Genomic DNA, 112,680 nt, shown 5'->3' on the forward strand with positions numbered 1-112,680 from the left:
GCGCCGGCATCCGCCCCACGGGACGGGTGCGCCTCGTACACCTCGGCCTCGATACCGGCTTTCGACAGTGCGAGCGCCGTCGCGGTCCCCGCGACACCACCCCCGGCGATGATCACTCTGCGGATGGCCATGCCCCCATCCTGCCCGACACTCCATTTCGTACGCGGCCCGCGCTCAGCGTCGTCGATTCCGCGCGACGGGAGGGCGGACCTCCTCGTTCCCGCTCCGGAGGACTGGCCGGCGTCCTACCGTAGATCATGATCCTCTGCCTGGTGGTGCTCGCCGCGGTCACGGGTCTGTGGTCGCTGTGCGCCCGGGGCCTGGAGCAGTGGAACGTACGCGCTCCTCTCGTCATGGTTCTCGCCGGTCTCGCCACCGGGCTGTCCACCAGCGCGATCGCCGACACGCTCGACGCGGGTGTGGCCCAGCACGTCGCCGAGATCATCCTGGCCGTGCTGCTGTTCGTCGACGCCAACGAGGTCCACGGCGGGCGGCTGTTCGGTGCCGAACCGCGGATGGCCGTCCGTACGCTGCTGGTCGCCATGCCGTTGAGCCTGGTCGCCGCGGTGCTGCTCGGCTGGCTGTTGCTTCCGGACGGTCTGTCGTGGCCGGCGCTGCTGGTGATCGGGTGCGCGCTCGTGCCGATCGACCTGGCGCCCGCCGAATCCCTGGTCCGGGACCGCCTCGTACCCGCCCGGGTGCGGGACGTGCTGAACGTGGAGAGCGGCTACAACGACGGCATCGTGTCGCCGATCTTCGCGTTCGCGCTGATCCTGGCCGGTACGTCGTCACCGGCCGACACCCCGCTCGAAGCTCTCGCCACCGCCGTGCCGTCGGCGTTGAAGGCGGTCGCGTGCGGGCTCGCGTTCGGGCTGGCCGTCGCGTGGCTGATGAACCTGGCCGAACGCCGCGAGTGGGTGACCGGGCAGTCCCGGCGGGTCCTGGTGGTGGCGGTGCCGCTGTTCACCTACACGGCCACCGTCGAGTTGGGCGGCAACGGGTTCGTGGCGGCGTTCGTCTGCGGGATCGCGTTCCGTTTCCTGCGCAAGGTGGCACCCCGGCGCCGGGTGAAGAATCCCGCGCAGACGCCCGAGTTGCAGCTGCTGGAGGACGTGGCGGCGCTGCTGACCGTCGGCATGTGGTTCTACCTGGGCAACGCGGCGGTGATGACGGTGCGTGACGGGGTCGGCTGGCGGATTCCGCTGTACTGCCTGGCCGTCCTCACCGTGGTGCGGATCGTACCGATGCTGTTGGCTCTGCTCGGATCCACCACCACGATGCGGGACCGGTTCGCGATCGGGGCGATCGGGCCGCGCGGCACCACGTCGATCGTTTTCGGTCTGCTCGCCTTCAACGATCTGCCCGCGGGGGAGCTGGCGGACACGGCGCTGACGACGATGACGCTGACGGTGATCGCCAGTGTGCTGGTGCACGGTCCGGGCGCGGTGATCGTCGGTCGGGTGAGCCATCGCGAAGCATCCCGAAATTTAACCATAAAACGGGCACGGTAACTTCTCAGCGGAAGGCTGGGAGGAGACACGATGGTCACGCGCCGTGAGCTGTTCACCCTGGGTGGAGCGGCGCTGATGCGGGTACCGGCGACCGCCTATCCCTTCACCCTCGGTGTCGCCTCCGGGGACCCGCTCCCGGAAGGCGTCGTCCTCTGGACCCGCCTGGCACCACGCCCGTTCGACCCGGCAGGCGGTCTGCCGGCCACCGACCATCCGGTGCAGTGGCAGGTCGCCGAGGACGAGCACTTCACCCGGCTGGTACGTCAGGGCACCGCCACCGCCGCGGCGGGTTACGGCCACTCGGTCCACGTCGACGTCCGTGGTCTCCAGCCGGGCCGCGACTACTTCTACCGGTTCCGTTCCGGCGGCCACCTCAGCCCGGCCGGCCGGACCCGCACCGCCCCCGCCCGGACCGCCAGCCCGGACCGGATGCGGTTCGCGGTCGCCTCCTGCCAGGACTACGGCACCGGCTGGTACACCGCCCACCGGCACCTCGCGACCGAGGACCTGGACGTGCTGTTCTTTCTCGGCGACTACATCTACGAGGGCGCGGTCACCGAGTCCGGTGGCGCCCGCGCCGACCCCGCACTGCAACTGCCGGACACGTTCGAACTGGCCACCGACACCCTCGACCTCTACCGGATGCGCTACGCCCTCTACCGCACCGACCCGGACCTGCAGGCCGCCCACGCCGCCTTCCCCTGGGCGCTCACCTGGGACGACCACGAGGTGCAGGACAACTACGCCGACACGGCGTCGCGTTTCGCCCTGCCGGCCGCCGACTTCGCCGTGCAGCGGGCCGACGCCTACCGCGCCTACTGGGAGAACCAGCCGCTGCGCAGCCCGCGCCAGCCGACCGGCCCGGACATGCCTCTCTACCGGCGGCTCCGGTTCGGCGACCTGGCCGACGCGTACATCCTGGACACCCGCCAGTACCGCGCCGACCAGGCATGCGGCGACGGTCTCCGGGCCGGCTGCCCGGAACGCGACGACCCGGCTCGTACGCTGCTCGGCGTGCAGCAGCGGCAATGGCTCCTCGACGGGATGACGTCGTCCGGTGCCCGATGGAACCTGCTGGCCCAACAGGTGATGCTCGCCGAATGCCGCTACGGCGCAGGCCGTCTCGACATGGACAAGTGGGACGGCTACGTACCGGATCGACGGGCCGTCCTGGACACTGCCGCCCGCGTACCGGGAACCGTGGTCCTGACCGGTGACATCCACGTCAACTACGCCGCCGACCTGCGCACCGACTTCAGCCGCCCGGACACCCCCGCGGTGGCGGTCGAACTGGTCGGCACCTCGATCACCAGCGGCGGCGACGGCTCCGACACCCTGCCCCAGCTGGACGAACAGTTACGCGCCAACCCTCACCTGCGGTTCGCGAACGCCCAGCGCGGCTACGTCCGCTGCGAACTGACCCGCGACACCCTCCGCGCCGACTACCGGGTGCTGACCGGGGTGACGGCGCGCGACTCCCCGATCAGCACCCGCGCGTCGTTCGTCTCCGAACGAGCCCGGCCGGCCCTGATGCCGGCATGATCCGCCTGGCCCTGCTGTGCGCGCTGCTCTGCACGCCGGTTCCGGCTGAGGCGGTACGTCTCACGGTCGATCCAAGCAGCCTCATGGTCATCACGGGTCGCTGCAATGCCCGAGACCTCGCGGTACGAATGACGAACACCTCCGAGATCCCGGTGTACGCCGACGCGATCCTGTCCGCATCCCCGGCCCTGCACCTGCAGCGACAGCGGATCACCACGTGGCTTCCGCCCGGTCAGACTCGAACCGTGCCGGTCCGGGTGAGCGCCCCCAGCAGCAGTTCCGATATCGCCGGCGAGGTGATCGTCACGAGCGGAACCCAGCGGGTGACCGTCGCGGTGACCGTGACCGGCCCGTCATCGGGGGCCGACCTGACCAGCCGGGCCACCCGGGTCACCGCGTCCTCGTTCCGGGCGGCCGGCCCGGTGTGCGCCGGAGCCGACGGCGACCCGGCCACGTGGTGGATCGACGGCACCAACCGCGTGTGGCCGGACCACTACGAGGTCGCCTGGGCCACCCCGTTTCACCCGTGCCGGGTGGTGGTCGGCACGCTCCCCGCGACCCAGGGTGGTCTCCGGGACTGGGATGTCCAGATCTGGTCCGACGAGACCTGGCTGACCGTCGACACCGTCCGGGAAAACACCGCCACCACCCGGACCAGCACTCTCCCGCCGATCCCGACGACGGCTGTGCGCATCCGCACCCTCGCCGCCAACGGCGCCGACGACCAGTCCCGCATCACCGACCTGCTCGTCGTGGACCGACCTGCCCCATCGGTTGCGCCTCGCCTGGACGGCTGAGCGGTTCGCGAGTCAGATCACCGTGAGGCTGCGCCGTTCCACCAGGACGACGTCGCGCCAGACGCCGTGGTGCCGGCCGACGCGCTCCCGGATGCCGACGGTGCGGAAACCACAGGCGGCGTGCAGGGCGAGGCTGGCCGTGTTCTCCGGGAAGATCCCTGACTGGACGGTCCAGATCCCGGCGGCCTCGGTCGACTCGATGAGCGCGCCGAGCAGGGCTTTGCCGATCCCGCGCCCGCGTGCGGCGGGATCCAGGTAGACGGAGTGCTCGACCACGCCCGCATAGACCTCGCGGTCCGAGACCCGGCCGCAGGCCACCCAGCCGAGCACCGTGCCGGCATTCTCGTCGCCGGGACTCTCGTCGACGGCCACGAACCGGTGTGCGGCCGGGCGCGACGCGACGAACCGCTCCCAGTCCGGCGTCGCCGTCTCGAACGTGGCGTGCCCGCCCTCGATCCCGAGCCGGTAGATCTCGAGTACCCGTACCGCGTGCTCGTCGGTCATCGCCATGATGCGCATGTGCCACCAATCAGTCGTGGATGTGGTGAGGGCGGCTGAGGGTGACCTCAGCCACCTGGATGAAGAAAGCCGGACACAAGCCGCATCGGGGACGGCAAGCGGTCGATGCGGTGTATCGGATTGGATCCAGATCTGTCAGGATGACGCAACTCCATCCTTTGATCGACTCTGCAGGCAACGATTCGGGGCTCCCGCACGTCTTGTCTAGTACGGCCATGGATGGCGCCAACGGGACCCCTCGATTGTGAGAGTCATGATTCGACGACGTAAGGTGATCATCGGCGCCGCGGGTGTGGCTGCCGTTGCCGTCACCGCCACCGCTGCCGGATGCAGCAGCAGCACGACGACCGGTGCAGCGGGCGCCACCGACACCACCGCGTGGGTCGACCCGGTGGCGAACATCGAGAAGGCCCTTCCGGTCCGGGTGACGGTCACCCCGGAGGCCGGGGCGGCCGACGTGTCCCCGGTGAAGCCGATCACCGTGAGTGTCGCCGACGGCACCCTGAAATCGGTCACCGTCACCGCCGGTAAGGCGAAGATCGACGGCAAGCTGCAGGACGACGGGACCTGGAAGTCCACCGAGGACCTGGCGTACGGCAAGAAGTACACCGTCACTGTCACCACCGCCGACAGCGTGGGCGGGGAGGCGTCCGAGGACGTCACCTTCACCACGCTGAAGCCGGAGAACACCGCGAAGGTCACCTTCCAGGCCAACGCGATGACCTCCCTCAAAGAGGGCAAGACGTATGGCGCCGGCCAGCCGGTGATCGTCGCGTTCAGCCGCGCGGTCAACAAGAAGGCGGCCGAGAAGGCCATCGAGATCACCACGTCGCCGCAGGTCGAGGGCAAGTTCTACTGGAAGAACGACAGTACCGTGCACTGGCGGCCGGCGAAGTACTGGGAAGCTGGCACCAAGATCAAGGTGGCCGTCAACATGTTCGGCGTCAAGCTGGGCAAGACGACGTACGGCACGAAGAACGTCTCGACGAACTTCAAGATCGGGCGCCAGCTGATCGCGATCGCCGACAATCGCACGCACATGACCAAGGTCTACATCAACGGCAAACTGGTCCGGACGATGAAGAGCAGCCTCGGCAAGGGCGGCGGCACCACCGGCTCGAACGGTGAGAAGATCAGCTACTGGACGGCCGGTGGTCCGCATGTCGTCCTCGCGATCGAGCGGAAGCACTCGATGAGCTCGGGCAGTTACGGCGTCAGCGACCCGAACGACCCGAACTTCTACGCCCCGATGGTGGTCGACTACTGCACCCGGATCTCCTACTCGGGTGAGTTCCTGCACGCCGCGCCGTGGAACGGGGCGCTGGGCCGGGAGAACCGCTCGCACGGCTGCATCAACCTGAGCACCGCCGACGCCAAGTGGGTGTACGAGAACTTCATGCTCGGCGACATCCTCGACGTCAAGAACAGCCCGCGCGAACTACCGATCTGGAACGGGCTCGGCGACTGGACGGTCTCGTTCGACCGTTACGGGAACTGATCGCGACCAGAGCCGAAAGTCTCTGTCGGCCGGAGCCGTTCTGGTCCAGAATGGCGATCAGCGGAGGTGGATGTGATGGAGTTCCTGATCATCGTCACTATCGGTGTCGCCATCGTCGCCGTGGCGTTCCTGTTTCCGGACCGTGAGGTCACGGAGCGGGCCGCCCCGGCGAGACCGGCTGACGAGCCGGTGACGGAGCGTGCGGCGAGTCCGACGACCCTGGAGGGCGCGCTCGTCGCACAACTGTTGGCCAGCCAGATCACTTCCGGTCAGTACCGCACTGCCGTCGCCCGCCTCGCCGAGCGCGACGATGAACGCAACCCGTTGAGTTTCGGATAACTCCCGGGAACCACAGGGCGCCGGGAAACGACTCCTCACCGAGACGATGTGATCCGGATCGAGGAGTTCCCCCCTGTCTACCTTCAGCCAGATCAGGCCCCTGCTACTACGGCTGCACTTCTACGCCGGCCTCCTGATCGGACCGTTCCTACTGGTCGCGGCGATCAGCGGCGGCCTGTACGCGCTCAGCCCGCAACTGGAGAAGGTCGTCCACGCCGACCTGCTGCGACCACCGAACACCGGCACCGCCCCGATCCCGCTGGCCCGTCAGGTGGCCGCCGCCGAGCAGGTCACCACGGTTGCGAACCTGGTCGCGGTACGCCCGGCACCGGCCGGCGGTACCACGCGGGTGATCTTCGATGACGGGCGGTTCGCCGAGTCGTACCGGCACGCGGTCTTCGTCGACCCGGGCACCGGCGCGATCCTGGGACAGTCGAGCGTCTACGGCACCACCGGAGCACTGCCGGTCCGGTCGTGGATCGACGAACTGCACCGGTCACTGCACCTGGGTGACGTCGGCCGCTACTACAGCGAACTCGCGGCGTCGTGGCTGTGGGTGGTCACCCTCGGGGGAGTGGCGATGTGGCTGGGGCGGGTCCGGCGTACCGGCAAGAAGCCGTTGACCGGAAGAGCCCGCACCCGGACCTGGCACGGACTGCTCGGGCTGTGGATGGCCGCCGGTTTCCTGGCACTCTCCGCGACCGGCCTGACCTGGTCCACCTTCGCCGGGGAGAACGTCACCCAACTCCGCGAACAACTCGACTGGTCGACACCCTCGGTGAGCACCACCGTCGTCGCCGCGCCGGTCGTCACCGGCGGTGAGCACTCCTCGCACGGCGGCGGGACACCTGCCGACACCGGGACCGTCGACGTCACCACGATCGACGCGGTGTGGGCCGCCGCCCATGCCGCCGAGGTGGACTCGGACCAGGTGGAGATCGGCCTGCCCAAGGGCGAGGGCCGCACCTGGACGGTGACCGAGGTGCACCGGGCCTACCCGACGTCGGTCGACGTGGCCGCCGTCGACCCGGTGACGTTGCAGGTCACCGACGTGGTGCGGTTCGCCGACTACCCGTTCATGGCCAAGATGGCCCGCTGGGGCGTCGACCTGCACATGGGCACGATGTTCGGCCTGGTCAACCAGATCGCCCTCACGGTGCTGGCTCTCGGCCTGGCCGCGATGATCGTTCTCGGTTACCGGATGTGGTGGCAGCGCCGTCCGGTGCGGGGCTCCCGGAGTCTGTTCGGCGGTCCGGCGCCCGCGCGCGGGGCCTGGCTGAAACTGCCCGCCTGGCTGATCGTCGTGGGCGTCCCGCTGGTTTTCGCGGTCTCCTGGTTCCTTCCGCTGTTCGGCATCCCGCTGCTGGTGTTCCTGCTGGTGGACATCGCGATCGGCGCTTTCACCCGACCCGTGCCACCGGTTCCGGTCTCCGCGGAGTCCGCCCGTTCAGAACCGGTCACTACGGCCTGAACAGGCTCTCCATCAGCCCCGGTGGCACCTGCGACCATCGGGGCCGGCGGTCCTTGTCGATGATCTGCGCCCGGATTCCCTCGGCCAGATCCGGCAGCCGCAACAGCGCTGCCGACAGCCGGTACTCCTGATCGAGTGCCGCCCGCAGATCCGGCAACCCGGCCGCCGTTCGCAGTGAACGCAACGTGACGGCCAGGGATGTCGGTGACTTGCCGTCGATCTGTTTCGCCGCAGCCCGGGCGGCCTCGACCGGATGCGCGGCGAGCCGTTCGCGGATCACCGCGAGATCGTCACCGGCATAACATTCGTCGATCCATTCCCGGGCCTCGCCGAGTTCCCCCACGGGCCGGTCACCGGGTGTCACCGCGACCCCTTCTTTCCAATCCGCGATCAGGTACGGGAGACGCTCGGAGCGGACGAGACAGTCGGCCAGCCCCACCGTGATCGCGTCGCCCGCCCCGATCGTCGTGCCGGTCAGCGCCAGATGGGTGCCCAGCTCACCCGGCGCCCGCGACAGCAGCCACGAGCCGCCCACGTCCGGGTGGAAACCGATACCCACCTCGGGCATGGCCAGCCGGGACCGTTCGGTGACGATCCGCAGTGACGCGTGGGCGGACACCCCGATCCCGCCGCCCATCACCAGCCCGTCCATCCAGGCGACGATCGGTTTCGGATATCCGGCGATGGCGGCGTTGAGGTCGTACTCCCGGGCCCAGAACTCCAGCGACCCGGTGCCCCCGGAAACCGCGTCCGCGTGCATGGCCCGCAGATCCCCACCGGCGCAGAGACCACGCTCCCCGGCCCCGGTGATCAGCACCGTCCGCACCCGGTCGTCGGACTCCCATTCCCGCAGCACGTCAGCGACGAGTCCGACCATCTCGGCGGTCAGTGCGTTGATGGCTTCCGGCCGGTTCAGGATCACCTGGCCGAGCTGACCTTCCACGATCGTGAGCACGGGCGACGTACACAAATGATGTCCTTCGGTCATTTCTGGGGCGGGACCGGCGCGACCGGGCGGATCGCGGTGAACTGGTGATGTTCGTAGCGGGTGGCGGCGAGCAGCAGCAACCATTCGTCGCAGCCCTGCCACGGGTGGATGTCGGCGGCACCGCCGCGCACCACCCGGGGACCGTCACCGGTGCGGGGCCGGGCATCGTCCGGGGCGCCCGTGAAGCCAGGGATCCACACGTCGGCGCAGATCTCGTTCGCTGAGCCCATGGCGGCCAGTCCGAACGCGTTCTCGGCGTCGGCTGTCCGCAACTCATCCCTGAAATCGTGGAGCACTTGCTCCTCGCCGGGCTTGCCGTCGCCACGGAAGGTCAGAGTGGTGGTGCCGCCCCGGGCCGCGTACTCCCACTCGGCCTCGCTGGGCAGCCGGAACGGCAGTTCAGCAAGTAGGTCATCCAGGTCGTCCTCGAGCCGGGCCGTGCCGGATTCCGCGTCGGTGTAGTCGTCCTCATATTCGGGCAGCCAGTGCCGAACCTGAGCGACCGTCAACGGGTGCCGGGCGATCAGGAACGGCGCGACGTGCACGTCACGGACCGGCTGGGCCTCTGCGGCGCCGGCGAAGAACGACGTGAGGTCGTCCTCGGCGCCGCCACTGCGCTCGATCGCGCGTACCGCCGCCAGTTCGTTCTCGGACAAGCCCATCCGGAACGTCCCGCCCGGCACCTCCCGGAAGACGACGCCGGAGGGGGTGTGCCGCCAGGCCGGCCGGTCGGCCACGATCTCCTCGGTCCACATGGCGCCGAACGTTAGCAGCGCTTGACCCGCGACCGGAGAATGGCTTGGTCAGCGAATCGCCGATGCCGGGGGAGGCGCGGGGTGGAACAGCGCGGCCGGGGCCGGTGTCCGGTCTGTGGACGGATCGCCGGAATCACCGCCGAGGGGCGGGTCGCGCGGCATGACGGCACGATCCGGGCCTATGCCCCGCCTCAGGAGTGTCCGGGTGGTGGACGGCTGCCGCAGGATGATCCACCCGACTAGTTGATCTCTGTCGGGTGACGTGTTGAACACACCATGTTGGGTTATGACTTTCTGGCCTGACCTAGATATGGTGTTCCACGCAGCTGGTTCGGCCGGGCCCTCACGGGTCCGTCCGAGGCAACAGGGAACCCGGTGCAAGGCCGGGACTGCCCCGCAGCGGTGAGTGGGAACGACAACCGTCAGGTAAGCACTGGGCCCGTCCCGGGCCTGGGAAGCGACGGTCGGTAGGTGGCTCTGGCGACAAGCCGGAGCCGTGCCCACGAGTCCGAAGACCTGCCAGCGTGCCGTGCATCGCGGTGATGTGCGGCGGTTGAAGGCCGCGTGGGACGGCTGACGCCGAGCGTCCGCGTGGCCGTGTGCCCGTGGACGGCTGGTGTCTGTCCTCCACGCGTCGGGCTCGCGAGGGAGGAGTGGGCATGACGCTCACCACCAAGGTCACCAGTGTGCCGGAGCAGCGGCGGCATGTGATGCAGGTGCGTAAGAGAAACGGCGATCTGGAGCCGGTCGACGTCAACAAGATCGTCAAAGCGGTCGAGTTGTGGGTCGCCGATCTGGACGAGGTCGACCCGCTGCGGGTGGCGACCAAGACGATCAGTGGCCTGTACGACGGCGCGACCACCGCTGAGCTGGACAAGCTGTCGATCCAGACGGCTGCCGAGCTGATCGGTGAGGAGCCGCAGTACTCGAAGCTGGCGGCCCGGCTGCTGGCGGCGTACGTCGACAAGGAGGTCCGCCTCCAGGGCGTCGCGAGCTTCAGCCAGTCGATCCGGTACGCCCACTCCGAAGGCCTGATCGGCGACGAGACCGCCGCGTTCGTGGCCGCGAACGCCCGCAAGCTCGACGACGCCATCGACCCGGCCGGTGACCTGCGCTTCGAATATTTCGGGCTGCGCACCGTCGCGGACCGTTACCTGCTGCGCCACCCGACCGAGCGTCTGGTCGTGGAGACCCCGCAGTACTGGCTGCTGCGGGTCGCCTGTGGCCTGTCCAAGGACGCCCGTGAGGCGATCGGCTTCTACCGGCTGATGTCGTCGCTGGCGTACCTGCCCAGCTCACCGACCCTGTTCAACTCGGGCACCCGGCACACCCAGATGTCGTCGTGTTTCCTGGTCGACTCGCCGAAGGACGAGCTGGACTCGATCTACGAGCGGTACCACCAGGTCGCGAAGCTGTCGAAGTTCTCCGGCGGCATCGGTATCGCCTGGTCGCGGGTCCGCGGCCGGGGCGCGCTGATCCGGGGCACCAACGGCAAGTCCAACGGCATCGTCCCGTTCCTGAAGACCCTCGACGCCGGGGTGGCGGCGGTCAACCAGGGCGGCCGGCGCAAGGGCGCGGCCTGCGTGTACCTGGAGCCGTGGCACCCGGACATCGAGGAGTTCCTGGAACTGCGCGACAACACCGGTGAGGAGTCGCGCCGCACCCACAACCTGAACCTGGCGAACTGGATCCCGGACGAGTTCATGCGCCGCGTCGAGGCCGACGGCGACTGGTCGCTGATCGACCCGTCCGAGGCCCCGGAGTTGCCCGACCTGTTCGGGGAGGCGTTCGACGACGCTTACCGGGCCGCGGAGAAGAAAGCGGTCAAGACCGTCAAGGCCCGCGACTTGTACGGCCGGATGATGCGCACGCTGGCACAGACCGGCAACGGCTGGATGACGTTCAAGGACCGCTCGAACGCGCTGTCGAACCAGACCGGCGAGCCCGGCAACACCATCCACCTGTCGAACCTTTGCACCGAGATCCTCGAGGTCAACAACGACGACGAGACCGCCGTCTGCAACCTCGGCTCGGTCAACCTGGGCGCACACGTCACCGCTGACGGTGTCGACTGGGAGAAGCTGCGCGAGACGGTGCGCACGGCCGTGGTCTACCTGGACCGGGTCATCGACATCAACTACTACCCGTCCGACCAGGCCGCCGCGTCGAACCCGCGCTGGCGTCCGGTCGGCCTCGGGCTGATGGGTCTGCAGGACGCGTTCTTCACGCTGCGGCTCCCGTTCGATTCGGCCGAGGCCCGCGAGCTCTCCACCCGCGTACAGGAAGAGATCTTCCTTACCGCTCTTGAGGTCTCGGTCGATCTGGCGACGAAGTTCGGCCCGCACCCGGCCTACTCCGAGACGCGTGCCGCCAAGGGTGACCTGCACCACGAGCTGTGGGGTGCCGACCCGGCGCAGGCTTCGCGCTGGGCCGAGGTGAAGGAGCGGATCGCCGAGCACGGGCTGCGTAACTCGCTGCTGATCGCGATCGCGCCGACCGCCACCATCGCGTCGATCGCCGGTGCCTACGAGTGCATCGAGCCGCAGGTGTCCAACCTGTTCAAGCGCGAGACGATGTCCGGTGAGTTCCTGCAGATCAACACCTATCTGGTACGCGAACTCAAGTCCCGCGGCCTGTGGACCGCGCCGATCCGTGAGGCGATCAAACGGGCCGAGGGTTCCGTGCAGGGCATCAACGAGCTGCCCGCCGAGGTGCGCGAACTGTTCCGGACCGCGTGGGAACTGCCGCAGAAGGCGCTGATCGAGCTGGCGGCGGCACGTGCCCCGTACATCGACCAGTCGCAGTCGCTGAACCTGTTCATGGCCGCGCCGACCATCAACAAGGTCTCGTCGATGTACCTGTACGCGTGGAAGGCCGGCCTGAAGACGTCGTACTACCTGCGCTCCCGCCCGGCCACCCGGATCCAGCAGGCCACCGTCACGGTCGCGCCCGTCACGGTCGCGCCCGTCACGGTCGCGCCCGCCGCGGTCGCACCGGTCGCGGCCGTGGTCCCCGCGCAGACCACCACCACACCGAGCGTGAACCTGCTCGGCAACCTCGGCGGCGAGCTCGCCGCTTCCCTTGAGAACCCCGACATCTGTGAGGCATGCCAGTAATGCTGCTCGACCCCGGTATGGACCTGACCCTGCGGCCGATGAAGTACCCGCACTTCTTCGACCGTTTCAAGGACGCCATCAAGAACACCTGGACGGTCGAGGAGGTCGACCTGCACTCCGACCTCGCCGACCTCGCCAAGCTGTCGCCCGCCGAACAGCACCTGGTGTCCCGGCTGGTCGCGTTCTTCGCCACCGGTGACACCATCGTGGCGAACAACCTGGTGCTCAACCTGTACCAGCACGTCAACTCGCCGGAAGGCCGGCTCTACCTGTCGCGGCAGCTGTTCGAGGAGGCCGTGCACGTTCAGTTCTATCTGAATCTGCTCGACACCTACGTGCCCGACGAGCAGGAGCGCAACGAGGCGTTCGCCGCGGTCGAGAACATCCCCTCGATCGCTCGTAAGGCCGAGTTCTGCTTCAAGTGGATCGACTCGGTCTTCGACCTGCGGGCGCTGGAGACCAAGGAGCACCGCCGGGCGTTCCTGCTCAACGTGATCTGTTTCGCGGCGTGCATCGAGGGACTGTTCTTCTACGGCGCTTTCGCGTACGTCTACTTCCTCCGTTCCCGGGGCGTGCTCCAGGGCCTGGCGTCCGGCACGAACTGGGTGTTCCGCGACGAGAGCATGCACATGGCGTTCGCTTTCGACGTGGTCGACCAGGTCCGCGCCGAGGAGCCGGACCTGTTCGACGACAAGATGCGCCAGCAGGTCCGCGACATGATGGACGAGGCTGTCGAGTGTGAGGTCCAGTTCGCCGGTGACCTGCTCGAACAGGGCGTCTCCGGGATGTCGCTCGGTGACATGCGCGAGTACCTGCAGCATGTGGCCGACCGTCGCCTGCAGGCCCTCGGTATCGACCCGGTGTACGGCAGCAAGAACCCGTTCGCCTTCATGGAATTGCAGGACGTCCAGGAGCTGTCGAACTTCTTCGAACGGCGCGTCTCCGCCTACCAGGTGGGCGTGACCGGCTCGGTCAGTTTCGACGACGACTTCTGATCCCAGGACGCCCGGTCACGCCTTTGCCGGGGCGTGACCGGGCCCTGGCGTGCACAGCGCTGCTACGGTGCCCAGGGTCGTACCAGAAAGATCTTGGGGTGGTGCTTTATGGAGCTCGGATTCGGACCGATCGCGGTAGCGCTCGTTGTCGTGCTGCTGGTCGTGCTGGCTTTCCGGAAGTCGTCGTGGTCCGCCGCGATCGGCTTGGGAATCGCCCTGGTGCTGCTCAGCGGTTTCCTGCTCAACACGCTGATTCTCGACGAGCCCTACATCGAGAAGGACCTGAACAGCAACCTGGACTCGGCGGCCCTGATCGGCGGCTCGGCTGTCATCGGCATCGCGCTGGGTGTCTTCGGTTTCCTGAAGCGCCCCAAGACCCGGGCCTGACCCGGTCACCGGTAGCCCTGGCAGATCCCTAGTACCGTGCCGCATGGGTGATCTGTTCGAACGGTGAGGGGCGCGGGCTGTGAGCGGGTTCGAGGTTCAGATCGGTCAGTTGCGCAGTGCGGCCGAGGCTGCCGGATCCGCTGCGGACCAGGCTCGGGTGGTGAAACCGGGCACCGGCCTGGAAGAGATCCCGGCAGCCCTGCCCGGCGGGACCGCGGCCGGCAGCGCGCCCGCTCTGGCGACGGCGTTCAACGAGCGGGCGCGGAGCTGGGCGGACGAGATCGACCGCTGGAGCGCCTCGGTCACGGCGGCCGCGAAACAGTATTCCGCCAGTGATGACGCCGCGCGACAAGCTTTCGGGCGATGACCGTGCGGTACGACGACGTCCGCAGATGGGACGCTGACGCCCTCGACACGGCTGCCGCCAGCCTGCGGGGCCGCCAGGACGAACTCGTCGACCTGCAGGACGAACTCGACGACGCCAAGAGGCTGCCCGACTGGCACGGCATCGCGGGCGAGCGGGCCGGCAGCTCCCTGGGTGTCACCCGGAACAAGGCCGAGATCCTGGTCGCGGAGTTGTCGGCCGTCGAACGGGCGCTGCGGAACGCGTCGGACGACGTGCGCGCCCTGAAGAACCGGATCGCCGACAACGACTCCCTCGCCGGCACCTACCAGTTCCACATCGCCGCCGACGGCACGATCGTGGACGACAAGCCCGCCGACCCGGTGCCGAGGTCACGGTTCGAGGCCGAGGAGTTCGCCGAGGCCGGGCGGTACCGCGAGAGCATCAGGCAGCAGCTGGTGCAGGAGACCACGGCGATCCTGACCACGGCGACCAGCATCGACGCCACGCTCGCCCGGGTCTTCCAGCTCGCGCGGGACCGCCAGATCAGCGACCACGAGGCGACCACCCTGGCCGGCGCCCGCCCGGGCGGGGACCTCGACGCTCGAGTGGCCGATATGGAACAGTCGCTGCGCGACGCCGGGCTGCTGAGCGGGCCGCCCAGCTCCGGTCCTTACCGGCAGTGGCTGGAGAACGCCGTGCGCCGTGGCGTGCCGATCGACACGATCAAGCAGATCGCCGCCGACCACCACATCACGCCGGAGGACTTCGCGATCCTCGACGGCATGGAGGAGATCCGTGAGGACGATGACCGGGACGGGATCTCCAAGTCGTACTTCCTGATGCCGGTCGGGACCAGCGGGGACGACGCCGCCAAGGCGGTGCGGATGACCTACCTGCTGAACGCGGGCACCGACTACAGCGGCGGCGACTTCACTCCGGCCCCGTACGGATCCGGGGAACTGCGGCGCATCACCGACCGGCAACGGGACAACTCCTGGAGCTACGACGACGATGTGGACTTCGTGCACGGCAACGGCGGGCGGCTGGTGACCACCCCGAACGGCATGATGATGGGCCTGGGCGGAAACCTCGTCCAGGACCAGTTCAGCCAGAAGGGCGGAACGACATGGGGCGACACGTTCATGCTGAACATCGACGACCCGAAGGATCCGGCCGACCAACTCCGAGCGGTGGCGTCGTCGGGCCGCACGTGGTTCGAGGACGACAGCGGCCCGTACCAGGATGACCTCGACATCGACCGTCTGCTGCACCACGAGGAACGCCACTCCCAACAGTGGGCGAGCGAGGGCTACACCAAATTCCTGGCCTCGTACGGGTGGGAACAGGTCACCGGCGGCAACGACACCGAGGAAGGCGCGGGTCTGTCCGATGGCGGATATTAGGAGGCGGCTGCGTGCCGCCTGCGCTGCTGTTCTCGTGGCGGCGCTGACCGCGGCGTGTGACACCACGGCACAGTTCGCGCCGTCACTGCCGGTGGAGGCCGGGTTCCGCGTCGACGCCGGCGTCCTGAAAGTGTGGACCGGCACCCCGTGTCCCGGCGTCCTGGCCGTGACGCTGATCTTCGACGTCGGCACGTCGGGCAGCGCGAAGCAGGTGTGGACCGTGCCGAAACCGGGCGTGCTGCTGGAACGCATGGACCTGCTGACCACCGCCGGCGAATCGTTCCCCGACCCCTACTCCTACCCCGAGGGCGTCCTCCAGGTCGAGGAGCCGATGCCCACGGACTACGACTGGACCAAGGCCGAGTCCCTCAACTTCGCCGTTGACGGCCCGCCGTCGTTCGGCGCCCGCATCGACGTCCCCCGGATGTTGCGCGAGTCCCCCGAACACCCACCCGAAAGCTACTTCTTCGGCCGCAGCGGCTGGCTGACCGCAGCAGACGTCCAACGCGAGAACCTGAAGTCGTTCCTGACCATCTGTACCCCCGACCCCAAGTAGCAGCACCCCCGACGTTGCTTTTCGATCGGGCACAATCCGACGGTGGAGACGCAGGCCCTGCTGACAGCAGCCCTGAACGTCCCCTTCTCCACCGATCATGAGGGTCACATTTCGAGCCGTTCGATGAGTTCGATTCGGCGGAGGAGACCACCAACTGGTGGCGAGCCTGGACCGGCAATGAGGAGGCCGGCGAGCCACCACTGCGGTTCTTCGGCAAGGACGGATCGGGAGGTCAAGCCACCATCTGGCTATCTGACCCGAACGCGCCGTTTGAGGCTCAACCGGTGGTATTTCTTGGCTCTGAGGGTGCACTGGCCGTACTCGCCCAGAATCTCGGCGACTATCTGTGGCTGTTGGCCAACGGGGTTGGACCGCTCGAGCCGGTCGGTGGGCTGAATCGCCAGCCACAGCCGATCCCAGAGCTCGTCGCTCTTGCGCCCGGCGAGCCGCGTTCCAGCGCGGCCGTTTTGGCCGCTGCCGAGACCCTCCTGGAGCGCCTGAAGGAATTCGTCGAAGAGGCCTGCAACGGTCCCTTCGACGACGAGGGCGAGCCGATCTGAGTCAATTGCTGAGTTCGGCGTTTGGCTTCCTCGCACGGCACGAAGGTCACCATCGACGTTCTCCGGCTACGTCAGCCGACATCCGCTCCTCGGCAGGCACCCGGCAGGTTTACGACTATCACGCTCTCGGCGGCAGTCCAGCGCGGCTCAAGGCGCGCAGCCCGAGTCCGACAGCGGATGGAGGGGACAGGTCCGGCTCGGCGGCGGGTCTTCACTGCGCGATTTGCGGGTTGCCCCCCCCGCTGCGTGTTCGGATGATGAGCGATGGTGGAAAGTTTGGCGGGCAAATTCGGGAGCCGGGATGCTTCGGCCTCCTCCGTTTCTTGTCGGGCTAGAATTTCCAATGCCGCCGCTGGGGTTCGGGGGTGGTGCAAAGCGTTACTTTGTACGCGTGATGCGCGCTTTGTCGTAGTCGCTCACAGGCCGCAATCCATCGGCCTCGTCGCCACAATAGTGGGGTACTCGCCAGCCGTTTCCCAGCAACAAACCACCCTAATTTGATCAATCGCCCACTGCGTGTGGAGATCGTGTGAGAGGCGAGAGGAGGTTCCGCGGACAGTCTCCTGCTCCGCTCGACCATCGGTTCGGGCAAAGTCATTCTTGCAGGTGTGACCGTTGATCGAGTCCTCAGCAGCACCGCCATCGGAATAGCTGTCGCCATGGCTGGCCATGTCGCCGCCGCCACCCCCTGGTTGTGTACCGCTTATACCTTCTCTCGTTACGCCGCACCCGACTCGGTATTCATGGTGACCCTCCTGACGGGCGCACTTGAGCTACTTCTATTCGGCGTCTGCATGGCGCTCGGATACGGCCTTCGCCGGAACTCCCCGAACCTCGCGAGGGGTGTTATCGCTGGATGGCTAGGTGGGCTGCTTGCGATTCCCTGTGGGGGCACCGTGGTAGTCGGGTTTCTCGCTACTTTGATCTAGCCGGCTCAGAGCGCATCTGGTCGTCGGTATGCCGAACGCACTCGTTTCGGTAGATGTGCGCGGTGGTCTCACGAGCCGAGGGCCGCTATTCCTTCTCGACTTGCATTCCGCGGACGATCAGAACCGACCACTTCTGGGTTCCATCGGGGATGATCGCGATGTCTACCGGGCCCGGAGGTAGGGCTTCGTCGCGGTTGTGCGTGACCGAACCTTGGCATGGGACTGACGCCGTGGCCGCTTTCGGTGATTTGCCGGTGTAGGTGAGAGTCAGATGCCCGCCGTCGATGCAGGAGATGCTGACGTCCAGCGCCCCGCTGTCATCGGACTTGCCTGCTGTCGTCTCCCATGCCCCCGTGCGGCGTTGTAGATGCTCGATCACCCGGCCGGTGTCCGGCATGTCCAAGACGCTCAGGGAAGCGGCTACCTGAGGAACGGCACTTGCCGGAGCTGATGCCGTGCTCACTGCTGGACCCGGGGTAGTTGATAGCGGCTGGTTGTTGCTGATGCAAGCGCAGACGGACGCCGTGGACACGACTGCCGCCAGGCTCGGGCCCACACGGGTCAGAATGGTCATCCGTCGTCTCCATGGCCGTGGCTTGATCTCCACCGATCATCGCTTGCGGGGCGGCACCGCCAATGCTCTTCGGGCGGACCCACACAGACGTCCGATCATCGGTACATCCGGAAAAAAGATGGTGATACTGGATATTTCATTTGTCGTCGGTCATGTGCTCGGCTATGAAGGTTCGCCATCCGGTGATTGCTGTGGGCGGCGTGGAGGCGTGTGGGCCGGGCTCGGTGACCAGGCGCTTGCGCGGGGATCCGATCAGGTCGAACAGCTTTCGTCGGCCTGCTTGAGGAAAGAGTTCGTCGTCGTGCTGGATGTGGAACAGCAACGGAGCGGTGATGCGTGTCGCGTCTGCGGCGATCCGGTTCGGGGCGACCAGGCCGGGCTGCATGGTTTCGCACTGCTGCAGGCCGAACTTCCCGAGCACCACGGCGCGGAATCGCTCGTTGAGGTCGGCCGTCAGTGGGAGGCCGAACCGTGCACCCATGGACATGCCGAGGTAGGCCAAGCGGCCCGGGTCGACATGGATGCAGGTCGTGACCGCGTCGAGGGTGGCCTTCCAGTCGTCGGCCATCCGGTTGAGGACCACGTCGATTCCGGCCTCGGCCATCCGAGCCTGATACTGCTCGGCCGGCATGGGGGTCGGCACCCGTTCGCCGTGATAGGGGCCGTCTATCGTGACCACGGCGCATCCTGCCTGAACGGCGAACCAGCGTGCATGGTCGATCACCCGAGCGCTGCGCTTGTGTCCGCTGCCGCCGTGACCTACCGGCACAAGCGGTGCGGGAACGGCAGCCGGTGGCGGCAGCCACAACACGCCTGGGACGCGGCGGCCCGAACGGGTGGTGCGAAACGATCGTTCGACCACACCATCGACTACCTGAGGCTCAAGCCATTCGAGGGTCGGCTGCACAAGCAGCATCCAACCAGCGATCGTCGGTGTGACCGAATCGATCGGCCATCCCGTCATACCCGCAGAGGAACGACGGTGCATTGAGGAGAGCCGAACGTGGAACGGCAGCTGCGGGAGCATTTCCAAGGGGCTATCGGTGACGATCCCGGTGTCGGGTCCGGCGACATGGTGCGGGCTGCCATCGTTGAGGGGGCGGGGCTGCGGCGGCGCCGGAATCGGCTCACTGGGGCGGCGGTGGCGGCCGGCATGGTCGTGGTGGTCGGTGTGACGGCCGGTCTGAACCTTTTCGCCGGGCCGGCGGTGGATCAGCCGGTGACGCTTGCCGCGGCGATGATGCCGGTGGTGGCGGCCTCGTGCACGCTGCAACCGGTGGAACGTGATGCCACCGACGCGGTCATCTTTCTCGACCAGGAGATTGCGGACCAGCAGAGGGCGGCGCTCGAGGCTCTGCTGCTCGCCGATCCCCGGGTGAAGGATATGGCCTTCGAGAGTCGTCGGCAGGCGTATGAACGGTTCCGGATCCGCTGGGCTCACGAGCCCGATTTCGTCGCGGCGGTCTCCGTCGGCCAGCTCCCCGAGTCGTTTCGGTTCCGGCTGGTGCAGGTCTCGGAGTACACGGCTGTGCGCTTGCGGTACGCAGCGGTGGACGGCGTCGCCGAGGTCATCGGCCGTAGGTGCCCGGCGGACGCCCCGGTCGGAGGGATCCAGTGACCGGTGGTGATGACGTGGCACCCGGGGGCGCCGGGATTCGGGCTCTGGGCGGCTGGGGCAGGGCCCGCCGTCGTGCGCGGACCGTCCGGGACGAGGAGTTCACCGCGTTCGTCGAGTCCGCCGGCACCCGGCTGCGGCACAACGCCTATCTGATGTGCCGGGACTGGCATCTCGCGCAGGATCTGACACAGCACACGCTGGCCAAGATGTACTCGGTCTGGGAGCGGATCCGCAGCGGTACGAATCTCGACGCGTACAGCCGCCGGGTGTTGATGAACTTGGTCTTCGATCAGTATCGGCGGCGTAGCGGATCCGAGATCGTGGTGGCTGAACTGCCGGATCAGCCGGACGGGGCGGCGGGCGGAACGCCGGAGTTGCGGATGGACCTGGCGGACGCGCTGGCGAGCCTGGCGGTCGAGGACCGGGCGATCCTGGTGCTGCGGCACGCCGAGGACCACAGTGTCGAGACCGTGGCCGCGATCGTCGGCGTTTCCGTGTCGGCGGTCAAGATGCGTAACGCCCGGGCTCTGGGCCGGATCCGGGCGCTGCTCGGGGAGGACTTCCTGGCTCGTTGAGCCGGGAGACGTACCCGGAGGTGGGCCGCTCGGGGCGCGGCCCACCGGGGTGTCAGTCGGACAGGGTGAACGTGTGGGTCGTGGTCGAGCGGTAGGTCTCGCCGGGGAGCAGCGTGGTGGACGGGAAGTCGGGCTGGTTGGGGCTGTCCGGGAAGTGCTGGGTCTCCAGGGCGAACGCGTCGCCCTGGCGGTACTGGCGGCCGCTCGTGCCGCGGATCTTGCCGTCGAGGAAGTTGCCGGCGTAGAACTGCAGACCCGGTTCGGTGGTTTCGATCGTCAGGCGGCGGCCGCTGGCCGGGTCGTCCACCACCGCGGCGACCGACAGCTTGGTGGAACCGTCGGTGAGCACGTAGTTGTGGTCGTAACCGCGGCCCGTCGTCAGCTGCGGGTGCTCGTCGCGGATGCGGGCGCCGATCGGGTGCGGGGTGCGGAAATCGAACGGGGTGCCGTCGAGCGATTCCAGAACGCCGGTAGGAATCAGGGTGGCGTCGACCGGAGTGTAATGACTAGCGTCGATGTAAAGCAGGTGGTTCTCGATGGTGCCGCTGCCTTCGCCGGACAGGTTCCAGTAGGCGTGGTTGGTCAGCGCGACCACCGTGGCCCGGTCGGTGGTGGCCTGGTAGTCCAGGCGCAGAGCGTTCTGTTCGGTCAGGGTGAACGTGACGCTCACCGCCAGGGTGCCGGGGAAACCCTGCTCGCCGTCGGCCGCGGTGTAGCTCATCCGGACGCCGTCTTCGACCTCGGTCGCCGACCAGACTCGCTGGTCGAAGCCGTGGGAGCCGCCGTGCAGGGTGGTCTGGCCCTCGTTCTGCGACAGCTTGTAGGTCTCGCCGTCCAGGGTGAAACTGCCGCCGCCGATCCGGTTGGCGTAACGGCCGACCGTCGAACCCAGGAACGGGTTGCCGGCCAGATAGGCGGGATCGGTGTAACCGCCCAGGTCGGCGAACCCGAGAGTCACGTTCGCCACGTTGCCGTCCCGGTCCGGCACCAGCACGGACTGAATGGTCGCACCCCAGGTGAGGATCGACGCGGCCACGCCGTTCGCATTGGTGAGCGTCCATTTCTCGATCCCGGTGCCGTCGGTCAGTGTCCCGAACGGCGTGCTGTCGATTCTCGTCATGTCCGGCATCGTCGCAGACGTCACTCAACCGGTTCACCTCCGGCTCGGAACGACGTCGGCAGAGACGGTTCGGGAATCATGGGGGGATGACGCGGTTCGACTGCCATCAGCATCTGTGGCCCCCGGCTCTCGTGGAGGCGCTCAGGGAACGGGACGCCTTTCCCTACCTGCGGGAATGGACGCTGTATCTGCCGGGGGAGAACCCCTACCGGGTGGATCCGGCGGCCCATGACGCCTTACGGCGCCGGGACCGGGAGACCGGGCGGGTGCTTCTCTCACTGTCCAGCCCGCTCGGGATCGAGCACTTGCCCGGTACGGACGGAGCCGCCCTGATCGACGTGTGGCACGCCAGCGCGCTGGAGCTTCCGGAACCGTTCGAGGTGTGGGCGGCGGCATCGGTGACCGAACCTGATCCGGCCGTTCTCGCGCGGGTGCTGCGGGAGCCGCGTGTGGTGGGGCTGCAACTGCCGGCCACGGCGCTCGGTGACCCGGCGTCGATCGAGCGGATGTCGCCGCTGCTCAGTGAACTCGAACGGGCCGGTAAGCCGCTGCTGGTGCACCCCGGCCCGGCACGCGTCGAAGAGGGGGAACTGCCCGACTGGTGGGCCGCTGTCGTACCGTACGTCGCTCAGATGCACCGGTCCTGGGCTGCCTGGCATGTCGCCGGCCGCAAGCGGCACGCGGACCTCCGGATCGCCTTCGTCGCCCTGGCAGGGCTGGCCCCGCTGCATCACGAACGGCTCGTCGCCCGTGGTGGCGAGTTCGGCAGTCCCGACCCGAACGTCTTCTACGAGACGTCGTCCTACGGTCCGGACGCGATCAACGCCCTGATCGAGGTGGTGGGAGCGGGAGCGATCGTGCACGGTTCCGACCGGCCCTACGCGGAGCCGCTGGACCCGGAACGCTTCCCCGCGGAGATCTTCACCGTCAATCCGGGCCGGCTGCTCGGCATCTCCGGACTTCACTCTCGTGGCAGATAGCTGTCTATCTGTCTGTGGGGACACATAGGCCCAGGTCACCGACAGATGCGCATTGCCCGGCCGGGCGGCCGGAATCCATCGTGGAGTCCGCCGGTCGCCGAGGGTGCGGCCGGGAAGGAGGATTCGGATGCGCATCGCCAGCTTGTCGAAACGTGTCGTGGCGGTGATCCTGGCGGGGCTGTTCGGCGCCACGGCGCTGGCCTCGCCGGCGCTCGCCGTCGCCCCGACGTACAGCGACTACGGAGCGGGCAGCATTCTCTCGCTCTACAACGACGCCGGGCTCATCCTGGTCGGCCGGATCACGGTGACCGCGCATCCCAGCGCCGGATGGAACATCGAGGTCTGTGACACGCTCTCGGACGGCTACGTGGTGACCGGCCGGTTCGACGCGGGCGCCAGCGGTGTGGTCGCCGTGTCGACCACCACGTACGGCCAGTGCCTCACCCGGCACTTCTCGACGATCAACAAGTACCGGCTGGCCTGGAAGGACTACGCCACCGGCTGGTACCTGCCCTGACATCCGCGCTGGCCCGGGACGCTCGGTCCCGGGCCGGCCGGATCCCGAAGTCCGTGACGGTCAGCTTCGCGGAGTCCAGGTTCTCGCCTTCTCCTCGACGAGACGGCGGGTCCGGGGGTCGGGGCGGAAGTGGACCTCGTGGTCGGCGTGGGTGATCTGCATCAGGTTGATCCGGTCTACCTCACGGGCGCGGATGTCGGTGTAGCCCGGCTCACGAGCCGGGAACTGCACGCAGAACCGGGGATGCACCGGGAAGTAGACGGCCTCCGCCTGCGGCAGCGGGGGTGCGTAGTGCCGGTCCCGGACTCCGGCGGGCGGATGGCCGACCGCGGCGACGGGAGTGTCGCCGATGATGAAATCACGGTCGGCCGGGGCGACCAGGATCCGGGCGTCGCAGCGGCTCAGGTACTGGATCAGCTCGGCGTACGACTCAGCGGCCCGGCGACGGAACGCTTTCGCCGGGTCTTCGGTCGGGGAGGCGCTCTCGGCTGCGGCGCGGCGGGTGTGGTGGCCGTGGGCGTGATGGACGGCGGTGATCGCGGTCAGGTTGATCAGCAGGGAGGCGTCCTCGAAGACGGACTCGCCGGCGACCGCGTCCATCGTCGCGGCGACGACCTCCTCGGTGCGCTGCCACAGACCTCCGGCGGTCGTCTCCGACGGGCCGGGCGGGTCCTCGCGGTAGTCGCCGGATGGCAGGTCGACCGTCGCGATCACGCCGTCCGGGGCGAAGAATCGCAGCAGCGCCGGTGAAATAGCCGGTCTGAGAAGAGTAGCCACAAATGTCCCTCCGTCCAGGCTGATCGTAACCGGCGTTCAGCGGGCCTTCAGGTGGGATGCGCGAAGATGTGTGGCATGCGTGTGCTCGTCGTTGAGGACGAGAAGCGGCTCGCCTGGTCTCTGCGGGTCGGTCTCGAAGCGGAAGGGTTCGCCGTCGACCTGGCCGGCGACGGGACGGATGGGCTGTGGAAAGCCCGGGAGAACGATTACGACGTGATCGTTCTCGACCTGATGCTGCCAGGGATCAACGGCTACAAGGTGTGCTCGACGCTGCGCGAGGACGGTGACTGGACCCCGATCCTGATGCTCACCGCCAAGGACGGCGAGTGGGACCAGGTCGAGGGCCTGGACACCGGCGCCGACGACTACATGACCAAACCGTTCTCGTTCCCGATCCTGGTGGCCCGGCTGCGGGCGGTGGCCCGGCGTGGTGCCCGTGAGCGGCCGGTCCAGCTCGTCGCCGGTGACCTGCGCCTGGACCCGGCGGCCCGGCGGGTGTGGCGCGGTGACACCGAGATCGAGTTGACCGCCCGGGAGTTCTCACTGCTCGCCTTCCTGGCCCGCAACGCCGGTGACGTGGTGTCTAAACGGCAGATCCTGGAAGCCGTGTGGGACGTCGACTTCGACGGTGATCCGAACATCGTGGAGGTCTACGTGCGGCACCTGCGTAACAAGATCGACCGCCCGTTCGGCCGGGAGGCCATCCAGACGATCCGCGGGGCGGGCTATCGGCTGGGCAGCGACGGTGGTTGACCGCGCCTCGGTCCGGGTGCGCACCACCGCACTCTCAGTGTTGGTGATGGCGGTCGCGCTGCTGGTCGGGTCGGTGGCGCTGCTGTTGATGTCGCGGGCGTCACTGCGCAACGGCATCGAGACGGCCGCCGAGGAGCGCGCCTCGACGCTGGCGGCACAGGTCGAGTCACCCGGGCCGGCGGGCGAGCCGGACGACGACTTCCTCTGGCAGATCCGGGACGCCGCCGGGGTGGTCGTCAGGTCCTCGCCGGAGCTGGACGTCACGCTGCCGGCCGAGGAGACGGACCAGATCGACATTCCCGGTACGGATCACCCGTACCTGATCGTCACCGAGGACGCCGACTCGTACACCGTGGTGGTCGCCGCGTCTTTGGAAGAGGTCGACGAGTCGACCGATGCCGTGGTCACGCCACTGCTGATCGGCCTGCCCCTGGTGCTGCTCGTGGTCGGCGGGGTGACCTGGCTGGTGGTGACGCGGGCCCTCGCCCCGGTCGAGCGGATCCGCCGGGAGGTCGAGGAGATCACCGGTGAGCGCCTGGACCGGCGGGTGCCCGAGCCCGCCGGACGCGACGAGATCCAGCGCCTCGCCGTGACGATGAACCGGATGCTGACCCGGCTGGAGGAGTCCCGGCAGCGGCAGCAGCGGTTCGTCGCCGACGCCTCGCACGAGCTGCGGTCACCGCTGTCCAGCATCCGGCAGGCGGCCGAGGTGGCCCGCACCCATCCGGGCGCGCTGCCCGAGGGTGAGCTGGCCGAGGCCGTGCTGGAGGAGTCGGGGCGGATGCAGCGACTGGTCGAGCAGTTGCTGTTGCTCACCCGTACCGGCGAAGGGGTGTCCCGGTCCGTCCAGGACGTCGACATCGATGATCTCGCGCTGGCCGAGGCCCGCCGGGTGCGCCGGTCCGGGCTGACCGTGGACGCGTCGGGGGTGGGTGCCGGCCGGGTGCGCGGCGAGCTGACCGCGCTGGCCCAGGTGGTGCGGAACCTGACCGACAACGCGGCCCGCCACGCCCGGAGCACGGTGGGGGTGCGGGTGGTGACCCGGGCCGACGGGGTGGAGCTGATCGTGGAGGACGACGGCGGCGGCATCCCGGTGGGCGAGCGGGAGCGGGTGTTCGAGCGGTTCGTGCGCCTGGACGAGGCCCGCACCCGCGACGAGGGTGGCAGCGGGCTCGGTCTGGCGATCGTGTGGGAGACCGTCCACGCGCACGGCGGGACCGTCACGGTCACCGAGTCTCCGCTGGGTGGGGCCCGTTTCGGGGTGCGGCTCCCGGCTTCCTGAAACGCCTTTCAGCCGCGTTCAGGTGGGATTCAGGGATGCGGGCGCAAGCTATCGCCGTACCTGAAGTTCCCAACGCGACGAAAGAGGCGCCATCTCATGAACACCGCCAAGCTCCGCAGCAAGCGCGTCATCGCCGGTGTGGCCGTCGCCGCCGCCCTCGGCGTCGGAGGCGCCGTGTGGGGGACCGCGGCCTACGCCGACGACGTGACCGGAAACGACCGGGACCGGGTCGCCAACGCCGCCACCGCGACCGTGCCCGGCACGGTTCTCGACGTGGAGACGAGCGACGACAAGGGTGAGGCGTTCGAGGTCGACGTCCGCAAGGCCGACGGCAGCGAGGTGTCGGTGCACCTGGACAAGGACCTGAAGGTCCTCTCTCAGGAGCAGGACGACAACGACGCCGACGACAACGACAACGACGGTCCGGACGCTGACGACCGGGTTCTGACCGACGCCGAGCGCACCTCCGGTGAGAAGGCCGCGCTGACCGCGGTCGGTGCCGGCAGCACGCTGCTGGACCTGGAGGCCTCCGACGACAAGGGCGTGGCCTTCGAGGCCGAGGTCCGTGACTCGGCCGGTCAGGAGTGGGATGTCGACCTGGACTCCGCTTTCCAGGTGGTCACCAAGACCGCTGATAACTGATCTGTGACGATCCCTACGGTTTCCGGGGACTGTGCCCCTTTCGTGGGTTGCCGAGGTCCGCAGTCCGAGATCTGATTGCCGATTCTTTTCCCGGCGAGTCACGATGAAGTCAACGGACTTCGATGTACGGTCACCGGAAACCGGGGGAGCGAACATGGACCGAGCGAATTTCTACCGTGGCAGAGTCGGCGGTTGGCTTGTCAACGACAGGTACCTGAGCCGTTTCGGTGAGGTGCCGGTGGAGCAGCCGCGCAGTGGCTCCTGGCCGTTCGATCTGACCCCGGAACGGGGCTGGCCGGGCCGCCCGCACAATTAGGACCTACCGCAGGAAATGCGATTCCGCAAAACCGTCACCGGGGCCGGAATGCCGATTGAGGCGCATATTCCGGCGGTAATGGGTCCTGTCGGCGGGGCCACTCGCGCTGGTAGGGGGAGTGGCCGCACGGGCTGAGCGCTTTAGGGTCGACCTGAACAGGGGCGATCTTCAGGCGACAGGTGGTAGTGCGTGATCCGGGTGGTTGTCGTCGACGACGAGGCGCTGGTGCGGTCGGCGTTCACGCTGATCCTGAACACGGCACCGGACATCGAGGTCGTCGCCGCCACGACCGGGACACAGGCGGTCGCCACCATCCGGGCGTTACGGCCGCACGTCGTGCTGCTCGACATCCGCATGCCCGGCGTCGACGGGTTAACCGTGCTCCGGCAGATCCAGGCCCGCGATGAGACCGAAACCGCGAGCGAGTCCGTGACCGAACCTGATCGGCCGGTCGTGGCGATGCTGACCACCTTCGACGCCGACGAGTATGTGCTGACCGCCCTGCACTCCGGCGCGGCCGGGTTCCTGCTCAAGGACACCGACCCGGAGAGCCTGGCCCAGCTCGTGCGCACCCTGAACGCAGGTGGCGTGGTGATGTCCCCGTCAGTGGCCCGCCGCATCGAGGGCAGCCTGCCCCGGACCGACCCCGGCCGCCTCGGCGACCTCCCCGACTCCGACCGGCGGCTCCTCGACCTGATCGCCGGCGGCCTCACCAACGGCGAGATCGCCGACCGGCTCGGCGACACCCCGGCCGGGATCCGGGAACAGGTCAGCGTTCTGCTGGCCACGCTGCGTGTCTCGACTCGGGTGCAGGCCGCGCTGCTCGTGCAGGGGACCCGCCGTTGAGATACCGCACGGTCCTGATCGAGGCCGCCCTGATCACCGCGGCAGCCCTCGACACCTTCATCGACATGTGGAGCAGCGCCCCGGTCAGCGTCGTCTTCGGTGTCATCGGGTGCGTGATCCTGCCGTTGCGGCACCTGTTCCCGCGCACCGTCTTCGCGCTCACCCTCCCGGCCGCGCTGCTCGAAGCCGCACTTGTCGGCCCGTTCGTCGCCCTCTACGTGCTGGCCACCCGGTCCCGGGACCGCCGGGTGCTCGCCGCGTGTGCGGTGCTGTTCGCGATCGCGTCGGCGGCACCGTCCCCGTTCGGTGACGAGCCGGTGGACGCCGCCGACACTCTGGTCTATCTGGCGTACGGGCTGGGCACCGCCGCCGTCCCGGTGCTGCTCGGCCAGCTGGTCCTGACCCGCCGTGAGTTGTCCCGGCGGATCGAGGAGATCGAGGAGGCCAAGGAGCACGAACGGGTCCTGCACGCCCAGGCCATCCTCGCTCAGGAACGCGCCCAGCTCGCCCGCGAGATGCACGACGTGGTGTCGCACCAGGTCAGCCTGATCGCCGTGCAGGCCGGTGCCTTGCAGATGGCGTCCGCCGAACCGGCCACCCGGGAGGCGGCCCGCACCATCCGGGCCCTGAGCGTCGGCACCCTGGACGAACTGCGCATCATGGTCACCCTGCTGCGGGCCTCCGGCACCACCGAACTCTCCCCGCAGCCGACCCTCGCCGACCTGCAGACGCTCGTCGCGAACAGCGGGATCGCCGCGGAACTCACCGGCGAGCCGGCGCCGACGGTCGGCACACCCGGGCAGCGCGCCATCTACCGGACGGTTCAGGAGGCGCTCACCAACGTGCGCAAACACGCTCCCGGCGCCTCGGCGACGGTCGAGCTGTGGCAGTCCGGCCCGCACACCGGCGTGACGATCACCAACTCCCGGCCATCCCGCCCGGCGCTGCCCCTGCCCGGCGCCGGTCAGGGTCTGGTCGGCCTGCACGAACGCGCCTGCCTGCTGAACGGCGTCCTGGAATCCGGCCCGACTCCGGACGGCGGCTACCGGGTGCACATGATGGTGCCGTTGAACTGACGCGGTCCTTTTGAACTGTCGGACCTCGGCGGGACGTATGCCCCGGCGATGGACACGATCACCTTCGCACTGGCGGCGGGCCTGCTGGCCGCGTTCAACCCGTGCGGCTTCGCGCTGTTGCCCTCGTTCCTGGCGATCCTCGTCTCCGGCCCCGGAGGGGTGCTGCGGGCGTTGCGCCTGTCGGCGGCGATGACCGCCGGATTCGTCACCGTGTTCGGGACGATCGGGTTCGTGCTCAGCGTGACGACCGCACCGATCCAGCAGCATCTGCCGTGGGCCGCGGTCGCCATCGGAGTGGTGCTGGTCGTGCTCGGTGGCTGGCTGTTGACCGGCCGGGAGCTGCAGGTCCGGCTTCCGCGTCTGGCCGCCGGGTCGCCGTCACATTCGATCTTCGCCCTGTACGGCTACGGAGCGTCCTACGCGGTGGCCTCACTGTCCTGCACGATCGCGCCGTTCCTGGCGGTGACCGGCCTCGTCTCGGGCGAGGGCGACGTCCTGGCCGGGGTGGGCGCTTTCCTGGCGTACGCCATCGGCATGGGTCTGGTCGTGGGTCTTCTCGCGATGATGGTCGCGCTGGCCCGGGAGGCGACGGTCCGGCGCACCCGTGCCGTGCTGCCCTGGATCTCCCGGCTGAGTGGCGCGTTCCTGCTGGTCGCGGGCGGGTATGTGACCTATTACGGCTGGTACGAGTTGCGCCTGATGTCCGGTTCCGGCAGCGCCCGGGACCCGATCGTCAGCGCGGTCACCGAAGTGCAGGGAACGGTCACCACCTGGCTCGACGCAACCGGCGTGGGCTGGATCACAGCAGCCTTTTTCGTGGTCGTCGCCACCGGTGTAGCGATCCGGAGAAAACGGCGGATATCGGCACCTGCCAGTTCCCTGTGAAACAGTTTCGCGATCTTGACACCGGCGCCGACCTTCGTGCCGCGATGCCCGTTTACTGCCTGCAACGGAAAGTTATCGCTGGTCAGGGCCTTGTAGCGTGCTGCTTCACCAGGGAGCCACGGGGGTTTCCTGTGAAGTGAAGGATCACGACATGCGTCGCACCCTCGCCACCGCCGTGGCCTCCGTCGTCGCCTCCGGCGCCCTGCTCGGCATGCTGCCGTCCGCCGCCCAGGCCGCGCCGACGATCTGCGACCCGAGCAGCACCTGGGTCACCGTCAACAGCACCAAACAGAACCTCAAGATCATCGAATCCAAGCTCTACAGCGCGCCCTCCACGGCGGCACTGAAGATCACCTCGAACTGGAGCCGGGAGATCGAGTTCGGGGCCTCCTACACCGCCAGTGTCGGCGGCAACCTGAGCATCGAGGTCCCGGTCAAGGCGTTCAACGTCGGTGCCGGCATCGACACCACGGCCGAGGCCGCGATGGACGTGCGGATCAAGCGGACCGTGTCGGTCACCCAGGACATCACGATCCCCAAGGGCCACAAGATGATCCAGTACGGCGGTGTCTACGTCACGGCCACCAGCCTCACCAAGAAGCAGTGCAGCAGCAACGGCGCGACGGTCAAGACGGTGTTCTCGGGCTACCTCACCGGCCCGCGCCTGCTCGCCTCCGGCTGGATCGACTGCAAGGACACCGCGGTCTGCTGACCCGGTGCCGGCCCGGCCCGCCGCCCTACCCTCGGCGGGCCGGTCCACCACACGTCAGGACAGGATCTCGTCGATGTTGTCGGCGCGCCAGTTGCGCAGCAGCTCGTGGAAGACCACCGGGCCCGGCCCGAACGAGAAACTCACCTGGCGCGGGTTGCCCTCACCGTTGTAGTAACCGGGCGTGCACTGGGACTGGAAGCCGAACTGCTTCGGAGCGGTCTGGGAGATCGTGTCGCACCACGCCTGCTCCGCCTCGGCCGACGGCTCGATCCGCTTCGCGCCCCGGCTGTTCGCCTCGGCCACCACCGCGCCGATGTGAGTCGCCTGCTCCTGCAGCACGTGCACGAAGTTGACCGAGGCCGCGTTCTGCATCGAACCCAGGTGGAACAGGTTCGGGAAGCCGTGACTGTAGAAGCCGTGCAGCGTCCGCGGCCCGCGCGCCCAGTGGCCCAGCAGCGGCATGCCGTCCCGGCCGGTCACCGGCAGCGTCCCGGACAGCACACCGGAGATGCCGACCTCGAAACCGGTGGCGAAGATGATGCAGTCGACCTCGTACTCGGTGTCGCCGACCACGATCCCGGTCTCGGTCATCCGGGTGATGCCACCGGTGTCCGCGGTGTCCACCAGCGTGACGTTCGGCCGGTTGAAGGTCGGCAGGTAGAAGTCGCTGAACGTGGGCCGCTTGCACATGTACCGGTACCACGGTTTGAGCTTCTCGGCCGTCTCCGGATCGGTCACGATCGAGTCCACCCGGTCGCGGATCTCGGCCATCTTGCGGAAGTCGGCGATCTCGTCGAGGTACTCGCGCTCCTCCTCGGAGATCGTCGGGTCGATCGTACCGGTCAGCAGTTGCCGTTGCAGTTTCGCCGTCGCCGTCCAGCCGTCGCCGATCATGTCGGTCTCGACGTGCGCGCCGGTGACCAGGTTGAGGAAGTTCTCCATCCGCTCGCGTTGCCAGCCCGGGCCGACCGAGTCGAGCACCGACTGGTCGGTGGGGCGGTTGCCGCGGAAGTCCACCGACGACGGGGTGCGCTGGAAGACGAACAGCTGCTCGGCGGACTCGGCGACGTGCGGGATCACCTGGATGCCGGTCGCGCCGGTGCCGATCACGGCGACCTTCTTGTCGGCGAGCCCGGTCAGGCCCCCGGTCTGGTCACCGCCGGTGTAGCCGTAGTCCCAGCGGCTGGTGTGGAACGTGTGGCCCCGGTAACCCTCGATACCCGGGATGCCCGGCAGTTTCGGCTGGGTCAGGGTGCCGGACGAGATCACCACGTAGCGGGAGGTGAACTCGTCGCCGCGGTCCGTCTTCACGTGCCATTCGGCGGCGTCGTCGTCCCAGGTCAGCTCGGTGACCTTGGTGTGGAACATGGTGTCGTCGTACAGTTCGAAACGCTTCGCGATCCCGATGCAGTGCTGGCGGATCTCCTCGCCCGGCGCGTATCGCCACTTCGGGACGTAACCGGCCTCCTCCAGCAGCGGCATGTAGACGGTCGCCTCGATGTCACAGTGGATGCCGGGGTAACGGTTCCAGTACCACGTACCACCGAAGTCGCCGGCCTCGTCGATCATCCGCAGACTCTTGACGCCGGCGTCACGCAGTTTCGCCCCGCTCAGCAGGCCGCCGAACCCGCCGCCGATGACGGTCGCCTCGACCCGGTCGCGGACCGGCTCCCGTTCGACGCGTTCGGTGTACGGATCCTTCGCGTAGTAGCCGAACTCACCGGCCGCCCGCCGGTACTGGGTGGCGCCGTCCGGGCGGATCCGGCGATCGCGTTCCGTCCGGTACCGGGTGCGTAGGCCTTCGAGTTCCTCGGCGTTGAAACGATGGGGGATGGAGGGGGACATGAGGAGCCCTTTCGCGGGGTACGTCCGGAGTGGACAGCCCAATTTAAAGCAACTGCTTGAACGATGGGTGATCCCGGGTCCCGGATATCAGGCGATTCGGCTCACCGGCGCCCGATACAGCCCCTCCAATGCGTCGATCAGGCTCGACTCGGTTGTTTTCCACACCGGACGGACATCGCCACCCTGTGGAAGCGTCCGCTCACGGCGAGCACAGAAATGCAGAATCAGCGTGTACGCCATGTCGTCACGTTCCCTCCGCACCTCCGGCGACAATTCCGGCAGAACCCGGTCCAATCCCCGGAACACCTCCTGCAACGTCGGAAGATCACCCACTTCCGTCGCCGTCAGCTCCCGCAGATTCGGTTCCGTCACCAACTGGGCCGCGAACCGGGCGTACCAGCTGGGATTACCCAGACCGGCGAGATGCTCGGTGATCGGCCGCACCACACATACCATCCAGTCCCGCACCTCGGCACTCGCGCCGACCTCGGCCAGCACCCGCCGCCGGATCACCGTCATCGGCTCGGCATGCCGCCGCACGATCGCCCGCACCAGATCGTTCTTGGACCCGAAGTGATAACCGACCGCCGCGTTGTTGCCCTGCCCCGCGGCCTCACTGACCTGCCGATTCGACACCGCGAACACCCCGTGCTCACCGAAGAGCCGCTCGGCGGTGTCCAGAATCCGCTCGCGAGTGCTCTCCGTCTGCTCGGCGCGGGCTTTCCTCGCGTACTTCATAGCCGCCCAGGATAGGGGTGACGCCCGGAAAATCAGGCGACCCGTCCGGAACGCGACCGATAGCCTGCAGCGTGACCGTTCGTGATCTCGCGCCACCGTCCGCCGTCAACGCCGGTCTGCTCGCGGTGCTGATCGGGTTCACCAGTTCGGCGGCGATCGTCTTCAGCGCCGGCCGGGCCGCCGGAGCCGACGAGGCCGAGGTCGCCTCCTGGATCCTCGCGCTCTGCCTGGGGATGGGCGTCACCAGCATCGGGCTGTCCCTGCGGTACCGGGCACCGATCGTCACCGCCTGGTCCACCCCCGGCGCCGCGCTGCTGGTCACCGGCCTGCCCGGGTTCACCCTGCGCGAGGCGATCGGGGCGTTCCTGGTCTCCGCCGCGCTGATCACGCTGACCGGGATCACCGGTTGGTTCGGCCGGATCATGGACCGGGTCCCGGTCGAACTCGCGTCCGCACTATTGGCCGGAGTGCTGATCCAATTCGGCATCGGCCTGTTCGCCGCCGTCAACGAGGACCCACTACTGGTCCTGACGATGTTCGCCACCTACCTCCTCTTTCGCAAGATCCTTTCCCGGTACGCGGTACTGACGGCCTTGCTGGCCGGTGTCACCGTGGCAGCTCTGTCCGGCACGTTCCGCCCCGGCCTGGTCCAGTGGTCGTGGGCGGCACCGGTCTTCACGGTGCCGTCGTTCTCGTGGCAGGCGATCATCAGCGTGGCGCTGCCACTGTTCGTGGTCACGATGGCGTCCCAGAACCTGCCCGGTGTCGCGGTGCTGCGCAACGACGGCTACCAGGTGCCGGTGTCCCCACTGATCACCTGGACCGGCGCGGCAAACCTGCTGCTGGCCCCGTTCGGAGCATTCGGCCTCAACCTGGCCGCCATCACCGCCGCGATCTGCACCGGCCCGCAAGCTCATCCCGACACCAAGCGGCGTTACCTGGCCGCCGTGTGGGCAGGCGTCTTCTACCTGGTGGTAGCGGTGCTGGGCGCCACGATCACCTCGTTGCTGTCGGCCCTGCCGGTGGTGCTGGTCCTGGGCATAGCCGGCATAGGTCTGCTCGGCACGATCGGCAGCTCCCTGACCGCGGGCCTGCGCAGCGACCGCTGGCGCGAAGCCGCAGTGGTGACCCTGCTGGCCACCGCCTCAGGCGTGCAGCTACTCGGCGTCGGCTCCGCGTTCTGGGGCTTGATCGCCGGCCTACTGACCGCAGCGGTGACGGGAGCGTTCAGACCACCCGCTACCGCCCGGCCCTGACCGGAAAGTCGCGGAGCCGGGTGGTCGTGGAGCCGGGTAGTTGCACTGCCCCGTAGCCAAGGGCCTTCGCCCGACGGCGACACCGGCCCGGCCGATCGACTTCCTTGAAGCCCCGCTTCGGGCTGGCGGGCGGCTGGCGGCGTGCCGAAGGTTTTCCCGGGGTCGGCTGATAAGGCGATGATTGGTTCTTGACCGATACCGGGGAGACGAATTCCAGAAGCCCGGTCCGAACCTGGGATTCCGCTGCTTCCGGGAGAAGGAAGTCCGCATTTCGGCTGCCGTGGTGTCCACTTGTCTTCGGCCATGCCATCCTGCTAAAAGTCCGCACAATGCACAAATGATCCGACAAAGGTCTGCGGTATTGTTCCTCGGCCATCCCGCGGTGGGATTTTTCCTGGCCATCCCCACGGTAGGATTGTTCCTCGGCCATCGCGCGGTGACCATCACGGGCACGGTCGTTCAGAGTTACGTCGAGTGACACCGTCACCGGCGCCGGACCGTCACCACACTCATTCAATAGACGCACACCTCGGCCCGATCGAGGCAGCGGCGTTCCCGGCTTGGGGCAGATCGGCGGGAGAGCGACCGGTACCGTCCGATCCGTGCTGACTGATCGCCGAGCGGAAACCTCAGACCGCACCACAGAGGCTGATGACGCAGTCGCCGAGGTCGGCTGAGTAGCTTCCTCATCGCAGGCCAGAGGATCCACCTTGGTCCCGAGTTCGAGTTTGGTCCCGAGCCCGAGCCTCGGCTTCGATGCCGACTTTCGTTCTGTGGTTGGGTCCGCTTCCGGCCCCAGCTTCGGGACTGACGTCAGCTTCGGGACTGGCGCTTGCTCCGGGTCCGGCGCCGGCTTCGGGGCTGCCTTCGGGACCGGCTTCGGCTTCGGTGGCATGGATGCGGGTGGAGTCTGCGGTGGCGCAGGGGTGGCTGGAGTCTGTGGCGTGAGGGAAGCCAACCATTCCTGGTCCTCGGGGGAGAGGGCCATGGAATCGCGTGCTCGGATACGGCGAAGTTTCTAGGCGTGGCGTCGTTGAAGTCCCCAAGCGCGACGCTTTTCATGCTCACGACGAAATTCGTCTCCGCTGGGAGAGTAATTCCTAGCCTTGGTCCGGTCACGCATTCCGGCAACGCTGAACAATGCTGGCTGACCCATACAATAATTCTCCCGCACCCCCACAAAAAACTGTAAGAAGTCGATCATGCCAACTTGTCTGACACGCCAGACAGAAAGGCGGCGGCCGCCTGCCGTGAGAGCTCAGCGGGAAGAGTGCGCGGCATTGGGGGAGGGTGCGGCGTGGGAGGAAGCATGCGGCGCGGGACGACGCCGCGGTTTCGGCCAGCCTGGCCGGACGCCGGACGCCGGACGCCTTGCGCCGCTGCAGCAGCTGATCATGCAGAGCTGGTCAGCCAGGTGTCCCGCTGTGCTGGTCGGTCCAGGTGTCCCGCTGTGCTGGTCGGCTTTGCAGTACCAGGTGACCCCGCGGGCTGGCTGGCCTTGCGGCGTCGGCTGACCCCCATGGGGCTGGGTGACCCTGCAGGCTGGCCGGCGCCGCGGCACCAACTGCTGTGCGGGAGGAATCTGGTGTTGAGGGCTAAGCGATGCCCTGTTCGTGAGCCCAGGTGTGGAGTTCGGCTTCGGCCACTTCGTGGGGGAGGGGGCCGCGTTCGAGGTGTAGTTCCTTCAAGCGCCGTGTTGCCGCGCCTACCAGTGGGCCTGACGGGATGTTCAGCAGGGTCATGATCTCGCGGCCGTTCAAGGCTGGGCGGATTCCCGCCAGCGCCTCCTCGGTTTCGCGGCGCTTCAGCTCACGCACCAGGTCTTCGTAGGGGGCCGGGGTCGCGCCGGAACGAGCGTGGTCCAGCCAATCTGTCATGTCGCGTTCCATGCCGAGGCCGATCTGGTCGAACAGGTCTACGGCCAGGGTCGGGTTCGACGAATACGTCCAGCCGGCCGACCGTAGTCCGAGTTGTGCCAGTGCGGCGTTGATCGGCCACTGCTCCCGCGGTCCGTCGAAGCGGCGATCGTGAACCGGGCCCCAAGCCGGTGCCCCGTCGCGCCACACCGTGGCGGTCTGGTCTCCGTCGCCGCCGAAGAAGTCGGCCTGGACGAAAGCGAGTGGGCCGTGTGTGGACCACTCGGCGAGTACCCGGTCGAACGCTGGGGGCATCCGCTCGCTGAAGAGCCCGTGGTGTTCGGAGCCGGTCAACTCCTCGAACAGTGCTTGACTGACCGGTACCAACGCCATGCCGTCGCGAAGCATCGCGACGGCTCCGTGTTCCATGCGGTCCACCCGGTCTCGGAGCATCCCGGCTTCGGCGATGACAGCGACCAGGTAGTACATCCGTCCTCCAGCACCGTTGACGCCCTCGGGAGCCCACAATGATGGCAGACGCTTGACGGCCCGGGACTCGGCAGGCGGGTGACGGCCCGGACTGGCAGACAGGTGACGGCCCGGGATTAAAGGTGCCGGTCAGCGTTGGGACAGGGCCATCAGTGCGCGCACGAAAGCTTCCCGGTCGTCCGGCGGGAGAGCGCTGAGCAGTTCCTCCTCGCCGGCGTGGATCTCGGATTGGATGGCCTGCTGGGTCTGGCGGCCGGCCGGGGTCAAGGCCAGGAGGCGGACTCGGCGATCGGCGGGGTCCGGTTCTCGGTCGATCAGGCCGCGTTTCTGCAGGTCGTCCAAGTTCGGGATCAGGCGGGTCTTGTCGGCGCCGATCGCCGCCGCCAAGGCCGCCTGGGTGCGAGTGGGGCCTTCTCGTAGGGCTGTCAGGACCGCGTAGGACCACATCGGCATGTCGTGGCGGGTCAGGATCGGCTCTTCGATGGCCAGCAGGCGCCGGCTCAGGCGGAGGGCCAGCACGGCGAGGTCGGCGCGGTTCACCCGGTAACTCCTACCACCCGGTTCCCGCTTGACTAATTATAAGCGAACGCACATCGTATGTAGATGCTTACGATAATTGAGGATCTGCGCGCGGCCGACGCGGTCGCGGTCCGGGCCAGTGTCGCCGTCGTGGAGAAGATCGCTGCCGGTGATCTGGTTCGGGTGACCCCGTGCGCCGGGTGGGATCTGGGGGATCTGCTCGCGCACATGACCGCTCAGCACCGGGGATTCGCTGCGGCCGCGCGCGGACAGGGGGCTGATCCGGCGTTCTGGGCGGAGGAGCATGCAGGGGAGCGGCACGTGGAACAGCATGCGGGGGAACAGCGTGCGAAGGAGCGGCGCGTGGAACAGCATGCGGGGGAACAGGGCGTGGAACAACGTGCGGAGGTGCGCGCGAGTGAGGATGCCGTGCGGAGGTATGTGAAAGCGGCCGAGGATGTGATTGCGGCGTTCGCCGAGGTGGGCGTGCTGGAACGAACGTTCTGTCTGCCGGATGCAGGTGGGGACCATCCGGGGCGGCTGGCGATCGGGATGCACCTGGTGGATTACACGGTTCACGGGTGGGACGTGGCGCGGGCGATCGGCGTCGACTTCCAGCCGGGCGCTGACGTTCTGGCGCGCACCCTGCCGATCGTGCGGGCCTTGCCCGGCGGGAAGGCCCGTCTCGCGCCGGGGGCGGCCTTCGGCCCGGCGCGTGAGGTCCCGGTGGGTGCGGACGCGCTCACCGAGATCCTGCTGCTACTCGGCCGAATCCCGTCGGCCGAGTAGTTCGAACCCGGCGCGCGGGTAGGCGGAACCTGGGGGGTGGTTAGGCGGCTTTCGCGGTCAAGGTGAGCGTGCCTTTTAGGCGTGGTGAGTTCGGGTTCGATTCGCACCCCGAGTCACCACGCGGATCTTGGCCTCGGGTGCCCGGCGCGCCGAGTGGATGGCACCGCGTGACTGCGTGAGCGGCGGCGGGAGCGCGATCATCGTCACATGTCACTGCGGTGGGAGGGGTATTCGCGTTGCGAGGGTTGCGGGGCTGTTGAAAGATCAGCCGGGTGAAGGTCGAGTTCGCCCGGAAGCCGGTGTTGCGTGGGGAGCGGGTTGTTCTGCGGCCCTTCGCTCCGGGGGACGCCGCGGTGATCGCGAGGATCGTCGAGGATCCGGAGGTCCGGCGGTTCACCGGTGGTGGGGATGTCCGGTTCGACGCCGATGAGCTGGAGCGGATCTACGCCGACCGGATCACCGCTGACGACCGGCTGGATCTCGCGGTGCTGGACCGGGTGACCGGCGAACTGGTCGGTGAGGTGGTGCTCAACGAGTGGGACGAGCGCAACCGCAGCTGCAACTTCCGCACCCTGATCGGTCCCGGTGGGCGCGATCGTGGACTCGGCACCGAGGCGACCCGGCTGCTCGTCGAGCACGGCTTCAAGACCTTGAACCTTCACCGCATTCATCTGTACGTCTATGCCTTCAACCCCCGGGCCCGGCGGGTGTACGAGAAAGCCGGATTCACCGCCGAAGGTGTCGACCGGGACGCTCTGTGGCATGACGGGGTGTGGGTGGACGCGGTGCGGATGTCGATCCTGGAGCACGAATGCCGGTGACCACCGCATCCGCCCGGCGGTCGCGAGGTGGCCCGGACCGGGCAGCGTCTCGCGTGGTGGGCGACGGTGCCGTGATCAGGCGTACCGGAAATGTCTTAGAGAAGCCCGGCCAGGGACGGCAGCAAGTCGACAGCCGATTTGAGGTCTTCGTCGAGTGGGCGGTCGGTGAGGTCTCCGTCGAGGGCTTCGGTGGCCAGGTGGAACGCTTCGCGGGCGAGGCCGCCGGTGAGGCGGTCGGGGGCCAGGCGCAGGGCGCGGACCGCGGTGAGCAGTTCGGCGGCGATCATGGTGGGGGCGAGCCTGGTCATCACGCGCAGCGAGCGGGCGCCCTGGGTGGCGAAGCTGGCGTGTTCCTCCATGCCGAGCGAGATCGACAGGGTGCCGGAGGCGGTCGGATGGACCGCGGTGCGCATCTCGGCGAGCAGGTCCTGGACCACGTATTCGGTGATCATCAGTCCGGAGCTGCCGGGCGGTCCGGCGGCCAGGAAAGCACGCAGACCGGTCATGTCGGGGCGCATCAGCAGGCCGAGGCGGGCCGCGGACAGCGACAGTACGGGCAGGAAGGCGCCGCGGACCGCGTCCAGGCCGGCGGCCAGGGTGGCCGTGTGGAACTGGCCGTGGTGACGCACGCCGTCCGCGGTGACCAGCGGGTTCTCGGCGGCGGCGTTGATCTCGGCGGTGACGATCGCGGTGAGGGTCTCGGCGGCCTGCAGCGCGGGCGCGGTGACCTGGGGTACGACCCGGAGGCCGAACGGGTCCTGGATGCGCAGCGACGGACCGGAATCGGACACCATCGTGTGCAGGGTGGCGGCGACGGCGACCTGGTGCGGGTGGGCGCGGCCGGCGTGGCTGGCCGGATCGTAGGCTTCGGGATTGCCGCGCAGGGCCAGGAACGACAGCGCGGCGACCACGGTCGATGCCCGCAGCTGGCTGTGCACCTGGGCGAGGGCGAGCGCGGACGTGGCGACGGTGAGCGCGCTGGAGCTGATCATCGGCAGTGCGTCGGTGGGGCCGATGACGACGTCCCGGCCGGTGCCGTGCCGCCAGGGGCGGGCTCCGGCGAGGGTGAGCGCGAGTTCGGCCAGCGGCGACAGGTCGGCGGTGCCGATGCCGCCCCACCGGTGCAGGGTCGGGACAGCGCCGTCGGCGAGCGCGGTGGCCAGGGCTTCGGCGACCTGGCGCGAGATGCCGGACCCGCCAGCCAGAATCTGATTGAGCCGGACGGCCATGGTGGCTCGCGCCGTGACGTCGTCCTCCTCGGGCCCTACTCCGGCGCAATGACTGCGCAACAGTCGCAGGGCATGCTCCTCGGGGTCGGCCTGTTCGTGCCGGTTGGCACCGACGCCGGTGTTGGCGCCGTAGACGGCCCCGCGGGCGCGGGCTTCGACGAGGATGGCGTGCCGTTCCTCGACCAGGACGAGTGCCATCGGATCGAGGGTGATGTCGGCCGCTCCGGATGCGATCGCGCTCAGGTCTGGGATCGTCAGGGAGGCGCCATCGAGCCGGACCTGCACGTGAGTCTCCAACTCGTATCGGGCTGTTGACATGCTATTCACTACTTCGCGAGTATGAATAGTAGTATTCAGAAGATCAACCAGGAGTACCATGATCACATTCGAGGACGTCGTCAAGGTCTATCCCGGCGGCGGTACGGCGGTGGACCACCTGAGCATGGAGCTGCCCACCGGCAAGATGACGGTCCTGGTCGGGCCCTCCGGCTGCGGGAAGACCACGTCCCTGCGGATGATCAACCGAATGATCGAACCGACCGCGGGGCGCATCCTGATCGACGGTGAGGACGTCACCGCGAAGAACGAGGCGCTGCTGCGGCGGGGGATCGGGTACGTGATCCAGCACGCGGGGCTCTTCCCGCACCGGACCGTGCTGGACAACGTCGCCACCGTGCCGGTGCTGACCGGTTCGACCCGCCGGGCCGCCCGGGCCAAGGCTCTGGAACTGCTCGAGCGAGTCGGATTGCCCGAGCAGTTCGCCAAGAGGTACCCGGCGCAGCTGTCCGGCGGTCAGCAGCAGCGGGTGGGGGTGGCCCGGGCGCTGGCCGCGGACCCGCCGATCATGCTGATGGACGAGCCGTTCAGCGCGGTCGACCCGGTGGTGCGGTTGCAGCTGCACGACGAGTTCCTGCGGTTGCAGCAGGACCTGGGCAAGACCATCGTGATGGTCACGCACGACATCGACGAGGCGCTGAAGCTGGGCGACCGGGTGGCGGTGCTGCGTGAGGGTGGTCATCTGGCGCAGTTCGGCACGCCCCGGGATCTAGTGACAAATCCGGCAGACGACTTTGTCTCCGGATTTGTCGGTCGAGATCGGGGTTTGCGGGGTTTGTCATTCGACAGCGCCGCAGACCTGCCGGTCCAGGCGGTCGACGGTCTTTCCCTCGACGACGCCGGCCGCCCGCTCGGCTGGCCGTCGGATTCCGGCCTGCGGCCCACCAACGGCACCTTCACCAAGGAAGACTCGCTGCGCACCGTCACCGACCTGGTGATCAGCTCGCCGGTCGGGATCGCGGTGCGAGTCGGGCCGGACGGGGCCGCCGACGGCCTGGTCAGTCACCATGACCTGGCGGACCATCTGGCAAGCCGCCGCTCATGATCCAGTATTTGCAGAACAATCACGTGATCGTCTGGCAGGCGTTACAGGAACATCTCTACCTCGCCCTGCTGCCGATCCTGTTCGGGTTGGTGATCGCCCTGCCGCTCGGTTACCTGCCGGTCCGGTTCCCGAAGCTCTACCACCCGCTGGTCAACACGTTCGGCGTCCTCTACTCGATCCCGTCGCTGGCGCTCTTCGTCTTCCTGCCGGTCATCCTCGGCACCAAGGTGCTGTCGCCGATCAACGTCATCGTCGCGCTGACCATTTACACGGTCGCGCTGCTGGCCCGCACCGTCGCCGACGGTCTGCGCGCGGTCGACGCGGTGGTGGTGCAGGCCGCGACCGCGATGGGTTACCGCCGGCTGCGGCGCCTGATCGAGGTCGAACTGCCGATCGCGCTGCCGGTGATCCTGGCCGGCCTGCGGGTCGCCACGGTCTCCAACATCAGCCTCGTCAGCGTCGGCTCGCTGATCGGCATCGGCGGGCTCGGCCAGCTGTTCACCCGCGGATTCCAGCTCTTCTACATGGAGCCGATCCTGATCGGCATCATCCTGTCGGTGGTGCTCGCCGGGATCGCCGACCTGATCATCGTGCTCGTGCAGCGGGCGATCACCCCGTGGACGCGTGCCGCATGAACCTCTCGTACCTGCTCGACCCGGCCCACTGGGACCTCGGCGCGTCCGGCGGCATCCCGATGCTGATCCTGGACCACCTCGGCTACGTCGCCCTCGCCCTGCTCGCCGGCACGATCATCGCCCTGCCCGTCGGCCTGTACATCGGTCACACCGGCAAGGGCTCGTTCATCGCCATCAACGCCGGGAACGCCGGCCGGTCCCTGCCCACCCTGGGCCTGCTGATGCTGATGGTCACCCTGCTCGGCCTGGGGCTGCTGCCGGTGCTGATCGCGCTGACCGTGCTGGTCATCCCACCGATCCTGACCTCGTCGTACGCCGGGATGCGCAACGTGGATCAGCGCGTCGTCGACGCTGCCCGGGGCATGGGGATGCACCCGTGGCAGGTGCTCACCCGGGTCGAGCTGCCGATGGCGCTGCCGGTGATGATGGGCGGTTTCCGCAACGCCGCCATCCAGGTGGTCGCGACCGCCACGGTGGCCGCCGCGGTCGGCCGCAGCGGGCTGGGCCGGCTGCTCATCGACGGCCTGGCCGTCAACGACTACTCCCGGGTACTGGCCGGCGCCATCGTCGTCGCCGCACTGGCCGTACTCGTCGATCTGTTTCTAGCACTGATCCAGCGCTGGATCGTCTCACCCGGACTGAAAGGTCTGTCATGAAACGCATAACCGCCGCTCTCGCCGGCATCGCCCTGTCGCTGTCGCTCACCGCCTGTGGTGCCGACAGCGATCCGCTCGCCGACGAGCCCGCCGCCTCCGGTGCCGCCGGCGGCGCGGTCACCGTCGGCTCCGCGAACTTCCCGGAGAGCCAGCTGCTCGCCGAGATCTACTCCCAGGCCCTCGAGGGCAAGGGCGTCACGGTCACCCGGAAGTTCAACATCGGCGCCCGCGAGGTCTACCTCAAGGCGCTGCAGGACGGCTCGATCTCGCTGCTGCCCGAGTACAACGGCGCGCTGCTGGCCGCCCTCTCGCCGAACGGCGTTCCGGAGTCGGCGACCAGCCCGGACGCCGTGCTCGCCGAGCTGAAGAAGGTGTTGCCGACCGGAACCGAGGTGCTGACCCAGTCGGCCGCCGAGGACAAGGACACCCTGACGGTCACCGCGGAGACCGCCACCAAGAACAACCTGAAGACCATCGAGGACCTGAAGACGATCGCGCCCACCCTGGTCGTCGGTGCCGGTCCCGAGTTCGCCGAGCGTCACCAGGGCATCAAGGGCCTGGAAGAGGTGTACGGCCTGAAGTTCAAGGAGTTCAAGGCCCTGGACGCCGGTGGCCCGCTGACCATCAACGCCCTCAAGGACGGTGACATCCAGGTGGCGAACATCTACTCCACCGACTCGTCGATCGTCACCAACAAGTTCGTCGTCCTCGAGGACCCGAAGAACCTGTACTCGTCGCAGAACGTGATCCCGCTGATCCGCACCGAGGCCAACAACGCCACGGTGACCGGCGCTCTCGACGCCGTCTCGGCCAAGCTCACCACCGAGAACCTCACCGCTTACCTGGCTCAGGTGCAGGTCGACAAGAAGGACATCGCCGTGGTGGCGACGGCCTTCCTGTCGGAGAACGGCCTCAAGTAAGCCGCTCCTCTTTCGAACGCCGCCCCGCTTCCCCGCGGGGCGGCGTTCTTTTGTTTCCGGCTGATGTCTTGACGATGTACTCGCGGGTATCTATCTTCTGATGCAAGGATTTGCAAAATCTGCAAACTCTTTCCCCTTCCCCCAGGAGATCGATGTGGACAGACGCCTGACCCGCATCCTGGCCGCCACCACCCTTGCCCTCGGCATCGGCGGCTTCGGCATCGCTCAGATCGCCACCGGCCCCTCCGCCTACGCCGCTCCGCCCGGCGCCAAGGACGTCACGGCCGTCATGTTCGAGTGGTCGTTCGCCTCGGTCGCCCGCGAGTGCACCAGCACGCTGGGCCCGCTCGGCTACGGATATGTGCAGGTCTCCCCGCCGCAGGAGCACATCCAAGGGTCGCAGTGGTGGACGTCGTACCAGCCGGTGTCGTACCGGATCGCCGGTCGTCTGGGTGACCGCACCGCCTTCGCGAACATGGTGACCACATGTCACGCGGCCGGTGTCAAGGTCATCGCCGACACGGTCATCAACCACATGAGCGCCGGTTCCGGTACGGGTACCGGCGGCAGCTCGTACAGCAAGTACAACTATCCGGGCGTCTACTCCGACGCCGACTTCCACACCTGCCGCACCGCGATCAGCGACTACACCAACCGCGGGAACGTACAGGATTGTGAACTGGTCAACCTCTCGGACCTCAACACCGGAAGCGATTACGTACGCGGAAAGATCGCCGGCTACCTCAACGACCTCGCCTCCCTGGGAGTCGACGGGTTCCGCATCGACGCCGCCAAACACATCTCCGCCGCCGACCTGGCCGGGATCAAGTCGAAACTGTCGAACACCGGCGCCTACTGGAAACAGGAGGTGATCTTCGGTTCCGGCGAAGCAGTCCAGCCGACCGAATACACCGGCACCGGTGACGTGCAGGAGTTCCGGTTCGCCCGCGACCTCAAGCGGGTGTTCCTCAACGAGAACCTCGCCTACCTGTCCAACTTCGGCACCGCCTGGGGTTACCTGCCCAGCAGTCAGGCCGCGGTCTTCGTCGACAACCACGACACCGAACGTGGCGGGGACACACTCAACTACAAGAACGGGTCGGCATACACGCTCGCGCAGGTGTTCACCCTGGCCTGGCCGTACGGCGCACCGGACGTCAACTCCGGCTACGAGTTCACCGACCACGACGCCGGGCCGCCCGGCAACGGCACGGTCAGCGCCTGCTACGCCGACGGCTGGAAATGCCAGCACGCGTGGCGGCAGATCGGCAACATGGTCGGATTCCGCAACACCGTCGCCGGTACGGCCGTCACGAACTGGTGGAGCAACGGAGCCGACCAGATCGCCTTCGGGCGCGGCAGCAAGGGCTACGTCGCGATCAACCACGAGGGCAGTTCGCTGACTCGGACCTTCCAGACGTCACTGCCCGCCGGAACCTACTGCGACGTGCAGCACGGCGACCCGACCGCGTCCGGCGGCTGCACCGGCACCAGCTACACGGTCAACGCCTCCGGTCAGTTCACCGCCACCATCGGAGCGGGCGACGCGGTCGCGATCTACGTCGGCGCCAGCGGAGGGACCACCACACCGGTGACCGGCACCGGCTTCAACGTGACCGCCACGACGACACTCGGGCAGAACATCTTCGTCACCGGCAACCAGGCAGCGCTCGGCAACTGGGCACCGGCCAGTGCTGTCGCGCTGTCATCGGCCACCTATCCGGTGTGGAAGGGGACCGTCTCACTGCCCGCCGGAACCGTGTTCGAGTACAAGTACCTCCGCAAGAACAGCGACGGCACCGTGACCTGGGAATCCGGCGCCAACCGGACCGCCACCGTCCCGGCCGGCGGCCAGCTCACCCTCACCGACACCTGGCGCTAGGCGGCTAGGGCTGGCGCTGCGCGGCTGGGCGGCTAGGCGGCAGCCAGAAACCGGCGGCGGGCCCGCGAATACGCCACCCGCAGCAGATAGGCAGTCACCTCGTCCGGCGTGGGCCGGCGGTCCGGGTCCTTGTGCAGCAGCGCCAGCAGCAGCGCAGTCAGCGGCCCGGACCGCCGCGTCCGGTCGGGCGGGTCGGCGAGCAGCGCCCGCAACACCGCCCCGCCGTCGCCCCGGGTGAACGGTGGCCGGCCCTCAGCCGTGAAATACAGCGTCGCCCCGAACGACCACAGGTCGCCGGCAACCCCCGACTCCTGTGCCAGCAGGCGTTCCGGGGCGATGTAATCGGGCGACCCGAACCGCGGATCCGGGGCGTCGGCACCGATCGCGGCCAGCCCGAAATCACCGAGCACCACCCGGCCGTCCGCGGCGATCAGCACGTTGTCCGGCTTCACATCCCGGTGCACCACCCCGGCGGCGTGGGCGGCCCGCAGCGCGGCCAGCACCTCCAGCCCGAGCCGGGCGGTTTCCGCCGGTGACGACGGCCCGTCCGCCCGAACCACCTGATGCAGCGACCGAGACGGCACGTACTCCATCACGATCCACGAACGCCCACCGGCGACGAGCACGTCATACACCTTGATCAGCCCCGGATGGTTGAGCCGAGCGCCGGCCCGAGCCTCCCGCGCCGCACGGGTCTCCCGATCCGCACAGGTCTCCTGATCCGTCACCGGCAGTTCCTTGACCGCGACCGTACGCCCGAGCAGCATGTCCTCGGCCCGCCAGACCCGGCCCATGCCACCCGCGCCTATCAGCTCGGCCAGCCGGTACCGCCCAGTCAGATACTCGGCCATCTCCGCACCCCGATCCTCCGTGGTCGTCACCGGAGATTCGGAGCCAAGGCGCGGTCGGATGGCCGCGAATCAAATCATTTTCACTTCCGCACCGAGAGAGTTCACCGAGGCGACCGCGCCCGCCGCCCGTTCCAACTCGCGAACTGGTTTCCGCTCCGCTGGCCCGCTGGCCCGCTGGCCCGGCGGCACGATCCGGGTCGTTGCTCACCCGGCCAGGAGGCGGATCGGCTGCGGGCGTAGGCGGTCGAGTGCCCTCTCCGTTGCGGTGTCCGCGGCCAAGTGGACGACCAGCCGCTGGTCGTCACCGGCAGGTAGGTCCAGCACCTCGTAGAGCAGCCGCAACTCGCCCGCCGAAGGATGTGACAGCCGGAGAGAACCGTTGGGATCTGCCAGACCGGGGACCGTTTCGACCCGTCGGGTGAAGACCTCACCCGCTGTCAGGGCCAGCTCGTCGGCCAGCGCCGCGATGTGTGGATCGGCCCGGAACGACCCCTGCTTCAGTGCTGCCACCTCCTCATCGGCGACCCGCTCCCAGTCGGGATAGGCCTTGCGGGCCCGCTCGTCGGTGAGAACGAACCGGGTCAGATTCGGCCGGGCCGGCTCCAGCAACCCGATCGGTCCCATCAACCTCTCGTAGGCCGCGGTGTAGGCCAAGACGTCGCCCAGCCTGTTCAACAGCACCGCCGGTGCGGGATCCAACTGCTCGACGACCGCCCGGACCGTCGGCCGCACCGTGTGCGCGGGACGCCGGGCGCCCAGGCAGCTGAACCCCGGATCCGCGGCCTTGGTCAGTCGTAACAGGTGGGCGCGCTCATCCGCCGACAGCCGTAGCGCATCCGCGAGCGCGGCCAGAATCTGCGGGGACGGCCGCCGATCACGACCCTGCTCCAGCCGGGTCACATACTCCACACTCACCCGGGCGAGTGCCGCGACCTCGGATCTCAGCAGACCCGTGGCGCGCCGGCGTGGGGCGACTGGCAGCCCGACCTCAGCCGGGGTGATCGCCGCACGGCGGGTCCGCAGGAAGAGTCCGAGTTCGTTGTCGCTCACCCTCCGAACGTAGCAACGCGACCGCCCGCGAAGGTGTCCCTGTTGGTACCACTAAAACCCCGGCCTCCTACACCACCGTTTCCCGGAGCAGGATTTAGCCATGACCACGAGAACAGTCTTCGGATTCGGGGCGCACAGTGGGATCGGCGAGGCATCCGAGCTTCTGCGCCTCGCCCACCTCGCCGACCGGGCCGGGCTCGATGTCCTCTCGCTGTCGGACCATCCCTACCTCGGTGCCCGGCTGGACGCCTATGCCGCGATCGCGTTCGTCCTCGGCCGTACCGAGCGGCTCACGACCCTCGTCAACGTCACCAATGTGCCCACTCGCCCCGCCCCGATGCTGGCGCGGACGGTGACGTCACTGTCCGCGCTCTCCGGCGGCCGTGTCGTGCTCGGCATGGGTGCCGGCGGCCGATGGGACCGCATCGCCGACATGGGTGTGCCACGGCTGTCACCCGGCGACGCCGTGGACGCGTTCGAGGAGGCGATCGTCCTGATCCGCGAGCTGTCCGGCGGCGGCCCACCGGTCACCCACCACGGCAGGCACTATCGGGTGGACGGCATCGAGCCCGCGCCGGTGCCCGCCCCCGACGTGTGGACCGGCTCGGTCGGCCCGCGATCACTGGCCGCGACGGGCCGGGTCGCCGACGGCTGGATTCCCGGCCATGCCGCCGACTGGCTCAGCGAGCGATACCGAGAGTCACGGCCGGTCATCGACGAGGCAGCGGTCGCGGTGGGCCGTGACCCGGCGGAGATCCGCGACGTGTTCAACGTTCCCGCCCGCATCACCGACCAGCCTCTGAGCGCGCCACGAGACCGCGAGGGGCGATGGCTCGGAGGGTCACCGGCACAGTGGATCGAGGAACTGACCACCGCGGTCATCGACCATGGTGCGGCCGGGTTCATCCTGTTCGCTCCGGACGGCGGCACACCCGACAGCACCACGCTCAGCCGGTGGGCGTCGGAGGTCGTCCCGGAAGTGCGGGAGGCGACAGCCGCACATCGCGGCCCCACGATTCCGTCGACTACGCCCGCTCCCGGCCATGACTGACCCGGCTACTTCCTCGGCCGGCGAGTCACAGCTGAACTGGTCGTTTCCTCGACCGGAACGGTCATGGCCGACCCGGCTGCTTCCTCGGCCGGCGAGTCATGGAAGACCCGGCCGGTTCCTCGACGGGGGGAGCATGACTGACCCGGCCGGTTCCTCCGCTGGCGCCGGCGGGTCCGGTTCGTCTGACGGGTGGATCCGGTTGCCGGGAGTCCGGAGCAGGTTCATCCGACGGGCGGATCCGGTTGTCCGGGGACGGTCCGGAGCAGGTTCAGCAGCAGGGTCAATGGTGGCCAGCCGGTCCGGCCGGCCCGCACGACGGCATAGGTCCGCAGGACCGGGGAGGGATCTTTCAACGGCAGCAGCCGTACGCCGGGCCGGGTCTCCTGGTCGGCGGGGAGCAGCCCGACCCCGAGACCGGCCACGATCAGGTCCTGCAGCAGCGCCAGGCTGTCCGCCCGGTGCGTGATCAGCGGATCGAAACCGGCCATCGACGCGATCGTCCGCACCACCTGCTCGTCGGCGGCGCCGCGCGAGTTCACGATCCAGTCGTGATCGCGGTAACGCGCGAACACCTCCGGGGCTGCTACGTCCGTCCACGGATCGGCGGCCGGCACTCCCAAGGCCCAATCGGCGGACCACAGCGACCGTACGTCGACAGTCCGGTCCAGCGGGGCCGGGGCCAGGTTGAAGTCGTAGGTCAGGGCCAGGTCGATGCCGTCCGCGGCGAGCAGCGACAGGGCCTCGGCCGGCTCGTGTTCGTGAATGTGGACTCGGACACCCGGATGGTCGACGGCCAGCCGGGCCACGATCGGCATCAGGGATCGCCGGATCACCGTCCCGAAGCCGGCGACTCGCAGCGTCCCGGCGGGTTCCGCCGACGGATCCAGATCGAGGCGCGCCGCCTCCAGCGCGGCCAGGATCGTCACCGCGTGCCCGGCCAGCCGGCGCCCGGCTGGGGTCAGCCGCACCCGACGGCCCTCCGGTTCGATCAGTGGTGTGCCAGCCTCCCGTGCCAGCGCCGCGATCTGTTGCGACACGGTCGACGTGGTGGTGTGCGTCTCCTCGGCGACCGCCCGCATCGACCCCAGACGCGACAGCAGCAGCAGAGTCTCCAGACGGCGTGCGTCCATGCTTTGATTGTCAAGCAATCATGAACGGTATGTCCAGCATCATCACGTGGACACGAACAGTTGCCGGGGTTTCTACTGGCGGCATGTCGTTGACCGCCGCACCCCGCCGCACCACCGCCCGGACCGGAGCAGCTCTCGCCGTCGCCGCCATGACCTGCGTGCAACTCGGCCTCGCCGTCTCGGTCGGTCTCGCGGATCAGATCGGCGCCTTCGGTACCGCCTGGCTCCGGCTGGCCTGGGCGGGCATCATCCTGTTCCTGCTGGTCCGGCCACGGCTGCCCGAGTTCAGCCGGGCCAACCTGCAGGCAGTCGTCGCCCTCGGGGTGGTCACCGGGGCGATGACCATGCTCTTCATGTCCGCGGTGGCCCGCCTTCCGCTGGGCACGGCGAGCGCCCTGGAGTTCCTGGGCCCGCTCGGGGTGGCGGTGTTCCGGGGCCGCACCCTGCGGTGGCCGCTGCTGGCCGCAGTCGGTGTGCTGCTGCTGACCTCACCGTGGCACGGCGGCACGGACCTGGTCGGTGTCGCCTTCGCCCTCGGCGCGGCCCTCTGCTGGGCCGCGTACATCCTGCTCACCCAGCGGGTCGGCGACGAGAGCACCGGCATCCGCGGCCTGGCGATCTCGATGCCGGTGGCCGGTCTGACCGCGACGGCGGGCCTGGCCCTGTTCGGTGGCCCGCAGGCCTTCACTCTGATGACTCCGGAGATCCTGGTCTTCGGGCTGTTGCTGGCCGTGCTGCTGCCGGTGATCCCGTTCGTGCTGGAGTTCCTGGCACTGCGCCGCCTGACGACCGCTGCCTTCGGCACATTGATGAGCCTGGAACCCGCTATCGCCGTCGTGATCGGCTTCCTGCTGCTGCACCAGGTTCCCGGCTGGGCGGCACTGGCCGGTATCGCCCTGGTCGTCACCGCGGGAATCGGCGCCGAACGCTCCGGCGCCCGATGAGTCGGTAGCCGGGTGGCGCGGCGCCCGGTGATCCGGTGCTCCGGTAAATCGGTGGCGGGAGCCGGGCCGGGGCTGTTTGAATGGGCGCGATCATCGAGCAGAAAGGAGGACCGCGATGTTCCGCACGTACACCGCGCTCTCCTCCGTCCCGGTTCTCGGCTGACCCAGCCGTCCGGGCGTGGAGTGGGCGCATCTCTACCGGAGAACGCCTTGACACCCTTGACCATCCGTCCCGCCGTCATGCCCGACGACCTGGACACCTTCAACTCCTTCTCGTACGTCCTGAACGCCGAGATCGCGAAAGACCTCGCCGCGGGGCGCCGCCGGCCCGAGTGGCTGTGGCTCGCCCTGCGCGGTGACCAGGTGACCGCCCGGGCCGCCTGGTGGTCGCGTCCCGGTGACGAACACCCCCTCGTCATGGACATCCTCGACGTCGCCGACGGGCACTTCGCCGACGGCGTGAGCCTCGTCCGGGCGGCTCTGCCCACACCGGCCCCGGAGTTCACCCGCTTCGTCGCCCCGGACTGGCAGCGTTCCGGTGATGACACCTGGATGCGGGTCCTGGAGGAGTGCGGGGCGAAACTGTTCGTCGAGCGCCTGCGCCTGCACTGGGAACCCGGCACCCCGATCGCCGAGCCGTCCGGGCGGCTCGCCTTCCGTGCGCCCCGTGACGCGGACGAGCTGATCGAGATGATGACACTCGTGCTCGACGGCAGCCTCGACGCGCACAGTCGCGACGACCTGACCCGGATGAGCCCCCGGGAGTGCGCCGAGGAGCAGTACCGTTCGGAACTCGAGCGCTACTCCACTCCACGGGACTGGTGGCGGGTCGCCGAACTGCCCGGTGGTGAGCCGGTCGGGTTCGTCATTCCGGCGCACAACGGCTACAACCCGATCATCGCCTACATCGCGGTGCTGCCCGGTCATCGTGGCCGCGGGCTCGTCGACGACATCCTGGCCGAGGGCGTCCGGGTGCTGGCCGGTCAGGGCGTGCCCCGGATCCGGGCGGCCACCGACGTCGGCAACGTGCCGATGGCCGCGGCCTTCGCTCGTGCCGGCTTCCGCACGTTCGAGCGCCAGGTCGACCTGACCTGGTGATCCTCTTCGGTCGGTGACCGGCTCGGTAAAGTCGGTCACCGACTCGACAAAGGGCGGGTCACCGACTCGATATATGGGTCGATGCCGGTGATCGACCGGTGTTAAGGTTCCCCCGCTGAAACACAGGGGGGACGTCGTGCCGAAACTGAACCAGATCATCGCCGTGGAGAAGGGCGTCAAGAGCAAGTCCTTTGCGGACTTGAGTGAAGCCCACCACGCCGTGCAGAAGACCGGTCCACTGGCCGGCATCTCCCGGACGTACCAGCCGAAGGACGAGGAAGGCGAGCAGCTGCCCGCCGAGTCGACCCGGGTGCAGATCAAGGCCGAGGAGATCCTGCGTGACGTCGCCGGCACCCTCACCCGCCTGTTCGACGTGACCGCCACCAAGGACTGGACCAACGGCGTGGCCCGTGCCGACGTCGTGGTCGACGGCCGGACGATCGCCGCCCAGGTGCCGGTGACCTACCTGCTGTTCCTCGAGAAGCAGCTGGTCGACCTGCACACCTTCGTGAAGAAGCTGCCCGTGCTCGACGCCGCCGAGTCCTGGGTTCGCGACGACTCCACGGACAGCTGGCGGACCGAGCCGGTGCGCACCAACCGCACCAAGAAGGTGCCGCGCAACCACGTCAAGGCCGAGGCCACCGAGAAGCACCCGGCCCAGGTCGAGGTGTACTACGAGGACATCACCGTCGGCTATTGGACGACGGTGAAGTTCTCCGGTGCCCTGCCGGCCAAGCGGGTCAACGAGATCCTCGATCGGGTGCTCGCCCTGCAGACCGCGGTCAAGTTCGCCCGCGAGGAAGCCAACAACACCGAAGTCACCGACCAGCGTGTGGGCGCGGCGTTCTTCGGTTACCTGTTCGGCTGACCCGCCCATGAGTTCCCCCGTGGGAGCGCGGGGGTGCGCCGGGATTCCGGCGTGAAGCTGACGACTGAAGTTGAAGCTGAATTCCATCGGTGACAGTGCGGGTTCGAGTCCCGCCCTCCGCATTTCGTGCGGAGGTAGCCCAACTGGAAGAGGCAGTCGATGATCAAACTCAGACTATCGCTCCAAAGTCAGCATTCTCCACTGATCACCAGGTCGACCGAGTGAGGACGAAGACATCGGATGCCGGTTCAAGTCCGGCTCGCCGCGCTTCGAGCGGCGATAGTTTAAAGGCAAAACCCGATGTCATGATGACTGATCCACACTCTTAAACGTGCTGGTGTGTGCAATTCAGTGGCAACCAGAAGCCCGGGGATCGGCCATTTCCCCGGGCTTCGCCATGCCCACGCCTACTTGTGGTTGACGCCGTGCATCAGGGCGAGGATCGCCCGGTTCAAGGGGACCGGTACGCCGTGCTGTTCGCCGAGGCGGACCACCGCGCCGGTGATCAGTTCGTGTTCGGTGGCGCGGCCGGCCAGCCGGTCGTACAGCATCGAGGTGCCGTCGTCGCCGCCGAACTCGTCGTAGATCTCCAAGGTGTGATCGACGTCGGCCTCGGTCAGGGCGGCACCGGCCGCCCGGCCGACCGCGATCGCCTCACCCAGCAGGGCGCGGGTCAGCTCCCGGACCGCCGGATCGTGCTGGATCACCGACATGCGTTTCAGGGTCAGCGAGGTCACCGGGTTCGCGCCGACGTTGGTCAGCAGCTTGCGCCAGGCGGCCGTCGGGAAGTCGGCGACCCGTTCGACGTGCAGCCACGAACCGTCGAACAGGGCCGCGAACCCGTCCTTCATGTCGCCCCGGACCACACCGGTGCTCGCCCGGCCGGTGGTGGGCGCCGTCTCGGTGAAGCCGGGCCGGGCGGTCGCCACCGCCGCGCCGGGGGTGCCGGGCACCGTGATCCGGGCGCCCAGCCGGTGCAGGACGTGGCCGGGGCCCAGGGACTCGGCCGCCACGTAGACCAGCGCGGGCAGCACCCGGGTGCCACGGGGGACCAGTGGCTCGATGCGCTCGGCGTGATCCACGCCGTTCTGCAGCACCACGACCGTGGTGTGCGGGCCGACGAGGGGGCCGAACCAGGCGGCCGCGCCCGCCGCGTCCTGGGCCTTGGTCGCCAGCAGCACCCAGTCGACCTCGGACGCCTCGGACGGGTCGGCCAGCACCGGCACGTCGATCTCGCGCACGCTGTCGGCGCGTTCGACCACCAGCCGCTGCAGCCGCCGTCGCGCGCACACCACGACGTCGTGTCCCGCGTCCACCGCAGCCGCCGCGACCACCGTACCGACCGAGCCGGCTCCGATCACCGCGACGCGGGTTCGTCTTGCCGACATGAACCAGCCTCCCGAGGCAACTGAGAAGGTTTTCTCACTTCCCAGTCTGCGGGAGTTCGTTTTCCGGCCCGTTACGTCGCGGGGAAACCCGGGTGTCACCCACCCCCGCCCGGCGCGGCGTGTGTGGCGCTATCGGAGGACGTGTCCGGCGCTCTAGGCGGGAGCGGTATCGTCGTGCGGGTGCCTTGCTCGACGCACGGCGTCCCTGAACCTTTCATCACACGGCGGGGCCCGGGCGGCCCGTCATCGGTTCGGGGACCCGGCATCGGGTTCGGCACCGGGTTCACAGAGGTTCGTTGAGGTGCGGTGGAGGATTGATGGACACCTACGAGACTGATCCCATCGGGGCGGCTCCGGCGGTGGCGCGGCTGCTGCTGGAGCTTCGCGGTCGGGCGAACGTCGACGTGAAGCCGGTCGGCCGCAGTCTCCAGGTCCGCCCCAAGGGCGGCAAGCGGCTCGCCGTCAACATCCACCCCGGTGGTGTCGACGTTGCCGTGGACCCGGAGAGTGCGACCGCCTTCCTGGCGGAGGTCGAGGGCTCCTACCTGAAGGATCCGGAGGACCCGGCCGGTCTCGTCTCGCTCGACGCCGACTGGATCGACATCAACTACGACGCGCTGCTCGACGCCGCGGTCAAGGCCGTCGAGGTGCAGGCGGCTCCCAAGGTGGCCGCCGCGCCCCGGGCGCGAGCCACCGCCACCGGGACGGGAACGACCACCACCCGCAAGGCCGCGGCCCCGGCGAAGGTCAAGCCGGCCCCGCGCCCGGAGCCCAAGATCTGCTCGTCCTGCCGTCAGTACGAGTTGCTGGCCAGCGGCGAGTGCCCGTCCGGGTACTGCTGAGCGGCCGGCCGCGGCCACCGCATTCGGCCCGGCGGCCGCGAGTCGGCGGTGACCCGCCGGCCGCCTCGCGTGGTGGTGGCGGGACCGTCGACGAACGTACGAAATAATCTCGGTATGTCGGGGTGGGAACCGCGGGACGAACGGCGGCCGCGGCGCGGGGACGCCCGGTTGCGGCGGGCCGCGCTGCTGGCCGCGGTGGGGGAGTTGCTGGCCGAGCGGGGGCCGGGGTTCTCGCTGGCGGAGGCCGCCGAGCGGGCCGGGATCTCGACCGCCACCGCCTACCGGAACTTCTCCGACACGGCGAGCGCGGTCGACGCGTTCTGGGCGGAGATGACCGGCGAGTTGCTGGAGGCCTTCGACCGGTTGCCGCCCGGAACGGACCCGGTCGCGGACATTCGGGCGGTCTGCCGGGAATGGGTCGAGCGGGCGTCCCGATGGGGTGCCGCAGCGGTTCATGTGCGGTCGCCGAGAGGTGTGCTGGAGCGGCGTTCGGACTCGTTCGTCGGCGGCCTCTACGCGCGATTGGACCGCCTGGTGGAGGCGGCTGTCGCGGCGGGCGCGGTACCGGCGCAGGATGTCCGGTTCGCGGTGCTGATGTGGGTGACGATCTTCGACGAGCGGGTGGTCGTCGACCTGACCGGCACTCTCGGCTGGACTGTGGACCAGGCCGCCGACCAGCTGATCGAGGCCCTGCTGCGGATTCTCGGGGCCGCGCCCCGGCCGTGCGGTGAGCTATCGTCGACTACGGAACACCACTGAGATCGGAGAGACATGGCAGGGGACGACGACATCGCAGGGTGAAGGCCCCGCCCCGGCCGTCCGTGTGACGGCTTTCTTTGTCGTGCCCTGAATTCCCTTTCATTCCCTGGGGTCTCCATGTCCATTTCTGTCACCGATCTGTCCTTTTCGTGGCCGGATGACACTCCGGTCTTCGATCGCCTGTCGTTCTCCGTGCCGGAGGGCCGCACCGGGCTGGTGGCCGCCAACGGCGCCGGCAAGTCCACGCTGCTGAAACTGATCGCCGGCGCGCTGAGCCCGTCCGGCGGCACCGTCACCGTCCGTGGTGTGCTCGGATATCTGCCGCAGCACCTGCCGCTGGTGGCGGACCAGACGGTCGCGCAGGTCCTCGGCGTCGACCGGGTGCTGGCCGCCCTGCACGCCATCGAGTCCGGCGACCCGGCCGAGGAGCATTTCACCACGGTCGGTGACGACTGGGACATCGAGGAGCGCACCCGCGCCGAACTCGACCGTCTCGGCCTCGCCGAGGTCACCCTCGACCGCCGCCTCGGCACTCTCAGCGGCGGCCAGGTGATCGCCCTGGGCCTCGCCGCCGAGCTGCTGAAACGCCCCGGCGTTCGGCTGCTCGACGAGCCCACCAACAACCTCGACCGCCAGGTCCGCACCGCCGAGCAGGACCTCAAACGGCAGAAGCGGGAGGCCCAGCAGGCCCGTGAACGTGCCGCCCGCCGGTGGGGAGCGCCTGCGGGCCACCCTGGCGTGCGTCCTGTTCGCCGAGCCGGCCCCGCAGTTGCTGCTGGACGAACCGACGAACAACCTGGACCTGATCAGCGCCGGTCAGCTGGAGAGCGCCCTGGTCGCCTACCAGGGGGCGTTCGTCGTGGTCAGCCACGACGAGCGTTTCCTGGCGGCGATCGGCATCAGCCGCCGCCTTCACCTGGGCGAGGGACACCTCACCACTCCGCCGGGGTGACTCGTTTTCCCTAATACCGTTATCGGGGGTGCGGGACCCGGCCGGGTCCCGCACCGTACCCCTATTTTCGGGGGACCCCGGAACGGATGGTTCTTGGACAGTCGCGTTGACTTCGAATGCCCGGGGATATCGAGTTGAGGCCTTACTGAGAACGAACGGCCTCCGGGAGGCTTTCATGTCCCTTGAACTGGATCGACGGCTCGCGCGCGAGGGAACCCGATTCCGGATCTTTCCGCAGCCCCGATTCCTCCGTAAAGACGACGGATCCGGGCCGCTGTTCCCGGAACCCGAGGTGGTGGTGGTGTCGGTGGACCCGACCGCGATGCGGGCCGGGCCGGGCGACGACCGGATGTTCGTGGTCGACGCGGTGGGGAAACTGCCCTACAAGGACTTCTTCCGTCCCCCGTGGCGCGGGTCGTCGCGCCCGCCGGTCCAGCCGGGTGCGGACGGTCATTTCGATCAGATCGATCCGGCGAGCCGGGAATTCTCCGCGGCCACCATGTACGCGACCGTCCGGCGCGTCCTCGACATCTGGGAGGACTACTTCGGACGTACGATTCAATGGCATTTCGAGTCCGATTTCGAACGTCTCGAACTGATCCCATTGATCGAATGGGACAACGCCCAGTCGGGGTACGGTTTCCTCGAGTTCGGCTTCGGCCGGAAACCGAACGGCACCATCGACCACGCCCGGCCGTACTGCGAGAACTTCGACGTCCTCGCCCACGAACTCGGGCACAGCGTCATCTTCGCCGAGGTCGGTGTGCCGGCCAGCCCGCTCGACGAGGCCGTCGACTACGGCGGCATGCACGAGTCGGCCGGCGACCTGGTCGCGATCGTGGCGTCGCTGCATTTCCACTCGCTGGTCGACTACCTGCTGGAGAGCACCAAGGGCAACCTGCTCACCATCAACGGCCTGGACCGGGTGGGTGAGCTGTCGGACAGCTCGGAGATCCGGATCGCGTTCAACAACAAGCGGATGTCGGAGGTCGGCGACGAGCCGCACCGGCGGTCGCTGCCGCTGACCGGGGCGATCTTCGACACCATGGTCGAGGTGTTCCAGCAGGACCTGGTCGCCAAGAAACTGATCAGCGAGGAACTGCGCGAGCGATCCACGAACCTGCCGGGCAGCGCGCTCGACCTGGCCGAGATCCAGGCCGGTTTCACCGCCGCTTACCTCGGCAACGAGGCCGCCTTCAAGGAGTCGCTGCTGCTGGCCCGCGACTATCTGGGCCGGCTGCTCGCGGTGACGTGGAGCAACCTGTCACCGGACTTCCTCACGTACCACGCGATCCTGCGGGCCATGTTGCGCGCCGACCGGGAGCTGAGCGGCGGCGCCAACGCGGCCATCATCCGGTCCTGTTTCGCCTGGCGGGAGATCACACCGGTGCCGACGTCGCTGCTGGTACGCAACCACACGGTGGCGTCCTGCGGCCTGGAGAGCGCGGACTTCGTGGCGGCGCAGCCCGCCGACCAACAGATCCCGGTGCAGCGCCCCGAACGCGCCACGTTCATCTCGCCACGGATGATTTGACTCTCCCACCAGGGGAGACCCGAACGTGGTGGGCGAAGGAGGAACCGTGCCGGACGACCTGATCCCGATCGGGCGCTTCTCCCGGATGAGCCGGCTGTCGATCAAAGCCCTGCGCTTCTATGACGAGCAGGGACTGCTGACCCCCGCCCGGGTGGACCCGGCCTCGGGCTACCGCTTCTACCGGCGGGGCCAGGCCGGGCGCGCCGAGGCGATCCGGGTGCTGCGCCTGATCGACATGCCGGTCACCGAGATCCGCGACCTGCTCGCCGACGACGACCCGGAGCTGACCGGCAAACGCCTGTCGGCGCACCGGGAGCGGCTGCGGGACCGGCTCGCCGAGCAGGAGCGGATGCTGCGGTTCCTCGAACGTCTCATCGATCGAGGAGGAAACGTCATGCCCTACCAGGTGACGGTCAAAGAGGTCGCGGCGAACCCGGTGGCCGGGCTACGGCTCACCGCCAGCCTCGCCACCATCGGCGCGGTGCTCCAGCAGGGATTCGGCACGGTCGCCGGTGCCCTCGGCGCGGCCGGGGTCGCCCCGGCCGGTCCGCCGTTCGTCGTCTATCACGACGTCATCGACGAGCGGACCGAAGGCGAGGTGGAGATCTGCCTCCCGGTCCCGGCCGGGACACCTGTCCCGTCCGGTCCGGTCTACTACCGGGAAGTGCCCGGCGGGCCGGTCGCCTCGACCATCCATCGCGGGCCCTACCAGGAGATCTCCCCGGCCTACCACGTGGTCACCGGCTGGATCGAGGAGCACGGCATCGTGGCCCACGGGGCGCCCCGGGAGATCTATCTGAACGATCCGCAGAGCGCTGGCAGCCCGGAGGAACTGATCACCGAGTTGCAGTTCCCGATCGACAGGGTGCCGCCGGCGTGATGCCCGCCCGCCCACCGGCATTGGAGCACCGATCGCCGGTGGGCGGGTACCGATCACGGATTCCGGTCCCGGTGGTCCGTTCCCGGGCCTGAACGGCCGATGTCGGGCTGATTCGGCACCTCGGGCCGTCCGCCGCGTGGTCCCCTTTTCCGGTAGTGCGCTCGGCCGGTGAGGTGAACCGCCGTGCCGGTCGCGCTCCTGGATCGACCTCGGAGGGAGTGGCGCGATGAACAGGACGATGCGGCTGCTGGTGACCGGAACAGGGCTGATCGCGGGGGCGATGTTCCTGGCCGGACCGGCGCTGGCCACCACGGAGTGTTGCCAGCCGGAGATCCCCGTCTCGACGCCCGAATCCGGGACGGCGAGCCACAGCCCGAAGCCGGGCGACCCCGAGGAGGAGATCGTCACGAACTTCCACAGTGGCCCCTGGTTCCCCGCCCCGGTCGGCGTCAACTGAGCACGTCGGCCCAGCTCAGAGTCGTGTGAGAGGCTGGAGGCCCGTTCGCTCCATCAGCCGGCAAGGAAACACCGACCGTGAGCAGGCACCGTGAGAACCTGGGCATCCTGCTTCGCCACGTGCACACCGGCGGCCCGTTGACCAGGGCCGTCCTCGCCGAGCGGATGGGCGTCAACCGCAGCACCATCCTCGCCCTGACCACCGAGCTGGCCGCCGCGGGCCTGGTCAGCGAGGAGAGCCCGGCCGTCCCGGAAGGTGCGGGCCGCCCGTCGCTGGTGGTGCGACCGGCGACCGGCCGGGTGTTCGTGCTCGCCTTCGACGTGTCCGTCGACCGGCTCGTCGCGGCCCGGGTCGGGCTCGGCGGCGAGATCCTCGACCGGCGCGAGGCCGCCCGATTCCCCCGGCCGGCTAGTTGAACGTCTCGTCGTCTACGGTCCTGGTTCGTCCTTGCCGGGGATGGATCGTTGGCGCTACGTTGCCTGAGGAAAGCGCTTACCCGCAGGCCGGAAAGCCGAACTGAGGAAAGGGTCGAGGATGACCGAACTGCTTGTCGACGGGACCCCGGTCGCCACCTACGTGACCACCCCCGATGTCGACATCCGCCTGGCTCCGCGGCCCTATCTGCACCCGATCCGGACTCTGGGCGGCACGGTCGTCACCGACGAGTATCCGGAGGACCACCCCTGGCACCTCGGCGTCTCGGTGACGATGCAGGACGTCGCCGGGGTCAACGTCTGGGGTGGGCGCACCTACGTCCGCGACGAGGGCTACATCTGGCGTGACGACCACGGGCAGGTGCTCTCCGACGGTCAGGAACCGGTCGACGGCGGCTTCACCGACAGTCTCCGCTGGGTCGACGGCTCGGACCGGACGATCCTGCGGGAGCAGCGTTCGGTCACCGCCCGGCACGCTGTGCACGGCTGGGAGCTGCTTTTCCGGTACGAACTGGCGGTCCCCGGCCAAGCCGAGGTCACCCTCGGCAGTCCCGCGACGAACGGGCGCACCGGCGGAGCGGGCTACGGCGGCTTCTTCTGGCGGGCCACGGCCGGCACGGCGGAAGCGTTCGTCCCGTCCGGCGGCGAGGCCCACGGTTCCACCGATCCGTGGCTGGCGCTGGCGGTGCAGGACTCGTACACGCTGGTCTTCCGGGGTATCGCCGGCGCCGACCGGTGGTTCGCCCGTACCGGCGACTACAACGGCGTCTGTACCGCCCACGCCTGGGAAGATCTTTTGACGATCAAGCCCGGCGCCCCGTTGACCAGACAGATCAGCGTCCTGATCGCCGACGGCCGCCTGACCCGCGACGAGATCGAGGCGCTCTGACCGGCCTGCGGTGACCTCACCGCGATACGGCCTGCTCGCGGCGCGATCGCTGGGGTCTGGCAGTGAGCGGGCCGGGTCAGATGTGGGCGTCGGGGGTCTCGGCTTGTCGTTTGTGCTTGAGCGCTGACCTTCGGATCGCGGGGAGCCACGGGCCCAGGCCCAGCAGGAGCAGCAGGGTCAGGAGCGGGGCTCGCCACCAGCCGGAGATCACCGGTTCCGGGCTGTCGGATGCGGGGGTGATGGCTGATTTCGACCAGGCCAGGAAAGCGTCGCCGACCGGGACCAGGCCGAACGCGTAGCGCTTGGTGTCGAGGGTGGCCACCGGCAGGCCGGCGAACTCGCCGAAGTTGGCGAGTGCTTCGGCCAGCGGCTTGTCGCCTTGCGCCTGGGCGGCACCGAGCGCGACGACCGTGGTGGAGAGGCTGATGCCACGGATCAGTGGGCCGGAGTCGACGTCCGCCTCGCCGGTGCTGCCGTGCGGGTACTCCCGGATCGCCGGGCCCAGCCACAGTGGGCGGTCCAGGAACTTGTCGCGGAAGGTCAGGTACTGCTCGCGGGCGAACACCTGGTCGATCTCCGGCAGGAACCGCTGGATGATCGCCTGTGAGGTGCCGCGTGAGCCGTCCACCAGCGCTCCGGTCGACGCGTCCACGAAGTGCGGCAACAGGCCGGTCGCCGGGTCGAGCAGGCTCTGCGAGCGTCGTACCCAGCGGTCGACGGTCGGTGCGAACTGCGACCCGCCGGTCACCGTGTCGGCCAGCCGTAGCGAGGCGATCGCCACGGTCGAGTCGCACGGCCACGCCTGCCCGGGGTAAGCGGCCAGGAACGGGGTCGGTGACGCGTCGAACGCGGCGGCCAGGGTCGCCGAATCGGCCAGCAGCCGGGTGCGCTGGCCCGGGTCGTCGCGCAGGGTCAGGAGGCCGGCGCGCAGCCGGTTTGTCCAGCCGGCGTAGAAGACACCGAACGCCGGGACAGCCGCCGGGTCGAACGGCGCCTGCCCGGCCGGTGACTCCAGACGCGACAGTGCCCAGGCGGCCTCGTCGGCGGCGCGTTCCGGTTCGACGCCGCGGTTGCCGAGGTCCACCCAGGTCAGACCGTAGAGGACGTTGAGGAAGTAATAGCCCTCCGGAAACAGTGACTGTGCGTCGTGGTCGGCGCCCGACTCCAGTTGTTGTCTCAGGAATGCGAGTTGTAGACGTACGCCAGGCGGCTCTTGATCTTGAACTGTCGCGGTCGCCGGAGCGAGAAGCCGGAACGCCCCGGCGAGCGCGATCAGCGTCAGGATCGAGGACAGAACCTTGCGGAGTACGGGCACCGGCCCACTTTATCGAGTGCTCCGATTCCGCTCGGTGAACCGGTCACCGCCCGATAACCGCCCCGGCGGCTTGACTGATTGGCATTCATCAATGTAAACGTTTCAAATCCCCGATTGGAGTCACGTTGATGAAAAGCTCCCGCGTCCTGGCCCTCACCGTGGTCGCCGCCGCCGGTCTCCCGGCACCCGCCCATGCCGCCGGTCCCCGATCCGTACCCGGCGTGTGCACCGGCGCCGCACCCGTCGTCTGTCACTACGACGTCGGCCCCGGTGAATACGACGTCAACGTCGTCCTCGGTTCCCGGGACGCGGCCGGCAGCACCGCCGTCCAGGCCGAGACTCGTCGCCTGATGCTCGCCGAGACCGCTACCGAGGCCGGCCTGTTCACCCGGCGCGCCTTCAGTGTCGACGTCCGCGAACCCGAGAGCGAACCCACCATCGAGAACGTCGGCACTCCGGGCCTCACGTTGACGTTCACCGGTGCCGCGCCCCAGGTCCGCAAGATCACCGTCCGGGCCGCCTCGCCACGGGCACCGCAACTCTTCCTGGCCGGCGATTCGACCGTCTGTGATCAGCCCGCCGATCCCTACGTCGGCTGGGGCCAGGCCATCCCTCAGCACCTGCTGCGTGGCCTGACGGTCGCCAACCACGCCGACTCGGGGGAGGGCACCGCCTCGTTCCTGGCCGACGCGCGGCTCTGGGCCACCATGCTGCCGCAGGTCCGACAGGGTGACGTGGTGCTGATCCAGTTCGGTCACAACGACAAGCAGACGACCGCCGAGGACTACCGCGCCAACCTCACCCGCATGATCACCGAACTGCGCGCCGTCCACGCGAAGCCGGTCCTGGTCAGCCCGCCGGTCCGCCGCCGCTTCGACAGCACCGGCCGGCTCGACGACGTGGCCCGGCACCTGAACGGCCTCGGGGTCTGGCTGCCCGCCGAGATGCGGGCGGTGGCGACCGGGCTGAACGTCCCCTACGTCGACCTGACCGCCGACAGTGCCGCCCTGGTCGAGTCGCTGGGGGTGGAGGGGTCCAAGTCGATCTATCTCTACAACGAGCTGCGGGACAACACCCACTTCTCCGGGTACGGTGCCGACCGGATCGGCCTGTTGGTCCTGACCCGTCTCGCGGAACTCCGGGTCCTGCCGCCGCGAGCGTTCCGAGCCGGAGCCATTTGACCGTCGTTCTACTCTGCGCGGGTGGAGAATCCAGGGACCGGTGGCTGGCTGCCCGCTCCGATCAGGACCGAGCGGCTCGTCCTCCGGGAATCCGAGGCCCGGGACCGTCCGGCCTTCCTTGAAATGAACACGTCGCCGCAGGTGAACGCCTATCTCGGTGGACCGCAGTCGCCGGACGAAGCCGAGCGTCTGCCCGAAACTCCCGGCCGCCGCCCGGGAGTGTTCGTCGTCGACCTCGGCGGGCGGATGATCGGCACGGTCTTGCTCGAACGGCGGATCATGGGACCGGCGGGCCGGGATCGCCCGGAAGAGGTCGATCTCGGTTATCTCTTCCTGCCGGAGTTCTGGGGTGCCGGGTACGCCGCGGAGGGCTGCTCGGCGGCCCTCGACTGGTTCGCCGGAGCGTTTCCCGGTGAGCGGGTGGTGCTCTACACCCAGTCCGCCAACGAGCCTTCGATGCGGCTGGCGGCGAAGCTCGGGTTCACCGAGGAGCGGAGATTCCAGAAGTGGGGCGCGGAACAGTGGATGGGCGTGTGGCAGGCGTGACGGACGGCGGGTCGGGTGACACGGCAGACGGTGTGGTGGACAGCGGGCCCGGCGGCCTGACAGCCGGCGCGGCGGGTGGTGTGGGGCGGCCGGTGGCTCTGGTCACCGGGGTGGGGCGGACCGTGGGGATCGGCGCCGGCATCGCGACGCGGCTGGCGGCGTCGGGGTGGGACGTCGCGATCACCTACTGGAGTGGCTACGACGAGCGGATGAGCTGGGGTGTGGAGCCGGGAGCCGCCCATGCCGTCACGGAGTCGTTCGCCGGGCGAGGGCTGGCGATCGAGGCCGACCTCAGCGACGTGGCTGCACCGGCCGCGATCTTTGACGAGGTGGAACTGCGGCTCGGCCCGGTCAGCGCGCTGGTGATGAGCCACGCCGAGTCGGTCGACTCGGGACTGCTCGACACCACCGTGGAGAGTTTCGACAGGCACTTCGCGGTGAACGCTCGCGCCTCGTGGCTGCTGATCCGGGAGCACGGGCGGCGGTTCCGGGGTGAGTACGGCAGCGGTCGGATCATCGCGTTGACCAGTGATCACACGGTGGGGAACCTGCCGTACGGGGCTAGTAAGGGGGCGCTCGACCGGATCACTATGGCGGCGGCCCGGGAACTCGCCCATCTCGGCATCACCGCGAACGTGATCAATCCGGGGCCCGTCGACACCGGCTGGATGTCCGGTGAGATCCGCGACGCGTGTCTGGCGGCCACGCCGCTCGGCCGGCTCGGCACTCCACGGGACACTGCGAACCTGGTCGAATTCCTCTGCTCCCCACAGGGGCAGTGGATCAACGGGCAGCTGTTGCTCAGTAACGGCGGATTTGCCTGAGGAAAGCGCTTGCCGGGGTTCCGGGCTGCTGTCTAGGGTGGCTTAATACGTTTCACTGTCTCGGTATGGTGAGGTGTGGATCAATGCATTCCGATCTTGAGGTCGACGGTCCGCACGGAGTGATTCCGGTGCGCGTCTTCGAACCCGATGGTGCTGCCGGGGCGGTGCTCGTCTGGGCGCACGGTGGCGGGTTTCGGCACGGGGGACTCGGCATGCCCGAATCGGATCATGTCGGTGCCGAACTCGCCCGGCGAGCGAACGCGATTGTCATTTCCGTCGGCTATCGGCTAGCCGTAGCTGGGGTACGTTATCCGGTTCCACTCGACGACGTGCACGCCGTCTGGAATTGGGTCGCCGGCCGCGATGACCTGCCGAAACGGAAGGCGATCGGCGGAGCCAGCGCGGGAGCGGCCTTGGCCCTCGCCACCGCGATCCGAGCCCGCGACACGAGCGCGACGGCTCCGGATCTGGTTCTTCTGGCTTACCCGTTTGTGCACTTTCCGGTTCCGGATCTCGGGCTGGGGCGGCATCTCGAGGACACCGAGGAACTGGTTCGCAACTATGTGGGCCGGATCAGTGACCTCCCGCCGGAGGCGATGCCGGGTGCGGCGCGGCTCGACGGACTGCCGCCGGTGCACATCCTGCTGTCCGAACACGACGACCTGCGGCCGTCCGGCGAGATCCTGGAACGGCAGCTGCGGGAGGTGCACGTCGAGGTCGAGTCCTTCCTGGCCCGGGGCTCGACACACGGCCACCTCAATCGCCCGCTGGACGAACCCGAGGCGGTGGACGTGTCGCTGGGGTTCTTCGCGAGCGCGTTACGCGTACCGCAGGAAGCCCCTCGGTGGTTGAGACGCGATGGTGAACCGCGCCTCGAATTCGGCGCCGACTACAACCCCGAGCAATGGCCGCGCGAAGTGTGGGCCGACGACGTGCGGGCCATGCGCGAGGCGGGCGTCACGATCGTCTCGCTGGGGATCTTCTCGTGGGCGCGGCTCGAACCGGCCGAAGGGCGTTACGACTTCGGCTGGCTCGACGAGGTCATCGACCTGCTGCACGCCAACGGGATCCTGGTCGACCTGGCCACCCCGACCGCGTCGCCGCCACCGTGGCTGACCACGGAGCATCCGGAGATCCTGCCGGTGGACCGGGACGGCCGCACCGTCTGGCCGGGCGCCCGCCAGCACTGGCGGCCCACGTCACCGGTCTTCCGCGATCATGCGCTGCGCCTGGTCCGCCGGCTCGCGAACCGGTACGCGCACCATCCGGCCCTCGCCGCCTGGCATGTCAGTAACGAGCTGGGCTGCCACAACGTGCACGACTACTCCGACGACGCGGCGCGCGCCTTCCGGATCTGGTTGCGGGCCCGGTACCGGAACCTGGACTCTCTGAACAGCGCGTGGGGCACCGATTTCTGGTCGCAGCGTTACGGAGAGTGGCAGCAGATCCTGCCGCCGCGCCACGCCAACGGGCCGGTCAACCCGACGCAGCAGCTCGACTTCAAACGGTTCTCGTCGGACGCGCTCAAGGACCACTACCTGGCCGAACGCCGGATTCTGCGGGAGCTGACCCCGCAGATCCCGGTGACCACGAACTTCATGGTCGCCGGGGACATCAACGACATGAACTATCCGGACTGGGCGGCCGAGGTCGACTTCGTCGCCAACGATCACTACTCGCGGCCCGGCCCGCAGTCCCGCGACGAACTGTCATTTTCGGCCAACCTGTCCGGCAACCTGATCACCGGGCGGCCCTGGTTCCTGATGGAGCACTCCACCAGCGCGGTCAACTGGCAGCCGGTCAACGTGCCTAAACTGTCCGGCGAACTGGCCCGCGATTCGCTCACGCACGTCGCCCACGGTGCCGACGGAGTGTGCTTCTTCCAGTGGCGGCAGTCCCGGGCCGGTGCCGAGAAATACCATTCGGCGATGCTGCCGCACGCCGGAGAGACCAGCGCGATCTTCCGGGCGGTCACCGATCTCGGCGCGCGGTTGCGGTCACTTTCGGACATAGCCGGGATTGCTCGTACGCCAGCAGAAGTCGCTGTGCTCATCGACTACGAGTCGTGGTGGGTCGCCGAACTCGACTCGCACCCCACCGACCGCCTGCGCTACCGTGCCGAGGCCCTGGACTGGTACACCGCCCTGCTGGACCGGGGCATCCGTGCCGACGTCGTCCCGGCCGCCGCCGATCTGAGCGGCTATCGCCTGGTCGTGGCCCCGATCCTGCACGTGGTTCCGGCCGCACTTCAAGAGCGCCTTGCGGAGTACGTGTCCGCAGGCGGTCACCTGGTGACCACCTATTTCTCCGGCATCGTCGACGAGTTCGATCACGCCTGGCCCGGCGCCTATCCGGGCGCGCTGCGTGACCTGCTCGGCATCCGGGTCGAGGAGTTCGCACCCCTGCTCGACGGTGTCTCGGTACCGCTCACCAACGGCACGTCCGGCACCCTGTGGTCAGAGCGGGTCGAGGTTACCGACCCGGCCGTCAAGGTGCTCGCCGGCTACCGGGACGGGGGACCGGCCGTCACCCGGCGTGAGGTGGGGGAGGGGTCGGCGGCCTACGTCTCCACCCGGCTGGGCCCGCACGGTCTGGCCGCGATCCTCGACGACCTGCTGCTCCCGGCCGGCGCTACCAGTGAACTGCCCGCCGAGTTGCGCGGAAAGGTGGAGCTGGCGGTGCGTGGCCCGGCCCGGTTCCTGATCAACCGCACCGACGAGCCGGTCGACCTGTCCGGCGTCCCGGACGCGCCCGCCACACTCCCGGCTCGTGGGGTCGTGATCGTCCGGTAGACGTACCCGGCCGGGTCTGTCGTCACCGTCGCAGACCCGGCCCGAATCGCCTCCGGAAGTGACGCGAACGCCGAGAGGGATGCGCTCTAGGCTGCCGGGCGCTCCCGGGTGATCTCGGTGTCGCCGGAGTCGGTGACCCGGCGGGAGGTCTCGGTGAAACCGGCCTTCTCCGCGACGCGGGCCGAGCCGGTGTTGCGGGCGTCGTGCTTGATCGCCACGCGGGTGATGCCGGGCAGCGTGACGGCGACCCGGGTCAGCGCCTGCACTGCCGTGGTCATGTGGCCCTGCCCGGCGAACGGGGAGCGCAGCCAGTAGCCGATCTCCATCACGTCCGGGCCCATCCGGGTGTGCAGGCCGATGCTGCCGATCAGGTCGCCGACCGCGGTGAAGATCGCGTACTGGAAGTCGGTGCCCTTCTCCCAGCTCTGGTCGGCACTGGCGAGGTAGGCGCGGGAGCCCGACAGCTCGTAGTCGTCGGTGGCCCACGGCAGGAACGGTTTCAGCTCGGGCAGCGACTCGCGGACGGCGGCGGTGAGCTCGTCGGCCCACTCCGGCTCCCAGCGTTTCAGGACCAGAGTGCCGGCGTTGATCATCTCGGGTGGTTCCATGCTCGCATTCTGCCCGCTGCACTGCTCTATATCTCTGGGTAGGGACGAGGATCCGGCCGTGGCCAGATCCGCCGGTCGTCGATATTGACGAGACTTCAGTACATGTCGACGACCGGAACCCCGTACCACCGCCTTGCACTGACCCCCACCCACCGCTGGTGGCGGCCCCTCCTCGGCACGTTCTTCATCCTCGCCACCGGTGTGGTGGCGTTCCTGGTCACCTTTTTCGTCTACGCGGGTGCCGCCGAGCTGACCGGGCAACCGGACGGCGCGGACGGGATGCCCACTTTCGGTCCGCTCGCGGAACTCGCGCTCGGGTTCGTGTCGCTCGCCGTGCTGCTGCCGGTGGTCCTGCTCGCGGCCCGCCTGACCCAGGCCCGGCCGGCCGGCACCCTCTCCTCTGTCGACGGGCGGATCAGATGGCGGTGGCTGATGATCTGCCTGCCGGTCGCGGCGGTCGCCATCATCGTCTTCATGACCGGGGGTACGGCCCTCGCTGTGCTGACCGGTGAGGAGTCCGGACTCGACGTCCCCTTGGTGGGCTGGGCGCCGTTCCTGACATCGACGGCCGTGTTGTTCCTGGTGGTGCCGTTCCAGGCGGCGGCCGAGGAGTACCTGTGCCGGGGCTGGCTGCTGCAGGCCGTCGGCACGTGGTTCCGCGGTCCGTGGGTGCCGATCGTCTTTCAGGCTCTGGTCTTCGCCGCACTGCACGGGTGGGGTACGCCGTTCGGCTTCTTCGACCTGGCCGTTTTCGGAGTGATCGCCGGCTGGGTGACGGTCCGCACCGGCGGTTTGGAGGCGGCGATCGCTCTGCACGTGATGAACAACCTGCTCAGCAGCATTGTCGCGGGGGCTTTCGGGCAGCTGACGATCGACGAGACGGCGGCGGACATGCCGTGGCAGATGGCCGCGGCCGATCTTCCGGTGCTGCTCGGTTTCGCCGCGGTGATCACCTGGCTGTGGCGTCGGCGCCCGGCCCCGATGGACAGTCGTGAGCTGGTCGGAAGCGTGCATTAGTAGTCCGTACCTCTCCAAAGAGGAATAACCGGAATATCAACCCGCCAAGAAGATCAAATCGGGCAAATACTGTTAAGAACGTCACTATTCCCCCTCGTTTTCTTGGCTCTCGGCCCATCGACGTGGTTACCGTCGTCGCCAGTCCCGCGTTGCGGGCACTGTGAGCGGACCGCCGAATCCTGCCGCCGCTCACAGAAACGAAACGGACGGCAGGAGCGGGGGACCCAATCTCTACGGCGCATCGTTCTTGCGCCTCGGGGTGAAGCCGTGTGTGTGACACGGCCGGGATGGATCGTCCCGAACCCGACAGCTCACCTCGTAGGCGTGGAGGATCACCCATGTCTCGGATCGGTAGTAGACGAGTGCGCCTTGCCCTGACCATGGTCACGGCGGGAATCACCGGAGCCGGCATCGTCCTGAGCGGTGCGGCTCCGGCGAGTGCGGCCCGGCAGGTCAACTGGGACGTGGTCGCCAAGTGCGAGTCCGGCGGCCGCTGGCACATCAACACCGGCAACGGGTACTACGGCGGCCTGCAGTTCAGCCGCAGCACCTGGAAGTCCAACGGCGGCGGCAAGTACGCCTCGACCGCAGACAAGGCCACCAAGGGCGAACAGATCGCCGTCGCCAACAAGATCCACGCCAAGCGCGGCCTCAGCCCCTGGCCGACGTGCGGCAAGAAGTCCGGCGTCTACAAGAAGGTGACGGCGAAGAAGCCGGCCGCCGCGAAACCCAGCGGCAAGACCTACGTGATCCGCTCCGGCGACACCCTCGCCTCGATCGCCACCAAGAAGAAGATCAAGGGCGGCTGGCGTACGCTCTACGCATTGAACAAGAGCATTCTCGACAGCCCCAGCCAGATCCTCCCCGGACAGCGCATCAAACTCTGACCCCGGACGTGATCGGCACGCTGTCGGCCCGATTCGGCGTCGCTCCCGTTCTCGCCAGCGTGCCGATCACCCTCGGATTGATGAACCAGAACTGGCGCTGGACGACCAGGTCCGCCGACTACGCCGTCAAGCGCCTGCGTGACGCCACCCCGGCCACGGTCCGCCGCCAGCAACGGGCCCTGCCCACGCTGGCGGCGCACGGCATCCCGGTCGCGGTACCGTTCGGTCTCACCGAACTGGACGGCCACTGGTACACGATCGCACCCTGGCTGCCCGGCACGCACACACCCGGCACCGCGCTGAGCCTGCCCGCGTGTCACGAACTCGGGAGGGTCATCGGGCACACGCACTCGGTGCTGCGGGCGGCGCTGCCCGCCGGGCCGTCCACGCTGCCGCCACCGCCCACGGTTGCGGAGACGATCGCCCAGCTCGAACGGCTCGCCGCGGCGACCGGTGACACCGGCTTCGACGATTTCGCCCGCGCCGAGATCGACTGGCGGCTCCGGCTGCTGCCGTCGATCGCCCACCTGCGGCCCGATCCGGGAGCCGAGGACCCGATCGGCTGGACCCATGGCGACCTGACCCCACTCAACCTGCTCTTCACCGGCTCGGAAGTCAGCGGCATCCTCGACTGGGACCGGCTCGGCGTGCGACCTTACGGGCGTGAGGTCATTCGTACCGCCGCAATCGTCTTTGTCTCGTCCGCGGGTTTGGACCTGGACCGGATCGCCGCTTTCAGTGCCGGATATCGCAGCCGGATAGCCGTTCCCGCGGTGGCGATGCGGGACGCCGCCCACCGCCGATGGTGGGATCTCGCGACCGACACCTATTTCCTGCGGCGCCACTACGACCAGGGTGACACCGGCTGCGACCACCTGTTCCACAGTTCGTCCGCGGTGCTGCGCTGGTGGACCGGGCACCGCGACGATGTCGCCGAATCGCTCACCTCAATTCGCTGAAGAACGCGCACAGGTCGCCGATCAACAGTTCCGGAACCTCCAGGGCGGGGAAATGGCCGCCGCGATCGTGCTCGGCCCAGAATCGGATGTCCGGATAACGGCGAGCCGCCCAGCGCCGGGACGGCCGCGGCACCTCACCCCGAAAGACCGAGGCCCCCGCCGGTACGTCCACCGCAGTCGCGTCCCGGCCGTCGATCCAGGCCCCGACCCGGTCGATGCTCTCCGCGTAGAGCCGGGCCGAGGACGCCGCCGTGCCGGTCAGCCAATACAGTGTCACCTGATCCAGCACCTGGTCACGGGTCAAGCCGTCACCCCAGGACAACAGTTTCTCGGCCATCCACGCGCACAGTCCGACAGGCGAGTCGAGCAGCGCGTAACCGATGGTCTGCGGCGCCGTCCGGTGCATCTCCGAATAGGCCGACGAATCCCGCTCCCGCCGGTGCGCCTCATCCCTCGCGGCCTGTTCGGTATCGGTCAGGGCTTCGCCGGGCGCCGGACCGGCCAGCGGCGGGACCAGATGGATGCCGGCCACCCGCCCCGGATGCTGTGCGGCGAGACAGCTGGAGACGCTCGTGCCCCAGTCACTGCCGGCCGCCCCGAACCGGTGGTAACCGAGACCGGCCATCAGCTGCGCCCAGGTGTCCGCGATCCGCTCGACACCCCAGCCCGGCCCGGCCGGCTTGTCACTGAATCCGTAACCCGGCAGCGACGGGATCACCACGTCGAAGCCGGCCTCGGCCAGCGGCCCCGCCAGCCCCACGAGCTCCAGAACCGACCCCGGCCAGCCGTGCGTGAGAACCAGCGGAAAGGCATCCGGCCGCCGGGAACGGGCGTGCAGCAGGTGGATACCGAACCCGTCCACATCGGCCATGAACTGCCCGGCGGCGTCGAGCCGGTCCTCCGCCGCCCGCCAGTCATAACCGTCCACCCAGTAGGAACAGAGTTCCCGCACCGTCTCCACCGGAATGCCCTGCCCCCACCCCGGCACCGGCGAGGCCTCCGGCCAGCGGGCACCCTTGATCCTGGCCCGCAGGTCGGCAAGCTGTGATTCAGGCATCCGCCCCTGGAACGGCTCGATCTTCATCCGCCGATTGTCCGCCGCTTCCACGGGCCGGTACCGGCGGGACGAGTGAATCCGCTGGCGTATCGGGCCGCTGACCGGAATGCTCACGGCGATGTCCCCCTCGCATCGGAACGGTGAGATGAGATCTCCGATCACGTCGGTCCTGCTGTACCGCACGCCCGCCTGCTGGCGGATCTCGGTGGGCGCGGCGAACGGCGCAACGATCTGCGGCGGTCTGCCCGGCACGGCACCCGACGCGCCCGCCGGGGTCGCCCAGCGGGACACGCTCGACCACCTATGCCGGACCTGGGGTTTCACCGGCGAGCTGACCTGGCAGGAGACCAATCCCGGCTGGTGGTCGGCCGAGCCCGCCGCAGGGTTGCCGGTCTCGCCTTCGCCGGCCGGGCGGCCATGCTGATCACCGCGGCGCTCCAGGGCCTGGCGGGCAACCCGGAACTACCGGAGACACTGGTGCGGCGGCTTGTCGGATGGCAGCGGGGATCCGGTGAGGTGGCCGAGCGCGACGACCTCGGCGCGGCGACCATCGAGGAGATCATCGACACCGGCGACCACTGGCTCCTGCACTCCCTGGCACTCAACCGGCGGCTGCCGGATCCGGTCCGGTTGCGGCTCGCCCAGCACCGGGACGATGCCGTGCGAGCGGCACTCGCGCTGCGGGCCGACGGGCCGCGGGAAGTCTTCTCACTACTGGCCGGTGATCCGGACAGACTCGTCCGGGAGTGGCTGGCCCAGAACAAGCATGTCCCCGCGGACATCCGGGCCCGGCTCGCCGACGACCCCGATCCGGAGATCCGGGCGACGCTCGCACAGTGGTGGAACGGCGCGCCGGAACCGGTGCGGCGCAAACTGCTCACCGATCCGGAGCAGAGCGTCCGAGCCGCCGCCTGCTCCACCTACTTCCGCTTCCTGCCGCACCCGGTGCCACCGGCCGATCTGGTTCCGGCGCTGCTCGACGACCCGGCCACCCGTGCCGGGTCGGCCCGCCATGCCGTCCTCACCCCGGAGACTCTTGCGCGACTGGCCGGGGATCCGGACCACAAGGTGCGCCGCGAACTGGCCCGGCACCCGGACCTTCCGGCAGAGACCAGGGATCGCCTGGCCCGGGATTCCAGTGTGGTCGTCCAGGTGGCGGTCTTCGGCCGGGAGGATCTGCCGGAACACCTGCGGCAGGAGATCCACGAGAACCTCGAACGCCGGACGGCAGTCCCCGTCAACCCGTTCGACCGCGACCGCGACGATGACGCGTTGATCCGGGCCGTCGAGGACAACGCTGCCATCGATGAGCTGCGGCAGAGCCCGTTGCCGTGGGTGACTGCGAACCCGTTGCCACACGTCACATCCCGGTACATCGGGTTCCGGGTGGCCGCCGCGCGCGCCGCCGGTTCCCTTCCTCTGGAGGCCGTGCGAACGATGCTGGCCGACGAAGAACTCGACGTCCGTGCGACGGTGGTGTCCCATGCCCCGCATGTGGTCGACGTGGCCACCGCCGAACAGATCGAACGGGAGTGGAGCCGGGAGTTCCGGAAGAACGGGTGGCGGCCCGCTGACAGCTACCCGTTTCCGCCGGAGTCGCTGCGCCGCTTCGCCACCGACCCGAATCCGGGGGTGCGCGCTCTCGCTGCCGGCGATCCGGACCTGCCGACCGAACTGCTGACCGGGCTGGCCACCGGCCCCGATCCGGGTGTCCGCCGGGCGGTCGCTGGTCACGCGCGTCTGCCGGTCGCGGTCCTGATCGCCCTTCTTGAGGACGAGAGCGAGCACGTAGTCCGGGCCGCGGCTTCGTCACCGGCGCTGCCGGTGACGGCGATGGAGGAGATCCTGGACCGCGCCGGTCTGTGAACACTCAGTTGTAGGAGGTGGCGGTGACGGCGGCCGTCTCGCAGTCCTCGCACAGGTAGAGGCTGCGGAAGCCGTCGCCGTGTTCGCGGACCAGGCTCGTCACCGTGGCGACGTGGAACATCAGGCGTTTACAGGACGGGCATGCCGGGTTCGGGTAGAGCCCGATCGGTGGGCCGCCCGCCACCCCGACCACACCGGGCGTGGAGTGGATGTGGCCGTTGGAAAAGACCAGATCAGGGCCGTACGGCCGGAGCACCACCCGGCCGAGCCCGAACGACGGATCGTCCGTGAAAGAGGAGGAGTCGGCTGTCACGTCGCGGTAGCGGCCGTCCGGGCCGGCGGTGGCGAACAACGTCCAAGGACCGGTCGACCCGGGTGCCACCAGATGCACGTGGGAGGACGGCCAGGCGGGCAGACCGGGGATCCCGGCCAGCCGCAACGACAGGTAGTGCCAGACGGCGGGAGCGTCCGCTACCTGCTCGATCGGCAGCCCGACCGGGTGCTCCGCGCCGGGGAAATCGCCCGTCTCCAGGAAGATCGCACGGCGCTCGGGAGTGAACCGGAGTTGGGCCGGGCCCTCGTCGGGGATCCAGACACAACAGTCCTCGTAGGTCTCCCGGTCACCGCCCGGTGCGCACGTCCGCCGCGATCGCGGTCAGGGCCGCCGGAGTGCCGATCGCCGCCAGCACGAGCGAGGCCGGGTAGGACGGCAGCCGTGCGGTCAGGATCTGCACGCAGCGGTCGGAGGCGCCGCTGAACAGCACGCACAGGTCGTCGAAGACCAGCGGCTCCAGCCGGTCCAGCGCCGACGCGACGACCTGCTCCTGATGTGGACGGAACAGGTCCGGGCGGGTGCCCGCCAGCCGTGACAGATCGTCGGCACTGGCGGGCAGTTGGTCGATCAGCGCCGCGACGTCGGGAAGCATGCCGGAAGGCTAGCGGCCGGGTCTGACATTTCTCACCCGTACAAGCTGGTCATGGAAGATGCCGTTGATCGCATCATCTCGCGCAGTGCGGGTGGGGCCAGGACCTCGACGTCGGCGCCGAGCCGCAGGAACTCGGCGTGGGCGTGGCGGACCGACTCGATCGGGAGGGTGACGGTGGTCCAGCCGTCGGGGTCGGGTGGGCCGACGGTATCGGTCACGTTGCGGGCCATGGCGCGGGTCATCAGGTACGGGATGCGGCTCAGGGCGGCCGGGGCGAACCGGACGGTGGCCTCGTCGCGGTGCAGGCGGCGTTCGAAGTCGACGGCCCACTCCGCCCAGGTGGCCGCGAGATCGAAATCGGACGGGCGGTCGAAGGTCTCGTCCAGAACGGTCAGCTCCAGGATGGTCGCCACCCGGTAGGTCCTGACGTCACCGTCGACACCGGCGAGGAAATACCAGACCCCGGCCTTGAGTACGATGCCCAGCGGCTCGACCGTTCGCTGCACCTCCCGGGGCTCCCGCCAGCGCCGATAGCCCATCCGGACCCGCCGCCGGTTCCAGACCGCCCCGGCCAGCGCGGCCAGATGCGGGTGGCTCTCGGTCTCCCGGAACCAGCCGGCCGGGTCCAGGTGGAACCGGTCCCGGATCTCGTCGGCGTGCCGGTTCAGCCGGGCCGGCAGGGCCGCTTTCAACTTCAACTCCGCGGTGGTCAGCACCGCGCCCAGCCCGAGTTCGGCGGCGGCCGACGGCACTCCGGCCAGGAAGATCGAGCCGGCCTCGCGGGGGGTGAGCCCGGTCAGCCGGGTCCGGTAGCCGTCGACCAGCTGATATCCACCGTTGGCGCCCATTTCGGCGTAGACCGGCACGCCCGCCTCGCCGAGGGCCTCGATGTCGCGGTAGACGGTCCGGATCGAGACGTCCAGTTCGGTGGCGATCTGCTGCGCGGTGAGCCGGCCCCGGTCCTGGAGCAGCAGGACGACCGACAGGAGACGACTGGCACGCATTCTCCGAAGACTGCCACAAGATGTCAGTCATTGCTGACAGTGTTGGTGCTGACGAAAGGGGTACCACCATGGCACTCGCCACCTACGCCGGCTTCTCGCTGGACTGTGACGACCCGGCGACGCTCGCCGACTTCTACGTGAAGCTGCTCGGGCTGGAGGTCGGCTACACCAGCGACGAGTTCGTCTACCTGGGCAGCCCGGGCAGCGGCATCGGTTTCGTGAAGGTGGACAAGTATGTGCCACCGACCTGGCCCGACGCGGGCGTGCCGAAGCAGGCCCACGTCGAGCTGAGCGTCGAGAACCTGGACTCCGGCGAGGCGGCGATCCTGGCGATCGGTGCCACCAAGCCGGACTTCCAGCCGCAGCCGGATCGCTGGCGGGTCCTGTTCGACCCGGCCGGCCACCCGTTCTGCATCTCGGTCATGAGCTAGTGCTGGTAGACCTCCAGTTCGAACAGTGACAGCCCGTACTGGGTCGCCCGGGTCACGCTGGTCAGGCGGACGTAACGCGCGGTGCTCGCGGTGAGCGCCACATTGTCCTCGCCGCCGTTGCCTCCGGTGACGGCGGCGACCGGGGTCCAGGTGGTCCCGTTGGCGGAGGTCTCGATCTTGTAGCCGGACGCGTACGCCGACTCCCAGAACAGCCGCACCCGGCCGACCGTGGTCGAGGCGCCGAGGTCGACGCGGATCCACTGGCCCTCGGACCAGTCGCTGGCCCACCGGGTCGTCATGCTGCCGTCGATCGCGTTCGCCACCGGATAACCGGACTCCGACGCCGACGCGGTGACGGTCTTCCCGGACGCCAGGTTGGCGAGGTTGTCACCGCGTCTGGCCGGGAAGGACACCACTTGCTGGTACGTGGGACGGTTCTGCCACGAGATCAGCGGGTGGGTGATGCCGCCGAGCGGGGACTGCAGGATCGCGTCGGCACACCACGGGTTACCGGCCGCGCAGTGGTCGTCGGCCGGATAGGTGGTCGCGGCCGGCTCGGCGATCGCGGTGGACAGGCTGGTCAGCAGCGCGCTGCGGCAGGTGCTGACGGTGCCACCGCCGCAGTACTTCGTCGACCAGTTCGGCACCGTGTCGCCGAGCACGGCGCGCAGGTCCTTCTCCACCCAGCCCCACCACCCGTACTGGAAGGAACTGCCCTTGTGGCCCTGTGCCGCGTTCGCCGAGTGCGGCAGCGTCGACACCTGGCCGGTCTGCCCGCCGGACGGCGACTCGTTGATCTGCAACGTGTCGACCAGTGAGGTGTAGAGCCCGGTGCCGAGCCCACCGGCGAACTGGGCCTGCACCAGTTTCGGCCACCAGGCGTCGAAGATCCGGATGGCGTCGGCGTCCGCGTAGACCTTGCTGCCCGACGCGGTCTCCCTGCGTAGCGCGCCGCCGGCCAGCCAGGTGCGCAGCTTGGTCAGGGCGGCGGCCTGGGTGGCGTCGGTGACCGCTGTGGTGTCGATCATCCGGAGCAGGGTGGGCAGCACCTCCTTGCCGCGCAGGTCGGTGAGCCCGGCCTGCTGCACGATCTGGAGCAGGGACGCCCGGTCGTACTTGGTGCCGGCCGCGATCCCCGCCTTCAACGGCGCGTCGAGCAGGTCGCCGCGGTGCACCGAGCCGAAGCTGAAGTTGCCGTCGGAGGCCGAGTAACCGGCCGCCTGTTTGTTGTTCCAGCTGACGAAGTAGTCCTGGTTGACCGCCTGTACGTGTTGACTGGACGGACGTAGACCCGTCCACTCCTGGGCGGCGTCACCCCAGGCCGGCAGGTTCGGGTCGGCGGTGGCCGGGCGGATCGGCTCGGCTCCGGAGGTGTACATCGCGGTGTCGGTGGAGTTCACGTAGAACCAGTTGAACGCGAACGGGATGTTCGCCGCCGAGGCCATGAACGCGGACGGCGTCCCCATCTGGGCCGGTTCGTTGAACATCTGGAAACCGATCGCCGAGTCCGCCTCGTGACCGTAGGTGGACCGCAGACCGGTGAACGCCACAGGTGTGCCGCCGACCTTGCCACGCCAGGTGACCAGGCCGTACTTGGTGCGGAGCATGGTCAGCCGGTACGAGCCGGCCGCGGTCGAGTCCGCGGTCGTCGGCGCCCACGCGTTGGTGCGGCTCAGCGTCTCCATCGCGGTGCACGTGCCGTGATAGAGGTAGGACGTGGACGCCGTGGTCGGGGTGCTGCCGTCGGCGTTGCAGAGCCGGATGGCGTACGTGTCGGTGATGTCCTGCACCGACGACGTGGCACTCCACGCGTAATCCGGGCCGCGTCCCAGCAGCGTGTAGAGGTTCAGTCCGCTGAACGCCACACCCCGGCTGCTGATCCCCGGGCCCTGCAACTCCTGCAGCATCAGCAGTTGCGGCGCGAAGTAGCCGGTCTGCGGTCCGAACACGGCGACCGGATGCCCGGTGGCCGAGTTCGCGGCGTTCACGATCGCCGCGTTCGACATGCCCCGCTGGGCACTGTCGATCGTCAGCGTGCTCAGTGAGTCGGCGATCGCGCTGGTCCCGGTCACGCCGGTGGCGGCGGTGCCGGTGCGGTCGTAGATCAGCGGCTCGGGGGTGGCCGTCCCGGCGTCCGGCATGGCCACGCCCGAGGCGTTCGGATCACCGCCGCCGTACGGGAAACTCTGCCCCGCGTGCAAGGTCAGCACCGCCTCCGGGTCGTTCTGTGCCCGGAACTGCTGCCACACCTGGTCGCCGGCGGTGGTGCCGTACTTGGCGCGGGCCGCGATCCGGACCAGCGCCGACTGCATCTCGGTGCCGCCACCGCCGCCGAACAGGCCACCGATCACCCCGGCGACCGCGATCAGGTCGGTCGGCACGAAGTCGACCGGCCCGCCCACGTTGGTGACCGAGTCAAGATGTCCGGTCAACACGTACTCGCCGGGACAGTTGCGGGCCGCCATGCAGTCGTCGATGTACAGGTTGATGCCGGCGAGGTACTGCAGCACGTCGTCGTAGAGCTGGGCACCTCTCGTACCGGAGTTCCGCAAGGTGGTGAGCTGGTTCTGCAGGTCGGCTTCGGTGTACGGGGAGTTACGCCAGACGCTCTGCTCCAGGTCACGGTTGCCCTCGGCGCCGCCGGCGAAACCGGTCAGGCTGCCACGGGCGACGTGCCGCATCAGGTCCATCAGGAACAGGCGGTCCTGGGCTCCGGCATAACCGGCGCCGAACATGGTCCCGGCCCTGGTGGTGCCGGTGATGTGCGGGATGCCGAGCTTCTTGTCGCGCACGATCGTGACGTCGGAGCGGGGGGTTTTGGTGCTTGCTACGTCGGCCGCTGCCACACCGTACGACGCGTCGTTGAAGAAGGTGTTGATCTGCTGTGGGGTCAAGCCGGTGTAACTGTAAGTGAGGTTGGCGTAGGGGGCGAGCTGGTTACTGGCGTTGCCGGGCATCGTGCCGAACGCCTGGTGCGCCAGGATCGTGGCGAGGTCGGCGTTGCCGTTCTGCCCGGGCGGCAGGATGTCGGAGCACTCGCCGAGGCAGTAGTCGTTGGTGGCGTACGCCGCCACGGCCGGCTGGGGGTCGGCCGTGGCGAGCGTCGCGGGGATGGCGAGGAGAAGGGCTAAGACCGGAGAAAGACGTCGGCGCATCGGGGTTCCCTTCGGGGTACGCCGGAAAGACGCGAAACTTTCTCAGGATGCTAAGACATCGAAGATTGTGAAGGCTAGGTTTCGTTCAGGAACCTGGCCGCTTCGACGATCGCGTGGTCGGTGAGCATCGGATCATGACGGGGGCCGATGTCCCGCATGAACGCGTGCTCGCCTCCGGTGTAGACGTGCAGTTCCAGATCGGTCAGACCCTCCGCGTACAGGCGCTGCAGGATCGCCAGCCGGGCGTCCGCCGGAACGTGCGGATCCTGACTACCGAAAACGATCATCAGGCGGCCCTGGATCTCACCGGCCCGCTGCAGCGAACCCGCGTCCGCGTCCTTACCGAGCGCCCCGTTGTGCAGTCCCGTCGGGTAGAAGCAGACGGTCGCCTCCACCCGGGAGTCGAACGCGGCCCGGAACGCCAGATGCCCGCCGATGCAGAACCCGGTCACGAAGATCCGGTCCACGTCGTCGCGATCGGACAGATGATCCAGAACGGCCAGCCGGTCCGCGTCGAACTCGGCCGCACTGGTCGCCGCCGCCCCGGCCAGGCCCCGCTGCTTACCCGCGTCGTCGAACTCCAGCACCACCCCGGAGAGCGGCCCGTGCGGGTAGATCTCCGGCACCGCCACCACGAAACCGGCGCTCGCCAGCCGGCGCGCGGTCCGCAGCGTCGACTCGGTGAGCTGAAAGATGTCGGTGTAGAGCAGCAGTCCCGGCCAGGTCCCGCTCTTGTCCGGCCGGATCACCACCGTCCGGATGTCGCCGACACGAACCTCGTCCTCAATCAACTTCATGATCGACACAATACCGACCCAAATCGGTCAGTCGGTGTTCTGGCCCGTCAGTCGATTGGCGACAGTCGGCTACCGTCCGGGCCGTGCCGAGTACCTTTCCCACGCATCCCGCCGCGATCCTGCCCCTGAAACTCTGGCGGCCCCGCTGGTTCGACGGGGTGGCCCTGGCCATCGGCGCCGCGTCACCCGACATCGCGTACCTGGTCGACGGCAGTCACCTGCCCGTCTGGCCGCTGTCACACCAGTGGCACGGGCTGATCCTGTTCTGCCTGCCGGTGACCCTGCTCGGTTGCCTCCTGACCCGCCGGGCCGCCCCGGTCGTCGCCGCGCACCTCCCGGCCGGCGGCCCGTTCACCCTCCGGGACTACGGGGCACTGTCCGTTTCCGGTCACCGCTGGTGGATCACCGTCCTTTCGGCCCTGATCGGCGCGGCCAGTCACGTCCTGCTCGACGACCTGGAACAGGCCGTCCCGTTCCTGGAGATCCCGGCCCACCTGGCCGGGCTGGCCGGCATGCTCGCGCTGGCCGCGGTGATCGGCCGGCGCCGCCTGATCCACCGCTGGCACGGCGAGGCACCCACTGTGCCCCGGCAGCCGGCCCGCTTCTGGTTCACGGCGGTCGCGGTGACATCGCCGCTGGTCGCGGTCATCCCGTTCCTCCCGGCCGCCTTCCTGCCACACACCACTGGGGTACGCCTACTGGCAGCCCTCGCCCTGGGCCTCCTGGCCGGGGCGGCCGTGGCCCGGCCCCGCCGGGTACCGGCACTCGATTAGTCTGAGTCGATGGCTGAGATCACCGGGACGGCACTGGGCGAGGAAGCGGGACGTCGTCTCGCCCGGACACGACAGGACGTCCAGCCCGGCCTGACCGAGTCCGAACTGGATCGGGTCGAGCAGACGTTCGGCTTCACGTTCGCCGACGACCATCGTGCATTTCTTCACATCGCCCTGCCGGTGGGCGACCGGAAATGGCCGGACTGGCGCGCCGGCGACCCCGCCGACCTGCGCGCGAAGCTCGACCTGCCGGTCGACGGCGTCCTCTTCGACGTGGAACACAACAGGTACTGGCATCCCGGCTGGGGTTCACGCCCACCCACAGCCGCAGCGGCCGTCGAGTCCGCCCGCGAGCATCTCGCGACGGTGCCGGTGATGGTCCCGGTCTACGGCCACCGCTTCCTGCCGGCCGGCCGTGGCACCTCGGGTCACCCGGTCCTGTCCATCCACCAGACCGACGTCATCATCTACGGCACCGACCTCCTCGACTACCTCCACCAGGAGTTCGGCACCGACCCCACCACCACCTCGACGAATCCCCAGGTGACCGTGCCGTTCTGGCGCGACCTGACCGGCTGACCGCGATCTCATGTCGGTGCCCCTCGGGGCGGTAGGTTGTGGCGGGGCCGCTCGGGTGGGAGACACGTGTGAGGTTCGAGGTTCTGGGGCCGGTGCGGGCCTGGCGTGACGGGCACGAGGTTCACCTGGGCAAGCCGCAACACCGGGCGCTGCTCGGGTTGCTGCTGGTGGCGGGCGGTCGGCCGGTGGCGATGGCCGAGCTGATCGACGTGCTGTGGGGTGACGAACCGCCGGGCACCGCGGTCAACGGCATCCACCGGATCGTCGGGATTCTGCGGCGGGTGCTGGAACCGGAACTCGCACCCCGGGAAGCGGGCCGCTGGCTGGCGCGGTCGGCCGGCGGCTACCGGATGGTGGTCACCGCCGACGAACTGGACCTGCTGCGGTTCCGGGCGCTGACCGGGCAGGCACCCGACATCGGCGGGTTCGTCGCGGCGCTGCGACTGTGGCAGGGGCCGGTGCTGGCCGGGTTCGCGTCCCGGATCCGGGAGCATCCGATGGTGGTGGCCCTGGACCGGGAATACCAGCAGGCCGCCAAGAACGCCGCCGACCTGGCCCTGACCGCGGGCGCCGCCGACCAGGTGCTCGGGGTGCTGCGACAGGCCGCTGACCGGCATCCACTCGACGAGGCGCTGCAGGCCCGGGTGATGCTGCTGCTGACCGCGGCCGGGCGGCAGGCCGACGCCCTGGAGATGTACCGGCAGGTCACCCGGCGGCTCGCCGAGGATCTGGGCGTCGACCCGGGCGCCGAGCTACGGGCCGCGCACCAGCAGGTGCTGCAGCAGGAGACCGATGAGGCGGACCGCCCTGCGCAGTTACCGCGGGATCTCGCGGTGTTCGTCGGGCGGCAGGACGAACTGGCCGGAGTGTTGGCGTTGTACCGGCCGCCTACCGGCGCCTCGACTCCGGTGGTGATCAGCGCGATCGGTGGGATGGCCGGAATCGGCAAGACCACCCTGGCCGTGCACTGGGCCCACCGCGTCGCCCACCAGTTCCCCGACGGGCAGCTCTACCTGAACCTGCGCGGCTTCGACCCGGCCGAACGCGTGATGGAACCCGGTGACGCGCTGACCCGGATGCTCGACGCGCTGGGCGTACCCGCGACGAAGGTTCCGGCCGGTCGCGAAGCCAAGGCCGCGCTGTTCCGCAGCCGGATGTGGGGCCGCCGGATGCTGGTCCTGCTCGACAACGCCCGCGACGAACAACAGGTCCGCGACCTGCTGCCGTCTTCACCCGGCTGCCTGGTGATCGTGACCAGCCGCAACAGCCTCGCCGGACTGGTCGCCGCCGAAGGTGCCGTCGCCGTCACCCTCGACGTGCTGGCCGCCCCGGACGCCCACGCCTTCCTGACCCGGCGACTCGGCCCGGCCCGGGTGCAGCGCGAATCGGACGCGGTCGATCAGATCATCGCTTTCTGCGCCGGCCTGCCGCTCGCCCTGGCGATCGTCGCGGCGAAAGCAGCCCTGCGCCCCCAACAGCCACTCGCCGGGGTGGCCGCCGCACTGCACGCGGCACGCGGACTCGACGCGCTCACCTCACCGGACGTCACGGTCAACGCGCGAGCCGTGTTCTCCTGGTCGTACGCCGCTCTCACCCCCGTCACCGCACGCGTCTTCCGGCTGCTCGCGGTCCATCCCGGCCCCGACGTGACACCGGAAGCCGCCGCGGCGGCCGCCGATGTCACCCCCGACCGGGCGCAGGCGGCACTCGACGAACTCGCCCACGGCAGCTTGATCACCGAACACGCTCCGGGCCGCTATCAATCCCACGACCTACTGCGGGCGTACGCCACCGAACTGCTCGCCGACGACGAGGGAACCGACGCCCGGCAACGTCTGTTCGACCACTACCTGCATTCGGCGGTGGCGGCCAAACTCGCCGTCATGCCCTACGCGGTGCCGGTGACACTCGACACCCCCGCCGACGGTGCCCGGCCCCTGGCCCACGCCGAGCCGGACGCCGCGATGGCCTGGCTCCGGGCCGAACACTGGGTGCTGGTCGGTGCCGTCGAAGCCGCGTACCGGCAGGGACTCGACGACCACGTGTGGCGGCTGACCTGGTCGATGTCCCCGCTGAACCAGCACGTGGACACCGAGATCCGGATGCTGGAGGTGGCGCTGGCGTCGGCGGAACGGCTCGGTGACCAGCTGGTGATCGCCCGGATCAGCAACGGCCTGGTCACCATGAGCCTGCGCGCCGACCGGGCGGACCAGGCCGAACGGTACGGGCTGCGCAGCCTGGAGATCGCGAGGAGCCTCGGCGACGTGGCCACCCAGTTCCGGGTCTACGTCGCCCTCTGCCAGGTCTACCAGGACCGGGAACAGATGGACCGGCTGCTGGACGCCGGCCGGCAGGCGGTGGCACTGGCCCTGACGATGGGGGACATCACGGTGGAGTCCATCGCCCGGAGCGAACTGGCCGCGGCCTACGCCCTGGTCGGCGACTACCCGAAGTCCTCTGCGGAGAGCGCGCGGGTCCTGGCCATCGCCGAGGTCGAAGGAAACTCCGTCAGCTACGCCGCGATCCTCGACACTATCGGCTACTGCCATCTGCGGCAGGGCGACCCGGCCACCGCACTCACCTACTTCCAGGACTCGCTGGCCGCCGCCCAGGCCATCGGGCACATCACCGGCGCGGAACCGCTGGTCCGCAACCACCTCGGCGACGCCCACCTGGCCGCCGGTGACGTGACCGCCGCCCGGGAGACCTGGGAACAGGCGCTGGAGATCGCCGACGAACTGGACGCGTCGACAGCCCGCAAGATCCGGGCCAAGTTGGTGGCCCTGAGATAGACGCCCACTGTTTGTCCACAAGCTTCTTCCAAGCTCATGGGCATGTCCACACCAGTCATCTTCATCCACGGTCTGTGGTTGCACGCCTCTTCGTGGCAGCCCTGGATCGACCTGTTCGCCGACCGCGGCTACCACGCCGTCGCACCCGGCTGGCCCGGTGACGCCGAAACCGTCGCACAGACCCGCGCCAACCCCGACGCCCTCGCCGGCCACGGCATCGACGACGTCGTCGAACACTACGCCCGCATCATCGAAGCCCTACCCACCAAACCCATCCTGATCGGCCACTCCTTCGGCGGCATGATCGCCCAGAAACTCCTCGGCCTCGACCTCGCCACCGCCGCCATCGCCATCGACGCCGCCCAGATCAAAGGCGTCCTCCCACTCCCACTGTCCACCCTGCGCTCCGGCTTCCCGGTCCTGAGCAACCCCGCCAACACCAACCGCGCGGTGTCCCTGACCAAGGAACAGTTCCGGTACGCCTTCGCCAACACCGTCACCGAACAGGAATCCACCGACCTGTACGACCGCTGGTCCATACCCGCACCCGGCAAACCCCTGTTCGAAGCCGCCGCCGCCAACTTCAACCCGCACTCCCCGGCGAAGGTCGACACCGCCAACGAATCCCGCGGCCCCCTGCTGCTGATCGCCGGCGGTAAGGACCACACCGTTCCGGAGGTGGTGGTCCGCTCGACTCTCAAGCAGTACCGCCACTCCCACGCCGTCACCGACATCATCGACTTCCCCGACAAAGCCCACTCCCTGACCATCGACTCCGGCTGGCACGAAGTCGCCGAAACCACCCTGACCTGGCTGAAAGGGCAGAACCTCTGATGGCGCGGGTACGAACATGGGCGCTGGCCGGTGCGGCCGCGGCCCTGATCGCGGGCGCGGCCTTCGTGGTCCCGGCCGTCGCCGGCTCCGGCGACAACGTGCTGTCCGGCTCGGGCAGCCAGGTGCCGTCCGGGCCCCGCGACCAGGTGCCGGCCGGTTTCACCGAGCAGAAGGTCCAGGTCGGTGAGGTAGGCATCAACTACGTCCGCGGCGGTGCCGGCCCGACGCTGGTGCTGCTGCACGGGTACCCGGAGACCTGGTACGAGTGGCACGAGATCATGCCCGCTCTGGCCGAGCGGTACACGGTGATCGCCCCCGACCTGCGCGGCGCCGGCAAGAGTGACGCCCCGGCCACCGGCTACGACAAGAAGACGATGGCCGCTGACATCCACGGCCTGCTCACGAAGCTCGACCTGACGAGCGGGATCCGTCTGGTCGGGCACGACATCGGCACCATGGTCGCCTACGCGTACGCCGTCGCCCATCCGGCCGAGGTCACGAAGTTGGTGCTCAGTGAGGCGCCGATCCCGGACGACAGCCTCCACTCGTTCCCGGCGCTGACGGCCGGCGGTCCCGGCGCCTGGCAGTTCGGGTTCTTCTCGCTCACCAACGGACTGCCCGAGCAGACCGTTGACGGCCGCGAGGAACAGTGGGTGCAGGGCTTCACCGACCACCTCGAGGTGGTCAAGGACGGTGTCGGCCCCGAGGACGTCAAGGTCTTCGCCTCCTATCTGCAGGACGACGCCCACCTGAAGGCCAGCTTCGAGTGGTTCCGCGCCTTCCCAGCGGACATCACCGACAACGTCGTCAACAAGAAGACGCTGCTCCCGATGCCGGTCCTCGCGATCGGCGCCGACCACAGTCTCGGCGCCGCCGTCGAGACACAGGCCCGGCAGTACGCCACGAACGTCACCGGCGCCCTCATCGCCGGCTCCGGCCACTGGATCTACGAGGAACACCCGGAGGAGATGACCGAACGCCTCCTGACCTTCCTCGGCTAGCCACGACGGGACCCGGCCGGGGTCTCCAGCTCCCCGGCCCCGGTTCTGGTTCTGGCTCTCCAGCTCCAGCTCCGGCCGCGGCTTCGGCTCCGGTTCTCGGGTTCCGGGTTCGGCCTCGGTTTCGGCTCTTCGGCAGGACCGCCTGATCGGCTCGGGGAACCTCCGCGTGGTCTGACCCACGCGGAGGTGATCGGGGGACACCCGATCCGTCTCGGTGCTTTTGTGATGTGGGGAGTGGTAGCCGGTAACCGCCGCATTCGGCCCGGCGGTCGCGTTTCGGTCTTGCACCGGGACGCGGCCGCGGGGACGAGGCGGGGCTTTGCTGGAACGTACAAAAAGGGTCAAGTCTTCTGGGGTTTCAGTCCTATGTCGGAGACGGGGCCCAGGTGGCCCAACTTGTCAGGGTTGACCACTGAGCGGACGGTTTGGATGACGCCGTCGGCGAGCTCTAGGGACATCACCGCGGACACCCGGTTCTGGGGGTCGTGAAAGACCGCGCCGGGGCGGCCGTTGACCCAGGCCAGGCGCATGGTCACGCCGACCTTCTCGAAGCGGCGGAACAGGCCGGCGAACAGACGCGCGACCTGCAGCCGCCCGGCTGGTGGCGTCGTGACCGCCTGCGCCTTGCCGCCACTGTCGCCGATCATCACCACGTCGGGGGCCAGCAGGCCGAGCAGCGCCTCGATGTCACCACCGGCTGCCGCGGCGAAGAAGCGGTCGGCCAACTCGGCGGCCTCCGCCTGCCGCGCCGGGGCGCTGTGCGGCGTGACACCGGAGGCGGTGACCCGCTGACGGGACCGGGCGAAGATCTGGCGGCAGTTCGCCTCCGACTTGCCGACCAGGCCCGCCACCTCGGGATAGCCGTAACCGAACACCTCACGCAGCATGAACACCGCCCGCTCGACCGGCGACAGCGACTCCAGCATCACCAGGAACGCCATCGACAGCGAATCGGCCAGCTCCACATGCTCGGCCGGGCCCGGCTCACCGACCGGGACCACGATCGGCTCGGGCAGCCAGGCTCCCACATAGGTCTCCCGCCGCACCCGGGCCGACCCCAGATGGTTGATGCCGAGCCGGGTCACCGTCGTCGTCAGGTAGGCCTTCACATTCTCGACCACGGTGCCCGCCCGCCGGGCCTTGACCAGACCGAGCATCGCGTCCTGCACGATGTCCTCGGCATCACCGGCCGAACCGGTCATCCCGTAGGCGATGGAGAACAGCAGCGGCCGATAACCGGCCGCCACCGTCTCGTCGGGCATCGTCACAGTTTCTGGCCCACCTGGTACCACCCCGCCGGCTGCTGCACGATCACGTTGAACCGGTTGAACGCGTTGATCACCGCGATCGACGAGATCAGAGCGACGAGCTGATCCTCGGTGAAGTGCTTGGCGGCCCGCTCCCACACCTCGTCGGGAACGCCACCGGCCCCGTCGGCGAGCCGGGTGCCCTGCTCGGTCAGCTCCAGCGCCGCCCGCTCGGCGTCGGTGAACACCGTGGCCTCCCGCCAGGCCGCCACCAGGTGCAGACGCTGCCCGGTCTCGCCGGCGTGCAGCGCCTCTTTGGTATGCATGTCGACGCAGAACCCGCACCCGTTGATCTGGCTGGCCCGCAACAGCACCAGCTCCCTCGTCGAATCCGGCAGTCCGGCGTCCTTCAGCGCCGCCCCGGCCGCGGAGAGGTGCTTGAAAATCTTAGCGGCGACCGGGTTGTTGAAGAAGTCGAGACGAGCTTGCATGACGGGCTCCTTAGCCGTTGTCCGTTGCTTGCCCTCTCAGACAGAACAGGCCGCTGGCCTGTGACAGTTGCGACGTGGGTCACATATCGTCCGGTGCCGCTTGGTCGGCCTTTCACCCGCGACGTCGTGTCGACCTTTTGATCAGCTCTCGGGGAACGCTTCGCCCCACTCGCCTGCCGGTGACGCGACGGGAGCCTCTCCTGCCAGGGGCCCGACGGGGAGCTCGGCTGCCGGTGGTTCCGCGGAGGCCTCGGCCGGTGGTTCGGCGTGTGAAGGAGCCTCGATCTGCGGCAACGCCTCGGCGGTAGCGGCATCCAAGGGCGTCTCGGTGGTCTCCTCCGGTGGTTTCGGCGGGTAGAGGATGCGGCCCTGGCCCTGTGCGACCTTGACGACGGGCTCCCGCGGATCGACGGCAGGGTAGGTGGTGGTCACGAAGCGAGCCATGGCCGTAGAAGTCGGCACGGCGCGGCGAGACTTCAGAGATTCGCCGGGAATCGATACGGCCGACCACCGGAGAAGGCCTATCAGCCCATCCTCCTAGGATGGTCTACGGGGTGTGCGGGTCACCGCAGGAAGTGACAAAACGCTTCGAGCTTCACCACGCTGGGTGCGGATCGGAGTTGAAGTCGCCGCGGGTAGCCGGGGTGGGGGACTGTGACGTTCGGTTACGGATCCCGGGGTGGGGTTGTTTGCCGGCTGTTCGGGGGCGGGGGCGGCCGGCGACTGTCAGGCAGAGGCCGTGGACTCGGTGGTGGCTGGTCCAGCCGTTGACTCGGCCGTGGTTGTTGCTGATCTGGACTCGGGCCCGGCGGTGATCGACGGCGGAAACCAGGTGCAGGTAGGTGGTGCCGGACACCCGGACGAGGACGATGTCGCCTACCTCGACACGGGCCGGGTCCACGGGGCCGACAGTCACCGGGTCGCCGCTGTTGACCAAGGGTGTCATGGAGCCGCCGCGGGGTCGGAAGGTCACCGTTTCGCCGGCGGCTACCCGGGTGGCGACGGCGTCGAGTGCTCCCATTGGTCGAGGTTGTCAGTGGGGTGGATACACAGCAACTGTTTATCGTCAAGCTGTTCGTTGGGCGGGGGAACACCTAGGTTTGGATCATGACGAACGTCCGGGAGTGGCTGCGTGAGCGTGGCACGGAGAGTGTCACGCATCCGGGTGGGACGCTCTATGCGCACCTGTGCCGGGTGGAGGAGCGGCTGGCCGGAATCGGTCACGACGCGGGGGTGCAGGCGGCGGGCTTGACGCATGCGGCGTACGGGACGGACGGATTTGATCTGGCTCTGGTCTTCTGGCAGGACCGGCTGACGTTGTCCGAGTTGATCGGGCCGGATGCTGAGGAGCTGGTCTATCTGTACGGGGCTTGTGATCGGAAGAAGAGCTGGCCGGAGCTGGCGGCGACGCATCGGGTGACGGATCGGTTCACCGGTGGGGTGACGCGGCTGGCGGATTGGCAGGTGACGCCGTTCGTGGATCTGTCGGTGGTGAACGAGCTGGACGTGCTGGAGCATGATGCGGCGTCGCTGGCCGCGCATCGCGACTATTTCACCGAGCTGTTCGCGGCGTGGGAGCCGGTGATGTCCCCGGCGGTGGCGACCGAGGTGGCGCGGCTGTTCAGGTCGTGACGAGGGGCGCGGCGGACGGCGTGACGAGGGGCGCGGCGGACGCGTAGTGGTGGAGCTGGGTTTCGCGTACCGTCGCTGATTGGCTTTGGACCAGGAGGAACAGGGCTGAGCGGGCGTGGAGTTGGGCGATGTCGTCGGTGGCCAGGCCGCGGCCGGAGCGGGCGGCCACGAGCGCGCGGGTCAACGTACCCAAGGCCCTCGGTGATGTTGATGATGGTGAGACTTTCGTCGAGTGGGCCGTGGGTGTCGGTGAGGCCGTAGGCGTCGGCGCGCAGGTGGTCGATCTGTGGGCGCCAGGCGGTGGTGAGCCCGAAGTGGTGGGGTTTGGCGTCGCTGCTGTGGGCGAGGTCGACTTCACGCCAGTCGGTGATGCTCTGAGCTGCCAGCACGTTCTCCAGTGGGACTTCGGCGCGGTCGAGGTGCGGCGCCGGGATGAGTGCGGTGATCACGGTTTCGGTGGTGGGGTCGACGGCGGCTACGGCGAGTGACTTGTTGAGTCCCCAGTCGCTGACCCAGCCGATCCGGCCGTCGAAGGTCCATCCTGAGGTGGTTCGGGTGGCTGAGGTAGTGGTCGGGGTAGCGCCGGACGTCGCTGATACCGGCGCCGACGAGTTCCTGTCCGCACACGATGCTGGTGGCGAGTTCGGTGCGGGGTGTTCCGATCCGGCTGACGAGTGGGGCGTGCTGGGCCCGGACGGGCCAGGTGTTGAGGCTGGCCACCGCGATGATCTCGTGGAGTTTTAGTCCTATCTTCCCTGTGGTCTTTATGGCCTACGGCACGCGGCGACATGGGGGAGACATCAATGTCCGACCTCCGAAATTCCATCGCGACGGCCGAGTCCGGCCGTCGCAAGTGGCCCCCTCATGGCCGGAGCCTCCGTGCTCGCGGTCCTGCTCGCGGCGGGGATCGGCTTCGCCGTCACCCGTGGCGGTGAAGCGGCTGCCGCCACGGGTGCGAGCGGCGATCCGGTGCGCGGCGGTGGTCAAGTTCGCGAAGCCGCTCGCCAGTTTCCTGCAGGCGTCGTCGTTCACCGCGAACGCGCAGCCGGGTTTCCTGTCACTGAACACGCTCAAGCTCAGTGCCGAGGAACGCACCGACGCGACCAGGATCATCGACATCGGCCCGTTCGCCGACCGGGAGGGTGTGCAGCGGCTCGACGACTTCGACGCGGTCGGGCAGCGGCTCACCGCCTCCGGCACCACCCGCCTGGACCGGGTGCGGGTCGCCGACGACGAGGTGGTGCCCCGGTCGAGATCGGTCTGCTCCGCAACGACACCGTCCGGCAGTTCATCCGCGGGCTCGACGAGTACGCCCCGCCGCTTCGGCGCCGCCTTTCATGACGGCTCCTGGAAGCGGGGCTTCGACCACGCCGAGACCCTCCGGCGGATCACCTGCCCCGTCCTGCTCCTTCAGGCGAACTTCGAGGTCCGCGCCGACGGGGTGCTCGACGGCGCCATGACCGAGGAGGAGGCCGGGCGATGTCCCTGCTTCGCAACGGCACCTACCACAGGATCGCCGCGAGTCATGTCGTGCACCTGGACAAGCCGGCCGAGTTCGCGAAGATCCGCACGGACTTTCTTTTCCGACCAGCTGTGATGTCCGGGGTCTGCCCGGACACCAACCGCGGGCATCGCTCGTGGAGCGCAAAGCCAGCGTTCAACCGACAAAGGGGAACCCTGGTTGTTCGGGGCCGTGCGGAATGTCGATCCGCTCCTCGCCGGTGCGCAGGGCCCGCAGGATCACCCGGCCGACGTACTCGGGCGAATGCGCGACCAGCCCGGCCGGGAGACCGCCCGCGGGGTAGAACTCGGTGTCGGTGACCGATGGCAGCAGCAATGTGACCTGGATGTTGTCGCCCGACAGTTCCATTCGGCCCACCTGGCTCAGCCAGTTCACTGCCGTCTTGGCGGCCGGATAGATGGCGTTGCCCGCCATCGGCCAGCCGGTGGCGCCCGAGCTGATGTTGACGATGCGCCCGTGCCCGGCCGCCCGCATGTGCGGCAGTACCGCCCGGATGCCGGTCACGACGCTCACCACGTTGAGGTTCAGCAGGTCGAGGAACGCCTCCGGGGTCGTTCCGTCAATCGTCGATCCGGCACCCGCGCCGGCGTTGTTGACCAGGCCGTCGACCCGTCCGAACCGGTCGATCGTGGCCTGTACGAGCGCCGAGACCTGTTCCGGGACGGTGACGTCGGTGGGGACGGCGAGCGCACCGTCGAGTTCCTTGCTCAGTGCCTCGAGCCGGTCGGCGCGACGCGCGGCCAGGACCGGGTAGGCGCCGGCCTCGTGTAGGAGTCGCGCCGTCGCCGCCCCGATGCCGGACGATGTTCCGGTGACGATGACGACCTTGCCGTTCAAGGATTCGTTCACGTGCTGGCTCCTGGTGTTGTCGAATCTTGATGCGGACCCGCGCCGCTGCGGGACCGACCTCCAGTCAACGACGGGGACAACCCGGGGGGAAGGACCATCTCCCTCTCGACCGATACCCTGGTGATATGGATCTTCTGGAGACGCGGCAGCTCCGGTACTTCGAGGCGGTGGCCGAGGAGCAGCATTTCGGGCGGGCCGCGGAACGGCTGGGTATGGCCCAGCCGCCGCTGTCCCGGGCGATCCGCGACCTGGAACGGCAACTCGGCGTGCAGTTGCTGGTGCGCACCAGCCGTCGGGTCGCCCTCACCCCGGCCGGCCGGATCCTGCTGGGCGAGGCCCGGATCGCCCTGGATGCGGTAGCCACGGCCGGAAACCGGACCCGCCACGCCGGGCGGGACGTGCCCGCGTTGCGGTTGGCGCTCAAGGCCGACCACGATGCCGGCCTGCTCCCGAAGCTCCTTGACGCCTTCGACGTCTTGCCGGTGGAGCTGTTGCTGGGTGGATACGGCGAACAGGTACCGGCTCTGCACGACGGACGGGCCGACGTGGCTCTGGTGACGACGCCGTTCGACGAGCGCGGCCTGGATAGCGAGCCGCTGGTCACCGGGCCGCGTCTGGTGGCCCTGGCTGCGTCGGACCCGCTGGCGGCGAGGACCAGCCTGCGGCTGCCCGACCTGGCCGGCCGACTTCTTCCCTGGGGCTCACCGGCCGAGCAGGGCCTGCCGAAGCCACCTTTCGAACATCACGAGCCGTTGGACCACTCGCAGATCTTCAGTCTGATCGAGGTGGGCAGCACTGTCTGGTTCCTCCCGGTCTGGCTGGCCGACCGCTTCGCCCGGCCCGGCATCGCGTACCGCCCGGTGGGAGGGCTGGAACCGGCCACCCTGACGGTCGCCTGGCCGGCCCGGTCACGCTCCGCCGCGGTGGCCGCCTTCGTGCGGACCGTTCAGCAGATCGCCCGCGACACCGCGCCCTACGACAACCGGTTCCCCCTGAGCCACCGAGCTTTAGCGGACTGAAATAGCCTTTCGACGGTTACGAATATTTTTGGTGTCCCTCGATGTCGTGAAGTCACGGTCGGGGTTGAAGTCTTTGGGTTCGCGGCCGCGTAGTGCCTGCTCATGGCACGTCAGGCGTATTCGGCTGGAGGCAGCCGCAGTCCGCGCGCGCCGACCTGATTCCCGGCCGTTTCCTCATCACTCTCGACCGTAACCAGCGCAAACTCGCCGCCGCCGACGCATTGGCCACGCTCGCCGAGCAGCACGGGCTGACCCTGATCACGCTCTGTTAGGGCCGCCCGGCGTCATCGCCGCCGCCTTGGAGGACGACCCGGCCCTGGAGAAGATCACCGACCTGCTGGTCAGTTTCGTGCCCGGCGTGCCGGAGCTCGGCGAACACCTGCGACTGCTCACGACCACCGCCCGGGACCTGGCGCCCCGGCTCGGCTGGAGGCCGGCATGACCTTCGACCTCAACATCTCGCTGATGACACCCCGGCATTTCCGGCACGCGTGGCGGCTTCCGCACATCGACCCGCTCGCCTAGCTGGACATCGACCACTTCGCCCGCCTCGTCCGGATCGCCGAGGACGCCAAGATCGACGCGGTGTTCCGCGGGGACGGGCCGGCGCTGCCCGACGGGGCGTTCCCCACCGGGTTCAGCGTCTCCACCCGGGCGCTGATCGCCGAGGCTCCGCGCACCACGCGTGACCTGGTGCAGCGCGGGGCGGTCGGCGCCGGTCACCGTCTGCTGTCCGGCTCACCCGAGCAGATCGCCGACGACCTGCGGGCGTGGTACGAGTCGGGAGCGGCCGACGGATTCACCATCATGCCCGCCGACACCGCCGTGGACCTGCCGAACTTTGCCCGGCTCGTGGTCCCGCTACTGCAGAAACGAGGACTGTTCCCGGACGACTACGCCCATCCCGCGTACCGCAGGCGTCTTGGTCTTTGATCCTCTTCGGGTTGGGCCTCAGGCCAGCTCGACGGTGACCTCGACGCGGCCCTTGTCGGTGCGCCGGGCCACAGCGTGACCGGTTCTGATCTCGTCGTCCAGGCGCAGCGACAGCGGGCCGCCGTCGCCGGTGAAGTTGCGCCACCAGTTCTTGGCGTCCGGCATCATCACATCGATCCGGACACCACCGGGCTGCCGGAAATAGGCGACCGGAATGCTGAACTCGCGGCCCGACTTACGCCCGGAATAGGTGACCACGGTCATCCGCCGGCGCACCAGTCTCCCCACCCGCGGCGAATCCTGCCAGGCCACGACACATCGGTTGAATCGATTGACGGCGGTCTTCACTGAGCTGTGCATGCCCGAAACGTTAGCCGCCGTCATCGCTGTGTGGCCGTAAGTGACAGCGGATCCGCCCCGGCGTCTCCACTTGTGGCCCGGTCATCTCAGCGTGATCGCCTCGAACATGCCGGTGAACTCCCGTTGCTGCTGGGCGGTGTCGACCTGGACGTAGTAGTGCAGCTTCTGGTAATCGGCGTCGCTCGGGAACACCACCGGGCTGTCGGCCACCGCCAGCATCTGCTGCCGCGCCGTACCGGACCGGGCCGCGGCGTCGGTGCGGATCTGCTGCTGGGCGGCCGGGACCGGGCACACGTAATTGATGTACTCGGTCAGCGAGGCCGCGTTGTCCACCTCGTAGAAGAAGTCGATGAGGGCGATGGCGTCCACCGGATTGGCGGCGGTGACCGGAATGGCGAAACTGTCGGTCCAGATCGTGCCGCCCTCCCGCGGGATCACGAAACGCAGGTTCGTGCCGTCGGAGAGATTCTTCTGGAAGACGTCACCCGACCAGGCCTGGCAGATCCAGATCTCGCCCTTGCCGAGCGCGTCCAGATAGTCCTGCTCGTAGTAGTTGCGGACCAGGCCGATGTCCTTCTGCTCCATCAGCTTGCTGGCCGCTGTCACCCATTCGGCCTCGCCCGAGTTCGCCGGGGTGAGGCCACTGGCGAGCAGCCCGAAGTTCGCCAGTTCGGTGACGTCCGACATCATGCCGACCTTGCCGCGGAACGCCGGATCCCACAGGTCGGCCAGGCTGGTGATCGGGCGTTTGATCTTGGCCGGGTCGTAGGCGATCCCGGTGATGCCGGACGCCCACGGGACGCTGAAGACGTTCCCCGGATCGAACGACGACGTGGTGTACGCCGGGGCGACGTTGGCGGCGAAGTTCGGCAGCCGCGTGTGGTCCAGCGGGGCCAGGAACCCCGACGACCGGAACTGGCCGAACGGGATCCCGTTGGTGATCACCATCAGGTCGTAGCCGATCGGATCCTGCGCCGACAACTGCGGCTGCACCTTGGCGAACCAGGGACCCATCTCCTGGATGACCTCCTGGTAATTCACCCGGATTCCGGTCCGCTTGGTGAACTTCGCCAGTTCCGGCATCGACGGGTCCATGTAGAGCGGCCAGTTCGCGAAGTCGACGTGGCCGTTGCGTTCGAGGCCGTTCCAGAATGACGCCACCGAGGTGGAGGCGTCGGTCTCCGGCCGTCCGGTACCGGCCACGCCGCACGCGGTGAGGGTCGCACCGAACGCGGACAGGCCGCCGATCCGCAGTGCGTCCCGGCGGCCCAGGCGTCGCCGGGTCAGGCCGCGGAACAGGGCGGGGCCGGTGGTGGTGCGGTGAACCATCGGACTCCTCTTGGATCGGCAGCGTCTTCGCTCGGCAGCGTCCTCACGATCAACTGCCATCATGATCAACTTAAGGCCCGTCGCTCTCGAACAGCCTGCCGCCCGCGGTTCTCCGGCGTGGTGGGTTCAGCGGTTCTTTCGGCGTCGCCGGTTCGGCGGTGATTCGCGTCCAGCCAGGTTTCTGTGACCGGGAACCGGATGGCAACCCCCGCTGCAACCCGGCGGCCCGATCATGGATCCCATGACACTCATCAGCCTGGGTCACCGGCCGACCGCGTGGATCCGGTGGCCGGTCCTCGCTGGGGTGTCCCTGATCCTCGCGCATCTGGGCGCGGTGCTGTCCGGCGCGCCCCCGGTGGTGACCGAGGCGGTGTTCGTCGCCGGGACCGCGTCAGCCGTCCTGGCGATCTGGCTCGGACTCCGGCAGCACCGGCCCGTCGCCCGGCTGCCGTGGGTGCTGATCGCCGCCGGTGCCGGGCTGAACTCCGTCGGCGACTTCCTGCTCACACTGTACCCGGCGCTGTTCGGCCCGCTGCCCGAGATGCAGTGGGTGAACCTGCCCTACCTGCTGCGGTTCCCGCTGATCGCGGCCGGTCTCATCATGCTGATCCGGCGGCGGATCCCGGGCCGTCCCCTGCCGGCGATCATCGACAGCGCCATCGTGGCGGTATCGGTGTCCCTGGTGAGCTGGGTGTTCGTGATCGATCCGGTCCGGCGGGCGATGTCCGGTGCCGCCACACCGTTGTTGCTGGTCATCGAGTCGATGGCCTACCCCGTCGGTGACCTGCTCCTACTCGTACTGGGCCTGAGCCTGATGCTCGGCGGCGGCCTGAACCTGCCGTCTTTGCGGCTCTTCGGCGTCTACCTGCTGGTCTACTGCGGCGCCGACACCTGGTACACGATCCAACTACTGCATGGCCGGTACGACTACGGCTGGGGCCTGGAGGCGTCCTGGATCGCCGCGGCGGTCCTACTCGGGCTCGCCGGGACACACCCGTCGATGCGGCTGCTCGGCGAACGGGGAGTCACCTCCGGGGAGACCGTCTCGGTGGGCCGCCTCGCCCTGCTCGCCGGCGCCGCGATGCTCGCCCCGCTGACCCTGGCCGTCCAGCACCTGACCGGCGGCCGTCCGCACGTGCTGCTCGTCGCCGGCTGCTGCGCGGTGCTGTTCCTGCTGGTAGTGGCCAGACTGGCCGGCCAGGTCCAGGAGCAGCGCCGGGCCGCGATCACCGACACTCTGACCGGTTTGCACACCCGCCGCTACCTCAACGAGATCCTCGGCACCGAATGCGCCCGCGCCAACCGGGGCGGCGAACCACTGTCGATGATCCTGCTGGACGTCGACCACTTCAAACGGGTCAACGACACCTACGGCCACACCGCCGGCGACCGTGTCCTCGCCGAGATCGCGAACCGGCTGCGCGCCTCAGTCCGCGACGGCGACATCGTGGCCCGCTACGGCGGCGAGGAGTTCGCGGTCCTGCTACCCCGCACCAGCCACACCGCCGCGGTCACCACCGCCGAACGCCTCCGCGTCGAGATCATGCGCACCGGTGTGGTGATCAGCCCCACCGAGGTGATCACAGTGACCGTGTCCCTGGGCCTGGCCACCGTCCCCACCCAGGCCGAAACCCCCGACGACCTGGTAAACCTGGCCGACAAGCTGCTCTACGAGAGCAAGAGCGCCGGCCGCAACCGCCTGACCACAGCCGCCATCCCACCGGCCACCCACCCAGTGCCATCAGCCTGAAGCTGCCGAGGCCAGCCCCGAGCGGCGATCGCGGCCGCAACGCCAGATGTTCAAGGGTTATCGTCCGGCCACGACAACGGGCTGGTTCACTCGTGCCGGTTGCCGGTTGCCGGTTGCCGGTTGCCGGTTGCCGGTTGCCGGTTGCCGGTTGGTGGGTCGTGTGTCGACATCTGATCTTCGGGACGCGGCGGCGTTCATCAGCGGCCCGACGGTGATGTGCCGCGGGGCCTTTCCGGGACTGGCCGCCATGGCGATGATTTAGCTTCTTCACCATCACGGCGAGATAGATTACGGCGGCTCGGCTCGGAATTGGTGCAACATCAATTGTCCGGACACGACTCCGCGCATGTAGGCTATAAACTTCTCCGATCACCTTTGATGTAAACATTCTCGGAAACCCTGGCAAAAAATGCGGAGAGTCCAACGATAATTCGAACTTTTGCATCTCGGCCATCGCACGGTGACCACCGCGGACATGGCCGCCCGGAAATGCGTCGAGTGTTACGGTGACCGGCGCCTGGCCGCCACCATAATCATTCAATAAAAGCCCACCTTGTCCCGATCGAAGCAGCGGCGTCCCCGCCACAGGCCTGATCTGCGCGGGAACGATCTTTGTTCGCATATCCGCGCCAACCGGTCGCCGGTCGGAAACCGCGGACTGCAGCACCGAGCCCGAAGTCGTCGCCACCGCCATGGCCACCGGCTGACCAGTGGATGCCGCGCCGCAGGCCAGAGGCTCCGCCCCGACCTCCCGGCTGGCCTCCAGCACCAGCTCAGGTCCCGGATCTGGTTCCGGCTCCGGCTTGAGATCTGGTTCCGGTCCTGGTTTGGGATCCGGTCCCGGCCTCGGTTTGGGATCCGGTTCCTGCCCAGGCTTCAGTTCCGGTTCCTGCCCGGGCTTCGGCCCAAGCTTCGGCTTCGGCCAGGACTCCGGTTCCGGCTCCGGCTCCGGCTCCGGTTCGGGGTCTGGATCGGGCTTTAGTGGCACCGGTGCGTGCGAATTCCGCGGAGGTGCAGGGGCGTTCGGGGTGCGGGGCGTGAGAGAGGCCAGCCACTCTCGGTCCTCGGGAGAAAGGGGCATGGAGTTGCTTTCACGGATGCGGTGGAGTTTCTCGGTGTGGCGACGTTGAAGGCCCCATGCGCGCCGTATCGCGTGGTCTCGACGGAACTCGTCCCTACTGGGAGAGTAGTTCTTAGCCTTGGTGCGGTCACGCATTCCGGCGACGCTGAACAACGCTGGCTGGCTCATACATGTAATTTTTCCGCAGTCCAACAGGAAACTGTAAGAAGAATTTTGTGCCAAACTGTCTAACCCTCTCAACCGGAGAAGTGGCCGCTCCCCAACGAAGTGATCTTGGCGCTTGTCGGATTCAGGTAGCCGCATTCCCTGCTGTGCGTTCTCGGGTAAATGCTTTTCACGGCGCTGATCAGGTCGTGTGATCGGCGGGCGGCGCGGGCGGTGTTGGTCGCGCTGGTGGTGTGGTGCCGTCGATCGCAGTGCCGGTGGGAAGGCGCGGGCGAATTCAGACGGTCGAAGGCGAGCGGATATCGAACGGGCGGCGACAAGCCGGGCCAGGCCAAGGAGGGCTGGGCCCAAGCGTGCCGGGAGAAGCATGGCCAGGCAGGCAGGCCAGGCAGGCCAGGCAGGCCAAGCAGGCGGGCCCGGGGCAGGCAGGCCAAGCAGGCGGGCAGTCCAGGCTAGGGCAGACCGGGGCTGGGTGTGACGGTGCGGGGAGTGGGAAGGGTCGGCCGTGGGTGGTGGGGCCCGGGGTGGCCGGTGGCGGCCGATCACCCCGGGCCGGTTCAGGTCTGCCGGTTCAGGCGGCGGTAGACCGGCGCCAAGCGTTTGTGCAAGTCCTGGTAGATGTCGTAGATCTCCAGGTAGCGGGTGTGGTCGGGGCCGGGACTGAAGACGTGATCGTTGCGGGTCAGGGCCGGGATGTCGGCGAACGAGATCCAGCCTGTGCCGACGGCGCCGATCCAGCCGGCGCCCCGGGCGTTGACGGTCACGGGGCTGGCGTCGCGGCGGATCTCCACGCCTAGGACGTCTGCGAAGATCTGGCACCACGAGTCCGAGCGGGCCGCGCCGCCGGTGATCACCATCGACGACACCGGGGTGCCCAGAAACTTGTCGACCGCTTTCGCCAGCCAGCGGGTGTTCAGGGCGACACCTTCGAACACCGCGCGCAGCAGGTCCGAGCGGTTGGTGTCGAGGGAGATGTTCAGGAACGCCGCCCGCAGGTGCGGGTCATCCACGGGAGCGCGTTCCCCGTACAACCAAGGGGTGTAGAGGACCCCGTTGGCGCCGGCCGGAACCATCGGGATGATCTTGTCGAAGGCGTCGAAGATGGTGCCCTCGTCGCGGCTGACGTGGCCGGCGCTGACGATCGGGTCGTCGAACTCGACGATCTTGTCGCGGAGCCAGGTCAGGTTGGCGCCCGCGGTGGCCTGCAGCGCGGTCATCAGGTAGCGGTCCGGGATCGCGCACGGGATGGACGCGATCCCGGTGGTGATGTCGGTCTTCTTGCGCGGCACGTGCGCGGCGATCCACGACGAGGTGCCCAGGTAGAGATGGGTCTCGTTGTCGGCGGTCGTGCCCGCCCCGATGGCGGCCGCAGTGTTGTCGATGGCCCCGGCGACGACCTGGATGTCGCGGGGGAGACCGAGGTGATCGGCCGCTCGGGGGGCCAGCGTGCCGATCACCTCGGTGCAGGCCACGATCGGCGGGAACTTGTCGGCGTCGATCCCGCTGGCGGAGACCAACGCGGGGGAGTACCGGATGGAGGGGGCCTTCCGGTTGTCCGTCACCCACGAGGTCAGGATCGAATCGACGGTCGCCACCGTGCGGCCGGTCAACTTCAGATTGATCCAGTCGAGGACGTTGAGGAAGGTTTTGGTCTTTTCGTAAACGTCCGGCATCTCGTCACGGATGAACAGCATGTGCGCGGCGGGGTCTTTACCGGTCACCGAGGGCATCCCGCCGGTGAGCCGCAGCCACTGCGCGATCCGGCGGACCGACAGACCGTCGTACGACGGCCAGCCGCCGAACTGCCGCCGCAGGTGCCCTGCCCCACGCATGTCGAGCCAGCTGATGCAGTGGGTCAGCGGGTTACCGTCGGCGTCCACCGCGATGGTGCCCTCGCCCTGCGTCGAGGAGCAGATCGTCGTCACCGCCCGCAGGTGTTCGGGGAACGCCCGGCCGAGGTCGGCGACCACCTCGGCCAGGGCGTCCCACCAGGCGACCGGGTCCTGTTCGGCCCCGCCGCCGGGAATCACGATCAACGGCACCGGCCGCTCGGCCCAGCCGGTGACGGTCCCGTCGGCCGCGACCAGCGCGGCCTTCATCCCCGACGTCCCGAGGTCGATCGCCAGGACCTGCGGCGCGATGGTCAACGTCAGACTCCCTCGACCTGCGCGAACACCTGGTCGAACCGGGACAGGGCGTCGTCGATGACCTCGTCGGTGTCGGCCATCGACGTGTACATCCGCGAGCCCGCGAGGGTGATGATGCCGTGCGCGGCGTACGCGGCGCCCATCTGTTCCATCAGGTTCTTGCGGCCCTTGTTCTCCTTGAACAGCTTGACCGGGTTGCGCATGTCCAGCAGCATGACGCCGCTGCACTCCAGGTGCACGATCGAGCCCTGGTTGTAGGCGACGTACGGCAGGCCGTACTTGTCGATCAGCTTCTGCAGGCCGCGGGTCAGCCGGTCACCGGCCTTACCGGCGATCACCGGCGCGTTGGTGCGGGCCATCTCCTGGATCGCGAAATACCCGGCCGCGCAGGACAGCGGGTTGGCCGACAGAGTGCCGCCGACCTGGATGTGCGCGCCGCTCTTGCCGTCCAGGCCGGAGCCGAACACCGACATCACCCCGGCCTTGCCGCCGACACCACCGGCCATCGGGTAACCGCCGGAGACCGCCTTGCCGAAGACCGTCAGGTCGGGCGTGACACCGAAGTAGCCCGCCGCACCGCCGAGTCCGGTCCGGAACCCGGTCACCACCTCGTCGAAGATCAGCATCGCGCCGAACTCGTCGCACAGCTTGCGCACGTTCGCGTTGAAGTCCTTCGGCACCGGGCGGGTGCCGGACTCCGGGCCGAGCGGCTCGACGATGATCGCCGCAGTGCCGCCGCGGGCCCGGTTCTCGATCAGCTTGCGTTTGAGGGCGCCCAGATCGTGCGGGAACGCCTCCCGGGTGCGGCCGGTGGCACCGAACGGGATGCCCTTGGCGTTCATCCGGAAGCTGCCGGGCACACGCAGCCCGTAGACGACGGTGTCGGACCAGCCGTGGTACGCCCCACCGACCTTGATCACCATCTTCTTGCCGGTGTGCGCCCGCGCCGCCCGAACGGCCGCCATCACGGCCTCGGTGCCCGAACCCAGCGACCGGTACATCTCGATGTGCGGCATGTACTGATTGATGATCTCGGCGAGCTTCAGTTCGTACTCGTGGAACAGGCCGGTGACCGGCCCGGACTCCTTGATCACCTCGGCGACGCGCTCGTTGACCGGGGCGTAGTTGCTGCCCAGGATGGTCGGGCCGCCGGCCTGCAGGAAGTCGATGTAGACGTTGCCGTCGCGGTCGGTCAGATAAGCGCCCTCGGCCTTGTCGACCGCCAGGGGGAACGGGTAGTTGAAGGCCAGGTTGTGCTGGACGCCGCCGGGGATGAACTTCTTCGCCCGGTCGGTGATCTCCTTGGACGCCGTGCACTTGGTGTCGAAGTAGTTCAGCGTGTCCAGCAGCGCGTCGTGGCGCAGCCCGCGCAACGGCTGCGCGACCAGGGCCTTGAGGCGGCGCATGGTGTCGTCGACGTCGAGGTACTCGGTGATCGCGTAGCCGAGATCGGCACTGGAGGCAGACTCCGCGGGCACCGCGACGGCGCCGGAGGAAACCGGCTCCTCCTCGGCAGGCACCCGGATGGGCTCGACGGCCTCGGTGATCTGCGCGGCGATCCGCTTCTCGTCCTTGCGCAGCTTGCTGAACGCGATCTCCCGGATCGTGTCCGGAATCGTGTAGACCTTGCCGGCCTCGGACGTCAGCGCCATCAGATAGGCGATCGACACCTTCTCCAGCAGCGCCATGTTGAACACCGCCCGGTCCGGGTCGGTGCCCAGCGCCACCACACCGTGGTTGGCGATGATGAACGCGTTGTCGCCGCTGGCGACCTTCTTCTGCACGTTCTTCGCCAGGAAGCCGGTGCCCGACGGCGCGTAGTCGATGATCGCCACCTCTTTGCCGAGGAAGCGGACCTGCTCGTCGGTCAGCGCCGGGATCGGCTTGCGCAGGAAGGCGAGGGCGGAGGCGAACGGCTGGTGGGTGTGCACGATCGCGTTCACGTCGGGGCGCTCGCGGTAGACGTTGGCGTGCATGCCGCACTCGATCGACGGGACCAGACCGCCGGCGCCGTCCGGGTCGGGCACGTGTTTGCCGTCGAAGTCGACGATGCAGATGTCGTCGACGCGCATCTTGTCGTAGTCGTAGTTGCTGGGGGTGACCGCATACAGCTTGTGCCCGGGGATCCGCACCGAGACGTTGCCCTCGGTCGCCTTCAGGTAGCCGCGATCGAGCATGGTCCGGCACATGTCGACGACGTGCTGGCGCGAGAGGCGGTATTTCATCAAGCGGATCCGTCCGTGAGTCTCCAGGGGCCTTACCGCCACCATCGTCGTCCTGACCCGGGGACGAAGCATCGTCCGCCAATCAGCAAGAATCAGGCCGTGACTTATCACCCCGTGATAAAGCCGCCGTGGTTCCATGTCCCCGCCGACCTGGCCGCCGCGATGCGCCCCCGACTGCCCGACGCGGTTCGCGACATAGCATCGGCAATCAGCGTTTTTTCCGCGGAAGATGAGAAAGGAGACAAGTTCGAGCGCGACGTCCGTACCGCCGTGCAGGTCGCTCTTGATCGTTTCCTGGATCTGCCCGGCACCGACGAACCGGCCCTGCCCCCGCGCATCCGGGAGGTGTTCGTGGCCCTCGGCGCCGCCGAGGCGCGGGAGAACCGCGGCCCGGAGACCCTGCTCGCGTCACTGCGGATCGCCGGCCGCCTGCTGCTGCGCACCGCCACCGGCGCCCTCGACGAACAGCGCGCCGTCAGCGTCGCCGAGGTCGTCGAGTTGTCCGACGCCACCAACACGTTCATCGACGAGCTGGCCGCGGCCTGCACCGACGGCCTGGCCCGCCAGCTGCGGGAACAGGCCGGTGAGGGCGACCGGCGGCGCCGCCAGGTGGCGGACCTGCTGCTGCGCGGCGGAAGTTCACCGGATGTGGTGCGGGAGGCCGCCGCCGGGATCGGCTGGCCGTCGATCGGCGTGATCGTGCCGGTGCTGCTCCCCGCCGACCAGGCCCGCGACGCCCGGTTCCGGTTCGGCGCGGACGGGGTGGTCGCCGAACGTGGCCGCGACGCGGTCCTGCTGCTGCGGGCGGGCCCGCGCGCGGACCGGCCGGCTCTCGCCGAGGCTCTGCACGACCGGGCCGCGGTCGTCGGCCCGGCGCTGAACTGGACCGAGGTCCCGCAGGCGGTCAGTCTGGCCGAGCGGACCGCCGAACTGGTCGGGCCGGGCCCGGTGCCGGTCTTCGTCGATGATCATTTCGCGACATTGGCGCTGCGCGGCGAACCCGGCGCCCTCGCCGTGCTCACCGCCCGCCGCTTGGCACCCCTGACGGGGCTGCGCGACAGTCAGCGGGAGGCCCTTCTGGTCACCCTTTCCAGCTGGTTGCGGCATTGGGGCTCCCGTACGGCGGTGTCCGGCGAGCTGTTCGTGCACCCCCAGACGGTCAGTTACCGGCTGAACCGCCTCCGGGAGTTGCTCGGAGACGACCTGGACGACCCCCGGATTCGGTTCGAGCTACAGCTGGTGCTCGCCTACCGGGCCTGACCGGGTCATCCGTACGTTCTCAAGATCGTCCGGATGATGGAGTGGGAGACTCAGCGCAGCCCCTAACGTCGGAGTGGATCGCCATGAACAGTGACGCCACCTCCGCACCTTCATCGCAGGCATCCGTGCGCCACTGGCGGGACAGCCTGATCAGAATCGCCGGAACCGACCCTCTGCTCGACTTCACACTCGGCACCGGGGGCACGGTCCGGATCCTGCGCCCGCACGGCGTGGACGTCCGCACCGCGCTGGACGCCGGGCGTACCCTGCGGCTGCAGCCCGCCGGTGACCCCGGCTTCGACGACGAGGCGATCTCCACCGACCTGTCCCGCGCCGACCTGACCGCCACCGTGCGTGACCTGCGGCGTCGCTCCGGCCACGACCTGTATCTGGCGTTCGGGTTCCGCACCTGGACCGGCGACGACGGGATCCGGCACACCAGCCCGCTGCTGCTGGTCCCGGTCGAACTCGTCCCGGGCGGCCCGCCGGCACTGCGGCACACCGGCGGCGACCCGATCGCCAACCCGGCACTGGACCTGCCGGACCTGCCCTACCCGGAACTGCTCACCGAGACCGGGGCCGTCGACCAGGTCGTGCTCGCCTGCTTCCCGGTCGGTGAGGCGACGGTCGGCCGGGATTTGTTCGACAACGAGACCCGGGTCGCGGCCCACCCGGTGATCCGCGGTCTGACCACCGGCACCCCGGCATTCACCTTCACCGACGAACCGCTGCCCGAATCGGTTCCGCTCGTGCTGGACACCGATTCGGAACAGCGGGCCGCCGTCGCCGCCGCTCTGGCCGGCCGGTCGTTCGCTCTCGACGGCCCGCCCGGCACCGGCAAGTCACAGACCGTCGCCACCATGATCGGGGCCCTGCTGCACGCCGGGAAACGGGTCCTGTTCGTCGGCGGGACGACCACCGCCCTGGACAGCGTCCGGCACCGCCTGCACGACGCCGGGCTCGGGCCGTACCTGCTGGACCTGCATTCGCGGCACGCCACCCGCCGGCAGGTCGCCACGGTACTCGGCCGGGCGCTGGAGACGGTGCCGGCCGCACCCGGCGAGACCGGCACCGACGACCTGCCGCGCCAGCCCCTGGGCCTGTCACCGCGGCAGGTCGCCGACCTGATCGCCGGCCTGGGTGACGTACCCGCCGCACCGGCCACCGGGTTCGACCCGGCCGCACTGACCCCGGACCGGCTCGCCGCGATCCGCGCCGACGCCGCCGCCCTGGCCCGCAACTGGCGGCCCGCCGCCGAGGGCCGCGCGTTCGCCTGGCGGGGAGTCACCTCCCGCGGTTCGCTGGACGCCCGCCTGTACGCGGCCGGGTCCGCCCTCGACGCCCTCTCCGGCGTCGCCATCCCGCACACCCGGCTGACCGATGCCTTCGACATCGGCCGGCTGCGGCAGGTGCCCGATCTCGCCCGGCTGCTGGCCCAGGCCGCCGAACGACCCGACAACGTGCCCGACCACTGGCTGACCGCCGACACCGGCCTGGACGAGGTCCGCGCCACCGTGGACCGGCTCGCCGCCGACCTGCGCGACCTCGCCGGGATGCAGGAACAGGCCGGCCGGGCCGCCTCCGCGCCGTGGGCCGGGCTGCCGACCACCGACGTCGTCCCGGTGCTGCACACCTCAGCCCTGGACAGTCTGCCCGTCGCGCCGATCCGGATCGGGTCGCTGACCTCGCATCAGGCCGCCTCCCTGGCCGCCTACTTCGAGCAGGACGCCGAGATGCTGGAGGCCGCCGCCCGGTCGTTGAACGGCCTGGCCGTGATGATGGGCCTGCCGCCGGTCGTGTCGTTCGCCGACGCCGACTCCACCTTGGCCGTCATCGACCTGGCGCACGCTCCGGAACGGCCGGAACGCTCCTGGCTGTCGATCGACGGGCACACCACCGCGGGCCGTGCCATGCAGACCCTGTTCGCCACGATCGTCGCGCTCAAGGAGGCCGAAGCGGCGGCCGAGCTGTACTTCACCCCGGCCCTGCCCGGCGCCGACGTCGAAGGGCTGGCCCACCGGCTCGCCGACGACCGCGGCCTGAAACGGTTCAGCCCCTCCTACCGCGCCGACCGGCGGACCCTCGCCGACGTCACCCACGAGGACGTCGACCCGGAGACCGCCCGCGAGAACCTGCACCTGGCACTGGCCTGGAGCCGGGCCGCCGCCGCCCTGGCCGCCGCCGAGTCCCGGCACGCACCCGTCCTCGGCGCCTACTACTACGGCCGGACCACCGACTTCGACCGGATCAACCGGGCGCTCGCCGTGGCCGCGATGGCGATCCAGCGGGCCCGCACCCCCGACCTCGGCACTCTCGCCAACCACATCGCCCGCGACGCCGGCCCGGACGACGTGGCGCTCGCCGTCGCGGCCCGGACCCGGACCCGGATGCGGGAGTGGCGGGCCCGGCTGGCGCCCGAACCGAACCCGGCGGCCCGGCCCGACCTGGTCCGTTTCCCGATCCTCGACGTCGCCGCCTGGCTGCGCGCACATCAGGCGCCGCTGCGGGCGGCCGCCACCGCGGCCACCATCGCCAGTGAGGCGACCAACCGGGACCTGACCGTCGACGAGGCCTATCAGTTGGTGGACGCTCGTGCCACGATCGACGCCGCCTACGAGCGGCTGCAGTCTCGGGCCGCCGACTACGCCGCGGTTCTGGGTCCGCTCTACCGGGGTGAGCACACCGCCATCACCACGGTCAGTGCCGCCGTGGACTGGGCGTCGCGGATGCGGTCCGGTGCCAGCGGCTTCGACCAGCCGTTGACCCCGGTGCAGGCCGACGCGCTGCAGAGCGTGGTGTCCACCCCGCAGTTCGGGCAGCTCGTCCGGCAGTGGGACGACGCCCGGATCGAACTGCTCGCCGCATTCGACCCCGGCCGGCAGGCCGACATGCGTGCCGAACTCGACGAGTACGCCGGTGCGGGCCTGCTGATCGCCGGGTTACGGGCCGACCCCACCGGGCAGGACGAGTGGTTCGAATACCGCGCCGCCCGTGCCGACCTCGACCTGGACAGCGTCGTCGACTTCTGTGTCACCGAGCGGGTGCCGGCCGCTCAGGTGCCGCGGGTCGTGGAACGCGCGGTCCTGCAGGCCTGGGCCGACCATCAGCGCCTTGACGAGACCGGTGTGCCCGGCCGGGCGCATACCGCCGCGGCGTCCCGGATCATCGCCGCCTGCAACGAGCTGCGGCCCCGCGACAACCTGATCGAGGCCGCGGTGATCCGCCGGGAGGCGACGAAGACCAAGGACCATCTGCCGGTACGGCTACTGCTCGAACACGCCCGCAACCACAGTCAGGCCCTCAAGCCCTGCTTCCTGAGCACGCCCGCGGACGTCAGCCGGCACCTGCCGCCCGGTCTGAACTTCGACGTCGTCATCGTCGACGAGGCCGGCCTGATCACCCCCGGAGCCGCGGCCGCGGTCGTGCACCACGGCACGTCGGTGATCGTCGTCGGTGACCGGGAGCAGTTGCCGCCGGCGACTGCCGGTTCGGTGTCGATCCTGGACGTGATGGCCGACTCCCCGGCGTTCCGGGTCCTCGGCCTGCGCCGGCACTACCGCTCCCGGCGCCCGGACCTGATCGCCTTCGCCAACAGCTCGTTCTACGAGGGCCGGCTGCTGCCGGTGCACACCGGCGACGGTGTCCCGGGGGTGGAACTGTTCCCGGTCACCGACACCACCACCGGAACCGCCGAACGCATCGCGTTTCACCTGGCCACCCGCCCGCACCTCACCCTCGGGGTGATCACCCTCTCCGAGGCGCAGGCCGCCGCGATCGAGGACGCGGTGAAACACGACGGCCTCGACATCAGGTGCGTCGACCAGGCCCAGGGTGAGGAATGGGATGTCGTCATCGTCGCGGTCGGCCCCGACCTGGGCCCGGCGGACCGGGCCGCGGACCGCCGGCGGCTCAACGTGGCCATCACCCGGGCCCGTCACCGCAACGAGATCGTCAGTGGGGTGCCGGCCGCCGACCTCGGGACCGGAGCCCGGCACCTGCGCCGCTACTTGAGCAGCCTGTCAGCCGCGTAACGCCGACCGGCTCGTCGGGGACAGCCGCAGCCGCTCGACGCGCACGCCGTCCGGTGCGGTGACGTCCACCGGGTCGCGGGTGATCCAGACCAGGACGTGCTCACCCTCGCGGATCGGCAGTGCGGGGAAGTCGTTCACGGCGTACTCGGTGGTGAAGGCGGCCACCGCGCCGGGCACCCGATCGGCGAACTCCGGATCGAACCGGTGGTCACGGAACCATGCGGTGACGTACAGCAGGCCGCCCTGGATCGTGTCTCTTGATCTTTGAGGTGGTGCGGTGATCGCGCGCAGCAGCAGGACGTCGTCGGAGTCGATCATCGTGGCGTTGGCGGCCGGGCCGTGCTCTGCCCACACCGGACCGCTGTAGAAGTCCTGCAGCCCCTTCCGGCGGGCGGTCATGTCGGCGAAGCCGCGCAGCCAGACGAACCGGTCCGGCCGGTCCAGGTCCCGGAACTGGCCCAGCACCATCATGCCCAGCTGCTCCTGCGACTCGACGAACTCCCGGTCGAACAACTCGATCAGCTCGTCCCGGCGGCCCGGTCGCAACGTGTACTGCCGCAGCTCCACGATCACGTCAAGATCCTCTCCAGTACGCCGGCGATGGTCTGCCGGGCCAGACTCGCCCGGAACGCCGCCGTCGCCTCGTCGTAGACATCGGCCAGCACCGGCCGGATGCCGGCACCCACCGGGCACTCCAAGTTGGGTTCGGTGTGATGCAGAGCCAGCAGCGGCTCCGCCTCGACGGCCGCCCACACGTCCAGCACGGTGATCTGCGTAGCGGGCCGGGCCAGGGCGAACCCGGCCCCCGTCCCGCGCCGGGCGGTGACGAGCCCGGCGCGCCGAAGGTCGCTGAGACTGCGGCGCAGGATCACCGGATGGGTGTTGACGCTGGCCGCCACCTCGTCGGACGTGAGTGACGGACGCCCCCGCCGCCGGGCCAGCTCCAGCCACGCCAGCGCATGCGCCGCGATCGTCACCCTGCTGTTCGCCGCCATGGTAACAATTTCTATTACAACCGACGGCCCACCGCAATCCCGTCGGCGACTTCTCTCAGGCCAGTGCTTCCGGTGCCCTCCTGGCCCAGAACGACGCGAACAACTCCAGAGTGGCGGTCTTGACCTCCTCCGAGATCAGCGTCGTTCCGTCCTCCAGTAGCGGCCGGACGGCATGGCGGTAGACGTCGGGATGGCTCTCGACCGACGGGCAGGCGAAGAGGGCCAGGATCCGTAGAGCGCGCAATGACTGCTCACCCAGCGGGGAGAGGTCGATGAGTGCCGCCCACACCTGGTTGATCAGGATGTCGGTGACGGCTGCGGCGAGGGTGCCGAGTGGCCCGGCCAGACGAGCGAGGACCTGCTCCCTGATGAAGAGGCGGAGCCGCCCGGACAGCGTCTCGATGAGCTCCAGACCTTTGACCAGCGCCACCAGGAGGGTGCACCAGGCGTGATCGGCCAGGGTCTTCTTGATCTGTTTCGCGGTGTCCCGGTCCGGAGCGGCTTTGTCGATCTCGTCCGCTACGTCGGGCCAGGTCTCCGCCATCAGCCTGGTCCCGAGGTCGTCGACGTGATCGATGTCTGTCGTATCGCGGTGCCCGGCTTGATCGGCGTGGGTGCCGGCCAGTCCCAGCCGTACCAGATCGATGTGGATGGCGCGGTTGCGGCGGGTCGCGCGTAGCGTGCCGCGTTTCGTCCAGCCCAGCCCGTCGACGAGGTCCCGGCGCCGGACGTCGCGTTCATGCCGGGGTGCCCGGGCCAGTCTCGTCCAGCCCTGCCAGCCGTGCAGGGCGCCCAGGCAATAGCTGCAACGGCAACCGGGATTCTTGGCGTTGGCGCAGTTCGTCGGGTGTGTGCGTGCAGTCACGGGAGCCACCACCTGGGGCTTGGATAGCTATGAGTCAATGAATGGCGACTCTATGTGACTGCAGTCGTGGGGAAGACCTGGCAAATCCGGCGTTGATCTCGTGAACTTCCTGCGCCCGGCATGGCGGGTCGCCCGTACGGCATGGTGGCTGTCGGTTTTGTGGTGGAGATTCGGCGAATCTTGTGCCGGGGTCAGTGGGCCCAGGCTCTCGGGTCGACCGTCAGGGGGAAGGCCGGGCCGGGGGAGTCCGGGCGCCAGCCCGAGGCGCGCGCCTGGCGGATCACCGCTGCCACCAGGACCGGCACCGGGGGCGGGGTGGCGCCGTCGGTGGGGACGGCGGCCAGCAGGACCGTGCCGCGGCGGTCGGCACGTTCGATGGCGAAGGCGAGCGGGCCGCGCATGGCGGGACGACGGCGGATGCGCCAGCGGTAGACGACGCCGTCGACGGTCATCAGCCTGGGTCGCTTCTTCGGCTGGGTCATGCCGGTGTCCATGCCCGAGAGTGGCCGGGGTCAACCGGGCGTGATCCGGGACTCAGTGGGGGCCGCCGGGCCGAGCGGAAGACATAACCTTGCTCTGAATCAGGATTCAGAGCTTGGGGGCCACCCGGATGCCTTATCGGCCGACCGCGCTGACCAGGAAGAACGCGGAAGACAAGCGGGACGGGTTCCTGCGCGCGGCCCGAGCACTGGTGGCCGCCGACGGGTTCAAGGCCGCCACTGTCGCCGCGATCGCCGGCCGATGTCAGGCCAGCGTCGGGTCGGTCTACTCGTATTTCGACAGTCGCGACCGGCTGCTCGCCGAAGTGTTCCGCAGCGCCGCGAGCCACGAGGTCGACCTGGTGCGCCAGGCGGTGGCCGACCCGGGCCGGGACGCCCGGCAGCGGCTCGGCGAGCTGATCCGGATCTTCAGCGGGCGGGCGCTGCACGGCCGCCGGATGGCCTGGGCGCTGCTGTTCGAGCCGGTCAGCCCGGTGGTCGAGGCCGAACGCCTGCGGTATCGCCGCTGCTACACCGACCTCGGCGAGCAGATCATCCGGGACGGCCTGGCCAGCCGGATCTTCGTGCCGACCGACGCGCGCCTGGCGGCCAGCGCGGTGATGGGGGCGGTTTCCGAGGCCCTGGTCGGCTGGATCCGCCCGGACAGCCCGCCACCGTCACCCGAGGAGCAGGAGGATGCGATCGAGGGGATCCGGTCGTTCTGTTTCCGGGCACTCGGCGCCCATCACGACAACCTGTCCACGTCCGGAGGAATCTCGTGAGCACATCGTCCATGCTGGCCACCGCGCAGCGGGTGCTGGCCGACCAGTCGGTGACCCGGATGCTCGGCACCCGGCTGATCTCTTTCGGCCAGCAGAGCGCCGTCGTCGAACTGGACATCCGGCCGGAGATCACCAATCAGCGCGGGGCGGTGCACGGCGGGATCGTCGCCTACACCGCCGACACCGCGCTCTCCTTCGCCGGCGGGGCGGCGCTCGGGCCGGACGTGGTCACCTCCGGCCTGACCATCGACTACCTCGCCCCGGCCGTCGGCCGCACGTTGCGGGCGCAGGGCCTGGTCGTCAGTGTCTCCGGCCGCCGTGCGTCCTGCCGCTGCGAGGTGCACGCGGTCGCCGACGACGGCACCGAGACCCTGGTCGCGGTCGCGCAGGGCAGCATTAGGGCGGTGCCGCAGCAGACCGTCCCACCGGCCCAGCAGGAGAAAGAGGCAAAGGCGACAAGAGCTGCGGCCGTACGATTGGGCAGGATCGGCACCCCGACCATCCAGCAGGTCCTCACCGACCGCCGCCGCACCGGTGACAACGACGACGGCGCCACGATCGCCCTGGTCATCGAAGGTGGCGGGATGCGCGGCATCATCTCCGCCTCGATGGCCGCGGTGATCGAGCGCGAAGGCATCCTCGACACCGTCGACATGATCGTCGGCACGTCGGCCGGTGCCGTCAACGCGGCGGCCCTGGCCGTGGGCGCGGCGGGCGCGATGGCCGAATCGTACGCGGAAGTCTTCGCCTCCCCGGAGTTCATCGACATGCGCCGGCTCGCCCGCGGCCGCCCGGTGATCGACGGTTCCCGCATCGTGGAGCACGTCGACCACCTGCTGAACATCGGATCCGCCGCCGGCACCGACTGGGCCGGCCGCCTCGTCATGGTCGCCACCGACGTGGAGACCGGGCGCGCCGAGGCCCTGACCGATTTCGCCGACCGCGACGACCTGATCAACAGCCTGCACGCCTCCGGCTTGCTGCCGCTGCTGGCCGGCGAGCCGGTCCAGTGGCGCGGTCGCCGCTGGCTGGACGGCGGCATCGTGGAGGCGGTGCCGGTGGTGACCGCGGCCGCCCGCGGCGCCACCCACGCGATCGTGCTGGCGACCCGGCCGCCGGGCACCCAGCCCGGCTACGGCGCCGCCGACGTGGTGATCGAGCGTTACCTGCGGCGGCTTAACCCCGAGCTGGCCGCCGCCTACCGGGGCCGCCCGCACCGCTACCGCGAGACGTTGCAGCAGGTCCGCGACGGTTGGTCGAACGGTCTGAGCACACTCGCGCTGACCCCGCGCCTGCACGACCCACTGCCGGGCCGCCTCGACCGCGACCAGGTCTCGCTGCGCGCCGCCCGGGAGGCCGCCGAGTCCTCGGCCCGAGAGAGCCTGGGTTTCCTTTTGTAGCCCACCCTGGGAGGTTCTGGATGACGAGCCACAAGGTGTTCAACCATGTCCCGCCGCGGGTGGGCATTACGGCGATGGACTCTTCTTTGGTTCCGTTAGATCAACCGCCGAGCCGGTCGAGGCCATTAGCCACCCTTGGGCGCCGTGGCCAGCGCCCGCAATTGACCGACTTGGGCGCCTGGGTCTAGCCAGCATCCCGACCGGACGGGATGGTCAGCGGCTGGCAAGTGACCTGGGAAAACGTGA

110 protein-coding genes, 2 pseudogenes and 2 riboswitches (1 of these 114 cut by a window edge) are annotated in these 112,680 nt (G+C 68.9%); of the genes and pseudogenes, 72 read left to right on the plus strand and 40 right to left on the minus strand.

Annotated elements, in window-relative coordinates; translation table 11 throughout:
- Positions 1-125, minus strand: partial view of an FAD-dependent monooxygenase gene (locus BLU81_RS05815; protein ID WP_092556641.1) — the 5' portion only. It extends 904 nt beyond the left edge of the window; only the first 125 of its 1,029 coding nucleotides appear in the window; its start codon is at positions 123-125; the stop codon falls past the left edge of the window.
- 132 nt (positions 126-257) lie between these two features.
- Here BLU81_RS05815 and BLU81_RS49090 point away from each other — a divergent pair, with 132 nt between their 5' ends.
- From BLU81_RS49090 to BLU81_RS05825, 3 genes are read left to right on the plus strand one after another with little or no spacing between them, the layout of a single operon-like run.
- Complete coding sequence (locus tag BLU81_RS49090) at positions 258-1,511, plus strand: cation:proton antiporter (RefSeq protein ID WP_172890499.1); 1,254 nt, start codon at positions 258-260, stop codon at positions 1,509-1,511.
- A 30-nt stretch (positions 1,512-1,541) separates the two neighbouring features.
- Positions 1,542-3,053: an alkaline phosphatase D family protein gene (locus BLU81_RS49095; RefSeq protein ID WP_172890500.1), complete on the plus strand. Its 1,512-nt coding sequence runs from the start codon at positions 1,542-1,544 to the stop codon at positions 3,051-3,053.
- Positions 3,050-3,850, plus strand: a complete 801-nt coding sequence (locus BLU81_RS05825; RefSeq protein WP_092542324.1) for a hypothetical protein — start codon at positions 3,050-3,052, stop codon at positions 3,848-3,850. The genes BLU81_RS49095 and BLU81_RS05825 overlap by 4 nt, the downstream gene beginning before the upstream one ends.
- A gap of 12 nt (positions 3,851-3,862) precedes the next feature.
- Here the strand turns inward: BLU81_RS05825 and BLU81_RS05830 are convergent, their stop codons facing one another.
- Positions 3,863-4,369, minus strand: coding sequence for a GNAT family N-acetyltransferase (locus BLU81_RS05830; RefSeq protein ID WP_231954210.1), 507 nt, complete (start codon positions 4,367-4,369; stop codon positions 3,863-3,865).
- A 253-nt stretch (positions 4,370-4,622) separates the two neighbouring features.
- Between BLU81_RS05830 and BLU81_RS05835 the strand changes: the two genes are divergently transcribed.
- The 3 genes from BLU81_RS05835 to BLU81_RS05845 all read left to right on the plus strand — a co-directional run bounded on the left by BLU81_RS05835 (position 4,623) and on the right by BLU81_RS05845 (position 7,677).
- Entirely contained in the window at positions 4,623-5,867 is a 1,245-nt protein-coding gene (locus tag BLU81_RS05835) for a L,D-transpeptidase (protein ID WP_092542326.1), read from the plus strand.
- Positions 5,868-5,942: 75 nt separating this feature from the next.
- Complete coding sequence (locus tag BLU81_RS05840; RefSeq protein ID WP_092542328.1) at positions 5,943-6,206, plus strand: hypothetical protein; 264 nt, start codon at positions 5,943-5,945, stop codon at positions 6,204-6,206.
- A gap of 112 nt (positions 6,207-6,318) precedes the next feature.
- Positions 6,319-7,677, plus strand: coding sequence for a PepSY-associated TM helix domain-containing protein (locus tag BLU81_RS05845; protein ID WP_269461093.1), 1,359 nt, complete (start codon positions 6,319-6,321; stop codon positions 7,675-7,677).
- Here the strand turns inward: BLU81_RS05845 and BLU81_RS05850 are convergent.
- Both BLU81_RS05850 and BLU81_RS05855 read right to left on the minus strand, forming a co-directional pair.
- Complete coding sequence (locus BLU81_RS05850; RefSeq protein ID WP_231954212.1) at positions 7,667-8,647, minus strand: enoyl-CoA hydratase/isomerase family protein; 981 nt, start codon at positions 8,645-8,647, stop codon at positions 7,667-7,669. The two genes, BLU81_RS05845 and BLU81_RS05850, sit on opposite strands and share 11 nt — an antisense overlap.
- A gap of 14 nt (positions 8,648-8,661) precedes the next feature.
- Positions 8,662-9,420: a formylglycine-generating enzyme family protein gene (locus tag BLU81_RS05855; RefSeq protein WP_092542334.1), complete on the minus strand. Its 759-nt coding sequence runs from the start codon at positions 9,418-9,420 to the stop codon at positions 8,662-8,664.
- Positions 9,421-9,730: 310 nt separating this feature from the next.
- Positions 9,731-9,958, plus strand: a riboswitch (cobalamin riboswitch).
- 121 nt (positions 9,959-10,079) lie between these two features.
- On the opposite strand from BLU81_RS05855, the gene BLU81_RS05860 reads away from it, so the two are divergent.
- The 7 genes from BLU81_RS05860 (at position 10,080) to BLU81_RS05890 (ending at position 16,783) form a co-directional block, all read left to right on the plus strand.
- Positions 10,080-12,536, plus strand: a complete 2,457-nt coding sequence (locus BLU81_RS05860; protein ID WP_092542336.1) for a ribonucleoside-diphosphate reductase subunit alpha — start codon at positions 10,080-10,082, stop codon at positions 12,534-12,536.
- Positions 12,536-13,531 (plus strand): ribonucleotide-diphosphate reductase subunit beta, encoded by a 996-nt coding sequence (locus BLU81_RS05865; protein WP_092542338.1) that lies wholly within the window; start codon positions 12,536-12,538, stop codon positions 13,529-13,531. The genes BLU81_RS05860 and BLU81_RS05865 overlap by 1 nt, the downstream gene beginning before the upstream one ends.
- A 108-nt stretch (positions 13,532-13,639) precedes the next feature.
- Positions 13,640-13,918, plus strand: coding sequence for a hypothetical protein (locus BLU81_RS05870; RefSeq protein ID WP_092542340.1), 279 nt, complete (start codon positions 13,640-13,642; stop codon positions 13,916-13,918).
- Between the two features lie 79 nt (positions 13,919-13,997).
- Positions 13,998-14,285: a hypothetical protein gene (locus BLU81_RS05875; protein ID WP_092542342.1), complete on the plus strand. Its 288-nt coding sequence runs from the start codon at positions 13,998-14,000 to the stop codon at positions 14,283-14,285.
- Positions 14,282-15,667: a hypothetical protein gene (locus BLU81_RS05880; RefSeq protein WP_092542344.1), complete on the plus strand. Its 1,386-nt coding sequence runs from the start codon at positions 14,282-14,284 to the stop codon at positions 15,665-15,667. Before BLU81_RS05875 ends, BLU81_RS05880 begins: the two co-directional genes overlap by 4 nt.
- The gene (locus BLU81_RS05885; protein WP_092542346.1) at positions 15,654-16,223 is read left to right on the plus strand and encodes a hypothetical protein; all 570 of its coding nucleotides are present in this window, start codon (positions 15,654-15,656) and stop codon (positions 16,221-16,223) included. Before BLU81_RS05880 ends, BLU81_RS05885 begins: the two co-directional genes overlap by 14 nt.
- A 284-nt stretch (positions 16,224-16,507) precedes the next feature.
- Positions 16,508-16,783 carry a hypothetical protein gene (locus tag BLU81_RS05890; protein ID WP_092542348.1) on the plus strand — a complete coding sequence of 92 codons (276 nt, stop codon included), beginning with the start codon at positions 16,508-16,510 and terminating at the stop codon, positions 16,781-16,783.
- A 1,014-nt stretch (positions 16,784-17,797) separates the two neighbouring features.
- Here the strand turns inward: BLU81_RS05890 and BLU81_RS05900 are convergent.
- Together BLU81_RS05900 and BLU81_RS05905 are read right to left on the minus strand one after the other, a co-directional pair.
- Complete coding sequence (locus tag BLU81_RS05900) at positions 17,798-18,109, minus strand: hypothetical protein (protein WP_092542352.1); 312 nt, start codon at positions 18,107-18,109, stop codon at positions 17,798-17,800.
- 313 nt (positions 18,110-18,422) lie between these two features.
- Positions 18,423-19,202, minus strand: coding sequence for a dienelactone hydrolase family protein (locus BLU81_RS05905; RefSeq protein ID WP_157751301.1), 780 nt, complete (start codon positions 19,200-19,202; stop codon positions 18,423-18,425).
- 87 nt (positions 19,203-19,289) lie between these two features.
- Here BLU81_RS05905 and BLU81_RS05910 point away from each other — a divergent pair, with 87 nt between their 5' ends.
- A complete protein-coding gene (locus BLU81_RS05910) occupies positions 19,290-19,904 on the plus strand; it encodes a permease-like cell division protein FtsX (RefSeq protein WP_092542356.1) in 615 nt (204 codons plus the stop codon).
- Between the two features lie 14 nt (positions 19,905-19,918).
- The gene (locus BLU81_RS05915; protein WP_231954214.1) at positions 19,919-20,479 is read left to right on the plus strand and encodes a SigE family RNA polymerase sigma factor; all 561 of its coding nucleotides are present in this window, start codon (positions 19,919-19,921) and stop codon (positions 20,477-20,479) included.
- Positions 20,480-20,531: 52 nt separating this feature from the next.
- On the opposite strand, the gene BLU81_RS05920 is transcribed toward BLU81_RS05915, so the two are convergent.
- The gene (locus BLU81_RS05920; protein ID WP_092556645.1) at positions 20,532-21,599 is read right to left on the minus strand and encodes an aldose epimerase family protein; all 1,068 of its coding nucleotides are present in this window, start codon (positions 21,597-21,599) and stop codon (positions 20,532-20,534) included.
- 86 nt (positions 21,600-21,685) lie between these two features.
- Between BLU81_RS05920 and BLU81_RS05925 the strand changes: the two genes are divergently transcribed.
- Together BLU81_RS05925 and BLU81_RS05930 are read left to right on the plus strand one after the other, a co-directional pair.
- Entirely contained in the window at positions 21,686-22,579 is an 894-nt protein-coding gene (locus BLU81_RS05925) for an amidohydrolase family protein (RefSeq protein WP_157751303.1), read from the plus strand.
- A gap of 127 nt (positions 22,580-22,706) precedes the next feature.
- Positions 22,707-23,096: a hypothetical protein gene (locus BLU81_RS05930; RefSeq protein WP_092542359.1), complete on the plus strand. Its 390-nt coding sequence runs from the start codon at positions 22,707-22,709 to the stop codon at positions 23,094-23,096.
- Positions 23,097-23,156: 60 nt separating this feature from the next.
- Here BLU81_RS05930 and BLU81_RS05935 read toward each other — a convergent pair whose 3' ends face one another.
- The gene (locus BLU81_RS05935; protein ID WP_157751305.1) at positions 23,157-23,873 is read right to left on the minus strand and encodes a DUF4238 domain-containing protein; all 717 of its coding nucleotides are present in this window, start codon (positions 23,871-23,873) and stop codon (positions 23,157-23,159) included.
- 75 nt (positions 23,874-23,948) lie between these two features.
- Here BLU81_RS05935 and BLU81_RS05940 point away from each other — a divergent pair, with 75 nt between their 5' ends.
- From BLU81_RS05940 to BLU81_RS05970, 8 genes are all read left to right on the plus strand, one after another.
- The gene (locus tag BLU81_RS05940; RefSeq protein ID WP_092556647.1) at positions 23,949-24,626 is read left to right on the plus strand and encodes a response regulator transcription factor; all 678 of its coding nucleotides are present in this window, start codon (positions 23,949-23,951) and stop codon (positions 24,624-24,626) included.
- Positions 24,619-25,908, plus strand: a complete 1,290-nt coding sequence (locus BLU81_RS05945) for a sensor histidine kinase (RefSeq protein ID WP_197686129.1) — start codon at positions 24,619-24,621, stop codon at positions 25,906-25,908. Before BLU81_RS05940 ends, BLU81_RS05945 begins: the two co-directional genes overlap by 8 nt.
- 96 nt (positions 25,909-26,004) lie before the next feature.
- Positions 26,005-26,550 carry a PepSY domain-containing protein gene (locus BLU81_RS05950; protein WP_092542362.1) on the plus strand — a complete coding sequence of 182 codons (546 nt, stop codon included), beginning with the start codon at positions 26,005-26,007 and terminating at the stop codon, positions 26,548-26,550.
- 154 nt (positions 26,551-26,704) lie between these two features.
- The gene (locus BLU81_RS47640; RefSeq protein ID WP_157751307.1) at positions 26,705-26,866 is read left to right on the plus strand and encodes a hypothetical protein; all 162 of its coding nucleotides are present in this window, start codon (positions 26,705-26,707) and stop codon (positions 26,864-26,866) included.
- 189 nt (positions 26,867-27,055) lie between these two features.
- Positions 27,056-27,712: a response regulator transcription factor gene (locus BLU81_RS05955; protein WP_092542363.1), complete on the plus strand. Its 657-nt coding sequence runs from the start codon at positions 27,056-27,058 to the stop codon at positions 27,710-27,712.
- Positions 27,709-28,788, plus strand: a complete 1,080-nt coding sequence (locus tag BLU81_RS05960; protein ID WP_231954216.1) for a sensor histidine kinase — start codon at positions 27,709-27,711, stop codon at positions 28,786-28,788. The genes BLU81_RS05955 and BLU81_RS05960 overlap by 4 nt, the downstream gene beginning before the upstream one ends.
- 48 nt (positions 28,789-28,836) lie before the next feature.
- Entirely contained in the window at positions 28,837-29,673 is an 837-nt protein-coding gene (locus BLU81_RS05965; protein WP_092542365.1) for a cytochrome c biogenesis CcdA family protein, read from the plus strand.
- A 151-nt stretch (positions 29,674-29,824) separates the two neighbouring features.
- Entirely contained in the window at positions 29,825-30,385 is a 561-nt protein-coding gene (locus tag BLU81_RS05970; protein ID WP_157751309.1) for a hypothetical protein, read from the plus strand.
- Between the two features lie 54 nt (positions 30,386-30,439).
- On the opposite strand, the gene BLU81_RS05975 is transcribed toward BLU81_RS05970, so the two are convergent.
- Positions 30,440-32,230: a flavin-containing monooxygenase gene (locus tag BLU81_RS05975; RefSeq protein WP_092542369.1), complete on the minus strand. Its 1,791-nt coding sequence runs from the start codon at positions 32,228-32,230 to the stop codon at positions 30,440-30,442.
- A gap of 87 nt (positions 32,231-32,317) precedes the next feature.
- Entirely contained in the window at positions 32,318-32,968 is a 651-nt protein-coding gene (locus tag BLU81_RS05980) for a TetR/AcrR family transcriptional regulator (protein WP_092542371.1), read from the minus strand.
- Between the two features lie 71 nt (positions 32,969-33,039).
- Between BLU81_RS05980 and BLU81_RS05985 the strand changes: the two genes are divergently transcribed.
- Entirely contained in the window at positions 33,040-34,224 is a 1,185-nt protein-coding gene (locus BLU81_RS05985; protein ID WP_172890501.1) for a benzoate/H(+) symporter BenE family transporter, read from the plus strand.
- Between the two features lie 1,595 nt (positions 34,225-35,819).
- Here BLU81_RS05985 and BLU81_RS51940 read toward each other — a convergent pair.
- Complete coding sequence (locus tag BLU81_RS51940; RefSeq protein ID WP_197686130.1) at positions 35,820-36,569, minus strand: hypothetical protein; 750 nt, start codon at positions 36,567-36,569, stop codon at positions 35,820-35,822.
- Between the two features lie 129 nt (positions 36,570-36,698).
- Positions 36,699-37,109: a MarR family winged helix-turn-helix transcriptional regulator gene (locus BLU81_RS05995; RefSeq protein ID WP_231954218.1), complete on the minus strand. Its 411-nt coding sequence runs from the start codon at positions 37,107-37,109 to the stop codon at positions 36,699-36,701.
- A gap of 63 nt (positions 37,110-37,172) precedes the next feature.
- Between BLU81_RS05995 and BLU81_RS06000 the strand changes: the two genes are divergently transcribed.
- Positions 37,173-37,877 (plus strand): TIGR03086 family metal-binding protein, encoded by a 705-nt coding sequence (locus BLU81_RS06000; protein ID WP_092542373.1) that lies wholly within the window; start codon positions 37,173-37,175, stop codon positions 37,875-37,877.
- 272 nt (positions 37,878-38,149) lie between these two features.
- Positions 38,150-38,698 carry a GNAT family N-acetyltransferase gene (locus BLU81_RS06005; protein ID WP_197686131.1) on the plus strand — a complete coding sequence of 183 codons (549 nt, stop codon included), beginning with the start codon at positions 38,150-38,152 and terminating at the stop codon, positions 38,696-38,698.
- Positions 38,699-38,793: 95 nt separating this feature from the next.
- On the opposite strand, the gene BLU81_RS06010 is transcribed toward BLU81_RS06005, so the two are convergent.
- Positions 38,794-40,245 (minus strand): aromatic amino acid ammonia-lyase, encoded by a 1,452-nt coding sequence (locus BLU81_RS06010; protein WP_092542377.1) that lies wholly within the window; start codon positions 40,243-40,245, stop codon positions 38,794-38,796.
- A 58-nt stretch (positions 40,246-40,303) separates the two neighbouring features.
- Between BLU81_RS06010 and BLU81_RS06015 the strand changes: the two genes are divergently transcribed.
- The 5 genes from BLU81_RS06015 to BLU81_RS06035 all read left to right on the plus strand — a co-directional run bounded on the left by BLU81_RS06015 (position 40,304) and on the right by BLU81_RS06035 (position 45,401).
- Positions 40,304-41,308 carry an ABC transporter ATP-binding protein gene (locus BLU81_RS06015; protein WP_092542379.1) on the plus strand — a complete coding sequence of 335 codons (1,005 nt, stop codon included), beginning with the start codon at positions 40,304-40,306 and terminating at the stop codon, positions 41,306-41,308.
- Positions 41,305-41,943, plus strand: coding sequence for an ABC transporter permease (locus BLU81_RS06020; RefSeq protein ID WP_092542381.1), 639 nt, complete (start codon positions 41,305-41,307; stop codon positions 41,941-41,943). The genes BLU81_RS06015 and BLU81_RS06020 overlap by 4 nt, the downstream gene beginning before the upstream one ends.
- Positions 41,940-42,599, plus strand: coding sequence for an ABC transporter permease (locus BLU81_RS06025; protein WP_092556659.1), 660 nt, complete (start codon positions 41,940-41,942; stop codon positions 42,597-42,599). Before BLU81_RS06020 ends, BLU81_RS06025 begins: the two co-directional genes overlap by 4 nt.
- Positions 42,596-43,519 (plus strand): glycine betaine ABC transporter substrate-binding protein, encoded by a 924-nt coding sequence (locus tag BLU81_RS06030; protein WP_092542383.1) that lies wholly within the window; start codon positions 42,596-42,598, stop codon positions 43,517-43,519. The genes BLU81_RS06025 and BLU81_RS06030 overlap by 4 nt, the downstream gene beginning before the upstream one ends.
- Positions 43,520-43,673: 154 nt before the next feature.
- A complete protein-coding gene (locus BLU81_RS06035; protein ID WP_231954219.1) occupies positions 43,674-45,401 on the plus strand; it encodes a carbohydrate-binding module family 20 domain-containing protein in 1,728 nt (575 codons plus the stop codon).
- Positions 45,402-45,433: 32 nt separating this feature from the next.
- Here the strand turns inward: BLU81_RS06035 and BLU81_RS06040 are convergent, their stop codons facing one another.
- The gene (locus BLU81_RS06040) at positions 45,434-46,252 is read right to left on the minus strand and encodes a serine/threonine-protein kinase (protein WP_157751311.1); all 819 of its coding nucleotides are present in this window, start codon (positions 46,250-46,252) and stop codon (positions 45,434-45,436) included.
- A gap of 204 nt (positions 46,253-46,456) precedes the next feature.
- Complete coding sequence (locus tag BLU81_RS06045; RefSeq protein WP_092542389.1) at positions 46,457-47,302, minus strand: helix-turn-helix transcriptional regulator; 846 nt, start codon at positions 47,300-47,302, stop codon at positions 46,457-46,459.
- 100 nt (positions 47,303-47,402) lie between these two features.
- Between BLU81_RS06045 and BLU81_RS06050 the strand changes: the two genes are divergently transcribed.
- Entirely contained in the window at positions 47,403-48,353 is a 951-nt protein-coding gene (locus BLU81_RS06050) for an LLM class flavin-dependent oxidoreductase (protein ID WP_092542391.1), read from the plus strand.
- Between the two features lie 221 nt (positions 48,354-48,574).
- Here BLU81_RS06050 and BLU81_RS06055 read toward each other — a convergent pair whose 3' ends face one another.
- Complete coding sequence (locus tag BLU81_RS06055) at positions 48,575-49,483, minus strand: LysR family transcriptional regulator (RefSeq protein WP_092542393.1); 909 nt, start codon at positions 49,481-49,483, stop codon at positions 48,575-48,577.
- A gap of 83 nt (positions 49,484-49,566) precedes the next feature.
- On the opposite strand from BLU81_RS06055, the gene BLU81_RS06060 reads away from it, so the two are divergent.
- From BLU81_RS06060 to BLU81_RS06070, 3 genes are all read left to right on the plus strand, one after another.
- The gene (locus BLU81_RS06060; RefSeq protein ID WP_197686132.1) at positions 49,567-50,427 is read left to right on the plus strand and encodes an EamA family transporter; all 861 of its coding nucleotides are present in this window, start codon (positions 49,567-49,569) and stop codon (positions 50,425-50,427) included.
- A gap of 210 nt (positions 50,428-50,637) precedes the next feature.
- Positions 50,638-51,525 carry a GNAT family N-acetyltransferase gene (locus BLU81_RS06065; RefSeq protein WP_231954221.1) on the plus strand — a complete coding sequence of 296 codons (888 nt, stop codon included), beginning with the start codon at positions 50,638-50,640 and terminating at the stop codon, positions 51,523-51,525.
- Between the two features lie 136 nt (positions 51,526-51,661).
- Entirely contained in the window at positions 51,662-52,393 is a 732-nt protein-coding gene (locus BLU81_RS06070) for a DUF7873 family protein (RefSeq protein WP_092542397.1), read from the plus strand.
- A gap of 407 nt (positions 52,394-52,800) precedes the next feature.
- Here BLU81_RS06070 and BLU81_RS06075 read toward each other — a convergent pair whose 3' ends face one another.
- Positions 52,801-53,781, minus strand: coding sequence for a 2-dehydropantoate 2-reductase (locus BLU81_RS06075; RefSeq protein WP_197686133.1), 981 nt, complete (start codon positions 53,779-53,781; stop codon positions 52,801-52,803).
- 317 nt (positions 53,782-54,098) lie between these two features.
- Between BLU81_RS06075 and BLU81_RS06080 the strand changes: the two genes are divergently transcribed.
- The 8 genes and pseudogenes from BLU81_RS06080 (at position 54,099) to BLU81_RS06115 (ending at position 60,528) form a co-directional block, all read left to right on the plus strand.
- Positions 54,099-54,623, plus strand: coding sequence for a hypothetical protein (locus tag BLU81_RS06080; protein WP_092542401.1), 525 nt, complete (start codon positions 54,099-54,101; stop codon positions 54,621-54,623).
- A gap of 114 nt (positions 54,624-54,737) precedes the next feature.
- Positions 54,738-55,382: a TetR/AcrR family transcriptional regulator gene (locus BLU81_RS06085; RefSeq protein ID WP_092542403.1), complete on the plus strand. Its 645-nt coding sequence runs from the start codon at positions 54,738-54,740 to the stop codon at positions 55,380-55,382.
- 117 nt (positions 55,383-55,499) lie between these two features.
- A pseudogene (locus tag BLU81_RS06090) lies at positions 55,500-56,162 on the plus strand (ATP-binding cassette domain-containing protein); the annotation flags it as partial.
- A 347-nt stretch (positions 56,163-56,509) separates the two neighbouring features.
- Entirely contained in the window at positions 56,510-57,868 is a 1,359-nt protein-coding gene (locus BLU81_RS06095) for a gluzincin family metallopeptidase (protein ID WP_197686134.1), read from the plus strand.
- A gap of 46 nt (positions 57,869-57,914) precedes the next feature.
- Entirely contained in the window at positions 57,915-58,748 is an 834-nt protein-coding gene (locus tag BLU81_RS06100) for a MerR family transcriptional regulator (protein WP_269460994.1), read from the plus strand.
- Between the two features lie 226 nt (positions 58,749-58,974).
- Complete coding sequence (locus tag BLU81_RS06105; protein WP_157751313.1) at positions 58,975-59,205, plus strand: hypothetical protein; 231 nt, start codon at positions 58,975-58,977, stop codon at positions 59,203-59,205.
- A gap of 77 nt (positions 59,206-59,282) precedes the next feature.
- Positions 59,283-59,600 (plus strand): annotated as a pseudogene (locus tag BLU81_RS06110) (sugar kinase); the annotation flags it as partial.
- Positions 59,601-59,739: 139 nt separating this feature from the next.
- Positions 59,740-60,528: a DUF6807 domain-containing protein gene (locus BLU81_RS06115; protein ID WP_092542407.1), complete on the plus strand. Its 789-nt coding sequence runs from the start codon at positions 59,740-59,742 to the stop codon at positions 60,526-60,528.
- Positions 60,529-60,604: 76 nt separating this feature from the next.
- On the opposite strand, the gene BLU81_RS06120 is transcribed toward BLU81_RS06115, so the two are convergent.
- A complete protein-coding gene (locus BLU81_RS06120; RefSeq protein WP_092542409.1) occupies positions 60,605-61,843 on the minus strand; it encodes a hypothetical protein in 1,239 nt (412 codons plus the stop codon).
- A gap of 128 nt (positions 61,844-61,971) precedes the next feature.
- Between BLU81_RS06120 and BLU81_RS06125 the strand changes: the two genes are divergently transcribed.
- The 4 genes from BLU81_RS06125 to BLU81_RS06140 all read left to right on the plus strand — a co-directional run bounded on the left by BLU81_RS06125 (position 61,972) and on the right by BLU81_RS06140 (position 67,186).
- Complete coding sequence (locus tag BLU81_RS06125; protein WP_092542411.1) at positions 61,972-63,024, plus strand: rhamnogalacturonan acetylesterase; 1,053 nt, start codon at positions 61,972-61,974, stop codon at positions 63,022-63,024.
- 21 nt (positions 63,025-63,045) lie between these two features.
- Complete coding sequence (locus BLU81_RS06130) at positions 63,046-63,570, plus strand: GNAT family N-acetyltransferase (RefSeq protein WP_092542413.1); 525 nt, start codon at positions 63,046-63,048, stop codon at positions 63,568-63,570.
- A complete protein-coding gene (locus BLU81_RS06135; RefSeq protein WP_231954223.1) occupies positions 63,558-64,394 on the plus strand; it encodes an SDR family oxidoreductase in 837 nt (278 codons plus the stop codon). The genes BLU81_RS06130 and BLU81_RS06135 overlap by 13 nt, the downstream gene beginning before the upstream one ends.
- Positions 64,395-64,477: 83 nt before the next feature.
- Positions 64,478-67,186, plus strand: a complete 2,709-nt coding sequence (locus tag BLU81_RS06140) for a beta-galactosidase (RefSeq protein ID WP_197686135.1) — start codon at positions 64,478-64,480, stop codon at positions 67,184-67,186.
- A gap of 86 nt (positions 67,187-67,272) precedes the next feature.
- Here the strand turns inward: BLU81_RS06140 and BLU81_RS06145 are convergent, their stop codons facing one another.
- The gene (locus tag BLU81_RS06145) at positions 67,273-67,794 is read right to left on the minus strand and encodes a GNAT family N-acetyltransferase (protein WP_092542417.1); all 522 of its coding nucleotides are present in this window, start codon (positions 67,792-67,794) and stop codon (positions 67,273-67,275) included.
- Positions 67,795-67,896: 102 nt separating this feature from the next.
- Here BLU81_RS06145 and BLU81_RS06150 point away from each other — a divergent pair, with 102 nt between their 5' ends.
- The 3 genes from BLU81_RS06150 to BLU81_RS06160 all read left to right on the plus strand — a co-directional run bounded on the left by BLU81_RS06150 (position 67,897) and on the right by BLU81_RS06160 (position 70,657).
- On the plus strand, positions 67,897-68,811 hold the full coding sequence (locus tag BLU81_RS06150) for a CPBP family intramembrane glutamic endopeptidase (protein WP_092542419.1): 915 nt from the start codon (positions 67,897-67,899) through the stop codon (positions 68,809-68,811).
- A gap of 160 nt (positions 68,812-68,971) precedes the next feature.
- Positions 68,972-69,151: riboswitch (cyclic di-AMP (ydaO/yuaA leader) on the plus strand.
- The gene (locus BLU81_RS06155) at positions 69,150-69,698 is read left to right on the plus strand and encodes a LysM peptidoglycan-binding domain-containing protein (RefSeq protein WP_092542421.1); all 549 of its coding nucleotides are present in this window, start codon (positions 69,150-69,152) and stop codon (positions 69,696-69,698) included. (Overlaps the previous riboswitch by 2 nt.)
- 8 nt (positions 69,699-69,706) lie before the next feature.
- Positions 69,707-70,657, plus strand: coding sequence for a phosphotransferase (locus BLU81_RS06160; RefSeq protein WP_092542423.1), 951 nt, complete (start codon positions 69,707-69,709; stop codon positions 70,655-70,657).
- Here BLU81_RS06160 and BLU81_RS06165 read toward each other — a convergent pair.
- The gene (locus BLU81_RS06165) at positions 70,641-71,741 is read right to left on the minus strand and encodes an epoxide hydrolase family protein (RefSeq protein WP_092556667.1); all 1,101 of its coding nucleotides are present in this window, start codon (positions 71,739-71,741) and stop codon (positions 70,641-70,643) included. The two genes, BLU81_RS06160 and BLU81_RS06165, sit on opposite strands and share 17 nt — an antisense overlap.
- A gap of 118 nt (positions 71,742-71,859) precedes the next feature.
- Between BLU81_RS06165 and BLU81_RS47645 the strand changes: the two genes are divergently transcribed.
- Complete coding sequence (locus BLU81_RS47645) at positions 71,860-72,138, plus strand: hypothetical protein (RefSeq protein ID WP_157751315.1); 279 nt, start codon at positions 71,860-71,862, stop codon at positions 72,136-72,138.
- Positions 72,132-73,580, plus strand: coding sequence for a HEAT repeat domain-containing protein (locus BLU81_RS06170; protein ID WP_092556669.1), 1,449 nt, complete (start codon positions 72,132-72,134; stop codon positions 73,578-73,580). Before BLU81_RS47645 ends, BLU81_RS06170 begins: the two co-directional genes overlap by 7 nt.
- A gap of 4 nt (positions 73,581-73,584) precedes the next feature.
- Here BLU81_RS06170 and BLU81_RS06175 read toward each other — a convergent pair whose 3' ends face one another.
- From BLU81_RS06175 to BLU81_RS06185, 3 genes are all read right to left on the minus strand, one after another.
- Entirely contained in the window at positions 73,585-74,019 is a 435-nt protein-coding gene (locus BLU81_RS06175) for a hypothetical protein (protein WP_092542425.1), read from the minus strand.
- A gap of 181 nt (positions 74,020-74,200) precedes the next feature.
- Complete coding sequence (locus tag BLU81_RS06180; protein ID WP_092542427.1) at positions 74,201-74,506, minus strand: hypothetical protein; 306 nt, start codon at positions 74,504-74,506, stop codon at positions 74,201-74,203.
- 32 nt (positions 74,507-74,538) lie between these two features.
- The gene (locus BLU81_RS06185; RefSeq protein ID WP_092542429.1) at positions 74,539-75,510 is read right to left on the minus strand and encodes a helix-turn-helix transcriptional regulator; all 972 of its coding nucleotides are present in this window, start codon (positions 75,508-75,510) and stop codon (positions 74,539-74,541) included.
- A 68-nt stretch (positions 75,511-75,578) separates the two neighbouring features.
- Between BLU81_RS06185 and BLU81_RS06190 the strand changes: the two genes are divergently transcribed.
- A complete protein-coding gene (locus BLU81_RS06190; RefSeq protein ID WP_092542431.1) occupies positions 75,579-75,941 on the plus strand; it encodes a VOC family protein in 363 nt (120 codons plus the stop codon).
- Here BLU81_RS06190 and BLU81_RS06195 read toward each other — a convergent pair.
- A complete protein-coding gene (locus BLU81_RS06195; RefSeq protein WP_092542433.1) occupies positions 75,938-79,096 on the minus strand; it encodes a penicillin acylase family protein in 3,159 nt (1,052 codons plus the stop codon). The two genes, BLU81_RS06190 and BLU81_RS06195, sit on opposite strands and share 4 nt — an antisense overlap.
- A gap of 74 nt (positions 79,097-79,170) precedes the next feature.
- Positions 79,171-79,893, minus strand: a complete 723-nt coding sequence (locus BLU81_RS06200; RefSeq protein WP_092556671.1) for a dienelactone hydrolase family protein — start codon at positions 79,891-79,893, stop codon at positions 79,171-79,173.
- 83 nt (positions 79,894-79,976) lie between these two features.
- Here BLU81_RS06200 and BLU81_RS06205 point away from each other — a divergent pair, with 83 nt between their 5' ends.
- The 5 genes from BLU81_RS06205 (at position 79,977) to BLU81_RS06225 (ending at position 85,872) form a co-directional block, all read left to right on the plus strand.
- A complete protein-coding gene (locus tag BLU81_RS06205) occupies positions 79,977-80,666 on the plus strand; it encodes a DUF4184 family protein (RefSeq protein WP_092542435.1) in 690 nt (229 codons plus the stop codon).
- Between the two features lie 9 nt (positions 80,667-80,675).
- The gene (locus BLU81_RS06210) at positions 80,676-81,245 is read left to right on the plus strand and encodes an SMI1/KNR4 family protein (protein WP_092542437.1); all 570 of its coding nucleotides are present in this window, start codon (positions 80,676-80,678) and stop codon (positions 81,243-81,245) included.
- A gap of 68 nt (positions 81,246-81,313) precedes the next feature.
- On the plus strand, positions 81,314-84,037 hold the full coding sequence (locus BLU81_RS06215) for an AfsR/SARP family transcriptional regulator (protein WP_157751317.1): 2,724 nt from the start codon (positions 81,314-81,316) through the stop codon (positions 84,035-84,037).
- A gap of 42 nt (positions 84,038-84,079) precedes the next feature.
- Positions 84,080-84,871, plus strand: coding sequence for an alpha/beta hydrolase (locus BLU81_RS06220; protein ID WP_231954225.1), 792 nt, complete (start codon positions 84,080-84,082; stop codon positions 84,869-84,871).
- Positions 84,871-85,872 carry an alpha/beta fold hydrolase gene (locus BLU81_RS06225; RefSeq protein ID WP_092542443.1) on the plus strand — a complete coding sequence of 334 codons (1,002 nt, stop codon included), beginning with the start codon at positions 84,871-84,873 and terminating at the stop codon, positions 85,870-85,872. The genes BLU81_RS06220 and BLU81_RS06225 overlap by 1 nt, the downstream gene beginning before the upstream one ends.
- A 341-nt stretch (positions 85,873-86,213) precedes the next feature.
- Here the strand turns inward: BLU81_RS06225 and sigJ are convergent, their stop codons facing one another.
- The 4 genes from sigJ to BLU81_RS06245 all read right to left on the minus strand — a co-directional run bounded on the left by sigJ (position 86,214) and on the right by BLU81_RS06245 (position 88,631).
- Positions 86,214-87,134 (minus strand): RNA polymerase sigma factor SigJ, encoded by a 921-nt coding sequence (gene sigJ / locus BLU81_RS06230; protein ID WP_092542445.1) that lies wholly within the window; start codon positions 87,132-87,134, stop codon positions 86,214-86,216.
- A gap of 2 nt (positions 87,135-87,136) precedes the next feature.
- Positions 87,137-87,610 carry a carboxymuconolactone decarboxylase family protein gene (locus BLU81_RS06235; RefSeq protein WP_092542447.1) on the minus strand — a complete coding sequence of 158 codons (474 nt, stop codon included), beginning with the start codon at positions 87,608-87,610 and terminating at the stop codon, positions 87,137-87,139.
- 141 nt (positions 87,611-87,751) lie between these two features.
- The gene (locus BLU81_RS06240; RefSeq protein WP_157751319.1) at positions 87,752-88,042 is read right to left on the minus strand and encodes a hypothetical protein; all 291 of its coding nucleotides are present in this window, start codon (positions 88,040-88,042) and stop codon (positions 87,752-87,754) included.
- A gap of 163 nt (positions 88,043-88,205) precedes the next feature.
- On the minus strand, positions 88,206-88,631 hold the full coding sequence (locus tag BLU81_RS06245; RefSeq protein WP_157751321.1) for a S24/S26 family peptidase: 426 nt from the start codon (positions 88,629-88,631) through the stop codon (positions 88,206-88,208).
- A gap of 86 nt (positions 88,632-88,717) precedes the next feature.
- Between BLU81_RS06245 and BLU81_RS06250 the strand changes: the two genes are divergently transcribed.
- Positions 88,718-89,242: a DUF6817 domain-containing protein gene (locus BLU81_RS06250; protein ID WP_092542451.1), complete on the plus strand. Its 525-nt coding sequence runs from the start codon at positions 88,718-88,720 to the stop codon at positions 89,240-89,242.
- Here the strand turns inward: BLU81_RS06250 and BLU81_RS06255 are convergent.
- Entirely contained in the window at positions 89,232-89,435 is a 204-nt protein-coding gene (locus tag BLU81_RS06255; RefSeq protein WP_092542453.1) for a hypothetical protein, read from the minus strand. The genes BLU81_RS06250 and BLU81_RS06255 overlap by 11 nt on opposite strands.
- A 46-nt stretch (positions 89,436-89,481) precedes the next feature.
- On the opposite strand from BLU81_RS06255, the gene BLU81_RS06260 reads away from it, so the two are divergent.
- The 3 genes from BLU81_RS06260 to BLU81_RS06270 all read left to right on the plus strand — a co-directional run bounded on the left by BLU81_RS06260 (position 89,482) and on the right by BLU81_RS06270 (position 90,839).
- Positions 89,482-89,730 carry a hypothetical protein gene (locus BLU81_RS06260; RefSeq protein WP_092542455.1) on the plus strand — a complete coding sequence of 83 codons (249 nt, stop codon included), beginning with the start codon at positions 89,482-89,484 and terminating at the stop codon, positions 89,728-89,730.
- Positions 89,731-89,797: 67 nt separating this feature from the next.
- Entirely contained in the window at positions 89,798-89,986 is a 189-nt protein-coding gene (locus BLU81_RS06265) for a hypothetical protein (protein WP_157751323.1), read from the plus strand.
- Between the two features lie 235 nt (positions 89,987-90,221).
- Positions 90,222-90,839: a hypothetical protein gene (locus tag BLU81_RS06270; RefSeq protein WP_157751325.1), complete on the plus strand. Its 618-nt coding sequence runs from the start codon at positions 90,222-90,224 to the stop codon at positions 90,837-90,839.
- A gap of 60 nt (positions 90,840-90,899) precedes the next feature.
- On the opposite strand, the gene BLU81_RS06275 is transcribed toward BLU81_RS06270, so the two are convergent.
- A complete protein-coding gene (locus BLU81_RS06275) occupies positions 90,900-91,613 on the minus strand; it encodes an SDR family NAD(P)-dependent oxidoreductase (protein ID WP_197686136.1) in 714 nt (237 codons plus the stop codon).
- A 125-nt stretch (positions 91,614-91,738) separates the two neighbouring features.
- Between BLU81_RS06275 and BLU81_RS06280 the strand changes: the two genes are divergently transcribed.
- Entirely contained in the window at positions 91,739-92,632 is an 894-nt protein-coding gene (locus BLU81_RS06280) for a LysR family transcriptional regulator (protein ID WP_092542461.1), read from the plus strand.
- Positions 92,633-92,742: 110 nt separating this feature from the next.
- On the opposite strand, the gene BLU81_RS51415 is transcribed toward BLU81_RS06280, so the two are convergent.
- On the minus strand, positions 92,743-92,877 hold the full coding sequence (locus BLU81_RS51415; RefSeq protein WP_269460996.1) for a hypothetical protein: 135 nt from the start codon (positions 92,875-92,877) through the stop codon (positions 92,743-92,745).
- 53 nt (positions 92,878-92,930) lie between these two features.
- Here BLU81_RS51415 and BLU81_RS06290 point away from each other — a divergent pair, with 53 nt between their 5' ends.
- Together BLU81_RS06290 and BLU81_RS06295 are read left to right on the plus strand one after the other, a co-directional pair.
- Positions 92,931-93,074 (plus strand): hypothetical protein, encoded by a 144-nt coding sequence (locus BLU81_RS06290; protein ID WP_197686137.1) that lies wholly within the window; start codon positions 92,931-92,933, stop codon positions 93,072-93,074.
- A 143-nt stretch (positions 93,075-93,217) separates the two neighbouring features.
- A complete protein-coding gene (locus BLU81_RS06295; RefSeq protein WP_197686138.1) occupies positions 93,218-93,565 on the plus strand; it encodes an LLM class oxidoreductase in 348 nt (115 codons plus the stop codon).
- An 18-nt stretch (positions 93,566-93,583) separates the two neighbouring features.
- On the opposite strand, the gene BLU81_RS06300 is transcribed toward BLU81_RS06295, so the two are convergent.
- Both BLU81_RS06300 and BLU81_RS06305 read right to left on the minus strand, forming a co-directional pair.
- Positions 93,584-93,925 carry a hypothetical protein gene (locus tag BLU81_RS06300; protein WP_092542465.1) on the minus strand — a complete coding sequence of 114 codons (342 nt, stop codon included), beginning with the start codon at positions 93,923-93,925 and terminating at the stop codon, positions 93,584-93,586.
- An 81-nt stretch (positions 93,926-94,006) separates the two neighbouring features.
- Positions 94,007-95,254 (minus strand): polyamine ABC transporter substrate-binding protein, encoded by a 1,248-nt coding sequence (locus BLU81_RS06305; protein ID WP_092542467.1) that lies wholly within the window; start codon positions 95,252-95,254, stop codon positions 94,007-94,009.
- A gap of 241 nt (positions 95,255-95,495) precedes the next feature.
- Here BLU81_RS06305 and BLU81_RS06310 point away from each other — a divergent pair, with 241 nt between their 5' ends.
- The gene (locus tag BLU81_RS06310; RefSeq protein WP_092542469.1) at positions 95,496-97,004 is read left to right on the plus strand and encodes a GGDEF domain-containing protein; all 1,509 of its coding nucleotides are present in this window, start codon (positions 95,496-95,498) and stop codon (positions 97,002-97,004) included.
- Positions 97,005-98,807: 1,803 nt separating this feature from the next.
- Here BLU81_RS06310 and BLU81_RS06320 read toward each other — a convergent pair.
- Positions 98,808-100,397: a xylulokinase gene (locus tag BLU81_RS06320; protein ID WP_092542471.1), complete on the minus strand. Its 1,590-nt coding sequence runs from the start codon at positions 100,395-100,397 to the stop codon at positions 98,808-98,810.
- Between the two features lie 2 nt (positions 100,398-100,399).
- Positions 100,400-102,622 (minus strand): aminotransferase class III-fold pyridoxal phosphate-dependent enzyme, encoded by a 2,223-nt coding sequence (locus BLU81_RS06325; protein WP_092542473.1) that lies wholly within the window; start codon positions 102,620-102,622, stop codon positions 100,400-100,402.
- Positions 102,623-102,721: 99 nt separating this feature from the next.
- On the opposite strand from BLU81_RS06325, the gene BLU81_RS06330 reads away from it, so the two are divergent.
- Both BLU81_RS06330 and BLU81_RS06335 read left to right on the plus strand, forming a co-directional pair.
- Positions 102,722-103,882 (plus strand): PucR family transcriptional regulator, encoded by a 1,161-nt coding sequence (locus tag BLU81_RS06330; RefSeq protein WP_231954227.1) that lies wholly within the window; start codon positions 102,722-102,724, stop codon positions 103,880-103,882.
- A gap of 83 nt (positions 103,883-103,965) precedes the next feature.
- Positions 103,966-107,913, plus strand: coding sequence for an AAA domain-containing protein (locus BLU81_RS06335; RefSeq protein WP_092542475.1), 3,948 nt, complete (start codon positions 103,966-103,968; stop codon positions 107,911-107,913).
- Here BLU81_RS06335 and BLU81_RS06340 read toward each other — a convergent pair.
- The 4 genes from BLU81_RS06340 to BLU81_RS06355 form a co-directional block, all read right to left on the minus strand.
- Entirely contained in the window at positions 107,902-108,486 is a 585-nt protein-coding gene (locus BLU81_RS06340) for an NIPSNAP family protein (RefSeq protein WP_092542477.1), read from the minus strand. The genes BLU81_RS06335 and BLU81_RS06340 overlap by 12 nt on opposite strands.
- A complete protein-coding gene (locus BLU81_RS06345) occupies positions 108,483-108,908 on the minus strand; it encodes an Rrf2 family transcriptional regulator (protein WP_092542479.1) in 426 nt (141 codons plus the stop codon). The genes BLU81_RS06340 and BLU81_RS06345 overlap by 4 nt, the downstream gene beginning before the upstream one ends.
- A gap of 55 nt (positions 108,909-108,963) precedes the next feature.
- On the minus strand, positions 108,964-109,773 hold the full coding sequence (locus tag BLU81_RS06350; RefSeq protein ID WP_092542481.1) for a hypothetical protein: 810 nt from the start codon (positions 109,771-109,773) through the stop codon (positions 108,964-108,966).
- A gap of 191 nt (positions 109,774-109,964) precedes the next feature.
- Positions 109,965-110,255, minus strand: coding sequence for a hypothetical protein (locus BLU81_RS06355; RefSeq protein ID WP_092556678.1), 291 nt, complete (start codon positions 110,253-110,255; stop codon positions 109,965-109,967).
- Between the two features lie 128 nt (positions 110,256-110,383).
- On the opposite strand from BLU81_RS06355, the gene BLU81_RS06360 reads away from it, so the two are divergent.
- Together BLU81_RS06360 and BLU81_RS06365 are read left to right on the plus strand one after the other, a co-directional pair.
- Positions 110,384-111,034 (plus strand): TetR/AcrR family transcriptional regulator, encoded by a 651-nt coding sequence (locus BLU81_RS06360; RefSeq protein ID WP_092542483.1) that lies wholly within the window; start codon positions 110,384-110,386, stop codon positions 111,032-111,034.
- Entirely contained in the window at positions 111,031-112,434 is a 1,404-nt protein-coding gene (locus BLU81_RS06365; RefSeq protein WP_157751327.1) for a patatin-like phospholipase family protein, read from the plus strand. Before BLU81_RS06360 ends, BLU81_RS06365 begins: the two co-directional genes overlap by 4 nt.
- Positions 112,435-112,680 lie beyond the last annotated feature (246 nt).

The organism is Actinoplanes derwentensis (assembly GCF_900104725.1).
Lineage (GTDB): Bacteria > Actinomycetota > Actinomycetes > Mycobacteriales > Micromonosporaceae > Actinoplanes > Actinoplanes derwentensis.

Excerpts from the sequence above, each read along its gene's own strand:
- BLU81_RS06015 (WP_092542379.1), top strand. The coding sequence starts at position 40,304 with ATGATCACATTCGAGGACGTCGTCAAGGTCTATCCCGGCGGCGGTACG.
- BLU81_RS05965 (WP_092542365.1), top strand. The coding sequence starts at position 28,837 with ATGGACACGATCACCTTCGCACTGGCGGCGGGCCTGCTGGCCGCGTTC.
- BLU81_RS05975 (WP_092542369.1), bottom strand. The coding sequence starts at position 32,230 with ATGTCCCCCTCCATCCCCCATCGTTTCAACGCCGAGGAACTCGAAGGC.
- BLU81_RS05905 (WP_157751301.1), bottom strand. The coding sequence starts at position 19,202 with ATGCTGCTTGTGCAGCCGACCCTCGAATGGCTTGAGCCTCAGGTAGTC.
- BLU81_RS06025 (WP_092556659.1), top strand. The coding sequence starts at position 41,940 with ATGAACCTCTCGTACCTGCTCGACCCGGCCCACTGGGACCTCGGCGCG.
- BLU81_RS06020 (WP_092542381.1), top strand. The coding sequence starts at position 41,305 with ATGATCCAGTATTTGCAGAACAATCACGTGATCGTCTGGCAGGCGTTA.
- BLU81_RS06310 (WP_092542469.1), top strand. The coding sequence starts at position 95,496 with ATGACACTCATCAGCCTGGGTCACCGGCCGACCGCGTGGATCCGGTGG.
- BLU81_RS05920 (WP_092556645.1), bottom strand. The coding sequence starts at position 21,599 with ATGACGAGAATCGACAGCACGCCGTTCGGGACACTGACCGACGGCACC.
- BLU81_RS05950 (WP_092542362.1), top strand. The coding sequence starts at position 26,005 with ATGAACACCGCCAAGCTCCGCAGCAAGCGCGTCATCGCCGGTGTGGCC.
- BLU81_RS06095 (WP_197686134.1), top strand. The coding sequence starts at position 56,510 with ATGTCCCTTGAACTGGATCGACGGCTCGCGCGCGAGGGAACCCGATTC.
- BLU81_RS05860 (WP_092542336.1), top strand. The coding sequence starts at position 10,080 with ATGACGCTCACCACCAAGGTCACCAGTGTGCCGGAGCAGCGGCGGCAT.
- BLU81_RS05835 (WP_092542326.1), top strand. The coding sequence starts at position 4,623 with ATGATTCGACGACGTAAGGTGATCATCGGCGCCGCGGGTGTGGCTGCC.
- BLU81_RS06300 (WP_092542465.1), bottom strand. The coding sequence starts at position 93,925 with ATGCACAGCTCAGTGAAGACCGCCGTCAATCGATTCAACCGATGTGTC.
- BLU81_RS06115 (WP_092542407.1), top strand. The coding sequence starts at position 59,740 with ATGACCGAACTGCTTGTCGACGGGACCCCGGTCGCCACCTACGTGACC.
- BLU81_RS06210 (WP_092542437.1), top strand. The coding sequence starts at position 80,676 with ATGGCTGAGATCACCGGGACGGCACTGGGCGAGGAAGCGGGACGTCGT.
- BLU81_RS51940 (WP_197686130.1), bottom strand. The coding sequence starts at position 36,569 with ATGTACTACCTGGTCGCTGTCATCGCCGAAGCCGGGATGCTCCGAGAC.
- BLU81_RS05870 (WP_092542340.1), top strand. The coding sequence starts at position 13,640 with ATGGAGCTCGGATTCGGACCGATCGCGGTAGCGCTCGTTGTCGTGCTG.
- BLU81_RS06185 (WP_092542429.1), bottom strand. The coding sequence starts at position 75,510 with ATGCGTGCCAGTCGTCTCCTGTCGGTCGTCCTGCTGCTCCAGGACCGG.
- BLU81_RS06080 (WP_092542401.1), top strand. The coding sequence starts at position 54,099 with ATGGACACCTACGAGACTGATCCCATCGGGGCGGCTCCGGCGGTGGCG.
- BLU81_RS06305 (WP_092542467.1), bottom strand. The coding sequence starts at position 95,254 with ATGGTTCACCGCACCACCACCGGCCCCGCCCTGTTCCGCGGCCTGACC.
- BLU81_RS06250 (WP_092542451.1), top strand. The coding sequence starts at position 88,718 with ATGACGAACGTCCGGGAGTGGCTGCGTGAGCGTGGCACGGAGAGTGTC.
- BLU81_RS06195 (WP_092542433.1), bottom strand. The coding sequence starts at position 79,096 with ATGCGCCGACGTCTTTCTCCGGTCTTAGCCCTTCTCCTCGCCATCCCC.
- BLU81_RS05925 (WP_157751303.1), top strand. The coding sequence starts at position 21,686 with ATGACGCGGTTCGACTGCCATCAGCATCTGTGGCCCCCGGCTCTCGTG.
- BLU81_RS06325 (WP_092542473.1), bottom strand. The coding sequence starts at position 102,622 with ATGAAATACCGCCTCTCGCGCCAGCACGTCGTCGACATGTGCCGGACC.
- BLU81_RS06355 (WP_092556678.1), bottom strand. The coding sequence starts at position 110,255 with ATGACCCAGCCGAAGAAGCGACCCAGGCTGATGACCGTCGACGGCGTC.
- BLU81_RS06060 (WP_197686132.1), top strand. The coding sequence starts at position 49,567 with ATGTCGTTGACCGCCGCACCCCGCCGCACCACCGCCCGGACCGGAGCA.
- BLU81_RS06200 (WP_092556671.1), bottom strand. The coding sequence starts at position 79,893 with ATGAAGTTGATTGAGGACGAGGTTCGTGTCGGCGACATCCGGACGGTG.
- BLU81_RS06150 (WP_092542419.1), top strand. The coding sequence starts at position 67,897 with ATGTCGACGACCGGAACCCCGTACCACCGCCTTGCACTGACCCCCACC.
- BLU81_RS05880 (WP_092542344.1), top strand. The coding sequence starts at position 14,282 with ATGACCGTGCGGTACGACGACGTCCGCAGATGGGACGCTGACGCCCTC.
- BLU81_RS47645 (WP_157751315.1), top strand. The coding sequence starts at position 71,860 with ATGAGATCTCCGATCACGTCGGTCCTGCTGTACCGCACGCCCGCCTGC.
- BLU81_RS47640 (WP_157751307.1), top strand. The coding sequence starts at position 26,705 with ATGGACCGAGCGAATTTCTACCGTGGCAGAGTCGGCGGTTGGCTTGTC.
- BLU81_RS06145 (WP_092542417.1), bottom strand. The coding sequence starts at position 67,794 with ATGGAACCACCCGAGATGATCAACGCCGGCACTCTGGTCCTGAAACGC.
- BLU81_RS06335 (WP_092542475.1), top strand. The coding sequence starts at position 103,966 with ATGAACAGTGACGCCACCTCCGCACCTTCATCGCAGGCATCCGTGCGC.
- BLU81_RS05865 (WP_092542338.1), top strand. The coding sequence starts at position 12,536 with ATGCTGCTCGACCCCGGTATGGACCTGACCCTGCGGCCGATGAAGTAC.
- BLU81_RS06000 (WP_092542373.1), top strand. The coding sequence starts at position 37,173 with ATGCTTACGATAATTGAGGATCTGCGCGCGGCCGACGCGGTCGCGGTC.
- BLU81_RS06105 (WP_157751313.1), top strand. The coding sequence starts at position 58,975 with ATGAACAGGACGATGCGGCTGCTGGTGACCGGAACAGGGCTGATCGCG.
- BLU81_RS05885 (WP_092542346.1), top strand. The coding sequence starts at position 15,654 with ATGGCGGATATTAGGAGGCGGCTGCGTGCCGCCTGCGCTGCTGTTCTC.
- BLU81_RS06040 (WP_157751311.1), bottom strand. The coding sequence starts at position 46,252 with ATGGCCGAGTATCTGACTGGGCGGTACCGGCTGGCCGAGCTGATAGGC.
- BLU81_RS06280 (WP_092542461.1), top strand. The coding sequence starts at position 91,739 with ATGGATCTTCTGGAGACGCGGCAGCTCCGGTACTTCGAGGCGGTGGCC.
- BLU81_RS05825 (WP_092542324.1), top strand. The coding sequence starts at position 3,050 with ATGATCCGCCTGGCCCTGCTGTGCGCGCTGCTCTGCACGCCGGTTCCG.
- BLU81_RS06190 (WP_092542431.1), top strand. The coding sequence starts at position 75,579 with ATGGCACTCGCCACCTACGCCGGCTTCTCGCTGGACTGTGACGACCCG.
- BLU81_RS05930 (WP_092542359.1), top strand. The coding sequence starts at position 22,707 with ATGCGCATCGCCAGCTTGTCGAAACGTGTCGTGGCGGTGATCCTGGCG.
- BLU81_RS05840 (WP_092542328.1), top strand. The coding sequence starts at position 5,943 with ATGGAGTTCCTGATCATCGTCACTATCGGTGTCGCCATCGTCGCCGTG.
- BLU81_RS05970 (WP_157751309.1), top strand. The coding sequence starts at position 29,825 with ATGCGTCGCACCCTCGCCACCGCCGTGGCCTCCGTCGTCGCCTCCGGC.
- BLU81_RS06155 (WP_092542421.1), top strand. The coding sequence starts at position 69,150 with ATGTCTCGGATCGGTAGTAGACGAGTGCGCCTTGCCCTGACCATGGTC.
- BLU81_RS06360 (WP_092542483.1), top strand. The coding sequence starts at position 110,384 with ATGCCTTATCGGCCGACCGCGCTGACCAGGAAGAACGCGGAAGACAAG.
- BLU81_RS06055 (WP_092542393.1), bottom strand. The coding sequence starts at position 49,483 with ATGGACGCACGCCGTCTGGAGACTCTGCTGCTGCTGTCGCGTCTGGGG.
- BLU81_RS06170 (WP_092556669.1), top strand. The coding sequence starts at position 72,132 with ATGCTGATCACCGCGGCGCTCCAGGGCCTGGCGGGCAACCCGGAACTA.
- BLU81_RS06220 (WP_231954225.1), top strand. The coding sequence starts at position 84,080 with ATGTCCACACCAGTCATCTTCATCCACGGTCTGTGGTTGCACGCCTCT.
- BLU81_RS05855 (WP_092542334.1), bottom strand. The coding sequence starts at position 9,420 with ATGTGGACCGAGGAGATCGTGGCCGACCGGCCGGCCTGGCGGCACACC.
- BLU81_RS06225 (WP_092542443.1), top strand. The coding sequence starts at position 84,871 with ATGGCGCGGGTACGAACATGGGCGCTGGCCGGTGCGGCCGCGGCCCTG.
- BLU81_RS05940 (WP_092556647.1), top strand. The coding sequence starts at position 23,949 with ATGCGTGTGCTCGTCGTTGAGGACGAGAAGCGGCTCGCCTGGTCTCTG.
- BLU81_RS49095 (WP_172890500.1), top strand. The coding sequence starts at position 1,542 with ATGGTCACGCGCCGTGAGCTGTTCACCCTGGGTGGAGCGGCGCTGATG.
- BLU81_RS05830 (WP_231954210.1), bottom strand. The coding sequence starts at position 4,369 with ATGCGCATCATGGCGATGACCGACGAGCACGCGGTACGGGTACTCGAG.
- BLU81_RS06140 (WP_197686135.1), top strand. The coding sequence starts at position 64,478 with ATGCATTCCGATCTTGAGGTCGACGGTCCGCACGGAGTGATTCCGGTG.
- BLU81_RS06235 (WP_092542447.1), bottom strand. The coding sequence starts at position 87,610 with ATGCAAGCTCGTCTCGACTTCTTCAACAACCCGGTCGCCGCTAAGATT.
- BLU81_RS06125 (WP_092542411.1), top strand. The coding sequence starts at position 61,972 with ATGAAAAGCTCCCGCGTCCTGGCCCTCACCGTGGTCGCCGCCGCCGGT.
- BLU81_RS06180 (WP_092542427.1), bottom strand. The coding sequence starts at position 74,506 with ATGCTTCCCGACGTCGCGGCGCTGATCGACCAACTGCCCGCCAGTGCC.
- BLU81_RS06010 (WP_092542377.1), bottom strand. The coding sequence starts at position 40,245 with ATGTCAACAGCCCGATACGAGTTGGAGACTCACGTGCAGGTCCGGCTC.
- BLU81_RS06345 (WP_092542479.1), bottom strand. The coding sequence starts at position 108,908 with ATGGCGGCGAACAGCAGGGTGACGATCGCGGCGCATGCGCTGGCGTGG.
- BLU81_RS06085 (WP_092542403.1), top strand. The coding sequence starts at position 54,738 with ATGTCGGGGTGGGAACCGCGGGACGAACGGCGGCCGCGGCGCGGGGAC.
- BLU81_RS49090 (WP_172890499.1), top strand. The coding sequence starts at position 258 with ATGATCCTCTGCCTGGTGGTGCTCGCCGCGGTCACGGGTCTGTGGTCG.
- BLU81_RS06165 (WP_092556667.1), bottom strand. The coding sequence starts at position 71,741 with ATGAAGATCGAGCCGTTCCAGGGGCGGATGCCTGAATCACAGCTTGCC.
- BLU81_RS05980 (WP_092542371.1), bottom strand. The coding sequence starts at position 32,968 with ATGAAGTACGCGAGGAAAGCCCGCGCCGAGCAGACGGAGAGCACTCGC.
- sigJ (WP_092542445.1), bottom strand. The coding sequence starts at position 87,134 with ATGCCCGACGAGACGGTGGCGGCCGGTTATCGGCCGCTGCTGTTCTCC.
- BLU81_RS06245 (WP_157751321.1), bottom strand. The coding sequence starts at position 88,631 with ATGGGAGCACTCGACGCCGTCGCCACCCGGGTAGCCGCCGGCGAAACG.
- BLU81_RS05900 (WP_092542352.1), bottom strand. The coding sequence starts at position 18,109 with ATGCCGGACACCGGCCGGGTGATCGAGCATCTACAACGCCGCACGGGG.
- BLU81_RS06075 (WP_197686133.1), bottom strand. The coding sequence starts at position 53,781 with ATGTCGGCAAGACGAACCCGCGTCGCGGTGATCGGAGCCGGCTCGGTC.
- BLU81_RS06050 (WP_092542391.1), top strand. The coding sequence starts at position 47,403 with ATGACCACGAGAACAGTCTTCGGATTCGGGGCGCACAGTGGGATCGGC.
- BLU81_RS06030 (WP_092542383.1), top strand. The coding sequence starts at position 42,596 with ATGAAACGCATAACCGCCGCTCTCGCCGGCATCGCCCTGTCGCTGTCG.